This is a genomic window from Cobetia sp. 3AK, from assembly GCF_029846335.1.
GTDB classification, from domain to species: domain Bacteria; phylum Pseudomonadota; class Gammaproteobacteria; order Pseudomonadales; family Halomonadaceae; genus Cobetia; species Cobetia marina.
On the sequence record NZ_JARWKR010000002.1, the window covers coordinates 1 to 115,343 of the forward strand.

A 115,343-nucleotide genomic window follows, 5' to 3' on the forward strand; every position below is an offset into this window, starting at 1 on the left:
CCGATGGCGATGCCTCCAGCACCACGCTGACCATCACCGTCGACGGCTCGACCGACGCAGTCCCCATCATCACGTTGGCAGACAAGGAAGTGACCGAGGCCACGGGTGCCACTGTCACTGACACCTTCCATGTCGAGGCGGATGCCGGCATCGCCAGCGTCACCATCAATGGCACGGATATCACTTCGGCGTCAGTGGATAGCCCCATCGTGATTCCGGGCGCGACTGATGACGAAGGGACGCTGACTATCACGGGCTACGATTCCGGCACTGTGTCCTACACCTATGTGGAGGATGGCACGGCTGCGGATCACACGGCTGGTGACAATAGCGTGTTCGACAACTTCGCCGTGGTCGTCACTGACTTGGCAGGACAGAGCACGAGCGACAGCCTTGACGTCAAGATTCTGGATACCGCGCCGGTTGCCAACCCTGATGAACGCACCATCGAGGAAGATGCGACGGATGAACTGACAGGCAACGTGATTGACGGTATCAATGACACCGCCGATACGCTGGGCGCCGATACGCCGTTCATGGTCTGCAAACTGGACGATAAAGGGATTGCCGACGGCGGCAGTGCGACCGTCACCGGCGACTATGGCACGCTGACACTCAATAGTGACGGCAGCTATACCTACGTATTGGATACCACCAAGACGCAGTCGCTGGCTGATGGTGTGCAGGCGGAAGATGTCTTCACTTATGTCCTGGAGGACAGTGATGGTGATACGTCTACCACCACGCTGACCATCAACATCACGGGGTCTGACGATCTGCCGGTACTTACCGCAGACACTGGTGCCGTGAGTGAGGACGACGTACTGAGTGCCACTGGTGCGCTGACGGCTACCGACGTGGACGGCATCGCTCCGACCTTCGTCGCCGCCACCGATGACAGCAGTGTCTACGGCAGCTTCGAGGTCGCCGCCGACGGCAGCTGGACCTACACGCTTGATAACGACAGTGCAGACGTACAAGGCCTGATTGAAGGACAGACCGTCACCGAGCAATACATCGTGAGCCTGTCGGATGGCACCAGCACTACCGTCGATATCATTATTACCGGTGCTGATGATGGTGAGCCGACCATCGACTCGTTGGAAGATCAGTCAGTCATCGAGGGTGAGGGTGCGACCGTCACCGATACCTTCAATGTCCAGGCTGATACTGGCATCGCTACCGTCACCATCAACGGCACCGATATCACCGGCGCGACTGCAGCCAATCCGGTCGCGATTCCTGGCTCGGATGGTGATGAAGGTACGTTGACCGTCACTGGCTACGATGCCGACACGGGCACCGTCTCTTACCGCTATGTGGAAGATGGTACTGCCGCTGATCACTCTGGCGGCGATGACAGCGTTGTCGATAGCTTCACCGTGGTGGTGACGGATGTTACCGGCGCAACAGCTACCGACAGCCTCGACGTCACGGTTCTGGATACCGCGCCGGTTGCCAATGATGACACCTACACCATTCGTGAGGACGATACTTCCCCTGATGGTGAGCCGGTGATCAGCACCAATGTGATCTCCAGCGTCGTAGGTGGCGGGCAGGATGAGCTTGGTGCCGATGCCGTGACCATCACGAAACTGGACGGCATCTTGCTGGCAGACAACGGGGGTAGTGTTACCGTCGATGGCAGCTATGGCAGCCTGACCCTCAATACCGATGGCAGCTTCAGTTATGACTTGGACGATGTACGTGCCCAGGCATTGGGAGCGGGTGATCTGGTCAAGGAGGAGTTCGAGTACACCATTCTTGATGCGGATGGGGATTCGGATACCGCTGTCATCACCATCAATGTCCAGGGCTTGAACGACAAGCCGGTGGCCTATGACGATGGCCCGATTCTGGTCGAGGAAGATACTCCGGTCAGCGGCAACGTCCTGAGCAACGATGTTGATGCCGATGGTGATGAGTTGAGCGTCGTCAGCTTCACTGTTGACGGCGATACCTACGACCCGGGCGAGACGGCGGATCTTGGCGAAGTCGGCACACTGCTGATCAATACTGACGGTACCTTCACCTTCACGCCCGGTGAGAACTACAACGGTCCGGTGCCTGATACCACCTATGTGATCACGGATGGCACCGAAATTGATGAAGCCATTCTCAGCTTCCAGGATGTCACGGCGGTCGATGACCCGGTTGTCATCAGTACAGATGATGGCGCTGTTGTCGAAGATGGTGTGACACAAGCGTCGGGTACGCTGACCGCGACCGATGTCGATAGTGTTGCGCCGACATTCGTGGCCGCGACCGATGACAGCAGTGACTACGGCAGCTTCACTGTCAATGCTGACGGTAGCTGGACCTATACGCTCGACAACGACACAGCTGCTGTTCAGGGGCTGACGTCTGAAGACGAGATTGTCGAGCAGTACACCGTCACGCTCAGCGATGGTTCCACCACGACAGTGGATATCGTGATCACCGGTACTGATGATGCACTGCCGGTCATCAATTCACTGGAAGATCAGTCCGTCACCGAAGCGACAGGAAGTACGGTCACCGATACCTTTACCGTGAAAGCTGCGGCAGGTATTGCGGCAGTGACGATCGCTGGTGTGGATATCACGGATGCCAACACCTCACCGGTAGTGATCTCCAATCCAGATGGCGAAGGGACGCTGACCGTCACTGGCTATGATGCCGACACCGGGGTGGTCTCCTACAGCTATGTGGAAGATGGCACTGCGGCTGATCATTCCGGTGGCGATGACAGTGTCGTTGACGACTTCGCTGTCGTGGTGACGGATCTTGCCGGTCAGAGCACCACATCCAGTCTGGATGTCACCGTTCTGGACACCGCGCCGATAGCTAATGCTGATACCCGCAGCATGAACGAGAATCGTAGTGCTGCCGTTACCGGCAATGTGGTGGACGGCTCATCTGCGACGGCGGACACCCTGGGGGCCGATGCGGTCACCGTCACCGCCGTCACTTCCGGATCAGAAACCGTCGCGGTGAGCGATGGCGCGGCGGCGGTGATCACTGGTGCTCATGGCGAGCTGACGCTTGAAGCGGATGGCTCCTACAGCTACCAGTCAGCACGCGAAGATCTGCAGTTCCTCGCGGCGGGTGAGTCGGTCACGGATGTCTATACCTACGTGATCAAGGATGCTGACGGTGATACCTCCAGCACCACTCTGACGATCACCATCAATGGTCGCAACGACGGCCCGGCGATCAGCGTCAACAGTGGTGATAGCGCCTCCGCCAGTCTGACGGAAACGGACTCCGCCCTGAGCACCAGCGGTACGCTGTCGGTGACGGATGTGGATCTCAGCAATAGCGTGACGCCAAGCGTGACCAGTGTCTCCAGCAATGGTGATACTGGCGCGCTGGACAACGATGATCTGCTTGCGCTGCTGGGGGTGGACACCGGCGCCATCATCGATGACGAGAACACTGAAGGGACGCTCAACTGGACCTTCGACAGCAGTGCTGCCGGGGAAAGCTTCGATTACCTGTCTGCAGGCGAGTCACTGGTCCTGACCTACACCGTCACTGTCACGGATACGGCGGGAGCGACAGCTACCCAGGATGTCACCATTACCATTCAGGGGACGAATGACGCTCCGATGGTGACTGCGACTGAAGGCCGCGTCAGCGAAGAAGGGCTCGAAGGCGGTATCGCCGACAGTGATGCGGCTGATGGCTTCACGGATACTACCGATGCCACCATCGTCACCGGTACGGTTTCGGTCACGGATGTCGACAGTGACAGTGTCTCGCTGGTGCTGACAGCGCCCGCCACGGCCATCACCTCCGGTGGCAGTGCGGTGACCTGGTCCGGCAGCGGCACCCAGTCAATGGTGGCAACCGATGCCGAGGGCAATGAAGTCGCGACGGTGACCATCGATGACAGCGGCGCCTATACCTTCACTCTGAGTCAGGCGGTTGATCACTCGGGTGATGGGGAAGATGTCCTGTCTCTGGACTTCGGTGTGCTCGCAACGGATAGCGAAGGCGCAAGCTCCACCGGCACGCTGACCATCGGCATCGAGGATGATGCCCCCGAGCAGCAGGAAGCACAGAGCTTCTCCTCGACGCTGGTGGACACGAATCTCACTATCGTGCTGGATGTCTCTGGCTCCATGGTGACGAGAGATGGCATTGATGGTGAATCTCGACTGGACAGTGCTATCAGCGCGATCAAAACGTTGATTGAGTCCTATGACGATTTCGGGGATGTACGTATCAATCTGGTGACCTTCTCCACGACGGCAGACTCCTACGGTGCTTGGCTGACAGTCGCCGAGGTCGAAGATGTTCTGGATGGCCTGATAGCGGGAGGGGTTACCAACTACGATGCCGCGCTTGCAGAAGCGATGGACAATTATGCTTTGGACGGGGCATTGGAAGATGCGCAAAGCATCTCTTATTTCTTCTCGGATGGTACGCCATATGGTGCTGATGGTGATTCCAATGCGCTGGACAACTCTTTGGACTTCGATACCGTTCAATACACCACGACTATCAATGGTCAGCGGGTGGTGGTCCCAGTTCAGGACTCCTCTGATACTGGCATCAGCAACACAGAAGAGGGTATCTGGACTGACTTTTTGGTGGAAAATGGTGTCAAGTCTTATTCCATCGGCTTGGGTAGCAATGTCACAGAAGCCAATCTTGATCCGATTGCCTACGATGGTTCAGCGGATGAAGATATCGATAGTACAGTCGTGACCAGCTTCGAGGATCTCGATGATACGCTCGCTGCCACGGTCCAATCACCCGTCAGTGGTCAGCTGGTATCAGGCAGTTCCGTGGATGGCAGTCTGTTGGGAGCAGATGGCGGTTATCTGCAGTCGGTCACTGTGGATGGCACGACCTACAGCTATGATCCGGATACCAATGCTGTTTCTGCCACTGGCACTGACAACAGCAGCTACGATGCAGACAGCCTGGAGTTGACCATCTCGACGGATCTGGGCGGCAGCATGCTGTTCAATCTGGGGACCGGTGATTTCTCCTATACGCCGCCGGACAATGTCAGTGAGCGTTCCACGGACAGCTTCGATTACGTCACGGTCGACAACGACGGGGATACCAACACTTCCAGCGTCAGCATTGATGTCGACAAGTTGGCTGTCGTGATCGGGACTTCCGGTAACGATACTTTGACAGGTGATGGTGACGGGCCTTTCTATGCCGATTATCTGATCGGCCAGGGCGGCGATGACATCTTGAGTGGCGGTGTGGGCAGCGATCGTCTGGAAGGCGGTAGCGGCAACGATACGCTGAGAGGTGGTACCGGCAACGATATCCTGTCCGGTGGCGAGGGCGATGATCTTCTGGTGGGTGGCTCCGGCAACGACATCCTCACCGGTGGCGGTGGTGTAGACACCTTCCAGTGGATGAGTGGTGATGACGTCAACAGCGAAGGCGGCATGGCGACGGATACCATCACCGACTTCAGTGTGGCGGATGGCGACGTCATCGATCTGTCGGATCTCCTTCAGTCCAATGGGGACGCCGATGCGCTCTCGAGCTTCCTGCACTTCGAGTCAGATGGGGACGGCGGTACCACCATCGAGATCAGTGTGGACGGCTCTGCTGGCAGCAATGTCACCCAGGAGATCACTCTGCAGGATGTGGATCTGACATCGGGCGGTGATTCCGATGCCCAGATCATCCAGTCGCTGCTGGATAGCAATAGCCTCAAGACCAACGTTGACGGTTGATGCAAAAGATAAGGGAGATGGCTTAGGCCATCTCCCTTTTATTGCATTAGACTTCACCGAATGAATGTCTGCGAAGTGCCCCACTAAGGAGGACAGGTTGAGCGATCAACCCACGCCATTGAGACCAGAGCCGGTCGGCGAAAGAGAGGGCGACCCTCTGCTGAATGCGCTGGTGTTCATGGCGCGTTACCACGGCAATCCCCGGTCAGCCGCCGTGCTAACGGACGGGCTGCCGATGGAGGACGGGCGTTTGCCTCTGGCGCTTGTCAGCCGTGCAGCCGCGCGTGCCAATCTGAGCGCCAAACTGGTCAATCAACAGATCACCGCGATCAGCGATCTGTTGATGCCCTGCATTCTGATGTTGAATGAAGGGCGCGCTGTCGTGCTGCTGGAAGTGGATGCCAAGACAGAAAAGGCGCGAATCCATCAACCGGAAGCGGAAGGCGATGCATGGATCGAACTGGAAACGCTGACGGCACGCCATGATGGACGAGTGGTCTACCTGAAGCAGGAACACCGTTTCGATGAGCGCGCCCCGGAAACGCTGGAACAGAGCGATGGCCACTGGTTCTGGTCGACGCTGAAGCTCTCGACGCCTATCTATCGTGACGTGATTCTGGCCTCTGTCCTGATCAATCTGTTTGCCGTGGCATCGCCACTGTTCGTGATGAATGCCTATGACAAGGTGGTGCCCAATCTGGCGTTCAACACCTTGTGGGTCATGGCGACGGGCATGGCGATCATCATGGTATTCGATTTCGTGATGCGGCAGACGCGTGCCTATTTCATGGATACCGCCGGCAAGAAGTCCGAGGTGCTGCTGACTTCCAAGCTGTTTGCCAAGACCATGAATCTGCGCATGGAGTCGCGCCCCGGCTCCGTGGGCGGCTATGTGAAGCATCTCCAGGAATTCGATTCCATTCGCGAGTTCTTCACGTCAGCGACGTTGACCACGCTCGTCGACCTGCCGTTTGCGCTGCTGTTTCTCGCCATCATCTGGATCGTCGCCGGGCCCCTGGTACTTGTGCCCCTGATAGCTCTCGTCATCCTGCTGATCTACAGCCTGGCGATACAGAGACCGCTGCGCAACAGCATCGAGAAGGGCTCGCGGCTGGCGACCGAGCGCAATGCGCGTCTCGTGGAAGCGGTCTCGGGGCTCGAGAGCCTCAAGCTGGCCAATGCTCAGGGAGAGACCCAGCGCCGCTATGAGCGTGCGGTGGGTCAGATCGCTCATTGGGGGGTGAAGAGCCGCAATCTGACGACATCCGTCAGCTCGCTGAGCATGTCATTGACGCAGGCCACCACGGTGGCACTGGTCGTGTTCGGGGTCTATCTGATCGCGGATGCACGACTCTCGGTGGGTGGGTTGATTGCCGCGGTCATGCTTTCCGGGCGTGCGCTTCAGCCCTTGGGGCAACTGGCGCTGCTGATTACCCGTATCGGGCAGACGCGCAGTGCCATGAGTGCGCTTGAGCAGATCATGGCGTTGCCTGAAGAGGCAGAAGATCGTCGGTACGTGCATCGCGAGACACTGCAGATGCGGATCGAGTTCGATCGTGTCGGCTTCGCCTATGCGCCCAACACGCCGCCGGCGGTGACCGATATCTCGTTGACCATCGAGCCAGGCGAGCGAGTGGCCATCATCGGCCGTATCGGTGCCGGCAAGAGCACCCTGCAGCGCCTGATCTGCGGACTCTATCGCGCTACCGCCGGCAGCGTGCGAGTCGATGGTCTTGACCTCAACCAGATCCATCCCGCCGATGTCCGGCGTCATATCGGGCATGCCGGTCAGGACAGTGCGCTGTTCTTCGGCTCTATCCGCGACAACATTACCCTGGGGCAGCCGCATGCCAGTGACACCCAGATTGAACTTGCGGCCGATGCTGCCGGCGTGACCGAGTTCACTCGCCATCACCCGGAGGGACTTGATCGCCAGGTCGGGGAAGGGGGACGGATGCTGTCCAGTGGCCAACGTCAGACGGTCTTGATGGCTCGGGCGCTTCTGATGCGACCGCCGCTGCTGTTGCTCGATGAGCCCGGTTCGCACATGGACAATCGTGCCGAGCTGCGTCTGAGGCGTATGCTCAAGTCATTGCCGCGTACCCAGACCATGGTGCTGGTGACGCACAAGAGCAGCATGCTGGAAGTGGTAGACCGCGTCATCGTGATGGAAGGTGGGCGTATCGTCGCTGACGGTCCCAAGGACAAGGTATTGAATGCCTTGAATGAAGGGCGTGTGTCCGGGCGCAAGCAGGAGGCTCAACGTGGCTAAGGCACCGATTGAACAGCGCGATCTTCACCACCTGGATGACGTCAGCTCAGCCGTTCTGCTGGCGACCCCCTGGAAGTCACGCATCCTGATCTGGATGGTGCTGGCCTTCATCGTGGTGTTCGTCATCTGGGCCAGCCAGGCGAGCCTGGAGGTCGTGACGCGAGGTTCCGGCAAGGTGGTGCCCTCCACCCACCTCCAGGTCGTGCAGAATCTGGAAGGGGGGATCGTGCGCGAGATCTACATCAAGGAAGGGCAGATCGTGTCGCCCGGAGAGCCCTTGCTGCGCATTGATGACACCAGCGCCGGTTCCGACCTGCGCGAGCGTGTCTCGACCCTGGATGGCCTGCAGGCCACCATCATCCTGTACGACACCGAGCTGGATTCCATCGCGGTGGACGCCTCTGCCGATGACTGGAAGGACCAGGTCGTCATGACCCGCGTCCCCCTGCCATTCGATGAGGAGTTCAAGACTCGCAGTCCTGCACTTGTCGCGCGTGCGATGACCGCCTATCGCACCCACCTCAACCAGTTGAACAGTGGCTTGAATGGCTCTCGTGAGCAGATTCTGCAGAAGGAGCAGGAGCTGAGAGAGCTGAAGTCACGCATCAATAGCCTGGAGCGCAGCTACCAGCTGTCACGTCGTGAGCTCAACATGACAGCACCGCTGGTACGTGAAGGCGTGGTATCGCAAGTCGATCTGCTCAAGATCCAGCGTGAGGTGAATGATCTGCGGGGGGATCTGGAGTCGGCGCGACTGGCAGTGCCTGGCAAGCAGTCGGAGCTGGATGAGGCCATCTCGAATCGTGTCGGTGTTGCCCAGGAATTTCGCTCGCGTGCAGCAGATGAGCTGGCCAAGACTCAGGCGGATCTCGGGCGATTGCGTGAGGGGCGTACCAGTCTTCAGGACCGTCTTGACCGTACTTTGGTGACGTCTCCCGTTCAGGGGGCCATCAAGACCTTGAATATCAATACCATAGGCGGGGTCATCGAGCCTGGCGAAGATCTGATGGAAATCGTTCCCATCGAAGATCAGCTGCTGGTCCAGGCCCGGGTGGCACCCAAGGACATCGGCTTCCTGCGTATTGGCCAGCCTGCCGTGGTCAAGCTGTCCGCCTACGACTTCACCATCTATGGAGGGCTCGAAGGCGAGGTGGAGCAGATCAGTGCCGACACCGTTCAGGATGAAGAAGGCAACAGCTTTTATGAAATCAAGGTGCTCACGGAGCAGAACCACCTTGGAAGTGACTCAGACCCGCTCACGATCATCCCGGGCATGCAGGCCAGCGTGGATGTCATCACCGGTGAGCAGACCATCCTGCAGTACCTGATGAAGCCGATTCTGCGCGCCAGGCAAGGTGCCTTGCGTGAACGTTGATCATGGACATGAAGTATTCAAGGGCAACCCATAATGAAAAAGACACTCTTGGCATTGAGCGTGATGGCGGGGATGAGTTCCAGTTTCTCCGCCTCTGCGCAGTCATTGGAAGAAGCCGTTTCCAAGGCAGTGATGGAAAATCCGCGTACCCGCTTGCAGGTGACCCGTCATATCCAGCGTCTGGAAGAAGCGGAAGTCCAGCGTGGGGCCTATCGCCCGACGGTCGATCTGACCGGACGACTGGGCTATGGCAAGTTCGACTCCGAGGATGATGGGGTCAATGACGAGGATGACTGGCACGATTATCGTCGGTTGGATCTCACCATTCGCCAGCTGCTCTGGGACGGTGACACCACGATCGAGCGCATCCGTCAGGCAGAGACCGAAGCCGACTATCAGCGCCTGCAGACGGCCGCCGAAGCCAATGATGTCGCGTTGGATACGGCCGGGGCCTATCTGGATGTCATGCGTGATGAGCTGATTCTCAAATATGCGCAGGCTAATCTCGATGCGCACCGTCGTATTTCCAGTGATATCGGGCGTCGTGCAGAGTCCGGTCTCGGCGCACGCAGTGACGTGCGTCAGGTGGATGGCCGCCTGGCCAATGCCGAGGCCAGCGTGCTGTCCGCCCGGAACAACCTCGAGGATTCCCGCTCGGCGTATCTGCGTCTGGTCGGTGAGCTGCCCACGGATCTGAACCTCCCCAGCCTCGATACCGATCTGATCAGTGCCGATGTGGAGAGTGCCTATGTCCAGGCCAATCAGCGCAACCCCCTGCTGGCAGCGGCACGGGTGTCCATTGATGCGGCTCGTCATGAGGTGAACGCTGAGAAGGGTGACAACTACCCGGAATTCAGCATCGAAGGCAATCGCACGCTGACGGACGATTATGATCAGGACGAGAGCAGCTCCGATGACTGGAGCGTCGAACTGGTCATGCGCTACAACCTGTATCGCGGTGGGCGGGATCAGGCCGAGATTCGCGGACGCCAGGCAGCACTGGAAACCGTCGAGCATGACAATGATCGCGTGATGCGCGATGTGCGTGACGAGATCCGACTGGCCTGGAATGCACGCGAGAACCTCAAGCGTCAGATTGATTATCTGGAAAGCTATGTGCGTGCCGCGACGGATACGCGCGAAAGTTATCGCAAGCAGTTCGATATCGGCCGCAGGACGCTGCTGGATCTGCTGGACAGCGAAAGTGAGCTGTTCACTTCGCAGCAGAATCTGATTCGTGCACGTTTTGACCTGGAAACGGCCAACTATCGCTTGTTGTCCGCGACAGGTGCATTGCTGGATTCAATGAACGTTGCCGTACCGACCCGACAGGGTTGAGTCGCTCACGGCACCACCAGGAAGTGGTGCCGTGGTCATACTGACGGCTGATGAGGAAATCAGATGAGTCTTTCGCGCCGCCTGTTTACCTTGATGTTGTTGGTGCTGTTGGTGTTTTCCTTCGGTATCTTCTTCATTCAGGTCAACAATACCCGTGATTCACTGGCCGAACGACAGCGTGTCGAGCTCTCGAATCTCGCCCAGAGCCTGAGTCTTGCACTGGTGCCGCATGTCGAGCTTGGCGATGTTGCCAGCGCGGAAACCCTGATTCGCGCCACCCTGGATGGTGGATATGTCCGGGATATCCAGCTGGAAAGCGTCGCGCTCCCGGCCCCCATCGCGTTTGACATTACACGAGAAAGCCAGGCACCCGAGTGGTTTCAGCAGATGATTCCCATGCCGGTAGAAACGGTTAGCCGTGAATTGCCGGGTGGGTGGGCCTCTCTGGGGACGATCTCGCTGACGGGAGAGCCGGCCCAGGGTCACGATGACCTCTGGAAGCTCGCCAAACGGCTCGGACTCTGGTTGCTGTTGGGGGGCTTGTTGACCCTGCTGGTGGCCTCGCTGGTCATGCGTCGCCTGCTGCGCCCTCTGGACCGCCTCTCCGCACGTCTCAACGAGATGGAGACACAGCGTTTCGACGCGCCTCTGGAGGAAACCAGTGTCAAGGAGCTGCGTGGGATCACGTCGGCGGTCAATCGACTCGGGCAGCGTCTGCATACCCAGTTCGAGGCTCAGGCGGCGCAGTTGGCGCGCCTGCAGCGCCAGGCAGAACAGGACGCTGTCTCGGGGCTTGGCAACCGTGGTTACCTCAATCGTGCAGTGGATGAATGGCTGAGTGAGCCTCTGGGAGGCAGCTTCGCACTGTTGCGGGTCGCGCAGCTTGAAGTCGTCTATCAGGAGCAGGGCTACAAGGGACGCGATGCACTGCTGCGCGCCATCGCCCAGCGGCTTGAGCAGCGTGAGCTGGCCGGGGAGCCCATCGTGGCAGGGCGATTGGCCAATCATGACTTCGGCTTGCTGTTGCCAGAAGCCGATGAGTCCGCGCTGCAGGCCTTCTTGAAGGGCATCACCGAAGATATCGATCGACTGCTGGATGCCAATCCCATGGCGAACAGCCGCCCGATCGGTTGTGTCATCGGGGCGGCAAGGCGAGAGCCGGGCATGACCCGCACCCAGTTGTTCACGGTGGCGGACACGACCTTGCTGCAGGCCATCGAGCATGGCAGCAGCGTCGCGCTTGCCGAGGAAGGGGATCAGGCGCGTCCACGCGGCGAATGGCGAGACGTCATCGAGCAGTCGCTGGAGCGCCCTGATGGGCTCGATTTCGTGGCGCAGCCCGTGCTGTTCAATGATGGCAGTGAGCTGCACCGGGAGCTGTTCGCGCGTCTGCGTGAAGGGGACCAGCTGCACCGAGCCGGCGATTTCCTGCCGGTCGTGCGCCATTTCCGTCTGGGAGCACGCTTCGACCTGCATGCGCTGGAGTGGCTGGCTGCCCATGTCGATGGCATCGAGGCTCCACGTCTGGCGCTCAACCTCACCGAGGAGACGCTGGATGATGAGGCGAGCTTCTCGGGACTCATCAGCTGGTTGGGAGTCCATCCGCGTCTCTGCAAGCGTCTGGATATAGAAGTGTCGGAAAGCATCACGCTTCGCCACCTGGAGCGCGTCAAGCTGCTGTTCCGGCGTGCACGCCGGCTGGGCGCGCGTGGAGGCATTGACCGCTTTGCACGTGAGCTGAAGGAGCTCAGTTATCTGGAGGCGCTGCGTCCGGACTACGTCAAGATCGATCAGGCGTTCTTCAAGCGTGACGATGTGGACACCGAGCTGTTGCAAAGCCTGTGCATGACGGCGCATCAGGTCGAGTCTCTGGTGATCGTGACACGGGTCGAATCCGAACAGGACCAGGCGCGCGTGATGTCCCTTGGCGCCGACGGCTATCAGGGCTATGTGGCACCGGCCGTCGATGTCATGGCGAGGAAGCCCTGATAGACAGCCAGGGGCTGGTCGCCATGTGGCAGAGGCGCTGCTTCAGCTGGCTGATCGCCTGGGTATTGATGCTGTTCACGGTCGGTTCCGTACTGGCCCGCGATACGCAGGCACAACGTTTCATCGAGGTCTATGGTCAACCGGGGTGGGCGAGAGTCCAGCAATGGGAGCAGCTGCTCGTGGATCTCGACGGGCAGCCGGCCAGGCGTCAGCTCAGTGAGGTCAATGATTTCTTCAACCGGATGCATTTCACCGATGACATGCGCGTCTGGGGGAAGGAGGATTACTGGGCGACCCCGCTTGAGTTCCTGGGGGCCGGCGCAGGGGACTGCGATGATTTCGCCATGGCCAAGTATCTGACATTGCGTCAGCTGGGCGTGCCGGAGAGTTCCTTGCGGCTGCACTATGTCAAGGCATTGAGGCTCAACCAGTTCCACATGGTCGTCACCTATCAGGGCGCGGGCATGTCGATGCCTGATGTGCTGGACAACCTCAACAGCTCCATCCTGCCGGCCAGTGAGCGCACCGATCTCCTGCCGATCTACAGCTTCAATGGCAACGCGTTGTGGATGAGCAAGCGGCTGGAGGGGGGAGAGCGCATCAGCGACAGCCGAGGGCTGTCGAGTCTTACGGACTGGCAACGACGCTACAAGGACGGCGTCCTGAAAGCTCCCCTGCGCAAGCGCCCCTGAGGCGAGGGGCAGTTCAGCGTCAAATCGCGACAGGTATCGAGCAGAACGCCCCGTGGCCGGACCGCCACGGGGCGTTCTGCTTCATGCGGTGTCGGATCGCTTCATTCCGGCGTGTTGCCGCGCAGATGGAGCACTTCGAGCAGGTTGCCGTAACGGTGACGGCTGGGCATGGTCGCCAGGCCGGAGAACAGCAGCCAGAAGAGGCGCTTCCCGCGAGTGAGCTGATGCGTATGCTGCAGCAGGCGCGACAGCAGACGGTTCTCGTCGCGCTCCTTGTAGCTCGGGGCCATGCTGACCTGCTCACGCACCAGCACCGGGGCCATTTCGAGTCGATACAGCGTTTCGAGTTCCCGGAAGCTCAGGCCGTGTGCCTCGACCACTTCGGCCATGTGCTGATACTCCGCCTCGCGGGGGTCACGCTCCTCCCAGAGAGGCGCCAGCGCCAGCCAGACCTCCTGGCGGCGTTCGAGCAGGGCGGCCACATCGGGGGCGAGGTGAGCGTTCTGGTCGTTCATGGAGAGATCCCGAGCGAAGGCTGTCAGACAGACACACCATCAACGGATGGCGCGAAGCAGGACAGCGGTGTGATGGCGGTGCGCTGAATGCGTCACATGATACGGCAGTCGCCAAGGAGGGCTCCAGTGACGTGACATCAGCGCGGGTTGGCCCGCCGGGGCGGACAGCGTCGCCGACAGCCGCTAGAATAGCGGCCAGCAGCAGGCACACACGCCTGCATGTCCTGATTCGACAGCCAGACTCACCAGACGTTTTCAGAGCAAGGTACCGGTCGCGCAGCGTGCGCCGTGGTCGTTGCATACTGGAATCGGGCATCAGCATCGGCGGGTACACGCCGGGCCAACAGCAAACGAGGTTCTTACGTGATCATCAAACCCAAGGTTCGCGGCTTCATCTGCACCACGACTCATCCCAAGGGCTGCGAGCAGAATGTTGCCGAGCAGATCGCCATCACCCGCAAGACGGTCGGTGACAAGCGCGACGGTGGCCCGAAGAAGGTGCTGGTGATCGGTGCTTCCAGCGGCTATGGCCTCGCGGCGCGTATCACGGCAGCCTTCGGTTACGGCGCGGACACCCTGGGTGTCTTCTTCGAGAAGCCGGGCACCGAGAAGAAGGCCGGTACCGCAGGCTGGTACAACTCTGCCGCTTTCGACAAGTTCGCCAAGCAGGAAGGGCTCTACAGCCAGGCCATCAATGGCGACGCCTTCTCGCACGAGACGCGCGCTAAGGCCATCGAGCTGATCAAGGCCAACATGGGCGAAGTCGATCTCGTGGTCTACTCGCTGGCCTCTCCGGTGCGCAAGCTGCCGGACAGCGGTGAAGTGAAACGCTCCGTGCTCAAGCCGATCGGCGAGACCTACCGGGCGACCGCCATCGACACCAACAAGGACACCATCATCGAAGCGGAGGTCGAGCCGGCCACCGAGCAGGAAATCGAAGATACCGTCACCGTGATGGGTGGTCAGGATTGGGAGCTGTGGATGCAGGCGCTGGACGACGCCGGCGTGCTGGCGGATGGCGCCCGCTCCGTGGCCTTCAGCTACATCGGTACCGAGATCACCTGGCCGATCTACTGGCACGGTGCGCTGGGTCGCGCCAAGGAAGATCTGGACCGCGCCGCCGGCAGCATCCACGAGAAGCTGTCCGCCAAGGGTGGTCGTGCCCACGTGGCCGTGCTCAAGTCCGTGGTCACCCAGGCCAGCGCCGCGATTCCGGTCATGCCGCTCTACATCTCCATGGTCTACAAGATCATGAAGGAGAAGGGCCTGCACGAAGGCACCATAGAGCAGCTCAACCGCTTCTACGCCGAGCGCTTCTATGGTGAAGGCGAGATCATCACCGACGAGTCCGGCCGTCTGCGTCTCGACGACTGGGAGCTCAAGGACGACGTCCAGCAGGCCTGTCAGGAACTGTGGCCGCAGGTCACCAGCGACAACCTGTTCGATATCACCGACTACGCCAGCTACAAGCAGGAATTCCTCAAGCTGTTCGGCTTCACGCGTGATGATGTCGATTACGATGCCGACGTCGCCACCGACGTCGAATTCGATGTCGTGCAGATGTAAGAGCGCTTCAGCAAGCGCAGAGGTCAGGGTAGCGAGCGCTGCCAGCTGACCGCTGCCCGCTGAGCGATGACGACGCCACCCTTCGGGGTGGCGTCGTCGTATGTGGCGGCCTCATCTTGAGCGTCATGCCAGTCCGGGCCAGGCACAAGTGCCAGAGGCATGGCACAATGTGGCGGCAGGTTTTCCCCACCCTCACGCGATGGACCTCGACTCACACCCATGCCCGTGGATTCACTGGTTTCCCCCCAGGCCCAGCAACGCCAGATCGGCTTCGTGCTGTTGCCCGGCTTCTCGTTATTGTCCCAGGCCTGTGCGCTGGAGCCCCTGCAGGTGGCCAATCAGCTCGCGGGGCAGACACTCTATCGGGCCGTCACCTTTGCGCTGGACGGGCGCGGTGTGGCGTCCGCTGCGGGCTTGAACCTGTCACCGGACAGCCTGGTCGCCAGTGATTCGCGCCATCTGGACGCCCTGTTCGTGTGCGGTGCTCAGCCGGCGGGCGAGGCGGGCCTGCAGGAGGTGGCCTCGAATCCCGCGCTGCTGGCCTGGCTCAAGCGTCTGTCCGAGCGTGGCGTGATGCTGGGCGGTATCTCCACCGGCACCCGTGAGCTGGCTCGCGCCGGGCTGCTTGATGGCTATCGTGCGACGATCCACTGGCAGCGTGCCGAGTCGTTCCGTCGCGACTTCCCGCAGGTCAACGTCTCCCATCAGCTGTATGAGCTGGACCGTGATCGTGTCACCTGCGGTGGGGGTACCGCGGCGATGGACATGATGATGACGTTGATCGCCCAGCAGCATGGTCGTGCGCTGGCCGAGAAGGTCTCCGAGCATTTCGTCTGCGAGCGTATCCGGCTGGCGGACGAGCCACAGCACGTGCCGCTCAAGAACCGTTTCGCCCATGCGCCCCAGCCGCTGGTGGAGGCCGTGACCCTGATGGAAGCCAATATCGAGGAGCCGCTGTCCACCCACGAGATCGGCGAGCACCTCGGGATCTCGCGGCGTCAGTTGGAGCGGCTGTTCAAGAAGCATCTGCAGGCGGTGCCCAGCCGCTACTATCTGGATCTGCGTCTGGCACGCTCACGTCAGCTCTTGCGCGAGAGTGATCAGCCCATCGGCGAGATCGCGCTGGCCACCGGCTTTTCCAGCGCCGCTCACTTCTCCACGGCGTTCCGCAACCATTTCGGGCGCAGCCCCCGCGACGAACGTCTCATGCTGCAGGCCTGAAATGTCGCACCGGTGACAAAAGTCGCCTCCTGACATAAGTCGTCGTCCTTTCGCTGAAAGTCTTTGTCATCTCGCCTCCCTATACTCGGGAGTCATGACCCGTGGCTCGCCGATCATCGGCCTGCCACGCAACGCCCCCGCGATGAGGAAGAGACGATGACCCAGCTGACCCGTGCCGATTTCGACCATGCCATGGTGCCCAACTACGCACCCCAGGCTGCCATTCCGGTACGCGGCGAGGGCAGCCGTCTGTGGGATCAGGAAGGTCGTGAGTACATCGACTTCGCCGGCGGCATCGCCGTCACCTCGCTGGGTCACTGCCACCCGGCACTGGTCAAGGCGCTCAAGGATCAGGCCGACAAGGTCTGGCACCTGTCCAACGTCTACACCAACGAGCCGGCCCTGGCGCTGGCCAAGGCGCTGACCGAGCGCACCTTCGCCGACAAGGTCTACTTCTGCTCCTCCGGTGGTGAGGCCAACGAAGCCGCGCTCAAGCTGGCACGTCGTTTCGCCCACGACACCCATGGCGAGAAGAAGGACAAGATCATCTCCTTCCGTCAGTCCTTCCATGGCCGCACCTTCTTCACCGTCAGCGTCGGTGGTCAGCCCAAGTATTCCCAGGGCTTCGGGCCGATTCCGGGCGGGATCCAGCACGCCGAATTCAACAACCTCGACTCCGTACGCGAGCTGATGGGCGATGACACCTGCGCGATCATCGTCGAGCCGCTGCAGGGCGAGGGCGGCATCATTCCGGGGGAGCAGGCCTTCCTCGAGGGGCTGCGTGAGCTGTGCGACCAGCACGATGCGCTCTTGATCTTCGATGAAGTCCAGAGCGGTGCCGGGCGGACCGGCCACCTCTACGCCTACCAGCACTTCGGCGTGGTGCCGGACATCCTGACCACCGCCAAGGGCATCGGTGGCGGCTTCCCGCTGGGCGCCATGCTGACCACGGACCGCATCGCGCCGGCCATGGCCATCGGCACTCACGGTTCCACCTACGGCGGCAACCCGCTGGCATGTGCGGTGGGTCTGGCGGCGCTCGAGACCATCGACACGCCGGAAGTGCTCGAGGGCGTCGCGCATCGCCACCAACTGCTGCGCAATGGCCTGGAAGGCATCGCCAAGCGTCACGGTGTCTTCAAGGAAGTGCGTGGCATGGGCCTGTTGATCGGTGCCCAGATGGCGCCGGACTATGCGGGGCGTGCCAAGGACATTCTCAATCTGGCGATGGAAGAAGGTCTGATGGTGCTGGTCGCCGGACCTGACGTGCTGCGTCTGGCGCCGTCGCTGGTGATCAGTGAAACCGAGCTCCAGAGCGGTCTCGACAAGCTCGACCGTGCCGTGGCGAGCTTCGTCGCCGCCTCTGCATCTGCATGAGCAGCGCCATGAGCAGTGCCCCGATGCTGGTGGTGCGGCCTGCCGAAAGCCGCGATCTGCTCGCTCTCGAGCGGCTCGCGGCCTCGGCCACGCCACGCCTGACCAATCTGCCGGCACATCGTGACCGCCTCGAGGAGCGCATCACGCGCTCCCAGCGCAGCCTGCGTGCCGAGATCGATTTTCCCGGTGACGAGATCTACTGCTTCGTGCTGGAGGATCTCGACAGCGGGGAAGTGGTCGGTACCGCCTCGCTGCGCGCCGAGGCTGGCGCGCGGGAGGCCTACTACACCTATCGTCAGGAAACGCTGATCCACGCCTCGCAGCAGCTCAACGTGCGCCATGAAGTGCAGACGCTGTCGCTGTCGCATGAGGTGTCGGATGCCACGCTGCTGTGCGCGCTGTCGCTGGATGCCCGCTACCGCGAGACGGATGCGGACAGCCTGCTGCGTCGTGCACGCCTGATGTTCATCGCCCAGTACCCGGAACGCTTCGCCAATGAACTGGCGGTGGCCTTCCCGGGCTATCTGGAAACGCGCGACGAGCGTCAGGTCAGCCCGTTCTGGGACAGCGTCGGCCAGCACTTCTTTGATCGTGATTTCAATGACATCAACCAGATGGCGGGGGTGCGCTCCAAGAGCTTCATCGCCGAGGTGATGCCACCGTTCCCGCTTTATCTGCCGCTTCTCACGCCCCAGGCGCGCGCTGCCATCGGGCGCGAGAATCCGCGCCACGAGTACGCCATGCAGGAGATGCTCGCCGAAGGTTTCTCGCGCTCGCGCCACGTCGACATCTTCGATGCGGGCCCCTTGCTGCTGGCGGAGTGCGAACGTCTGCACACCTTCAAGCAGTGCGGCTGGCACCCGGTGCGTATCCGTCCGCAGGAAAGCCTGCCGGACGCGGTGCCGGCGATGGTCGCCAACCAGCGGCTCGGCGATTTCCGCTGCGTGCTGGCGCGCTATGCACTGACGCCGACCGGCCAGCTGATGCTGACGCCGCAGCAGGCCGAGGTACTGGGGGTGGAAGAAGGGCGTGCGGTGCTTGCCGTGCCGATGCCCTTGCCGGCGGTCGATGAGGGAGAGCTGTAATGCGTATTCGTCCTATCGCTCGTCACGATATCGAAGGCCTCAAGGTGCTGGCGCGGGAAACTGGCGTCGGCTTCACCTCACTGCCGGACAATCATGAATTTCTCAGCGCCAAGATCGAGCGCACCCTGGCCGCCTTCGAAGGCCGGGAACCCGGCGATGATCGCCTGTACTTCTTCGTGCTCGAGGATGAGCGCGACGGCAGCATCGCGGGCTGCTGCGCCATCGAGGCCTGTGTGGGCACCGATGCGCCGTTCTATCACTATCGCCTCGGGTCGCTGGCGCATTCCTCGGTGCAGCTCGATCTGCATCGCACCCTGGATACGCTGACGCTGTGCTCCGATCACACCGGCGATGCCGAGGTCTGCTCGCTGTTCCTGCGTGAGGGCTGGCGCAAGGACCGCAACGGTGCGCTGCTCTCCAAGGTGCGCTGGCTGTTCATGGCCCAGTTCCGTGAGGCCTTCCCCGACAAGGTGCTGGCCGAGATGCGCGGTGTCTTCACGCCCGAGGGGCGCAGCCCGTTCTGGGAGTGTCTGGGCAGCCACTTCTTTCCGATGGACTTCAATGAGGCCGACCGCCTCACCGGCATGGGCCAGAAGAGCTTCATCGGCGAGCTGATGCCCAAGTTCCCGATCTACACGCCGTTTCTCTCCGAGCAGGCGCGTGCCGCCATCGGTCAGGTGCATGAGCACACCCGCCCGGCGGTGGCGATGCTCAAGAAGGAAGGGCTGCGCTGGGAAGGCTATGTCGACATCTTCGATGGCGGCCCGACGGTCGAGGCCTATATCGATGACGTGCGCGGCGTCCGTGACAGCCAGCTGGCATGTGTCGAGGTGATCGCGTCTGATGCCCCGGCCTGTGAGCGTCCCGCCGTGATGGCCGCCACCACCGGCATGGCGGACTTCCGCGCCAGCTGGATCAGCCATGCTGTCACGCGGGACGACGCGGGTGCCTGCCATGTGCGCCTGCACCGTGATGAGGCCGAACGCCTTGGCGTCACCGGCGGTGACACGCTACGCGTGCTGGCCAGCTGAAGCATTCGCCCCGGGCATCCGCTTCTTTGCGCCATCTCGCAGGCCCATGTCGCCTTGCGTCCTTTTGCCATCAGCGGGGCAGATCGCCAACTGCCCCGTTATCTCCTTGTTCAGCGTCGCTTACGCGGCGCGCCCTTTCGATGAGGCATGCCATGACCACTACGACTCCGACTCCCGCCACACTCAACGTGCGTCAACAGCTCTTCATCGACGGCGCGTGGCAAGCGGGGGAGGCCGAATCCTTCACCAAGACCGACCCCGTCTCCCAGGCACGCCTGTGGCAGGGCGCCTCGGCCACTGCCGAGCAGGTCGAGCAGGCCGTCGCGGCAGCGCGTCAGGCATTCCCGACCTGGGCGCGCCTGGGTTTCGAGGCACGTCTGGCGGTGGTGGAGCGTTTCCGCGATCAGCTGGAGCAGCATCGTGAAGCGCTGGCGATCTGCATCGCCAGTGAAACCGGCAAGCCGCTGTGGGAAGCGCGTACCGAGGTCGGCGCGATGATCGGCAAGATCGCGATCTCGGTGAAGGCCTATCACGAGCGTACCGGCGAGCGCGCCAAGGATGTCGCAGGCACCCAGGCGGTCCTGCGCCACCGCCCGCATGGCGTGATGGCCGTCTTTGGCCCCTACAACTTCCCGGGGCACCTGCCCAACGGCCACATGGTACCGGCGCTGCTGGCGGGCAATGCCTGCGTGTTCAAGCCCTCCGAGCTGACGCCGGCCACCGCCGATCTCACCCTGCAATGCTGGGAGGCCGCGGGCCTGCCGGCCGGCGTGATCAATCTGGTGCAGGGCGCGGCGGACGTCGGTCAGGCCCTGTCCCAGTCCGAGGGTATCGATGGCCTGCTGTTCACCGGCAGCGCCAAGGTCGGCAAGCTGCTCCACCGTCAGTTCGCCGGTCAAGTCGGCAAGCTGCTGGCGCTGGAGCTGGGTGGCAACAACCCCCTGGTGGTGCGCGATGTGCAGGATGAAGCCGCCGCGGTGCTGGCGATCATCCAGTCGGCCTTCGCCTCGGGCGGTCAGCGCTGCACCTGTGCGCGCCGCCTGATGGTGCCGCAGGGCGAGGTCGGTGATCGTCTGATCGAGGCGCTGGCCACGGCGCTGCGCGAGTTGCGCGTGGCGGGGCAGTTCGAGCAGGACGCGCCCTTCTATGGCGGCCTGGCCAGTGTCGCGGCGGCCGAGGGCCTGCTCAAGGCGCAGGATGATCTCGAAGCGCTGGGCGGCAATGTCCTCGTGCGCATGCAGCAGCTTGAAGAGGGCACCAGTCTGCTCAGCCCGGCGCTGATCGATGTCACTGGCCTTGCGCTCGAGGACGAGGAATTCTTCGGCCCGCTGCTCAAGATCCATCGCTACACCGACTGGGACGAGGCCATCGCGCTGGCCAATGACACCCGCTACGGCCTCTCGGCCGGGCTGATCGGCGGTGAGCGTGCTGACTGGGACGACTTCCTGCTGCGCATTCGCGCCGGCATCGTCAACTGGAACCGCCAGACCACCGGCGCCTCCGGCGACGCGCCCTTCGGTGGCATCGGTGACAGCGGCAACCACCGTCCCAGTGCCTATTACGCGGCCGACTATGTCAGCTATCCGGTCGCCTCGATGGAAGCCGAGGTGCTGGCGCTGCCCGCGACCCTGCCGGCCGGTATCCGTCTGTAAGGCCGTCCGTTCGGGCACCGCTGCCGCTTACCCATTGTTGACCACGACGCTCGCCGTGCCTGCTCCCTGAGGTGCCAAGGCGTCGTGGCAGGAGACCTTCATGTCCGACACCCCGTATCACGAGATCAATTTCGATGGCCTGGTAGGCCCGACCCACAACTACGCCGGTCTGGCACATGGCAACGTGGCCTCGATGCGCCACGGCGGCCTGGCCTCCAACCCGCGCGAAGCTGCGTTGCAGGGCCTCGACAAGATGAAGTCGCTGGCGGATCTGGGGTATGCACAGGGGGTTCTGCTGCCGCAGCAGCGCCCGGACCTTGGCGCACTGCGTGATCTCGGCTTCACCGGCAGCAATGCCCAGGTGTTGAAGGCGGCCAGCGAGCAGGCACCGCAACTCTTGCGCGCGGTGTGTTCCGCCTCCAGCATGTGGACGGCGAACGCCGCCACCGTCACGCCCTCGCGCGACAGCGGTGATGGCCGCGTGCACTTCACGCCGGCCAACCTGCAATCCAGCTTCCACCGCTACCTGGAGCCCGCGACCACCGGGCGCATCCTGGGCGCCATCTTCGCCGACGATGCCCATTTCGCGCATCATCCTGCGCTGCCCGCGACGCCGGCCTTCTCCGATGAAGGTGCGGCCAACCACACGCGGCTGTGCGATGGCCACGGCGGGGCGGGCGTGCATCTCTACGTCTATGGCCGTCAGGCCTTCGGCGGTGACGGCGTCGAACCGCGTCGCTATCCGGCGCGTCAGACACTGGAAGCCAGTCAGGCCGTCGCGCGTCAGCATGGCCTGAGCGAGGATCAGGTGGTGTTCGCCCAGCAGCATCCGGAGGCCATCGATGCCGGTGTCTTCCACAACGATGTCATCGCGGTGGGCAATGGCCCGGTGCTGTTCTATCACGAGCTGGCCTTCCGCGATGAGGAGGCGGTGCTCAACGAGATTCGCGCGAAACTGTCCACACCGCTGATCCCGATCCGCGTGCCACTGGAAGCCGTCAGCCTCGAGGATGCCGTCTCCTCCTACCTCTTCAACTCGCAGCTGCTCTCCAATGACGATGGCAGCATGACGCTGGTGGTGCCGGGGGAGTGTCAGGAGAACGAGGCGGTATGGAATGCGCTGCAGAATGCGATTCTGGCCGGCCCGAACCCGATCGGGGAAGTGCTGGTCAAGGACGTCAAGCAGAGCATGCGCAATGGCGGCGGCCCGGCCTGCCTGCGTCTGCGTGTGGTACTGAGTGACGCCGAGCGCGCCGCGCTCTCCGGGCGCGTGATGATGACGGATCAGCTGCACGGCGAGCTGGGTGACTGGGTCAAGCGTCACTATCGTGACAGCCTGACGCCGGCGGATCTCGCCGACCCGCAGCTGGCCGAAGAGACACTGGCGGCGCTGGATGAGCTGACGCGGCTGTTGAAGGTCGGCAATGTCTACGCCTTCCAGCGTTGATCGCCTGGCCCGAGCCCATACGACACAGCCCCATACGACACAGCCCCCATCGGGTTCGCCGATGGGGGCTGTGTCGTTGTGGAGGTGTGGTCTGACATTTGAGAATCAGATGCTGTGGCGCGACTCAGGCCAGTTGTGGCTGCACCATGCGCTTGGGCTCGCGGCGCACCGGCCAGTGCACGAGCGCGGCCAGCAGGCCGAAGATGCCGCTGGCGATCCACAGCAGGTCGTAGCTGCCGGTCAGCTGATAGACCACACCACCGCCCCAGGCCCCCAGGAAGGCACCGACCTGATGCGCGGCCAGCACCATGCCGAACACGAAGGCCTGACGCTTCTGGCCGAAGTAAAGCGCGACGGCCTGGCTGGTCAGTGGCACCGTCGACAGCCACAGCACGCCCATGATCGCGCCGAAGGCGTAGAGCAGCATGCTGCTGGGCGGGATGACCACCATCGCCATCACCAGTGCGGCGCGGCACAGATAGATCAGCATCAACAGCTGCGGCGGGTGACGGCGGCCGCCCCAGGCACCGAACAGGATGGTGCCGGCGATATTGAGCGCGCCGATGATCGCCAGCGTGTTGCCGGCCACGTTCAGGGGCAGACCGCAGGCGACCACGAAATTGGGCAGGTGGGTGGCGATGAAGGCGACGTGCACGCCGCAGACGAAGAAGCCGCCGGCCAGCGCCAGAAAGCGCCGGTCCTGCAGCAGCGGGCCCTGGCTCGGGACATCCTCTGCCTGTGTTTCACTGCCGGCCGGCGGGCGACGCAGCAAGGGCAGGGCCATGGGAATCAGCAGTAGACAGCTGGCGCCGAGCGCCAGCATGGCGATCTTCCAGTCGATCAGCACCAGCATCGGGGTCGCGACCGAGTAGACTAGCTGCCCGAAGGAGCCGCCGGCCGAGGCGATGCCCAGGCCGATGCCACGATGCTGGAGGGGAACCACGCGTGTGACGGCAGCCAGCACCAGTGGGAAGGTGGTCGCCCCGATGCCGATACCGGCCAGCACGCCGGCGCCCAGCATCCACACCGTCGGAGTCGGCCAGAGGGCGGTGACGCCCATGCCGACCGCATAGCACAGGCTGCCGACCAGGAAGACGCTGAGCGTGCCGAAGCGATCCGACAGCTTGCTGGCGATGGGCGCGGCCAGCCCGAAGACCAGATTCTGGATGGCGAGGGCAAATGACAGGCTGCCCATGCCCCAGGCAAGCTCGCTGGCCATCGGTGGCAGCATGAAGCCCATCGCCTGGCGCGCGCCGGTATTGATGGCGAGTATCAGCGCTGCCAGCGCGATCGCCGCCTTCCAGTTGAGTTGCATGTCAGATCCTCATGCCGGGAATCGTTATTGTCGTTGTTCTTGCAGTTCTTGCAGTTCTTGCGGTCCCTGCACCCGGTGCTGGCCATGGGCGGAACATCCTCCATGAGGACTCTCGCTACATTTCACTTTATTCTCATAAAAGTACAGATGCCGGATACGCCACTGTCAGACGCGTCTGCGACACTCTCGTCCATACCAGGCAGTCACATGGCTTCGCGGGAGTCCTCGCTCCGGTGCGCCGCCATCATTCTCGACCGCTACCGGCCCAGCCCCGAGGCGGACCGATGTCATGCAAACATCTGCCGATGACAAGGCGTGAAACGCTATACTGTGTGGCATGCGAGACAGCATCTGCATGGCCATGATGCGCCCAGTGACATCACACTGTTTCCTTTTTGGCACCGTGGTGCCGAATCGTGACCTGTAGAATTCACCGATTCGAATCGTGCCAGGCCTCAAAGCCTGGGGTCGGTCCCTGACGCCGAACCCACGCCACGTCAGTCAGATGACGCCATGGCTGGCCGCGATACCCTGCACGCGTTGTCCGAACCCTGTCCCCCTGCTTCATGCTCCTGAGGAGAAGCCCCTTGGCCAACTTCACTCTGAACGGCAAGGCCGTCAGTCTCGAGGTCGATCCGCAAACCCCGTTGCTTTGGGTGCTGCGTGAACACCTGGGCCTGACCGGCACCAAGTTCGGTTGCGGAATCGCCCAGTGCGGCGCCTGCACCGTGCACCTGAACGGCACCGCGGCGCGCACCTGTGTCCTGCCGGTACTGGCCGCCGAGGGTGGCGACATCGTCACCATCGAGGGGCTGGCCGAGAACGATGACCACCCGCTGCAGCAAGCCTGGGTCGAGGAGCAGGTGCCGCAGTGCGGTTACTGCCAGTCCGGCCAGATCATGCAGGCCGCCGACTTCCTCAAGCACACGCCCAACCCCACCGATGAGCAGGTCACTGCCGCCATGGCGGGCAACCTGTGTCGTTGCATGGCGTACGTGCGTATCCATCGTGCGGTGAAGCGTGCCGCCGCGATCGCCAGTGAGCGCGACATGGCGCAGGTGATGGGCCAGCAGACCGAGGCCACCGCCGCGACTGCCGGTGTCGGCACATTCGATCCGCGTGCCACGGCAGATGCCGTGAGCCATTCTGCTGCCGAGGAGACATCTCATGGCAAGGTTTGAAGATACGCTGGGCCGGCATCAGCGCGCTCAGGCAGCCACTCGTCACCCCTCGAGCCAGCACGGCATCACGCGGCGTGGTTTTTTGATCGGCAGTGTCGCGGGTTCCGCGATGCTGGCGTTCGGGGTCTCCGGCGCGGCCCTGGCCAGCGGCGCCGATGACGGCCGCTCTGCCAGCGAGACGCTGTCCGCCGGCGCCTTCGAGCCGACCATGTGGTATGCCATCGGCACTGACGGCACCATCACCATCCATATCACCAAGGCCGAGATGGGACAGCACGTCGCCACCAGCCTGGCGCGTCTGGTCATCGAGGAGCTCGAGGCCGATCTGGCCTCCGTCGAGATCGTCTACGTCGACAGCGATCCCAAGTGGGGCTACATGATCACCGGCGGCAGCTGGTCGGTGAATCACAGCTACCAGCCGCTGTCGCAGGCAGGGGCTGCCGGGCGTATCGCGTTGATCGAAGCGGGCGCCAGACAGATGGGCGTGTCCGTCGAGAGCTGCAAGGCGCGCAAGGGCCGTGTCATCAGTGGCGATCAGTCACTGGGCTATGGCGAGATCGTCGCCGCGGGCCTTGAGCGCAGCTTCACGGAAGATGAGCTGGCGGCCATCGAGCTCAAGCCGGCCTCCGAGCGCCGCGTGCTCGGCACCAAGGGCAATGCGCTGGACGTGCCGGCCAAGACCAATGGTCAGGCGGTCTACGGCATCGATTACACCCTGCCTGCCGAGGTGGAAGCCCGTGTCGGCAAGACGCTGCATGCGCGCCCGGTGCTGCCGCCGAGTCGCTTCGGCTGCAAGGTCACGGCCGTGGATGACAGCGAGGCCAGCAAGGTCATCGGCTATCGCCAGACCATCGAGCTCAAGGATCCGTCCGGCATGTGTCAGGGGTGGTTGGCGGTCATCGCCGACAACTTCTCGGCGGCCATGCGTGCCACCGACCTGCTCAAGGTGGAATGGAGCAAGGGCGACAGCTATCACGTCGATGAGGCGGCGATCCAGGCAGAAGGCCAGCGACTGGTCAGCGCCCCGAGTCGTGACAATGGCTCGCTGATGGTGGATCAGGGTGACCCTTCCGCGCTGATCGAAGGTGCGGCGACCACGGTGGAGTCCACCTTCACCACCTCAAGCGTGCTGCACTTCACTCTGGAGCCGGCCAATGCACTGGCCTATGAGGAGGAAGGGCAGTGGCATGTCCACTGTGGCAACCAGCAGCAGTCATTGCTGATTCCCCTCGTCGCCAAGGCGCTGGACGTCGAGGATGGCAAGATCACTCACCACCAGCTGTATCTGGGCGGTGGCTTCGGGCGTCGTCTCCACGGTGACTACGCCGTGCCGGCGGCACTGGCGGCCAAGGCCGTGGGGCGTCCGGTCAAGATGATCTTCACGCGCCCGGACGATAGCCGTTTCGATTGCGTGCGCTCGCCCTCGGTGCAGCGTGTGCGTTCCGGTCTGGATGCCGAGGGCCGTGTCGTGGCCTCCGAGCACGCCGCCGCGGCAGGCTGGCCGACTGCCGCGCTGATGCCGAGCTTCCTCGCCGAAGCCGTGGAAGGCGGTGGCAAGCTGGATTCCTTCTCCATCAGTGGCGCGGACCACTGGTACAACGTCGGCACCCAGCGTGTCTGGGCGCAGCAGAACAAGGTCGCTCATGAGGCCTTCGTGCCGGGGTATCTGCGCTCCGTCGCACCGGGCTGGACGCTATGGGCGGTCGAGCAGCACATCGATGAGCTGGCGCAGGCAGCCGAGCAGGATCCGGCTGAATTCCGCCTCTCGCTGCTGGACGCCGAAGGCCGCAATGCCGGCAAGGCGCCGGTCAGCACGGGCGGGGCGGAACGTCTGCGCAACGTGCTCACGCGCGTGATGGAGAAGTCCGGTTGGAGCGAGCGTGACAGCCTGCCGGAAGATACCGGCATGGGCGTGGCGCTGAGCTTCGGTCAGGAACGCAGCATGCCGACCTGGGTGGCCTGCGTGGCACGGGTCAAGGTCGATCGCGCCACTGGCGAGGTCAAGATCGAGAAGCTGACCAGTGTCGTCGATGCCGGTACCCTCGCACACCCGGATGGCGCCATGGCGCAGCTGGAGGGCTCGCTCTTGTGGGGCGTCTCGATGGCGCTGCACGAGGGCACCGAATACCGCGAGGGTGGCCCGGTGGCGCAGAATCTGGGCGCCTACCAGCCGCTGCGCATGCATCAGGTGCCGCAGATGGATCTCGAGTTCGTTGACAGTACCGAGATGCCGGTCGGCCTTGGCGAGCCGGGTACCACGGTGGTCGCACCGGCGGTGGCCAATGCCATCCATCACGCCGTAGGCGTTCGCCTGCGTGATCTGCCGATGCGCCCGGCGGCGCTCAAGGCCGCGCTCAGCGAGGCCTGATCCTCACCGGTGAATGCGTCTGATACCCGCCACTCCGGCATGCCCGGGTGGCGGGTTTCGTGTCTTCTGGCTGGGAGCCGGCTTCCGATATGAGAGATTTTTGATGCAACATCTTGATCTTGAAGTGATCTGTCAGGCGATCGACTGGCTGGCGCCGTCAGATGGCATGCGGCCTGACAGCCCGATCTGGCTGTGTACGGTGCTGTCCACCTTCGGCTCCTCACCGCGTGAGCCGGGCGCCTGGCTGGTGGCGCGTGCCGATGGCCAGCATCGTGGCTCGTTGTCCGGTGGCTGTGTCGAGGAGGACTTCCTGGCGCGCCTGGCGGGAGGCGAATTCACCGCGAGCGCCCAGGTGATCCGCTATGGCGAGGGCGGCCATCAGGGCGCGGGGATCGCCTTGCCGTGCGGTGGCTTGCTGGACGTGCTGGTCGAGCGCTTCACGGCCAGCGAGGCGGACATCGCGCATCTCAAGGCACTGCGCGAGGCACTCGAGGGTCAGACGCCGCGTCTGCGTCAGGTCATGCTGGCGGGGGATGGCGCGCGTACGCTTCAGCAGGACAGCGGGCTGGGGGAGCGGGTCGAGCCACTCAAGGGCCACGATGACCAGACGAGCGGCTATCAGCTCAGGGTCGGGCCGGTGGCGCGTCTGCTCTTGGCGGGACTCTCGCCGGTGGCGGAAGCCTGCGCGGCCTTCGCCGTCAGCCTCGGCTTCGAGGTGATCATCTGCGAGCCGCGTGAGGAAGTGCTGGCGGACTGGGATGCCCGCAAGACGCCGCACACCGGTGTCACCCTGCGTCGTGAGCTGCCCTCGCGCTTCATCGCGGCGGGGGGCTGTCATGCGGCCACTGCCGTGGTGGCGCTGACCCATGATCCACGCATTGATGATCTCGCGATGATCGAGGCGGTACGCCAGCCCGCCTTCTACATTGGCGTGATGGGCTCGCAGCGTACCTCTCAGGCGCGCGCCGAGCGGCTGGCACGCAGCGGCGGGCTCAGCGCCGAGGAGATCGAGCGTATCGTGATGCCGATCGGACTCAATCTGGGCAGCAAGACACCGGCCGAGATCGCGCTGGCGGTGATGGCCGATATCGTGCGTATCCGGCGTGGGCGCGCTCGGGAAAGTCTGTGAGACCCGACATGAGTGAGACGATCATTCTGGTGATGGCGGCCGGTCAGAGTCGCCGCTTTGGCAGTGACAAGCGTCAGGCTTGTCTGGCGGATGGCCAGACACTCCTGATGGCGACGCTTTCGCAGGTCATGCCCTGTGAGGTGGACTGGCGTCTGCTGCTGCGTGAGGACGATGATCCCGCCGCACTGCTGGGAGATGACTTCGCGCGTGAGCATGCCCGGCGAATCTGGCGTGCGCCGCAGGCGGGCAACGGCCTCGGCGCCAGTCTCGGCGATGCCTTCCGTCAGCTGAGTGAGGACGCCACCCTGGCGCATGTGCAGGTGGCGGCGGTATGGCTGGCGGACATGGCGCAGATCGCGCCGCAGACCTTTCACGCCTTGCACCGTGAGGCGAGTGCGGAGCATGTGGTGCGGCCGGTGCTGACAGGCGAGAAGGGCAGCCCCGGGCATCCGGTGCTGTTCGGGCGGACGCTATGGCGTGAGCTGGCAGCGCTTGAGGGCGGTGAGGGTGCGCGGGAAGTGATCCTTCGACATCGTGATGCCTTGCGTGAGGTGGTCGTCAGCGATGCCGGCATTCTCGACGATATCGATACACCGGCGATGCTGGCGGAAAGGCGGCGAAGTCTCCCACCCCCAAATGCCTGAGCAAGCGTTGGGTGGCAAGCCATCGCGCCAGACACAAGGACGCCCCGTCACCTGAAGGTGACGGGGCGTCCTTGTGTCTGCTCATCCGCATTCTACAGCGTGCGCACGTCCAGCAGCTTGATGCGCTGGATGCGTGGCTCACCCCAGCTCAGATCCAGCACCCACTCGGCATCGAAATGCGTGTGCAGCACGCTGCCGTCGTGATGCGCGGCGCGGTGCTCGCCGCCCATGCGCAGGGTGGCCGTGTCGAGACTCTCGCGTCGGGCACGTACCCAGCCCAGTGCATGGCTGTTGATCAGCAGATCATCCCGGCGCTGTTCCCAATTGGTCAGGAATTCGCTGCCAGTGAGCGTCTCATCCAGCAGCTGGATCACGGCATCGTCTCCCAGCAGCTCGGCCAGCTCGAGGGACGGCGCCAAGCGGTTGAGCAGAGAGAACCAGCGATGCGCGAAGTTCTCGAGTTCAGCCTCAAGGGCCAGATCATTGAAGGTATCGGCGTACATGCTACCCGCTCCCGAGTATTGAACAATGTAGGTTCGGCGGTGTGCCGAGATGATGCGACGAGGCAAGCCAGTGCGACGAGGCAAGCCAGTGCGGCGATTCATCTCGCGTCGCCGCACTGGCGGTGTGGTCCGTGAAGCCCCGGCTTCTCTAGGTACGCTTCTCGACCATCCTGCGGATGCCGACATAGAACAGTGGCGTCAGCAACAGGCCGAACACGGTGACGCCGATCATGCCGGAGAACACCGCCACGCCCATCGCCTGGCGCATCTCGCTGCCGGCACCGGTGGCCAGTACCAGCGGCACCACGCCGGCGGTGAAGGCCACCGAGGTCATCAGGATGGGCCGCAGCCGCAGGCGACAGGCTGTCAGCACGGCATCCAGGCGACTCTGACCTTCATGCTGCTGCTCACGGGCGAACTCGACCAGCAGGATGGCGTTCTTGCAGGCCAGCGCCACCAGCACGATCAACCCGATCCGCGTGAAGATGTTGTTGTCGCCTCCCGTCAGCCACACGCCAGCTAGCGCCGACAGCAGCGTCATCGGCACGATCAGGATGATCGCCAGCGGCAGCGACCAGCTCTCGTACTGGGCAGCCAGCACCAGGAACACCAGCAGCACCACCAGCGGGAAGATATAGATCATGGTGTTGCCGGCCAGCACCTGCTGGTAGGTCACCTCCGTCCACTCGTAGCCGATGCCCTGGGGCAGATTGGCTGCCAGCACTTCCTCGATGGCGGCCTTGGCCTGATCACTGGAGACACCCGGTGCCGGCGAGCCGTTGATGTCGGCGCTGACATAGGTGTTGTAGTGCATCACGCGGTCCGGCCCGGTGGTCGGCGTCACCTTGACGAAGCTGCCCAGCGGAATCATGCGCCCGTTGTCGCTGCGCACCTTGAGATTGCGGATGTCATCCGGGTCGAGACGCGCCGACTGCTCGGCCTGGGCGCGTACCTGATAGGTACGCCCGAAGCGGTTGAAGTCATTGACGTACAGCGAGCCCATGTAGATCTGCAGGGTCTCGAAGGCGCGTTCCACCGGGACGCCCATGATCATCGCCTGTTCGCGGTCCACATCGATGTCGTACTGCGGCACCTGGATGCGGAAGCTGGAATAGACGCTGCTCAGGCGCGGGTCGGCATTGCCCTTGGCGGTGATGGTCTGCACGGCGGCGAACAGCTGATCGAAGCCCTGGTTACCGCGGTCCTGCAGCTGCAACTTGAAGCCGCCCGTGGTCCCCAGACCCAGAATCGGCGGCGGCGGGAAGACGGCGACGAAGGCCTCGTCGATGCCGGCAAACTTGCGGTTGAGCTCGGCGGCGATCGCCTGGCCGGAGAGCTGGGGCGACTGGCGATCCTCGAAGTCATCCAGCGGCGTGAACAGGATGCCGGAATTGGAGGCATTGACGAAGCCGTTCACCGACAGCCCCGGGAAGGCCACGGTATGGGCGACCCCCGGTGTCTCGAGTGCCAGCTTCTGCATCTCGTTGATGACCTCGGTGGTGCGATCAAGGCTTGCCGCGTCCGGCAGCTGAGCCATCGCGACCAGATACTGCTTGTCCTGTCCCGGGATGAAGCCGCCGGGCACGCTGTCGAACAGCTTGCCGGTGGCGCCGAGCAGTGCCAGATAGATCACGCCGACGATGACACCGAAGCGCAGCAGCTTCTTGATCAGGCCGGTGTAGCCGTTGGACATGGCATTGAAGGCCCGGTTGAACGGCGCGAACAGCCAGCGTCCGAACAGGCCATCGATGAGGCGTGTCAGCCAGTCCGGCTTGGCACCGTGCGGCTTGAGCAGCAGGGCCGAGAGCGCCGGCGACAGGGTCAGTGAGTTGAAGGCCGAGATCAGCGTCGAGATGGTGATGGTCAGCGCGAACTGCTTGTAGAACTGGCCGCTCAGGCCGCTGATGAAGGCGGTGGGCACGAAGACCGCCGTCAGCACCAGCGCGATGGCGATGATCGGGCCGGTCACCTCGCGCATGGCGATCTGGGTCGCCTCGATGGGAGAGTGGCCCAGCTCGATGTTGCGCTCGACATTCTCCACCACCACGATGGCGTCATCGACCACGATACCGATGGCCAGTACCAGTCCGAACAGCGACAGCGTATTGATCGAGACACCCATCAGCTGCATGACCGCGAAGGTACCGATCAGCGAGACCGGAACCGCGATCAGCGGGATGATCGAGGCGCGCCAGGTCTGCAGGAACAGGATCACCACGATCACGACCAGCAGGATGGCCTCGAACAGGGTATCGATGACCGCCTCGATGGAGCCGCGCACGAAGACGGTGGGGTCGTAGACGATGTCGTAGCTGACGCCATCGGGGAAGGCATCGGACATCTCGCTCATGCGCTCGCGGACCGCATCCGACAGCGCGATGGCATTCGAACCGGGGCGCTGGAAGATCGGCATCGCCACCGCATCCTTGCCGTCGAGTTGCGCGCGCAGCGAGTAGCTGTCGGCACCCAGTTCGACACGTGCGACATCCTTCAGACGCGTCAGGCGGCCATCCTCATCGACACGGATGACGATGTTCTCGAATTCCTGCGTGCTCTCGAGACGTCCGCGCACATTGAGCAGGCGCTGGAACTGGTTGTCATCCGGGGCGGGCTGGGCACCGACGGACCCGGCGGCGACCTGCTGGTTCTGGGCGCGCAGCGCACTGATCACGTCACCGGCAGACAGTCCACGCGCCGCCACGGCGTCCGGGTCCAGCCATACGCGCATGGAATACTCGCCAGCACCGAACAGGCGCACGTCACCGACGCCGTCGAGACGGGCGAGGTTGTCCTTGAGATTCAGGCGCGCGTAGTTGGATAGCCACAGCTGGTCATAGCGGCCATCCGGGGAGGTCAGGTGGACCACCATCGTCAGGTTGGGCGAGGCCTTCTCGGTGGTGATGCCGAGCTGCTGCACCTCCTGCGGCAGGCGTGGCGTGGCGCGTGCCACGCGGTTCTGCACCTGCACCTGGGCCTTGTCCAGATCCGTGCCCAGCGCGAAGGTTGCCGTCAGGGTCAGGTTACCGTCGGAGGTCGCCTGGGAGTCCATGTACAGCATGCCTTCGACGCCGGTGATTTCCTGCTCCAGCGGCGTGGCGACGGTCGAACCGATGACTTCCGGGTTGGCACCCGGGTAGTTGGCGCGCACCACCACGGTAGGTGGCACGACTTCTGGATACTCGGAGATGGGCAGCTGGAACAGTGACAGCAGCCCCGAGATGACGATCAGGATCGACAGCACCGCGGCGAAGACCGGGCGCTTGATGAAGAAGCTGGAGACGTTCACGTACGGCCTCCTGCTGCCTGGCGGTCGGCCTCGGCCAGCGCCGCGGCATCCTGATCATTGTCGTGCGACGGCTGATCCTTCTGGTGTTGCGTCAGGCGAGCGACACGCTCGGCGAGGGCCTTGAGGGCACCATTGTCGGACATCTCAACCAGCTTGGGCGTGATCGGCATGCCCGGGCCTGCCTTGGCGGGGCCGGCGGCCAGCACGCGATCACCGGCGGCCAGGCCATCGGTGACGGCACGCAGCGGGCCAAAGCGCGGGCCAGTGGTGATGCCACGGTAGGCGAGGGTGTCATCTTCGCCGATCACCAGCACGAACTGACGATCCAGATCGGTGCCGATGGCACGCTCCGGGATCAGCACGGCGTCGCGAATCTCGGGGGAGGCGATGCGCAGGCGCGCGAAGGCGCCTGGCCGCAGGGCAGGGTCCTCTGCGGCGAAGGTGGCGCCAATGCGCAGGGTGCCGGTGTCGATGTCGACGCTGTTGTCGATGAAGTCGAGCTCGCCCTGGAACGGGAAGTCCTGCTGGCCTGCCAGCTGCAGTTCCACCGGCAGATGATCCTCGGCGGAGACGTCGGCAAAGTCCTGATTCCAGGTCAGCTCGCTGATGTCGATATAGGCGTCCAGCTGGCGAGTTTCCACCAGGGTGGTCAACACGCTCTGACCGGCTTGAACGGTATTGCCGCGCGTGATGCGGGCATTGGACAGTCGGCCATCGATCGGGGCACGCACCGTGGCGTAGTCGAGATCCAGACGGGCGCGCTCGAGCTGGGCGATGGCGGCCTTGAGCTGGGCGTTGAGACCGGAGACGCTGGTGCTGCGTGAATCGGCTTCCTCGCGGGAGATCAGGTTGCGCTTGACCAGGCTGGCTGCGCGTCCGGATTCACTGCGGGCGTTGGCCAGTTCTGCCTTGACGCGAGCCACCTCGGCTTCCAGACGATCAACCTCCGCCTTGAAGGGGCGCTGATCGAGGCGGACCAGCGGGGTGCCGGCGCTCACCTGACGGCCTTCGGTGAACAGGACCTCTTCGATTTCACCGCTCACGCGCGGGCGCAGCTGTACGCTCTGCGGAGATTCCAGGCGGGTGGTGTAAGTGTGCCAGGCCGCGACCGGCTGAGCCTTGGCCGCGACGACTTCCATCGTGGGAGGTGTCGGCTGGGCGCCAGCGGCAGCCTCGTCATCGCCTTCACTGCAGGCGCTGAGCGCAAGGAGACCGCCAAGGGTCAACAGCAGGGAAGAGGCGATACGAGAAAGGCGCGCCGGACGTGAAGGATGTCTCGACATGGGGGAGCTACCGTTGCAGGAGTGGGATGCTGGGCATCCTAGAGAGGCCGGGCAGACGGGATAAGCCCTCTCAGCCACACTGCTTTGGTTCTCAATTTGCACCAATTGTGCAAGGGGACGCGATGACTTGGCTTCTGGCTCAGGCGTGGCGGGGGCTTGCTCTCATTCCCCGGCGGCGCTGATGAAGGGGCTGGGTCGGGAATGACCCTGTCTCAACGCAAAAGTCCCGCGGCAGATGCCAGCGGGACGTGTTGTCTTGCGTGTCACTTGCGCCTGTCAGCTCGCGCTCGTCATGACATGGGAGGCGATCTTACTTCTTCTCGCCGAAGTACTTGGTGTGGATGGTGTCGTAGGTACCATCGGCCTTCAGTTCCGCCAGTGCGCCGTTGATCTGCTCGGCCAGGTCCTTGTCACGCTTGCGCATGGCGATACCGAAGCCGTCGCCGAAGTATTTCTTGGGCTCGGTGACCACTTCCCCCACGGCCTTGTAGTTGCCGTTGCCGCCATCGATGAGGGTGGACTTGCCGACCGGGAAGTCGAGGAAGGCGATGTCGAGGCGACCCGCATCCATGTCCAGCACCAGGTCATCGGCGGTGGTGTAGCGCTTGACCTCGGCATTCTTGGCGTAGAGATCCGTGACGTAGTTGTCCTGCAGGGTGCCGCGCTGCACGCCGATGGCCTTGCCCGCCAGGGCCTCGGTGGAGGTGGCGCTCAACGCGCTGTCGGACGGCGCGAACCAGGCAGACGGCGGCGTGATGTAGGTGTCGGAGAACAGCACCTTCTCACGGCGTTCTTCGTTGATGGTCATCGAGGACATGATGGCGTCGTACTTGCGTGCCATCAGGCCGGGGATGATGCCGTCCCATGCCTGGATGACCCACTCGCAGTCGCGGTTGATCTTCGCGCAGATGGCATTGCCCAGCTCGATGTCGAAGCCGGTCAGCTCGCCGTCCGGTGTCTTGTATTCCATCGGCTCATAAGGCACATCGACGCCGATGCGCAGTGTCTCGGCGGCCTGTGCGCCACCGGCCATCAGTGCTGCACCCAGCAGGGAAATTCCCAGAAGCTTCTTCATGTCGTTCCCGTTCCTCGTTGTTGTTGGTCGAGCTGACGTGTCAGCGACACCAGACGCTACCTGAAAAGGTATCAGGCGTCTGCGCCGATGAAGACAGGACTGTCGTCAGCCATTGTTCTCCACACTAGCCCAGTCCTGCGCTGTGGTGAAGGGGGAAAATGGTCGGATTCAAACGTTCGTTAAACGAGATGCATTGCTGGATCAGGAGTGAAAAACGAAAGAAGCGCCCGGCAAGAGGCGCTTCTTTCAGTTCAATTCAATGGTTTCAAGTGTGCCAGCAGACGTTTCTCCAGCTGCCTGAAGATGGCAATGATGGTGAAGGTCAGACACAGATAGATGGCGGCGACGAACAGGAAGGCCTCGAAGGGGGCATAGAAGCGTGCATAGATGTCACGCGCCGCCCCGGTGAGATCCAGTAGCGTCACCACGCTGCAGATGGCGCTGGCATGCAGCATGAAGATGACTTCATTGCCGTAGGCCGGCAGTGCACGTCGGAAGGCACTGGGCAGAATGATGCGACGCATCATCTTGCCCCGCGACATGCCATAGGCGCGTGCAGCTTCCATCTCGCCCTTGGGCGTGGACTGGATGGCACCATGGAAGATCTCGGTGGTATAGGCCGCGGTATTGAGCACGAAGGCCAGCAGCGCCGGGACGAAGGGGTCACGGAAGTACTCCCACAGCCAGGTGTCCTGAATGCTGGGGACATGCACGCTGGTGATCCCCAACGAGATGTCGAAGCCATCGAAGAACACCACCCCGTAGTAGATCAGGTAAAGCTGGATCAGCAGAGGGGTACCACGGAAGACATAGGTGTACAGGTAGACCGGCATCTTGATCCAGCGGCGGCGCGAGCCGCGCAGGATCGCCAATGGCACGGCCAGCACCAGCCCGATGATCAGCGACAGGAACACCAGCTGCACCGTGGTGACCAGCCCCTCCCAGTAGTGCCAGAGAGTGGTGGCGGTGAAGATGTAGTTGTCGCTCAGCACATCATCGAGCATCTGGCCAAGCTGGGCGATGATGCCTGTCGGGCCCGCATCGTTCAGTTGTTCCATGCGCTGGCCTCCCCGAATCCGGTGTTGTAGCGCTTCTTGAGGCGCGAAAGCCCCCATTCGGACACGGTGGCGATCAGCAGATAGCCCGCCGCGACCGGCAACAGGAAGGTGAAGGGCTCATGGGTCGCCTTGGCGGCCTCGCTGGCGACACGCACCATGTCGACCAGCCCGATCACCGACACCAGGGCGGTGGTCTTGAGCAGTACCATCCAGTTGTTGCCCAGCCCCGGCAGGGCGTGACGCATCATCAGCGGGAAGCGAATGCGCTTGAAGACCTTCCAGTTGCTCATGCCATAGGCGCGTCCGGCCTCGATCTGGCCGGCATCCACTGCCATGAAGGCACCGCGGAAGGTCTCACCCATGTAGGCGCCGAAGATGAAGCCGATGGTGATGACGCCCGCGGTGAATTCGTCGACGTTGACGAAGACATCGATGTCATAGCGGTCATACAGCCAGTCGGTGACCATGTTGATGCCGATCTGACCACCGAAGAACAGCAGCAGCATCAACACGATGTCCGGTACGCCACGGATGATGGTGGTGTAGAGCGTCGCGATCCAGCGCAGTGGCGTGGAACGCGACATCTTGGCGGTCGCTGTCATCAGCCCGAGGGCGATGGCCAGCAGCTGGGCCAGCACGGCCAGCTGCACCGTGACCCAGGCACCCTCCAGCAGACTTGGCCCGTAGCCTTGTAGGTCGATCATGGGAATCCTCCCGTGAAGCGCCGTGCAAACCGCTCAGCGGTTTACTGGCTGTTGGCGGTCGCGGCGCTGGCGAAGTACTTGGCGTTGAGACGCTCGAGCGTGCCGTCGGCCTTCAGCGTGTCCAGTGCCTCGTCGATGGATTTCTTGAGATCACGATCGCGCTGCTTCATGGCGATGCCGAAGCCGTCACCGAAGTACTTCTTCGGTTCGCTGATGGCGCTGCCGGTATTGACGAAATTGCCATCATTGGCCTCGACCAGGGTGTCCTGACCGACCGGCAGATCAAGGAAGGCGACATCGACGCGACCGCTGTCCATGTCCAGCACCAGATCATCCAGCTTGGTATAGCGACGCACCTCGGCCACGCTGGCGTAGAGGTCGGTGACGTAGTGATCCTGCAGGTTGCCGCGCTGGACACCGATCACCTCGCCCTTGAGAGCCTCGGCATCGAGGCTGTCCGCGCCGGCCAGCGGGCTGTCCGCCTTGACGAACCAGCCGGACGGCGGCGTGAAGTAGGGCGCGGAGAACAGCACCTGACGTTCACGCTCCGGGTTGATGGTCAGCGCGGACATGATGACGTCGTACTTGCGTGCCATCAGGCCAGGGATGATGCCGTCGAAGTCCTGCTCGACCCACTCGCAGCGAGTGGCGAGCTGCTCGCAGATGGCATTGCCCAGCTCGATCTCGAAGCCGGTCAGCTCACCGCTCGGCAGCTTGTAGCCGAAGGGCGCGTAGGGCACGTCGATGCCGAGGCGCAGCGGGTCCGGCACATCGGCGGCCTGCACGGCGCCTGCCGAGATGGCGAGAGTGGAGAGACCGAGGGTGAGGCCCATCAGGGCGCGTGTCGCGAACTGTTTCATCACTTTCATTCCTGAAATCTCTTGCGCCTCGAGGCCTGCCGATGGCATGGCGCTCGCGGTGCTGAATCATGTGCCGGACACGGGATCACCGTGCCGGGGGAAGCGCCGGCGGACCGAGCGGTTGTTCAGAGCCGTCCGTCAGTCCTGTTCATCAGTCCTGCCTGTCAGTACTTGGGCGCCAGGAACTGCTTGAGTCGCTCTGACTGGGGATTGCCCAGTACCTCAGCCGGGTCGCCGGCTTCCTCGACCAGACCCTGATGCAGGTAGACCACCTGACTCGAGACGTCGCGCGCGAAGCTCATCTCGTGGGTCACCACCACCATGGTGCGGCCTTCCTCGGCCAGGTCGCGCATCACCTTGAGCACGTCACCGACCAGTTCCGGGTCGAGAGCCGAGGTCGGCTCGTCGAACAGCATCACTTCCGGCTCCATCGCCAGGGCGCGCGCGATTGCACCACGCTGCTGCTGGCCCCCCGACATCTGGGCCGGGTAGTAGTCGGCGCGCTCGAGCAGGCCGACGCGATCCAGCAGGCTGCGCGCGTGCGCGATGGCTTCTTTCTTCGGCTTGCCGAGCACGTGGATCGGCGCCTCGATGACGTTTTCCAGCAGGGTCATGTGTGACCACAGGTTGAAGCCCTGGAAGACCATCGACAGGCGCGCGCGCATGCGCTCGACCTGACGCCAGTCCATCGGCTCGCGACCGCGGCGGGTGTCCTTGAAGCCGATCTGCTCTCCGTGGACGAAGATGTCGCCACCGTCCGGCTGTTCCAGCAGGTTCATGCAGCGCAGAAAGGTACTCTTGCCGGAGCCAGAGGCACCGATCAGCGTGATGACGTCGCCCTTGCGTGCCTTGAGCGACAGGCCCTTGAGCACCTGATTGCTGCCGAAGGACTTGGTGATGTCGCGAACCTCGAGGGGCAGCACCTCGCGGTTCGGGGTCTCGATCCCGGGGGATGTCTTGGTCATGCCGTTACTCCGATCCAGACGCAGCGCATCGCTGCCTTGCCAGGCGGCGCGGGCGCGTCCTGAGTCTGCCGCAGGGCGGCACGGACCCGTGGGAACTTGTGCGTTGTCGACACGGCGGCACAGGGTGCATGACGTCGCCAGGCGAGACTGAATCTCGCTGGCAGCTGGCCATGTCGTCGCAGCCGCTCGAGTGGTATCACGGTCGTGATCGTGAAAGGGGGCAGATTCTACCAGCTCAACGCTGGGTTAACTGCTTCCTTGGAGCGTCGCCGGATACGACTTTGGTTGAGCGCGTGTCGGCAAGAGTCGCTGGCTGGCGACAGGAGGGACAGAACGGCAGGAATGCGTCATGAGTGGGGACCTTGTTGTCATTATTGGGGGCGCCCACCCTGCCGATGCGCCGTGCTGCGTGGGGCAGTACGGCGGTGGCTGGCGGGTGGGGCGCATTTCATGATCAGACTGTCTCGGGGGGAGCACAGCTGGCCAGCAGCAAGGCGGCGCGGGCGCCGATCTCGACACTGGCATTGGGGAATACCACGCTCAGCGGCGTGTCCCCGATGATGCAGGGGCCCGCCTGCGCGTCCCGGGCGATCAGCGTGCCGGGGGCGAAGCGGGTGAAGTTGGCGACGTCCTCGCTGAAGCACAGCGCGAAGTCTGCGGAGTGGCGCATCAGCTCCACTTCCACCTTGAAGTAATCCATGGCACCGGGATCAGACTCATCCGGTGGCGTTCCGGTGGCCAGAGCCGCGAGCAGGCGGGACATCGGCGCCAGTGCCGCCATGTCATTGGCGCCGAACGGACGCACCTGGCCCAGCTCCAGCGTGAAGGCATCGGCATCATGGTAGTGGCGCGAGTAGTGCGAGAAGGTCCAGCTGTGCTGATGTTGATGCAGCACGGCCTGGAGGCCGGCAGCGCTCAATATCGGCCACTGTGAGGGACTGATGGCCTCTCCCTCGCTGAAGGGCACCACGGCAAAGCGCGGGTAGTGGCTGTCGCGGATCGCGGTATGCATGTCGTAGTGCAGGCGTCGCGTGCCATCGGCCGGCGGGAAGCGGGCGTAGAAGTCATCCACTGCCGCCATCAGCTGGCGGGCGCGTGCCGGCTCATCATCGGCTGGACAGTCATTGGCCTTGCCGGCAGCCGCGTTGCCGGCGTCCACCGAGATGGCGGTCGCCGTCTCGGTACGTCGGAACAGCCGATTGAGGTTGGTCGCATGGAAGCGCTCACCGGTGCGGATGGCGGGCAGGTTGCCCAGAATCAGCAGCAGCGGGGCACCGGCGATCAGGTGGCCGCTCTCGAGACCGGCGATCAGCTCACCCAGCAGTTCGATGGGCGCCGTCTCGTTGCCGTGAATTCCCGCCGAGAGCACGCAAGGACGAGCCGCAGGCCCTTGGGTGTCCGGACAGATCTCCAGCACACCGGGGGCGACGATCTCATAGCGCCCACCGGGGATGCGTCCCATGCCACGCGCGCTGGCGTGGCCTTCGAGTGTCAGGTCAAGCCAGTCGGCAATCACGGGGTGGAGTGCTCCCTTGGGCTGTCCTGGCCGGTATCGGAAGATTCGGTCAGGTGGGTGGATTCGAAGATCTTGTCGGCACTGGCGGCCACGAAACCCTGATACAGCTTGCCGTCGGCATCCGGATAGCGACGGGCGAACTCGTAGTAGCAGGTCGCGATCTCGTGCTGCTCGCCGCCGGCGAAGGTGAAGGTCTGGCGGTCGGCGAGGGTGGAGGCCTGCTCAAGCAGGACCTCGGGTGAGCCCTTGATGCGTCCGCCGGCCGGATTGATGCCCAGGCCAAGCGCTTCCACGCGCGTCAGCACCTTATCGAGCGTGTCATGACGGGTAAGTGCATTGACGCTGATGGTGAAGTGATTGGCACGCAGACCGATGATCGACAGCCAGGCCGCGTATTCGCTCTCCTCCATCAGACGCTGATACTGCTCGAAGGTCGGCGCGTCCCACAGGCGACCTGACCACAGCACGGAGGGCTGGGTGGCGGCATCCGGCGAGATCTGGCTGACCAGACCATCGATGATCGACTGGGCGCGCTCGGAAAGCTCATGACATTTCAGCTCGGAGAGGAAGACGCGCGGCATGTCGGGAGACGGCGGCAGATAGCCGAAGGCGCGCAGCTTCTTCTCGCGGAAGTCATAGGGGGCGAAGCGGGTGTAGCCGAGCGCCAGCAGATGAGGTTCCAGCGCGCTCAGGGTGATCGGCCCGCGGTCGAAGGTCCGGAAGGCCACGTGGTCGTTGACGATGGTCTCGCCGTCGGCCACGAAGGCATCCTGGATCTGTTGGGCCTGGGGCGTCATGGCGACGTAATCATCCCACAGGGCGCTGAAGAACTGCTGGATATCCATGGCACGAGCTCCCTCTGAACTGAGTTGCCCAGTGCAGCGAGGTGTCACTGACACTGGGCGACGGCATTTGGCGGTTGGCAGCAGGGCAGCGCACTCGGCGAGACGCTGCCTCGGCAGATTGTCAGCTCACCATTGGCGAGCCGCTGGCGCGTGGCAAGAGGCAAGGTCGGTTGGATGAAAGCGGCTGTCCGCACCATGTAAACGTCACGTGTCGGTTTAGACCTTGGGTGGAGCCTGCGCCGTGAGCAAGCGCCTGCGTCATCAGCTCTCGCCGTCAGCGACGGGACATGTCTCACCCTGCTCGACCTTGATCAGTGAATCGGTGGCGAAGCCGAGCTCGGCGGCCTGATCGACCAGCGCCTGATAGGTGCCGTCATCCAGCTGCGGCTCGCGCGCCAGTATCCACAGGTAGTCGCGATCGGCACCGGCCACCAGCGACCACTGATAGTCATCATCCAGTGCCAGCACGTTGTAGCCACCATAGAAGGGGCCGAAGAAGCTGACCTTGAGGGCCGCGGTCTCGCTGCCCTGCGTGAAGTAGGCTCGCCCTTCGGCCTGACTCCATTCGCCCTTGTCGGCATCAAGGCCGCGATTGATGACGCGCACGCCGCCGTCCTCGCGGGGCGAGTAATCGGCGGTGACGCAGCTCAGTCCCTCCTCGAAGCTGTTGGGCAGGCGGGCGATCTCGTGCCATTGCCCGTAGTAGCGTTCGAGCTGGAAGTCCCCGACGGGCTGGGTGCCGGACGGGACACCGGCACAGCCGCCAAGGAGGCTGAGGCCAGCGAGCGAGAGGGCGAGATGCGGCAGGCGTGTCATTGGCGGGCTCCATGAGACAGGACGCCCCGGCGAATCGTCGCGGGGCGTCGTTACGTGATGAAAGGATGCACAGGCATCCTTCTCTCATTGGGGCGTCTGCGGTTGTCTCAAGAGGGAGGGGGCATCATTCGTGGTGGAGGCTCACAGCACCAGGCGCAGCGGGTTGGCCGCGACCACTCGCCCGCGGCCACGTTGCTTGGCTTCATACATGGCACCGTCCGCACGCGCGATGATGGTTTCCGGCGTGGCACCGGAGAAGGGGAACAGACAGACGCCCACGCTGGCGCTGACACCGATGATCAGCGGCTCGCCGTCGACCTCGAGGTGGATGGGCCTGCTGATCGCGTCCACCAGACGATTGGCCAGTGTTTCCGGGCCCTGGCGGCTATCGCCTTCACGACTGATCAGCACGAGAAATTCATCGCCTCCCAGGCGGCCGACGATATCGTTGCCACGCAGGGTGTCTCCGAGTCGTTCGCCGATGATGCTCAGGACCTGGTCGCCGATATGGTGACCATGGCGGTCATTGATGGGCTTGAAGCCATCCAGGTCGATGAACAGCGCAGCCTGTATGACGCCGGGGGCCTGGATGTCGAGCACCTGATCGAGATGCTCCATCAGGGCGCGTCGATTGAGCAGTCCGGTGAGCGAGTCGCGTGTCGCGTGGTCACGCAGATTGTCTCGCTCGTCGGTGACGTGACATTCGCGCAGGAACAGCAGGCGGCTCTGTCGCTCTCGCGAGTAGGCGCTCATGCCGGCCAGCAGGTTGGCGGACATCATGAAGAAGGCTTCGTTGGCTTCCACCAGCACGCCGGTACCACTGTGCAGGATCGCGCAGCTGGCGGTGCAGCCCATCCAGATCAGCAAGCCGCAGGCCAGTGCATAGATGAACTGCAGCCCCAGCAGGGTGTAGGTCCAGAACACCAGCAATAGCAGACTGACGAAATAGGCCGGGAATTCACCCTCATGCATCTCATGGTGATCCACTGCGTGGTCATTGCCGAGATGGAACATGGCCAGCGTGCCCAGCGCCGCGCTCAGGGAGGCCAGGCACAGCAGGCCATTGACCCGGTGTCTGTATCGCGCATGGCGTGACAGCAGGAACAGGCTCAGGACACTGGCGAGAATGCCGGCGCGCAGCAGCAGCAGGCTCTCGAAATGGTGGGTAAGACTTATCTCGATCAGCGCATAGGACGCGAACATCACACAGCTCAGCGGTATGGTGAACCGGCTGAGCTTGTGTGAGGTCTCGATCTGTTGTCGACGATAGCGTCGTTCCAGGGTGTCATCCGCAAAGCAGAGCGTCATGGGATTCATGGGCGGTACCTGAGTAGCCAGAGTCTCAGGATGCCATCGCCTTGCGTGGTCTGCTGCCGGGACTGGACGAATTGAATCACTGAGCTTCAACGCTCGCGGGCCGTCGTCAGTCCAGCTGGCGCGCTGTGACGCGCAATGCCGATTCCACCATGTCGTAATCGACGTAGCAGCCTTGCAGGTGCCGGCGCCCGGTGGTCGGGTCGAAGGACCGGCGCCCGTGCATCACGCGGCGGTTGTCGAAGGCCACCATCTGACCGGCCTCGAGCTTGAGGTGCAGGCGGAAGTCCGGTTCGCGCAGGATGCTCCAGTAGTGGCGGTAGGCGTCGTACCAGGCCTGCATCCGTTCCAGCGGCAGGCGCAGGCTATCGCGGATCCAGTTGTTGAAACGCACCTCGATGACCTTGCCGCTGGCATCCAGGTGGATGACCGGTTCACGCACCACGAGGTCGGTCTGCTCATCCGCGAAGCGAAAGTCCACCGGCGTCTCGGCCAGCAGGCGGAAGGCGGCAGGGTCACGCCGGCGCAGTTCCTCGGCGACGGCCATGCCGTCACCGAAGATCGACTCACCGCCCTCGGCGTCATTGACCAGGCAATAGAGCATCTGGATGTCCGGCGGTTGGCGCCAGTTGGGCAGATCCGTGTGCAGTTCCAGCGCGATGGGCGTGTAGGCGGCATTGTTGGGCGCCTGCTTGGAGAAGACCTCGAAGCGCCCGCCGAAGTTGGTGGCACGGATGGGGCCGATGGTGGCCGCGATGGCATCGATCTCACCGCCTTCACAGGTGCCGCCGTCCAGAATCGCGAAGCCGTCGCGGCACAGCGCTTCCAGCCAGCCAAGTCGTGCCTGCCCACCGGCCATGTAGTCGGCAAAGGCGGTAGCGTGAGGCTGATGGCCCTGCTGCCAGGCGCGGCTCGAGGGGACCGGCGTGGCTGGCGGCGCATCACTCGGGCGACGTTGCAGCAACCAACCGGCATCGAAACGACTGGTGTGGCCGTCCTGCCAGATGACGACGAGATTGCCTTGCTCGACACGCAACTGATGCACCGTCAGGGCCGCATCATCCATGAGCATGAAGGTGCGCTCGAAGGTCTGCGGATGACGGCAGGCGTCGCAGGCGCAGTGATCACGCAGCCAGATCAGCGGAAAGCGTGCCTGATCCCCATCGGCCCAGCTCAGAGTCGCCAGTGCCTCGTCATGGGTCGCCTGAATCAGGGGAGTGCCGCGATGATGGGGCTGATATTCCTTCATGTCCCACTGATGACGCGTGCCGGCATCCGTCGCTGCCGTGTCGGCGGCGTCGGTAGTGTCGATAGTGTCGTTCGTATCGATAGTGTCGTTCGTCACGCTAGTGTCGCCAATACCATCAGTGTCGCTGGTACCGAAAGTGTCGGAATCAGATGCGGTGAGAGTCTCCATTGGCGCCTTCCTTGTCTCTGTCGGTGTCGGTGAGTCTTGTGCTGAGAGTGAGTCTATTGTCTTGCGTGTCATGAAGGCTGACCAACGCGAAATATGACGCCCATGGCTTAGCTGAGCTAATGTGTGGTCATGCTCCTCCATTGTCCGCCACGAGATTGCCATGCACGACTCACCTTCCTCGCCGCCGAGTGTCTTGCCCGTTTCCTTGTCCAGCCCGTTGCCACCCCTGGCCTGGCTGCAGGCCTTCGAGGCGGCGGCACGCCTGATGAGTTTCACGCGGGCGGCCGAGGAGCTGAGCGTCACCCAGTCCGCCATCAGTCAGCGTATCCGCCAGCTGGAGGATCGGCTCGGCCAGCCGCTGTTCGTGCGCCATGCTCGCAGTCTGAATCTGACACCGGCCGGGCAGGCCTGGCTGCCGGCGCTGCAGGATGGCTTCCAGCGTCTGCAGGAGGGCACGCTGGAAGTCTTCGGACCCTCGCGCGCCGCGCCGGTGAGTCTGCGTGCGACGCCGATGAGCCAGCAGGCCTGGTTGTTGCCGCGTCTGGCCAGCTTTCATCGAGATCAACCCGAGATCGCCCTGCGGCTGGTGAGTGCCTTCTGGGCGCGTGATTTCGATGGCGAGGAAGTGGATATCGAACTGCGCTATGGCCAGGGGGACTGGCCGCAGGTCGAGGCGATCAAGGTGGGAGCGGAGCAGGAGCGGATGATCGTCGTGGCAAGCTCGGCACTGAGCGCCCGGTTGAGCACGGCGGCGGATCTGACCGGAATGACGCTGCTGCATGCGGCGGGATTCGCGGTGGGCTGGCGTCGCTGGCTGGTCGCGGCCGGTCAGCTGGGACTGGAGAAGACGACGTCCACCATCAGTTGTGACACCCAGGTCATGACACTGGAAATGGCGCGTCTCGGCATGGGCGTGGCGCTGGTGCATGAAGGCCATTTTCAGCAATGGATGGCCTCCGGCAATGGCGGACTGGAGCAGGCCTTCCCGCTGGCGATTCCTGCCGAGCAGCATTTCTGGCTGGTACGTTCCTCCCAACGTCCCATGCGACCCACGGCCCAGCGTGTCTGGGATTACCTGGTGGAAAAGCCAGCAGTGACCGACTCAGGTACTACTCTTGATGCATCGGGGAATCGCAATGGCGGGCCCGCCGCGGCACACCCTGATTGATATACCGTTAGCTTGAGCCGGTGGTGGAGGGGGTGAGCGGTCGCTATTCATTGTCCGGATCTTCTTGTCTGCCCGTCTGCCTGCCTATCTGCCTGTCTGGCTGTCAGGCGATCAGTCGTGAGCCGTCGGGCAGCGTGGCAATGGCGATTGATGGAAGAAGCGTTCCAGCAGGGCATACAGCTCGGGATAGGCGACTTCGAGGGTGTCCGGTGCGGTAAAGAAATACTCGCAGCATACGGCGAAGCATTCGGCGGGGTGACTGGCGGCGTAGTCATCGATCGGCGTGGGAATGCCGTGTGTCAGGCGCTCGCTCAGGTCATCCCAGACGGCGGTGAAGGTGGCGTGCCATTCTTGAGCGCTGATGTGGCCAGGCAGAGGCGGAAAGCCATCGGCATCGGTGGCGTTGGCCATGTCGAGCTTGTGGGCGAATTCGTGGATGACCACATTGAAGCCGCTCCAGTCACCGCTGGCGGCCAGGTCCTGCTGCGTGACCACCACCGGCCCCTGGTACCAGGTCTCACCGGCCCGGGTGTCCTGGAAGACATGCACCACGCCTGCCTCATCCATCTCTTCCACTTCACGGCGGATGGCCTCGAACGGCAGCATGATCTCATGGACGCGAGCGCCGGCATCCTGCCAGCGCTCGGCATGCGCCCAACCATTGAGCAACAGCATCGCCTGAGCCGCCAATGCCAGCGCCTCGACCTCCTCGAGAGGCTCGGCGCTGGTCAGCTTCCAGTCATGCAGTTGCCGGCGGGCGCGGCGCTCAAGACGCGTGAGCGCCTCGGCGTCGAGTCCCTCGAGGATCGGCAGACGCTCGCGGACGGATTGCCACAGGGTGTCCCCCTCCTGGGTCTGGGAAGAGAAGGGGGCTGAGGCGTCGGCATCATGGCCGTGGCGCTCGGATCGCTGCCACAGTCGTTGCCACCAGGGGGGCATCGAGTCAGTCCTGACGACTGCCGGACTTCCAGGACCAGTCGCGCAGGCGCAGGTCGAAGAGGTCCTTGCGACGGTCCTTGAGGTTGGTCACCGAGCCTTCGCTGCGTACGACCTTGAGGCGTTCCAGATCGAGATCCGAGAACATGATCATCTCGGTGTTCGGGGTCGTCTCGGCCATCACCGCATCATGCGGGAAGGAGAAGTCAGAGGGCGAGAATACCGCTGACTGGGCGTACTGGATGTCCAGACTCTCGATGGACGGCAGGTTGCCGACACTGCCGCAGACCACCACATAGCACTCGTTCTCGATGGCGCGCGCCTGGGCGCAGTGGCGGACGCGCAGGTAGCTGTTCTTGGTGTCGGTCCAGAACGGCACCATCAGGATGTCCATGTCCTGGTCGGCCAGCAGACGTGACAGCTCCGGGAATTCCACGTCGTAGCAGATCAGCATGCCGATGCGACCGGCATCGGTCTCGAATACGGCCAGCTCGTCGCCGCCCTTGATGATCCAGTCACGGCGCTCCTGAGGCGTGATGTGCAGCTTGGCCTGACGGTCGATCTCGCCATCGCGGTGACAGAGATAGGTGACGTTGTAGAGCTCGTTGTCATCACCGACCTCCACCATGGACCCGGCCACGATGTTGATGTTGTAGGCCACCGCCATGCGCGAGATTTCCTGCTTGAAGCGCTCGGTGAAGCCGGCAAGGAAGCGGATGCAGCGCACCGGGTCACTCTGGTCTTCCAGCAGGCCGATCAGCGGCGTATTGAACAGCTCCGGGAAGACGGCGAAGTCGCTCTGATAGTCCGAGAGGGCATCGACGTAATATTCCACCTGCTGCAGCACGGATTCGACACAATCGAACTTGCGCATCTGCCACTGGACGGCGCCGACGCGAATCATCGTCTTGCGGCTTTCCAGCACACGCTCGACCGGCTCGAAGAGGATGTTGTTCCACTCGAGCAAGGTGGCATAGCCCTGTGAGCTCTCGTCTTCCGGCAGATACTGGCGCATCAGGCGCTTGACCAGAAATCCATTGGCCAGCTGGAAGGACAGGATGGGGTCGTAGATCTCGCGTCGCTCGACCTTGTCGATGTAGTCGGTCGCGGACAGCTCCGCGGCATACTCGTGATACTGGGGAATGCGCCCACCGGCCAGAATCGAGCGCAGATTCATGGAGCGACACAGTTCCTTGCGCGCTTCATACAGGCGGCGGCCGAGACGATAGCCCCGGTAGTTGGGGTCGATCAGGACATCCAGGCCATAGAGCGCATCTCCCTCGGGGTTGTTGAGGATGACTTCGCGCTGGCCGATCAGATCATCGTACTTGTGCGGGTTCGAGAAGGCGTCGTAATCCACCAGCGCCGTCAGTGCGACCCCGACCAGCATCTCGCCGTCCTCGATCACGATCTGACCATCGGGGAATTCCGCGACCAGGCGGTTGATGGTGTGTTCCGGCCAGGCGCCGCCGATGTCGTCGTAGATGCCGTCCATCAGGCGTTTCAGCTGGGGGTAGTCGGATTCCTGCAGGTTGCGCAGGTTAAGGTGCAGGTCTTCGACGGACATCGAGACTCCTTGGGAAATGAGTGATGAGAGCAGGGCGAGACGCGGCGGGTGCGACAGCGTGGATCCATTATTCGCGCTGTCGAGGCCGAGTGTCATCAATATCCTTTGGTCAATGACCGGCGCGTGTCGCGAATCCCTCCTCAATGGGTCCAACCTCGCGCCACTGCAAGGGTGAGCGGGTGGAAGCACGGCGAGCGGCGTGTCAGCGGGATATTGAACGAATGCTCATTTTGCTTGCATTTGCGCGGCACAACGTCCAAAACATTGCCATGGGCAAGACGCCCACGGCGACGTCATGCCGAACATCTTGAGCTTGAATGACACCGGAGGATACCTGCATGACCCCAGTACTCTATGAATTGCGAGGCCGTGATGACCGTCTGCGTTTCTCGCCGTTCTGCTGGCGCGCGCGGCTGGCCCTGGCCCACAAGGGCATCGAGGCGGAACTCGTTCCCATGCTGTTTACCGACAAGAGCCCGATCGACTTCTGCGATTCCACCACGGTGCCGGTACTCAAGGATGATTTCGGCGTGTCGATGGACAGCTACGACATCTTCCAGCACCTGGACGAGCATTATCCGGATGCAGGCCATGGCCCGCTGATCGGCGATGCACTGGCAAGGGCGCGCCTGAATTTCGTCAAGGTCTATGCCGAGCAGGTCATGGCCGTCGGTTTCTTCCGCCTGGTGGCGCTGGATCTGGTGCAGGCCATTCACCCGGATGACCGTGAATACTTCCAGAGCGCCCGAGAAGCCCGCTTCGGCATGTCGTTCGAGGAGTTCCACGATGTCGAGATCGCCCGTGGCATTCTCGACAGCGCCTTCAAGCCGTTGCGTGGCCTGCTGGGTAATCAGCCCTTCATGGATGGCGAGTCGCCGGCGGCGGCGGATTACCTGATCTTCGGCTTCTTCATCTGGGCCCACATCGTCTCCGACACCTCGCCCTTCGGCGAGACGGAAGACCCCGCTGATCCGCTGGTGCAGTGGCGCGAGCGCATGATGGATCTCCATGACGGCATGGCACGCAAGTCGCCGCGTGCCAGCGATATCCCGCAGTAAGCCCTCGATCGCGTCAGCGATGCGCTTCCTGATGGCTCGAACGCTTCCAGGCGTTCGGGCCATGTCGTCTTGCCCTCGAAAAGGTGCTCACGATGATTGACCTGTATTACTGGACCACGCCCAACGGCCACAAGATCACGATCTTTCTGGAAGAGGCCGGCCTCGAGTACCGACTCATACCGGTGAACATCAGCAAGGGCGAACAGTTCGCGCCAGCGTTTCTGGCCATCTCGCCCAACAATCGCATGCCGGCGATCGTCGATCATGCGCCGGCCGATGGTGGCGAGCCGATTTCCGTGTTCGAATCCGGCGCGATTCTGGAATATCTGGCCGACAAGACCGGCCAATTCCTGCCGCGCGAGACGCGCCCACGCAATGATGTGCTGCAGTGGCTGCATTGGCAGATGGGCGGCCTGGGGCCGATGCTCGGTCAGGTGCACCACTTCAAGCACTACGCGCCAGAACCGGTGGAGTACGCCATCGAGCGCTATCACAAGGAAGGCGAGCGCCTCTACGGCGTTCTGGAGCGCCAGCTTGCGGGGCGTGACTTCGTGGCGGGGAACAAGTTGAGCATCGCCGACATGGCCATCTGGCCGTGGCTGAAGGCCGAGAAGCAGGAGATCGATCTGGCCCGCTTCCCGGCGGTGGCTGCCTACCGCACTCGCATGGCCGAGCGTGATGGCGTCAGGCGGGCGATGGCGCGCATCGACGACATCAATCCGGCGGCCAATGTGGCGATGGATGAAGAGGCGCGTCGCCATCTGTTTGGCCAGGGCCGCTGAGTCGCGCTGGTACGTGAGGCTTGCGGGGCTAGGGCTGCCCCCAGTCCTTGGGCACATGGCGCCGGATACGATCCAGCAGCGCGCCCAGCTTGCGCGGCGGGTGCCCGAAGGGATAGTGCAGGCTGACCGGAATCGAGGGTCCTTGCCACTCGGGCAGGCAGGCCTCGAACTGGCCGGGATGTGCCACGGAGCGGGTGCGCACGTGGTGGTCCGGCAGCAGGCCGATACCGGCGCCATGCGCGATGTGGTCGGCATGTACCACGACATTGTCGACCGTGAAGCGTGAGGGCGGCAGGCTCACTCGGTACTCGCCCTGTTCCGGATGGTGGAGCACCAGATCGGGATGATGGCGGTCGATCAGGTTGACCCAGTCGTGGGAGGCAAGCTCGCCGGGATGCTGCGGATGGCCATGCTGGCGCAGATAGTCCGGGTGGGCATACAGATGCTGACGCTGGTGGCCCAGCACCTCGTCACGCAGGCCGCTGTCACGGGTCGGACCTTCCCACAGCCACAGCATGACCTGATCATCCTCACGTGTCGGAGGCTGCAGGTTTGAAGTCAGCGTCAGGCGAATGCCCGGATACTCCTCGATGAACTCGGTAAGCAGACGATTGAACCAGCCACGCAGGAAATGCGGGTGGACGCTGATGCTGAGATCACCGCTCACCTCCTCGCGCAGCTCGTCCAGTGCCATCTGCGAGCGCTCGCCCAGCGACAGCATCTGCTGGCAATACTGATGGAACAGCGTGCCGGCCTCGGTGGGAATCAGGCGGTTGGCCTGGCGATGCAGCAGCGGCTGACCAAGCTGATACTCGAGATGACTGATCCGACGGCTGAGCGTGGACTTGGAGATACCGAGGTGTTCGGCGCCGGCGCCCAGGTTGCCATGGCGCATGATGGCATCGAAGGCACTGAGGCCCTGAAATTCGTCAAGTACGGGAGGCATGGATTGGTGGCACCTGAGACTGTCTGCCACTCGGGCAGCCGATGGCATGAAAGAGAGCGTGGAGGCAGAGTGCGCCGCGGATCTGGCGCAAGGGCCAGTGGCGAGTTGCCGATTGGCCAGCATTGTAGCCGATTTGGCGGGGGGAGTGGCATGCATGAAAGTGATTCGCGTTCTCTGCTGGCGGGCGCGTTCAGATAATGGGGCTCACGATTCCAGCTCGTTGACGCCCATCCGCGCCCGAGCGGGATGCATGTGGCGGGTGGGCGCGGCATCATGGCATGCAGCAGTGGCACGCGCTGTCGCTGCGTTTCACTCTTCCAAGGCCCTTTCGCGGCCTGACAAAGGACCTCGTGATGTCACTCGCCACGCGCTTGCGCGCTCACTTTCGCTCATGCCAGGAATCCGCCTGCCTGAGACGCACCTCTCTGACGGCCCGCTCAACACTGCTGATGACGCTGGTGGCGCTGCTGGCGGCACCGGTGCAGGCCGACGAACCCACCCGGATTCGCGTCATGGCCGCCGCCTCGCTGCATGATGCGATGGATGCCATCGAGGCCCGCTACGAGCGCCTCGCCAACGTGGATATCCTGCCGGTCTACGCCTCGTCCTCGACCCTGGCGCGTCAGCTGGCCAATGGTGCTCCAGCCCAGCTGTATCTGTCGGCCAACGAGCGCTGGATGGACTGGCTCGAGCAGCAGCCCGGCGTGGTGGTGACAGGGCGTCATGATCTGCTGGGCAATCGTCTGGCACTGGTAGCCGCCGGGGCAAGTTCTCTGGATGCCGGCGTCAGCAATGCCCGGGACGTGACGGACGTGGCCAAGCGACTGGCCGCGACGGGCGACGCCTCCCGGCTGGCGGTGGGGGACCCGGATCACGTGCCGGCGGGCATCTATGCACGTCAATCGCTGGAATCGCTGGGTCAGTGGCAGGCACTGCGCTCGCATCTGGCCAGTGCCGAGGATGTGCGTGCGGCGCTGGCGCTGGTCGAGCACGGTGAAGCCCCACTGGGCATCGTCTACTCGACGGATGCCTCCGTCAGTCATCGCGTCCATCAGATCGGCCTGCTGCCCGAGAGCAGCCACGACCCCATCCACTATCCTGCCGCCTTGATCACGCGGGGCGGGGATGCGCCCGACGAGGCAGCGGAAACCTTTGCCCACTGGCTGTCCAGCAATGAGGCAGGGGCCATCTTCCATCGCTTCGGGTTCGCCACCCTTGGGACCCAGACCGCACCCGCCACCGCTGACAGCCAGTGAGAGCGCCCCGGCGGCCGGCATGTCCCGGAGGCACGCGGGCCGCTACACTGGAGGTTTTCCGTGGCATCATTGCGGCAATGACGTGGCTGGCAGAGCGAATCATCGAGCGGGCCATGGCGATGCCATGGGCGCGAGTCGTCTCGTGATCGCGCTGCCCTGCGCCACCTGATCTTGTTCGAGGAGAGTGCATGCTGAGCGCACTGGAATGGGAAGCCCTGAGTCTGAGTCTCAAGGTCGCCTGCGTGGCTGTCGGCTTCAGTCTGATTCCCGGCTTCGCCGCGGCCTGGTGGCTGGCGCGACGCGAGTTTCGTGGCAAGGCGCTGGTGGATGGCCTGTTGCATCTGCCACTGGTGCTGCCACCGGTGGTGGTCGGCTATCTGCTGCTGGTCACCTTCGGACGCAACGGCGTCATCGGTCAGTGGCTGGCGAAGATCGATATCGTGCTGCCCTTCACCTGGCAGGGCGCCGCCGTCGCGGCAGCGGTCATGGCCTTCCCGCTGATGGTGCGTGCCATGCGCCTGTCGCTGGAGGCCATTGACCCGGGGCTGGAGGCCGCGGCTCGTACCCTGGGGGCCAACCCGCTGCGGGTGCTGTTCACGGTGACGATGCCGCTGGCGCTGCCCGGTATTCTGACCGGCGGCATGCTGGCCTTCGCGCGCGCGCTGTCGGAATTCGGCGCCACCATCACCTTTGCGGCCAACATTCCCGGCGAGACCCGTACCTTGCCCCTGGCGCTCTATACCCTGATCCAGACGCCGGGCGAGGAGGGCGCGGCCGCGCGTCTGTGTCTGATCGCGGTGGTGATCGCGATGCTCTCGCTGTTGTCTTCCGAATGGCTGGCGCGCCGGGCCCGACTCCGGATGGAGGGGCGTGATGCTTGATTTCCACCTTTGCCGCACGCTGGGCGCCTTCCATCTCGATGCCGAACTCAAGGTGCCGGCACGCGGGGTCACGGCGCTGTTCGGACGTTCCGGCAGCGGCAAGACCAGCATCCTGCGCATGATCGCAGGGCTCGACCGCCCGGATCATGGCCATCTGCGCCTCACGGGCGAGTGTCTGATCGGCGGCGAGCATGATCACTGGGTGCCTGCCCATCGGCGCAATCTGGGCGTGGTCTTCCAGGAGCCTCGTCTGTTTCCGCACTACAGCGTGCGCGGCAATCTCTGCTACGGCATGCCGCTGGCACTGACGCGTGCTCAACGCCAGCGCAACCGTGACCACCTGCACGAGATCGTCGCGCTGCTGGGCATCGAGGACCTGCTGACGCGCATGCCGGGTCAGTTGTCGGGTGGCGAGGCGCGGCGTGTCGCCATCGGGCGCGCCCTGCTGTCACGCCCACGCATGTTGTTGCTGGATGAGCCGTTGACCGGCCTTGATGGCGCCCGCAAGCAGGAACTCCTGCACTACATCAGCCGTCTGGCTCGCGAGATCGAGATTCCGATCCTGTTCGTCAGTCACGATACCCGGGAGCTGTTCGCCGTCGCGGACCGCCTCGCGCTGGTCGACAACGGGCGCATCACCGCCAGCGGCGAGATCGGCGACATGTTGTCACGTCTTGATCTGGCCCCGCAGACAGGCCGTTTCGAAGCCGGCTCACTGCTCAGTGCCGAGGTGCTCTCGCACGATGAAACGCATCAGCTGACCCGTCTGGGGCTCGGGGCGGGATTGAGTCTCAAGCTGGCGCGTCTGGCGATGCCGGTCGGGCGTCGGGTACGCCTGCGACTGCGCGCCCGTGATGTCAGCATCGCGCTGGAAACTCCGCTGAATACCAGCCTGCGCAATACGCTGCCCGCCGTGATTCACGAGATCGAGAGCGAGCGCGGCCACGCCAGTGCGGAACTGGTGCTGGGCATCGCCGGCCAGCGGCTCAGAGCGCGCGTGGACCGGCTGGCCTGCGAGGAGCTGGGGCTCAAGGTCGGCCTCGGCGTCAAGGCATTGATCTCGAGCGTCGCGCTCTCCGGCCCGGACGTGATCAGTCTCGATGTCGGAGACGAGGTCGCGCAGCAGGATGAGGCGGCCGGCACCAGCGAGACGACGTCTCCCTGAGTCTCCCGCTATCCCGCTCCCCTGAGCCCCCTCGGGCCGGGCATTCTGGTAATGTGCCTCGCTCGGTATCCATCGACAAGGAAGACCCTGATGCAGCTGACCCACCTGTGGCGCTACCCCTTGAAGTCAGGCGCCGCCGAGGCACTTGAGAGCACGACTGTCGGCGAGGAAGGCCTGACGCAGGACCGCCGTTTCGTGGTGGTCGCGGCACGCGGCAAGTTCGTCACCGCACGCACGCATCCACAGATGCAGCGTCTGGCACTTCGCGAGCAGTCGCCGGGCCACTGGCGGCTGTGGCAGCTGGACCGCCCGGCCTGCGGTGAGGTGAGCTTCGCGACCCGTGATGAGGCCGAGCGTCTCGACATCCAGGTGTGGGCAGACCAGTTCAGCGCCCTGAGCGTCAGTGACGAGGCGGATGCCTGGTTGAGCGAGCAGCTCGGCATGCCGGTGCGGCTGTGCTGGCTGGGCGAGCGCTCCGAGCGCTATCGCGAGATCATCCGACAGCGCGTGAGTGCCGCGGACGGCTTCCCGCTGCTGCTGGCCAACGAGGCCTCGCTGGAAGCGCTCAATCGCGAGACGCCGACGGCGGATCACGGCATGAACCAGTTCCGGCCGAATCTCGTGATCAGCGGTGCCGAGGCCTGGGCCGAGGATGGTTGGCAGGAGGTGATGATCGGCGAGGTACGTTTCCGCCTGGTGTCATCCTGCACGCGCTGCGCGATGGTCAATGTCGACCCGGCCACCGGCGAGAAGCGTGGTGACAGGGAGCCGCTGACGACACTGGCGCGGGTGCGCCGTTTCGAGGATGGCCAGGTGCACTTCGGCTACAACCTGGTGGCGGTGGACCCGACGCGCCAGCCGCCGCTGCGGGTCGGTGATCCTGTCGAGGTCACGGCCTTCAAGTGACGCCTCGCGGCTGAACGCAGACGCCCGCCACCTTCGATGGCGGGCGTCTGCGTTCAGGGGGCGGTTGGCAAGGCTCAGTCAGGCGGCCCGAACAGGGCAGGCTGACCATGCGCCTCACGCCAGACATCCAGCGCTGCCCGGTGCAGCTGACTGTGTCGCCACGCCAGCGCCTCGATATCACGGTCATAGCCGCCGCCGATCACGCAGGCCACGGCCGCGCCCGCCGCGCGACAGCGCTCGATCACGTGGCGCTCGCGCCGGTAGAGGCCGCGGTCGCTCAGTTCAAGATGGCCGAGCCTGTCGGCGGAGTGCGGGTCGACCCCGGCATCGAAGATCACGAGTTCCGGCTGCACCCGCGTCAGCACCGCCTCCAGCGTGCGCTCCAGCACCGCCAGATAGTCCTCATCGCCCATGCCTTTCGGCAGGGACACATCCAGATCACTCTTCTGCTTGCGGGCCGGGAAGTTGCTTTCGGCATGCAGCGAGAGCGTGAAGACCCGTGGCTCGTCGGCGAAGATCAACGCGGTGCCATCGCCCTGGTGGACGTCGAGATCGACGATCAGCACCCGCGTCACGCCATCTTCCAGTGCCTGATGCGCCGCCACGCCGATGTCGTTGAGCAGACAATATCCGCTGGCCGCCTCGGGATGGGCGTGATGGGTACCCCCGGCGGTATTGCAGGCCAGGCCGCGCGTGAGGGCTTCGCGCACGGTGGTCAGCGTGCCGCCCACCGCCAGCACGCTGCGCTCGCGCAGGGCCTCGCTCCACACGAAACCGCTGCGACGCTGGGCCTGATGACTCAAGGTGCCACTGAGAAATTCATGCACGTAGCGGCGGGTGTGCACGCTGAGCAGGTCTTCCTCCTCGGCGGGCTGGGGCATCACCCACTCGACGGCCCAGGCGCAGTCGACCAACTGGCGGTCCAGCAGCCGTTTGAGCACGCTGAACTTGTCCATTGGGAACGGATGCTTCTCGGGCAGCGCGATGCGATAGCCGGGGTGATGGATCAGCGCCAGTGGCGGGCAGGCAGCCTCAGCGACGTGGGACAAAGTGCACCTCCCGGCCCTCGGTGGTCAGCTGACGAATGGCGATGGGGCGGCCCTTTGCATCGAGATCCACCAGTCCGATACCGCAGGCATTCAGCAGGCGTTCGCCGTGACTCGCGGCATCGTGACGACGTGGCGTGATGCGCATGTTGCGACGCCGTGTCAGCAGGTTGAGCGGTGAGCGTGGGGCGTACAGCCAGCGATTGAGGCGATCCAGCACGTCAAGCAATCCCACCGGGAAGCGGTTGCGGATGCCGCTGCTGGTGATCTGCCAGATGTGCGGGCTGGACCGGCGGTGCCTGAGGCGCACATCGTAGGCGAAGGAGTAGTGCACATCGCCGGACAGAATCACGAAATGCTGCGGCGTGCGCGAATGGCGGAAGATGTTGAGCATCACGCTGGCGGCGCCCTGGTGGGCCATCCAGTTCTCGGCGTCCACCATCAGCGGCTTGCCGGCGAAGGTGAAGAGCTTCTGGATCGTCTCGATTAGCTTGACCCCGAACACGGGAGCCGGAGACACCAGTACCACCGCGCGCTGCTCCACCAGACGTTGCTGGAGTTCACACAGCGCCTCCCAGTCCATCAGACCCGAGGGGTGCGACAGCTTGCGCTCACTGCGCCAGCGGCGAGTGCGGGTGTCCGCCACGATCAGGGCCGGCGTGGTCTCGAGCTGATAGTCCCAGCGCTCGCAGCGCTCGAGCCGGGCGATCAACGCCTCCTGACGCTCGACGTCGAAATGGCCCTCCGGCGCGGTCTCGGTGTCGGCATGCGCATCGGTGAACAGCTCGCTGGCCTGCTCCAGCAGCTCACCGAGCGCCCGAGGTGCGTTGCCCGCGCCCTGACACAGCAGGTAGCCGGTCAGCGCATTGCCGATGATGCGCCGCGAGAAGGGATTGCCGTAGGCGGCTTTTTCCCAGGCGGCACTCAGATTCCAGTCATCGGTGACGTCGTGGTCATCGAAGATCATCAGGCTGGAGACGTTGGCCAGCAGGCGGCGCACCTGACCGAGCCCGGCGCGGAAACGTGCCAGATGGCGTGCCTCGCGGGCATGGCGCTCGCGGGTGGCCTCGTCATGGCCTTCGAGCGCTGACGGGTCTTCCAGTTCGACCCCGAGGGCCGCCCACGGCACGTCGGACCACACCAGCAGGTACATGGCGACGACTTCCGACAGGCCGATCAGGTGATTGTCAGCCCCGGTGGAGGTGAAGATGGGCTTGCGCTTGGCGCCGAAGAAACTGGCGGCCAGTCCCTCATTGGCTGGCATGTCCGGCAGCAACTGCGGGCGATGATAGAGGTGCGACGGGTGCTGGCGCAGTTCGCGGCTGTCGGAGACCTCGGCGCCCAGCAAGGTCTCTTCCGGCAGCCCCAGGCGCTCGATCACCTGATCGATGGCCCCCAGCATGGGGCCGGCGACGTCATCGGCGTAGATCTGATCGCCCGTGAACAGCATCACTTCCGGCCATTCCAGCGGTGTGGTGCGCCGCTCACTCAGCCAGTGATCCAGTGCGACCAGACCATCGCCGGCCGGGCCTTCAGGAGCACTGTCACTGGCGTTGGCGCAGACGCGTTCGGCCTCCTTGTCACTCAGGCCGTGATGCGGCTTGCGGCAGCTGCCATGCGCGATGCGGGTCAGCTTCGCCGGCAGACGGAAACGTGGCAGAGGCTCGCCGGGGTAGCAGATCTCTGGGCCCCACTCGGCGATGCCATGCCAGTCGCCGTCCTGCGGCGCGGCGCTACTGTCAGCGGTGTCCTCGCGTTCGCTCAGTGCCAGCTCGTAGGCGATGGCGCAATCGGCGGGCAGGGGAGACTCGGCATGGGCCTCCAGCAACATCAGCCAGGCATGGGTGCCCAGAGGGATGGCCAGATGCTCTGTCAGTCGGGCAGGTGGCGTATCTGGGAGCCCCGCGAGCGGTGGGCGGCTCTCGTCTTCCGGCAGTAGCCACACGCGGGCCTGTTGAGGGCGCGAGGTCACCAGCCACAGTACGATGCTGTCTGGCGTGACGCGCCTGAGCATCGGACCCGCGAGGACGCGTGGCAGGAGAGGGGAAGGCTCGGGGGACGCTGGGCAATCAGTCATGAACGAAACGGACTCGACGGGTGAAAATGGGCAGCGCTGCAGCTCGCGGCCGGCAGCATGGTGTGGGTCCCCGGTCAGGCGACACGACGCGGCGCCGAGCGTTCAGAGCGGGGCCGGATGCAGGCCTTCAAAGGCAGCCGAGTCGTCAGGCACGCCTTGTCGCAGGCTCGCAAAGCACAGGGTGGCTGACGTAGAGTTGTGGCTCTCTGCGGACGTGGCGTTGGCAGGATAGCATGGGACAGCAGGATGAAAGAGTGCATGGCAGGCCGCTTCAAGGCCATCTGGACAGAGGCAGAAAGCACTCTAGTGGCGCCTGACAAGACCGGGAAGACAGCCGTGGCGATTCGCGCATTGCGTGGGGCGCTGCGGGTCTCCTCGCTGTGCCTCGCTCTGTTGGCGGCAGGCCTTGCCCCGTCGGCCTTGGCGGCGCACGCGTCAGTGCCCCCTGCAAGGGAGTCTCACCCGCTCAAGGCCAACGAATGCCTGCCGGCGCCCAAGGGCAAGGTCGTGCTGACCATCAGCGGCGTGGTGACGTGTGGCAATGCCGGCAGTGAGGCGTCGCCATTGGCTCGCTTTGACATGCCGATGCTGGAGGCGCTGCCCTCGCGCGTGAATGCCACCCACACGCCATGGACCCAGGGAGTCGTCCGCTTCAGCGGGCCCTTGCTGCGCGAGCTGATCCAGCGGGTGGGGCAGGATGTCTCGACGGTGAGCGTGAAGGCCATCAATGACTTTTCCGCCGATATCCCGATGTCGGATATCACGCGATACGAGGTGTTGCTGGCGACGCGCCGCGATGGCGAGCCGATGCCGGTACGGGATTTCGGTCCCTTGTTCATCCTCTATCCCTTCGATGCCCATCCGGAGCTGATGACGGAAGAGATTCGCTTCCGTAGCGTCTGGCAGGTCAACGGACTGGTGCTGCGATGACCAAGGCTGCGATGACGGATGTCGTCAAGTCGCCTCCGGGCGCCGTCGTCCTGGGCACCCCCTTCCTCAGGTACCCTCTGGCTCGCGCTTGAATCGGATCTTCTCGTCTCCCTCGTCCACGCCCGGCAACCCACATGATGGTGAGCCGTCTTCCCCCTCGTCGGTGGCGGGCTCCCCTGCATCACGGGATGAGGTGCCGGGCGGCGAGGCAGACTCGCACGCCATGCATGCTCTGGCCCAGGCGCCACGGACACGCTGGCCGCTGTGGGTCGGCATGGCCATCATCATCGCCTTGCTGCTGGCGGCCGTGGGAGTGGGCGGTGTCATCCTCCACAACCAGGTAAAGCTCGAGAACCGCACTCGCGATGATGCCGTCTGGACGGTCTATCAGCTGGACCGCGAGGCCATCACCCTCTCCAACTCCCTCGCGCGCTATGCCCAGGCGCAGGGCGTGAAGCGCGGTGCGGCCTGGCAGGAGGTGCTGGAGGATTTCGAGCTGCTCTACAGCCGGACCTTCATCTTCCGGCGCGGCGACTTCCGTCATCATCTGATGAGCCTGGCCTCGGTGCCCATGCTGGCCGATGAGGTGATGAGCCAGATCGACTACCTCGACATCCGACTGGGCGTATGGCGGGAAGAGGGGGAGTGGCGGAAGGAGGCAAAGTGGCGTGAGGGCAGAGAGTTGCCGGACGCCGCCTCTGTCGCGAGGCTGCAGACGCTGAGCGACGAGATCAGTGACGTCACCCAGACGCTACTGCTGCGGGTGAGAGCCCAGCTTGCCGAGGAGTCCACCCAGGAACGCCAGCAGCGCGATCGACTCGTGCATTGGATGCTGCTGCTGCTCGGGCTGATGGTGCTGACGACTCTGCTGGTCAGTCGCCAGGTCTGGCTGCAGGCGCGTGCGCGGGAGCAGGCCCGCCAGCAGCTGCTGAGCCTGTCCACGGCCCTCAAGCATGAAGCCGAACGCGCCGAGCAGGCCAGCCGTGCCAAGTCCGAATTCCTCGCCACCATGAGTCATGAGATTCGCACGCCGCTCAACGGTGTCATCGGCATGAGCGAGCTGCTGCTGGCCGAGCCGCTGGACAACAGCGCGCACCGGTATGCCACCAGCCTGCGTGACAGCGGGGAGGTGTTGATGGGGCTGGTGGATGACGTGCTGGACTTCTCGAAGATCGAGGCCGGCAAGTTGACCGTCGAGCGGCGACCCTTCGATCTCCAGCAGGCCGTCGATGGCGTCATCGATCTGTTGCTGCCACAACTGGACAGTACCCGTGTGGCCTTCGTCGATCACCGCTCGGCCCAGCTGCCACGCTGGGTCATGGGAGACTCCGTTCGCCTGCGTCAGGTGCTGCTCAACCTGTTGTCGAACGCCTTCAAGTTCACCCGGCACGGCAGGATCACCCTGATGGTGCATCCGCTGCCGGCGGGGCGAGTCCGTTTCGAGGTCAATGACACCGGTATCGGCATCAGCGAGATGCAGGCCAAGCGCCTGTTCGAGCCCTTCACCCAGGGGGATGCCTCGATCGCGCGGCGCTTCGGCGGCACCGGACTGGGACTGGCCATCGCGCGCCGACTGGTGGAGCTGATGGGGGGGCGTCTGGGCATGAACTCCCGCGAGGGTGAAGGCGCCTGTTTCTGGTGCGAGTTGCCGCTGCCGCTTGCCCCCATGAGCCCGCCGCAGACCGACTCCCACGCGCCTCTGCCGCTCAGCCGTGGAGAGAAGGTGCTGGTGGTGGATGACAACCACATCAATCGTGAAGTGGCGCGCGCCATGCTCTGCAGTCTCGGCTATGCGGTGACGGTGGTCGAGAGCGGTCAGGCGGCGCTGGACTGGTGTACGGAAAACGACGATATCGTGCTGGTGTTGCTGGATCTACGCATGCCGCGGATGGATGGCTTCGCCGTGGCGCGAGGCTTGAGGGCACTGGAGCGGCGCGACGGACGCACCGCCAGCTTGATCGTGGCGATGACCGCCAATGTGGAGGCCGGTGAACGGGCGCGCTGTCTCGCGGCCGGCATGAATGACTTCCTCTCCAAGCCGATGCGCCGTCACCAGGTCGCCACCATGCTGGCGCGCTGGCAGCTGCGGGACGGAGGCCTGGCTGGCTGGCATCAGAATGAGGCGGAACCGGACTGGGGGGGCGAGCCGGGGCTCCGCCTTCGCGGCGACGCCGGGGGTGAGGCTCAGCGTGATGCTCAAGGGAAAGCATCGCCGGCAGCATGCGCCGAGACGCCAGGCCGCCCAGGGCCGGCACCGCAAGCCCGTCATCTGGCGAGCCCATCGCCCTCCAGCTTGCGCGATGAGCTGGACACCGCCAGCATCGCCGAGCTCGAGAAGGCCTTCGATGCTCAGTTGACGGAGCAGCATCAACGTCTGACGCGTGCGCTGGCGCAAGGGGATCTGGCGCAGCTCACCCATGAGGCGCATCTGCTCAAGGGCAGTGCCGCAGCGCTGGAGCATGACCTGCTGAGCGACGCCGCGGAGCTGCTTGAACAGCACCTCGCCCGGCAGGCACCCCAGGGACGTATCGAGGCCGCCGTGGATGCGCTGCTGGCGGAAATACGTGAGCATCGTGCCACGGCGGGCGGGCAGGATAGCTGAACCGGTCGCGAGGCCGGGCCCGACGGCGCATGAGGCGTCTAGCGGCGACGCAACTCGCGTTCCACCAGGGTCAGGCCCGGCGTGATATCGCTCTGGATGGCGGCGAGCGCCAGGGTGAGGGTGGTATCCGCGATGCGCTGGTGGCACTGGGGCAGCGAGTGGATCGGCAACGGCAGGAAGTCGAGCAGGCGATCATCGCCGAAGCTGGCCATCGCCCTGGGGGCGTTGACAGGCGGGCCCTTCGAGAACAGCACGTCCAGCACGCCATCCATCAAGGTGTAGGAGGCGGTCACGATCGCCTCCGGCATGGGCGAGTGCGCGAGGTATCCGCGCAGTGCCTCGGCACCGGCGGCGCGCTCATAGCGGGCGGCGTGCAGTGTCGTCGCCTCAAGCGGCGTCTGGCTCTGATGGGTCTCGAGCGCCGAGCGCATGCCCTGGGCACGTTCCCGCGATATCTCGAGTTCCGGCAAGGCATCCAGCCACAGCAGGTCTCGTGGTGAATGCTCAAGCACCGCACGGGTCAGCTGGCTGGCGGCATCGGCATTGTTGCTGACCACGCTGGCGAAGTGGCGCGTGTCCAGTGCGCGGTCCACCCCGATCACCGGGAAGCCATCCAGCGTCAGTTCGCGGTAGAAGGGATCATCCGGTGCCAGACAGCTGGCGGTGATCAAGGCATCGACCCTGCGAGCCTTGAGCATGCGGGCCAGTTCGCGCTCCGTGTCGGGGATGTCGTCGGAGCAGACGATGAACAGCTGATAGTCGCGCTCGCGGGCACCGCGTTCCAGCAGCTTGGCGAGGCGTGCGTAACTGGCATTCTCCAGATCGGGCAGCATGAACCCCAGTGTCCGGCTTTCCCCGCGGCGCAGGGCGGCTGCCTGGGCATCGATCCGGTAGTGATGGCGTTGCACCACCGCCATCACGCGCTCGACCGTCTGTGGGCTGATACGTCGTGCCTGTGCCTGCCCATTGACCACATAACTGGCGGTGGTACGTGAAACGCCTGCAAGACGCGCGATTTCTGCCAGGGTCATGCCACTGTCCTTGCTGGAAGAGGGAGAACGGGACCTGCGAGCTCCATGTGCGAGGAATGATGCTCACTTGTGGCCTGAGGTGCAAATCCTCACTGATGACGGTATCCCTCGACCGACCCCTCGCAACCCCGCACCACAGGCGGCTCTACGCCCAATGTCTAGTCACGAAAACCGCGCATCTGCATGGCATTCACTTGATCACGCGCAAGAAAACGGCCAGCATGAATCCATTGAGGTGACACGATTCAGCAGTATTCGTCATCACGCCACGCCGCCGCTACCCTTGTGGTACTCGCCCCATGAAGTGCCGGTGCGTCAGATGTCACGCCCGCGCCGCACGTCACACATCCAGGCCTCTTGCCAGAGAGGGGCCTCAAGGAGCCCGCCATGCTCAGCCTTGCTCATGAGGATGTCCTCCTCGCCGCCCACGCCAATGACTGGCGCGACGCCCTGAATCAGGCCGCTGATGCCCTGGTTGCCGGTGGGCGCGCCACGCCGGCCTATCGTGAAGGTCTGCTGGCTCGCGAAGCGCAGTCTTCCACCTACCTGGGGCAGGGCATCGCGATTCCCCACGGAACACCCGACAGTCGTGAGGCCGTGCTGGCCACCGGCGTGCGTGTCCTGCAATTCCCGCAGGGGGTGGAGTGGCACGATGGCAACCGTGTCTTTCTGGTGGTGACCATCGCGGCGCAGTCCGATGAGCACCTCGATATCCTGCGTTCCCTGACGCGCGTGCTGGACCGCGAAGGCGTCAGTGAGCGCCTGGCATCCGCGACGACCGCGGAGCAGATTCTCGCCGAGCTTGGCCGCGAGGTGATTCCGCCACGTCTGGATGCCGATACCGTGCTGTGTGGCTTCCCGGCACGCGACCGCGATGAGCTGGTGCTGGCAGGCGCGGCGCGATTGCGTCAGGCCGGTTGCGTCGGGGACGGTTTTCTCACCGCGATGCTCCAGACCGAGCCGAACGCTCTGGGCCAGGGCATCTGGCTGGTGCAGTCCCGACAGGACGTGAGCCAGCCGGCGCTGTCCGTGGTCACGCCCGAGAAGGCACTGGATACCCGTCACGGGCGCATCAATGCCGTGGCCTGTCTGGCGCTGGACGCTGATGGCGGGCAGCACCGCGTGTTGCTGGAGCGTCTGCTGACGCTGCTGGAAGATGGCGCAGGCGAGCGCCTGCCGGGGCTGTCCACCTCCGCTCTGCTGGCGCGGCTGCTGGGGGAGTCCTCCACGGCACAGCTGGCGAGCGTGACGCTGCTCAATGCACATGGCCTGCATGCCCGTCCCGCCAAGCAGCTGGTGCAGGCCGCGCGGGACGCCGGCGAGAGTTTCGGCATCATTCCCTCGCTGCGCCTCGAGCAGGGGGAAGGCGGTATCGTCAGTGCCGCCAGCCTCACCAAGGTGCTGGGGCTGGGAGCACGTCGTGGCCAGACGCTGGTCTTCAGTGCCAACGGCGAGGATGCCCGGGCCAATCAGGCCGCGCTGGATGCCATGGTCGCGGCGGTCAAGGCAGGACTTGGCGAGTCCGTGGAGCCGCTGATGGACCAGCGTCCCGAGGCCAGTGCGCCGGATGCTCAGCCGGCTTCCGACAAGGTGGCAGCCCCCGAGGCCGACAGTGTCGTGCCGGCGGTGGCGGCCTCGCCGGGCATGGCCATCGCGCCCTGCTGGGTGATGTATCAGCCGCGCTTTCTCTATGAGGCGCGCAGCGATGCGGGCGCCGAGCACGAGGCCCAGCGACTGGCGAGCGGCATCCAGACGGCGCGTGAGCAGCTTCAGGAGCTGGTCAATCGGGCCGAAGGCGCCGAGATGGCCGAGATTCTCTCCATGCACGAAGAGATGCTCGGCGACCCGGAGCTGTTTGCCGCGGCGCGCGAGAGTCTCGAGGAAGGCCACAGCGCCGAGGCTGCCTGGTGGTCCGCCATCGACAGCGCCGCGCGAGCCCAGGAAAACCTCGCGGACCGTCTGCTGGCCGAGCGCGCCGCTGACCTGCGCGACGTCGGGCGCCGTGTGCTTGGCGTGCTCACCGACACGCCGCTGCCCAGCGCCCCCGAGACGCCGCATGTGCTGGTGACCGAGGATATCGGCCCGTCGGATGTGGCGCGTCTGGATACCTCCCGGGTGCGTGGACTGGTCACGGCCCTGGGCGGGGCCACCTCGCACAGCGCGATTCTGGCGCGTTCACTGGGCATTCCGGCGGTGGTCGGGGCTGGTCCGAGCGTGCTGGCGATCGCCGATGGCAGCGAGTTGATCGTCGATGGTGAGCGCGGGCGTGTCAGCGTGATGCCTTCCGCCAGTCGCCGCGCCCGGGCCGAAGAGGCGATCGCCGGCCATGAACAGCGTCAGGCCGCGGCCTGGGAAACCCGCATGGCGCCAGCCATCACCCGGGATGGCCATCAGGTCGAGGTGGTGGCCAACCTGGGCAATACCGCGCATGCCGGTGACGCCGTCGAGCGCGGTGCCGAAGGGGTCGGCCTGCTGCGGACCGAATTCGTGTTCATGGCCCATCCGCAGGCACCGGATCTCGCCACCCAGACCGCCCAGTACGGTGAGGCACTCGATGCGCTGGATGGCCGCCCGCTGGTGGCACGCACCCTGGATGTCGGCGGTGACAAGCCGCTGCCGTACTGGCCGCTGCCGCGAGAGGACAATCCCTTCCTCGGGCTGCGTGGCATCCGTCTGGCGCTGACGCGTCCGGAAGTGCTCGAGACCCAGGTCAGGGCACTGCTGATGGCGGCAGGCTCCCGCCCGATCCGCCTGATGTTCCCGATGGTCAAGGACCTTGCCGAACTGCGCGCTGCACGTGCCATCGTCGAGCGCGTACGCAGCGAGCTGGACGCCGCCCATGAAGCCGAGCACGGCCAGCCGCTGGTGCGTGACGTGCAGATCGGCGTGATGATCGAGATTCCCTCGGCGGCGCTGACGGCCGCCAGCATCGCTCCCGAAGTCGATTTCTTCTCGGTGGGTACCAACGATCTCACCCAGTACACCCTGGCCATCGACCGCGGCCATGCCACGCTCTCCGCACAGGCCGATGGGCTGCATCCGGCAGTGCTGCGTCTGATCGAGATGACGGTGGCGGCCGCGCATGCCCATGGTGCCTGGGTCGGCGTCTGCGGTGAGCTGGCCAGTGATGATCAGGCCGTGGGTGTGCTGGTCGGCCTGGGGGTGGATGAACTGTCCGTCTCCAGTCGCCAGATTCCGCTGGTCAAGGCGCGGGTGCGTGAGCTGGATCTGACCATGGCGCGCGAACAGGCACGCGTCGCCCTGGCGCAGCCGACGTCGGAAGACGTGCGCAGTGCGCTGGACAGCCTGATCGAACAGAACGCCCAACCCCATCCCCGGCAGGAGGAGCAGGTGTGATGACAGCTTCCCATCACTCGCCATCACACTCGGCTGCTGACTGTCCCGTGCTGTGCGTGACGCTCAATCCTGCGCTGGATCTGAGCATCGGGCTGGACAGTCTGACGCTGGGAACGGTCAACCGTGCACGCAGTCATCATCTGGAAGCCGCGGGCAAGGGCATCAACGTGGCGCGCGTGCTGGCGACGCTGGGCCACCCGGTGACCTTGAGCGGCTTTCTGGGGGCCGACAATCAGGCCGATTTTACCGTGGCCTTTGCCGACTGGGGTCTGGTGGACGCCTTCGAGCGCGTGGCCGGTGCGACGCGCATCAACGTCAAGCTTGGCGAGGCCAGTGGCCGGGTCACCGACGTGAACGGTACCGGCATGCGGGTGGACGAGGACGCCCTGGCACGCCTGGAAGCGCGCATCGATGACTGGATCGACCGCCAGCAGGCCGAGGGCGATCTGCCACGTTGTGCGGTGGTGATCGCCGGCAGTCTGCCGCCGGGGATCAGCCATGCCCAGCTGGCAGCACTGGTCAGTCGCGTGCGCGAACGCCATGTCGCCTGCTGGCTCGATACCAGCGGCGCCGCGCTGGAAGCGGGGCTGGCGGTGCCGCCCACGGCGGTGAAGCCCAATGAACAGGAGCTGGCGCTGTGGGCCGGGGAGCCGCTGGACAGTGATGCGGCCCGCGAGCGTGCGCTCAGGCGTCTGATCGATCACGGCATCGAGCAGGCGCTGATCTCCGCCGGGCCGGAAGGCGTGCTGTGGGCCAGCCCCGGCGCCGCCATGCTGCGCGCTCGGCCGCCGCGCATGCAGGTCGTCAGTACCGTCTGCGCCGGCGATACCCTGCTGGCCGCCATGCTGCATGGCGTGCTCTGTCAACCCGATGCCTCACCCGAAGACCGCAAGCGGATTCTGCGCCATGCCACCGCACTCTCCGCCGAGGCCGTGACCCATCCCGGTCCCGGCAATCCGCGTGCCACCACACTCAAGACCCTCCAACAACACACCAGCATCGAGACATTGGCGTCTGCCGATGTCGAGACAGCCGGAGAGCCACGCCAATGAACGTCATCATCGTCACCGCCTGCCCGAGTGGCATGGCGACCACCTTCCTGGCGGCGCGCCGCCTGGAGCAGGCCGCGCGTCGTCGTGGCTGGAATCCGATCATCGACATGCGCTCGCGCATCGAACCCGAGATCACCCTCAGCGAGGCGCAGCTGGCCGAGGCGGAGCTGGTGCTGATCGCCGCATCGCCGCTGGCCAGCGTGGCGCTGGACGACTTTCTCGGCAAGCGGGTGCATCTGGCCCCCATCGAGGATGCGCTGCCGGACCCGCAGGCCTTTCTGGAGCTGGCCGACTCGCGTGCCCGGGTGCTGGAGCGCAAGGACATCGCGGCCCTCACGGACTCGGCCGCACCCGCGTCTGCTGCCGACGAGACGCCCTTCACGTCGTCCCGGGGGCCGTCCATCGTGGCGGTCACGGCCTGTCCCACCGGTGTGGCGCATACCTTCATGGCCGCCGAGGCACTGAGCGAGGCCGGGCGGACGCTGGGCTATCCGACCCGTGTCGAGACCCAGGGCTCGGTCGGTGCCCAGGATGCGCTGACCGAACAGGAGATCGCCGAGGCCGAGGTGGTGATTCTGGCCTGTGACATCGAGGTCGACCCGACCCGCTTCGCCGGCAAGCGCGTCTGGCGCACCTCCACCGGTACCGCGCTCAAGAAGCCGCGCGACACCATCGAGCAGGCGCTGGAAGGTGCCGAGGTGGAATCCGCTTCGGCCTCTGGCGGTCAGGGTGGCCAGCAGAAGGGCGAGAAGCGCGGTCCCTACAAGCACCTGCTGACCGGGGTGTCCTTCATGTTGCCGATGGTGGTGGCGGGCGGCTTGATGATCGCGCTGTCCTTCGTGTTCGGCATCAAGGCCTTCGAGGAGGAGGGCACGCTGGCGGCGGCGCTGATGCAGATCGGTGGTGGCTCGGCCTTCAAGCTGATGATTCCGGTACTGGCGGGCTACATCGCCTACTCGATCGCGGACCGCCCGGGGATCACGCCGGGCATGATCGGGGGCTGGCTGGCCGCGACACTGGATGCCGGGTTCCTGGGTGGCATCATCGCCGGCTTCCTCGCGGGGTATACGGCCTCTGGGCTCAGTCGCTACGTGAAGCTGCCGCAGTCCATCGAGTCGCTCAAGCCGATCCTGATCATCCCGCTGGTGGCGAGCATGGTCACCGGGCTGGTGATGATCTATGTGGTCGGCACGCCGGTGGCGGGGCTGATGACGGCGCTGACCGAGTTCCTCGAGTCCATGGGCTCGGCCAACGCGGTCCTGCTGGGCATTCTGCTCGGTGCGATGATGTGCTTTGACCTGGGTGGGCCGGTCAACAAGGCCGCCTATGCCTTCGGGGTCGGCCTGCTGGCCAGCGAGACCTACGCGCCGATGGCCGCGATCATGGCCGCGGGCATGGTGCCGGCGCTGGGCATGGGGCTGGCAAGCTTCATCGCACGTTCCAAGTTCGCCGAACCGGAGCGTGAGGCCGGCAAGGCCAGCTTCATTCTCGGGCTGTGCTTCATCTCCGAGGGCGCGATTCCCTTTGCCGCCAAGGACCCGCTGCGCGTGATTCCCACCTGCATGGTCGGTGGCGCCGTGACCGGTGCCCTGTCGATGCTGGTAGGTGCCAAGCTGCTGGCGCCGCACGGTGGTCTGTTCGTGCTGCTGATCCCCAATGCCATCAACGTCCCGCTGATGTATCTGGGCGCCATCGTCGCCGGCACCCTGGTGACCGCGATCAGCTATGCGATGATCAAGAAGGGCGCACAGCAGGTCGAGACCGTCGCCGCGACCTGAGATGTCCGGTGCCTCGGGCACCCGTGACGTGATGGCGCAGACATGGAAAAGCCCCCGCCGGGAGACCGGCGGGGGCTTTTGCGTTGCAGGCCGAGCGTAGGCTCAGCACCGGGTGACGACTCAGTCGATGTCGGTCTGCTTGCCGATCACGCCTGGCATCACCGGGGCTTCATTGACCGTATCGTTGCGCACGAAGGCCAGATGCTGCTGATAGGCGGTGACCACTTCATCGAGCACCTGAGCACGCGACAGGCCGTTGAGCTCCTGACCGCTGCCACCCTCGGAGAGGTGGACGGCCAGACGCAGGTAGTAGTCATCGTTGGCATCGATGAAGCTCGGCGTCTGGTGACGCACCGAACGCACCTGGTAGACGAAGTTGGAGGCATCCTCGAACTCGACTTCCAGTGTCACGCGCGGCAGCGGCTCGCCCTCTGCCGTCTCTTCACTGACGGAGGAGACCTGGCCGCGACGGTTGAGCTCTTCGGCCAGCTGGTTGAGCGCCGGACGAATGGAGCGCTTCAGCGTTGCCTCGGCACTGCCGCTCTTGGCGAAGTCGAGCACGTGATCCAGACGCTCGTGCCAGTCGACCCCTTCATAGACGCAGCTGTTGTCCTGACGCACGTTCTCCTTGCGGTCCTCGATCATCAGCGCCTTGTACATGCCGATCATCATGAAGATCAGCACGATGGAGAAGGGCACGGCGGTGATCACCACGGCGCTCTGCAGCGCGCTCAGCCCCCCGACCATCAGCAGAGCCAGCGTCAGCAGGCCGATGATGGCGGACCAGAAGATGCGCAGCCAGATCGGCGCATCGTGGTTGACGTCCTTGAGGATGGACGTGAAGTTGGCCAGTACCAGCGCGCCGGAGTCGGCGGAGGTCACGAAGAACACGATCCCCAGAATCGCCACCACGGCGGTGGTGATGGTGGAGTACGGCAGCTGCTCCAAGAAGGTATAGATGGTGTTCTGCGGTGCGTTCAGGGCTTCGGTGGCCAGTGCGCTGACGCCCTGGTTGGCGACCATGTCGATGGCCGAGTTACCGAAGACGCTCATCCATACCATCATGAAGCTCAGCGGGATCAGCAGCGCACCGAACACGAACTGACGGATGGTGCGGCCACGTGAGATGCGCGCGAGGAACAGGCCCACGAACGGGGTCCAGGCGATCCACCAGCCCCAGAAGAACAGGGTCCAGCCGCTCATCCATTCATCGGTACCCGGCGTGTAGGCATAGGTATCGAAGCTCTTGGCGGTGAACTGGGTCAGGTAGTCACCGATGTTGAGCACTAGCGCGTTGAGCAGCTGGGAGGTGTCGCTGACGGCCAGCACGAAGATCAGCAGGGCGGTGGCCAGCAGCATGTTGAATTCGGACAGCAGGCGGATGCCCTTCTCGACACCGGTGATGACGGAAATCGTCGCCAGAATCATCACGCCGATGATCAGTGCCGCTTGCACGGCGAGGTTCTCGGGCACGCCCAGCATGAACTTGAGACCGTAGTTCAGCTGGATGACGCCGATGCCCAGTGAGGTGGCGATCCCGAACACGGTGGAGATGATGGCGAAGATATCCACGGCGTTGCCGATCGGGCCATTGATGCGGTTGCCCAGCAGCGGATAGAAGGCCGAGCGGATGGCCAGCGGCAGGCGGTGGCGATAGCTGAAGTACGCAAGCGACATGCCGGCGAGCACATAGATGCCCCAGCCGGAGAGCCCCCAGTGGAAGAAGGTTTCCACCATGGCGTTGCGGATCGCCGCCTGGGTCTCGGGGTCCCCCGTGACCGGTGCCACATAGTGGGACAGCGGCTCGGCGATGCAGTAGAACAGGATGTCGATGCCGATACCGGCGGCGAACAGCATCGCGGCCCAGGACATCAGCGAGAATTCAGGACGCGAGTCGTCCGGTCCCAGGCGGATGCGCCCGAAGCGTGAGCAGGCGATCAGCACACCGAAGACCAGATAGGCCACGATGGCCAGCATGTAGAACCAGCCGAAGGTATCGATGGTCCAGCTCAGGGCATTGCCGATCCACTGGTCAGCCAGTTCGGTGAACAGCATCGCGAAGGCGAGGAACGCCACGATACCGATGATCGATCCGTAGAAGACCGTCGGATTGATGCGACTCGAGGTCGGCGCAGCGCTCTCGGAGGAAGCGGGTTTCTGCATGAGGAACTCCTGTCATGGGGAAGTTTCACTCGTGCGTAGTGCTTTGCTGACAGCCTGCGGCTGTGGGGGCAACGGCAGGGTGTCAGCAAAGACGGACACGAACGGCACGGGCCTCGCTCAGCACCCGTCATGGGTAGCGCTGAAGCGGTGGCAGTGTCGACTGGCAGGCGGAGGTATGGCAGGTCCATCCGCAGGCAGCAGGCGAGAACGGCCTCAAGGCGATTCACGAAGGTCGGTCGGCGGGCGCCTCGACAACGGCATGCCTGGCGACTGTCTCGCGACCTTCATCATGGTGAACGTTCACAGGGCGCTGCTGGACGTCAGAGACTGTCTTGCCAAGATCTCTGACTCCGACATCTGCGCGGCGCGAATTCCTTCGCGGCCAGTGCCGGGTCCGCTTTCCGCTGACGGTTGCAGGCATCCCCCTGCGGTGGCTTCTGTCATGGACACCGTTGCTCAATGCCCTGTCGTTCGAGAGAACCCTCGGACGGGGGAGCTCAGCAGTCAGGAAAGCACGACTCTCATCATCACGCCATGTAATGCTCAAGGCCTCGCAAAATTATTTTAATTGATTGTTCAATAAAAATATAACCCCCATTACCCAAAAAGACAGGGGGACTGTCGCTTTCTCTTATGAACCTGTCGCGATCCGTCGGGCGCGAGCCCTCATGCCAGAGCCTCCCGTCAGGAATGTCGCGGAGAGAGACATTTCTGTCGCCAATGGACGAAAACGACACCGCCCCGACCACCAGAAGGCGGCCGGGGCGGCATCGTTTTCGCGTTTTCTTCCCCACAAGACCGATCAGGGTCACTTCATGGGGCGTGTCTGGCTGGCACCTGAAAAGGGGAGTCGCCTCTCAGGTGCCGCGCATCAGGCCTGCGGAGCCGGCTCGCCCGGTCCCTCCTGCGGACCACCGTGCGGGCCGCCATGACGCATGCCATTGGCCATGAAGGCCTCCAGCGCGTCCAGCTGTTCGGCGGACAGGACATCAGCCAGTTTCTCGCGGCCTTCCTGACGCAGTTCCAGGCGCTGCTCCTTCATCTCCTTGCGCATTTCCTGACGGGCCGCGACACGCTCCTGTCTGGTGTCGGCATCCTTCATGGCATCCCGCATGTCGTCGTGCATCTCTTTCATGCTGTCATGCATCTCGTCACGCATTTCCTTGCGGACTTCCTTGAGCGCCTGCATCTGATCATCGCTCAGATTCCAGCTTGCCAGCAGGGCCTTCATGCCTTCGCGCTGCTGACGCTCCGCCATCTTCGGGCCGCGCTTGTCGCGCTGGTGCATCATGTCCAGCACCTTGATCTGGTCATCGTTGAGCACCTTGGCGAGGCGCTCGTGCTGCGTCTCGCGCAGTTCCTTGAAGGCGGCCTTGCGCGCTTCACGCGAGTCGAAGTCGGTTTCCTTGAGCGACTTCATGTCGCCGCGCATGGCATCGAAGGAATCCTTGAGGGATGCACGCTGGTCCTCATCCAGGTTCCAGCTGTCGAACAGGGCGCCCATCAGTGCCATGCGCTGATCGCCATCGCGTCCCATGTGCTTGCCGCCGGCCGGCTTGTCCTTCATGGCCATCGGCTTGTCGCCATGCTTGTCGGCCCCATCAGGGCGCTTGGCATCATGCTTGCCGTGCATCGGCTTGCCTGCGGCCCAGTAGGCTTCAAGCACCTTGACCTGGTTGTCGTCGAGAATCTCGGCGAGGGCGGCCTTGTGCTGGTCACGCTGGGCCTTGATGGCATCACGACGTGCTTCGCGAGAGTCGAAGGTCTGTTCCTTGAGCTGCTTGCGGCTTTCCATCTGCTGCTGCTTCAGCGTTTCGAGCTTCTGTTTCTGAGCATCGCTGAGGTGCCAGCTGGCGAGAATCTTGTCCAGGCCTGCCTGGCGGCCGGCGGCACCGTCGTGCTGTTCCTGTTGCTTGACGCCGCTGGCGGCCATGGCGGTCATCGGCAGTGCCAGGGCGGTCAGCAGACCGGAAACGATGAGCTTGCGAGAAATGCGGTTCATGGCGTACTCCGTATGTCGAGATAAAGAACTGCGTTCATGCGATATAGCGAGTATCGGCGGCGAATGTGCCGGGATTGTGCAAGTACTCGCGGGTAAGTGTGCAATGTGTCATGTCAGGATCTGCAACGCTGTCGCGGCAGCCTGCCACGAGGCCGTCAGTGCCGGGCTTGCTTGCCCGTGCTGGCCTTGTCGGGGTAGTGGCGATCGAAGTGCTGATGAAAACGGCTTGTCTGCTCGGCGTTCAGGATTCTGTCGACCTTGGCCAGATAGTCCTGACGGGCCTTGGCCAGCGCCTTTGCATCGTGGTGGCTCTCGGCCGCCTGACGCTGTTGGCGGTAGTGACGATATTGCGTGTCGAGGGTGTCGCGCTGACTGACGTTCAGGCTGATGCCATCCAGCAATACGCTCAGGGAGACATCGGCGGCGCTGGCGCTGCTCACGGTCAGCGGTGACACCATCAGCATGACGCTCAGCATGCCGGCACTGATCAGACGAGTGCGAGGACGCGCACGCTTGGCAGGACGGTGGGACATGGCGAATACCTCACTTGTGGCGTGAGCCCGAGCTCATGCGGCAGTCGATGTCGCGTACTCAGGCAGTGATGACAGTATCCGTCGCAGTTGGACAGCAAGTTAGCACCGCGGGTGCAACAAAAACGCAACCGCCGTCTGTGGTCACAGACGGCGGTTGTCATGTTGCTGAAAGGTTCGCGGGCCCGGGGAGAGGCGGGGAGTCAGTCCAGCACGTCAGGCTCGAACTTGTAGCCGACGCCGTAGATGGAGCGGATCACGTCGCGCTCCGGCCAGGCACTGGCGATCTTGCGGCGCAGCTTCTTGACGTGGGAATCCACGGTGCGCTCCGAGACGATTCGGTGATCCCGGTACATGTGGTCCATCAGCTGATCGCGGGAGAAGATGCGCCCCGGTGATTGCATCATCACCTTGAGCAGCTGGAACTCGACGGCGGTCAGCCCCAGGTCATGGCCATCCGCCAGGGCCTGCCAGCCTTCTTCATTGAGCGTCAGCTGGCCCTTGGCGGAGCTTTGCGAGAGCGTCTGGTCGAGTGCCTGGCTGCGACGCAGCACGGCCTTGATGCGGGCGACCACCTCGCGCGGGCTGAAGGGTTTGCAGATGTAGTCATCGGCGCCCAGCTCCAGCCCCAGCAGGCGATCCACTTCCTCGACGCGCGCGGTCAGCATCACGATGGGCAGCAGGGCGTCTTCAGCGCGCAGCTGACGGCACAGGGTGAGGCCATCGGTGCCCGGCAGCATCAGATCGAGCAGGACCAGTGCCGGTCTCTCGTCATTGACCGCGGCGATGACGGCATTGCCATCATCCACGTGGCGGGTGCGATAACCGCTGCCATTCAGATAATCGCACAGCAGGCTGGCGATCTTGGGCTCATCCTCGACCACCAGAATCAGTGGCTTGCGAGATTGTGCCTGGTCATCGGAGTGGTCGGCGTGAATGTCGCTCATGGTCAAGAGTCCTTGCGGATGAAAAAGAGTCAGTCTCAAGTAGACAACAGCGGCAGGCGAATGTCCCATCGCAGCCCGCCCAGTGTGGAGTGCCCCGGCACCAGCTCGCCTTCATGGGCACTCACCAGCGCGCTGGCGATGGCCAGCCCCAGCCCGCTGCCACCGCTTGAGCGATTGCGCGAGTTCTCGACGCGATACAGTCGCTCGGTGAGGTGGGCAAGCTCGGCGTCCGGCACGCCGGGGCTGGAATCCTCCCAGCGCACGATCGCCCAGCCGGGGTGGCCGGCACCCTGGGCGGGGCTTGCGGCTTCGTGCAGCAGACTGACCTTGAGTCTGCCCGGTGCATCGGTATAGGCACGGGTGTTGCTGGCCAGGTTGCTCCACAGCTGATGCAGGCGTTGCGTGTCGCCCAGCACCCGCAGCGGCAGCGGGATGTCGGTCTCCAGTGCGATCCCGGCATCCGCCAGCCAGCCGCGCAGGTCGTCCAGGCTGTCACGGAGCTGGGTATCCAGCGCCAGCGGCTCGCGCCAGGCTTCCAGCGTACCGGCATCGCTCTGTGCCAGCAGGCGCAGGTCCGCCACCAGGCGATTGAGGGCGTCCACCTCCTGGGCCAGCGAGCCGAGGCTTGAATGGCTCATCGGGCGGAAGCCATCCTGCATGGCTTCAATCTCACCCTTGAGCACCGCCAGGGGAGTCCGTAGCTCGTGGGAGATGTCGCTGACCCAGCGCTGGCGGGAATCGCGATTGCTCTCCAGTGTCGCCGCCAGGGCATTGAAGTCCTCGGCCAGCCGCGACAGCTCATCCTGCCCGCGAACCGGCAGACGGGTGGCATAGTCGCCACTCGACAGGCGATTGGCACCAGAGGCCAGGTCACGGACGCGGTGCCCCAGCCACCAGGCGATCCCGGCGGCCGCCAGCAGCGAGGCGAAGGCGGATGAGAGCATGATGATGGCCAGATCGCGCGACTGACGTTCCAGATACTGGTCCTTGCCGCGTTTCAGCATCTCGCTTACCGGCAGATAGCCGAGTTCTCCGATCTTGCTGCCATCAAGCATCAGGTCCTTGAACTGCATGCCGGGAATGGGGCGCGGTGCCCCATTGAGACGCTGGCCATCGGCATCACGCAGCATGTAATCCTGCGGGCGCGTCATGTTGGGCCCCAGCAGCATGGCCTGCTCTCCGACCGGCGGGCGCGACATGCCGGGGCCGGGCATCATGCTGTCCTCCCGTCCCGGCGGGCGCGACATGCCGGGGCCGGGCATCATGCTGTCCTCCCGGCCTGGCGGCGGTGACATGCCGGGCCCGGGCATCATGCCGTCCTCTTCGCTCGGCGGGCGGGAGTGCACGATACGCCCCCAGTTGCGCCGACTCTTGAGCCATTGCCAACTGCCCTCGGCGGCATAGGCGCTGATCAGGTCCGTCGAGATCATCTCGACGCGCTCCTGTTGGGTCTGCTGCAGGTACTCGGCGAAGCCCTTGTCCATGCTCTTGGAAATGAACAGGTAGATGCTGCCGCCGATCACGACATTGGTCAGCAGCAGGATCACGAACAGGCGGACCGAAAGTCTCGAGCGCAGGGCGGTCACGGGTTGGATCATGACGCACGTTCCTCCTGAGACGGGGTGCGGGGCGGCAGTCCCAGCAGGCGACGCAGGCTGTGCTGCAGGTCTTCCAGCAGCAGATAGAGCGACGGCACCAGGATCAGCAGGATGACCGTCGCGAACAGGATGCCGAAGCCGATGGAAACGGCCATCGGGATCATGAAGCGAGCCTGGCGCGAGGTCTCGAAGATCATCGGCGCGAGACCGAAGAAGGTGGTCAGCGTGGTCAACAGGATCGGACGCAGACGTCGCGTGGCCGCCATGATGATCGCCTCACGCGCACTGGCTCCGGCCAGCCGCTGGCGGTTGGCATAGTCGATGAGGACCAGCGCATCGTTGATGACGATGCCCGACAGCGCCAGCATGCCCATCAGGCTGATCACCGACAGCCCGTAGCCCATCAGCTGGTGGCCGATCACCGCGCCGATCAGGCCGAAGGGGATCGCCGTCATCACCAGCAGCGGCTGCAGATAGCTTCTGAAAGGCAGGGCCAGCAGCAGATAGAGCGCCGCCAGGGTCAGCAGCAACGAGACCTGCAGGGACCCCAGATTGTCGGCGGTCTCCTCCTGACGTCCGCCATAGCCGATGCTCAGAGTTGGATACTGACTCTTCAGCTCGGGATAGACATCGCTTTCCAGACTGGTGATCACCTGACTGACCGCATCGGATGGCGTGACGTTGGCGGTGACCTCGATCACGCGGCGACCATCGATGCGCAGGATGCTGGAGGCGGCGCGTCCCTGCTGGATGTCGGCCACCAGTCCCAGTGGCACGCTGACGCCGTCGGCCGTCTGCACGCCGAAATTCTCCAGCTGGGCCAGACTCGCGCGCTGGGCTTCGGGCAACAGCACCTTGACCTCGACCTCATTGCGACCCTGCTGCTGCTTGAGTGCCGTGGCGCCGGACAGCGGTCCGCGCAGCTGGTTGGCCAGCGTCGCGCCGTCCAGTCCCAGCGAGCGTCCATAGGCATTGAGCTGTAGATAGAGCTCGCGCTTGCCGTCATCCAGGCCGCTGTCGATATCCGACAGCGAGCTGTAATCCTCAAGCGAGGTCGCCAGGGTCGCGGCGGCCGCCATCAGCGCGGCACTGTCGGAGGATGACAGTCGAATGGTGAGGCCCGCGCCGCGTCCCGGCCCGCCGATATCGGACTCGAACAGCAGCGATTCGGTATTGGCGATGGTGCCTGCTTCCTCGCGCCAGGCCTTGATCAGCTGCGAGGGCGACCAGTTGTTCTCCACCGTGGTGTCCAGATTGGCGATGATGCTCAGCGAGTTGCCTTCTATCTCGGCGCTGGTGGAAAAGACCGCCAGGTCGGCTTCGCGCTCGCGCACGCGGTCCAGCGCCGCCAGCAGCAGGGTGCGCACTTCGCGGTCCTGGCTGATCGGGCTGCCCACCGGCAGATTGGCGGTGACGCCGGCGCGGTTGGATTCCACTCGTGGCATCAGCGAGAAGCCGAGACGGCCACTGGCCATCCAGGCCATCGCCAGCACCAGCAGCGCCAGGCCACAGATGGCGGTCAGACCACGGTAGTTCAGACACCCCTCGAGGAAGGGCTGGAAGCGCTGACGCGTGAAGCGCTCAAGTCCGTGCTGGACGCCGTGACGCACGCGGTCCAGCGGTGCCAGCCAGCGAATCGGCTTTTCGCTGGTGTGTCCCAGGTGCGCGGGCAGGATGAAGATCGCCTCGATCCAGCTCAGCGCGAAGATGCTGATCACCACCAGCGGGATGATGCCGAATACCAGCCCGAGGAAGCCGGGCAGGAACAGCAGCGGAATGAAGGCCACGATGTTGGACAGGATCGAGAACGCCAGTGGCACCGCGATCTCGCGCGCGCCGAGGATGGCGGCTTCGCGCATGCTGGCGCCGCGCTCGCGATGCGAGTGGATGTTCTCGCCGACGATGATGGCGTCATCCACCACGATGCCCAGCGCGATGATGAAGGCGAACATCGAGATCATGTTGATGGACACGCCGACCAGCGGCAGGAACAGCATCGCGCCCAGGAAGGCCGTGGGGATGCCCAGGGTGACCCAGAAGGCGAGGCGCGCCTCCAGGAACAGGCCCAGCAGCACCAGCACCAGCACCAGCCCCATCCAGGCGTTCTTGAGCAACAGTTCCAGACGGTCCTGGTAGACCAGCGAATCATCGTCCTCGACACTCAGCGTCAGGCCGCGCGGCAGGCTGGCGGACAGCTCCGGCAGCATCGCCATGGTCGCGGCGGACAGCTCGTTGGGTGTCTGGGAGCCGACCTGATAGATGTCCAGGCCGATCGCCGGCTCACCGTCATAGAGCACTTCCTTGTCACTGTCGGCGAAACCGTCGGTGACGGTGGCGATATCGCCCAGGCGGATGACATTGCCTTCCTGACTGGAGATCACCGGCAGCTGCGCGAACTCGGCGGCACCGTCGCGCCGCGCCTCGTAGCGCACCAGGTACTCGCCCTGCTGGGTGTCCAGGCTGCCGCCGGCCAGGTTGAGCGCCTGATTGCCGATCAGGCTGGCCACATCCTGATGCGAGAGGCCGTAACGGCGCAGCGCTCCTTCCTCCAGTGACACGTGCACTTCCCGGTCACGGATGCCGGTCAGCTCCACCTTGGTGATGTCGTTGCTGTCCAGCAGGCTCAGGCGCAGACGCTCGGCGACGTTGCGCAGGGTCTGGTCATCCGTCTGGCCGTGCAGCTTGAGTTCCATCACGCTGCGCGAGCGACCTGCCAGCGAGTAGACGGGCGGGTCGGACTCATCGGGCAGGGTGGTGATGCTGTCGATGGCCTGCTGGATGTCCTGGTAGGCGCGCATGGTCTCGACGCCATCCTGAAGCTCGATGGACAGTGAGCCGAGGCCTTCCTCGGCCGTGGCGGTGATCTCCTCGATCCCCTCCACGTCCTGCACCGCGGATTCCATGGCCTGCAACAGACTCTCGGACACTTCATCGGGGGTCGCGCCGGAATAGCTGACGCTGACGTTGATGATCTCGAGCTCGAAGGAGGGGAAGACCTCCTTCTTGATCTGGCTGGACATCAGCAGACCGCCGAGAATCAGACACAGCATCAGCAGGTTGGCGGCGACACCATGATCATGCATCCAGCGGATGGGGCCCTTGAGGCGCGATGGTGCCGTCATGAGTCACTTCCGGTGGTCGTGGCGCGCTTGTCGGCAACCGTGGCGGTCTTGTCACCAGTCGCGGTGTCCTGCTCAACTGTCGCGGTGCTCTTGTCGCCAGCCGTCGTCTTGTCGTCAGCCGCCTTGTTATCAGGGGTCCTGGTGGTCGGCGTCGGCGCATCACCGCGGGCACGCAGCGCCATGCCGGCCTCGACATTGCTCAAGGCACTCACGATGACCCGCTCGCCATCGCTCAGTCCCCCGGCGATCAGCAGGGTGTCGTTGCCCAGATGGCGCACGCCCACCGCACGTTTCTCCAGATAGCCATCCTCCGTCAGCACCCAGACCTGCTGGCCACTGCGCAGGGCGCTGACCGGCAGCTCGATCAGCGATGCGGTGCGCTGAGGTGTCAGAGTCGCTTCCACCACATCGCCCAGGCGCAGGGCCGGCGTGCTGGCGCGCGCCTCCTCGGAGACGTCGAGCGCCAATGGGTCTTCCACTGCCACCATCACCTGGGTCAGCAGGCCGTTGTCCTCCAGGGACGGCAGGACGCTCCACACTTCGCCGCGCCGATGCTGGCCCTCCGGCCATGCCTTGCTGGACAGCAGGACCGGCGTGCCCTGACCGTCACGGGCATGGGTCGAGAGCCATTCCATGTCGGCCTGCGGGAGGTTGAGACGCACCCAGAAGCGGTCGGTGGCCACCAGCGTCAGCAGGTCGGTGAAGGCGTTGAGGTCACTGCCTTCGCCGACCAGACGCTCGCTGATCAGGCCGTCATAGGGCGCGCGGATCTCGGTACGTTCCAGATTGAGTCTGGCCTGGTCGCGGCTGGCGCGGGCACTGTCCACCGCAGCCTGAGCCGACTTGAGCTGAGGCTCGCGCAGCACCAGCGCTTTCTGCGCCGCCGGCAGGTTGCGACCGAAGGTCTTGTATTCCGAGGCCGCGCGGATCTGCTCGCCCTTTTCCGAGGCGAGGCTGGCTTCTGCCGTGGCGAGATCCGCCTCGGCCTGACGCAGCGCCAGCTGGTAATCCAGCTGGTCGAGGCTCGCCAGCAGCTGGTTCGCGCGGACTTCACGGCCCGCCTCGATGCCCTCGGGGAAGGGCGCCAGTTGACCGCTGACCCGGGTGGATACGGTCGTCTGGCGATCGACGATCACGCGGCCGTAGCCTTCCAGTGTCGGTGCACTGGCCGTATGGCTGACCGTCACCACTTCCACGCTGGGAACCGGGGCGTCACTGGGCGCGCGCTTGGGGGCGCCGGGGCGATGGGTCATCCACCAGGCCGCCAGCGCTATCGCCAGCGCGAGAATGATCAGCGCCAGCAGGCGCATCCAGATCAGACGGCGGGAGGAGGGTGGCTTGCTGCCAGTGGCGGAGGGTGGCGATGCCGGGGTTGGCGACTCAGGGCTGTTGTCCATGCGGACTCCGGACGAAAGATGTCAGGCCCTGATGCGCAACGGCCTCTGACCAGTCGCGAGAGCGCCGGGCAGAGACGAAGGATCATGGGCCAGAATGGCGGACGAAAGGGTGGATGATCGCATGATGTCATGCAGGCGCAATGCAAAAGTGGGAAATAGCGTGCAAGACGGCGTGATAGGGAATTCTGGCATTTGCCAGGCACAAAAAAAGCTGCCACACGCCGCGGCAGCTTTTCGTCAGCGCTCCGGGTCGCGGGTGTCTAGAGGAACAGCCCGATCAGCAGCGCCATGCTGACGCCGATCACGCCGATCAACGTCTCCATCACCGTCCAGCTTTTCAGGGTGTCCTTCTCGGTCAGGCCGAAGTAGCGGCTGACCAGCCAGAAGCCGGAGTCATTGACGTGGCTGAGCACGGTGGCGCCACTGGCGATGGCGATCACCACCAGTCCCAGCACCGGACCGGACAGCGCCAGCGTATCGATCACCGGCGCCATCAGGCCGGCGGCGGTGATCATCGCCACGGTAGCCGAGCCCTGGATGACACGCACCGCGGTGGCGATCAGGAAGGCGAGCAGGATCGGTGGCAGATTGCTGTCGGCCATCAGGGTGCCGAGCACGTCACCGACGCCGGAGTCGATCAGCATCTGCTTGAAGACACCGCCAGCCCCGGTGACCAGAATGATGATGCCGGCCGGCTCCAGTGCCTTGGTGGCGACTTCCATCACCTGTTCACGCGTCATGCCGCGACGCGTGCCCAGCAAGGTGAAGGCCATCAGCGTGGCCAGACTCAGCGCCACGAAGGGATGGCCGAGAAAGCCCAGCCAGCCGACCAGCGGACTGTCGTCACCGAACAGGAAGCCGGAGACGGTGTTGAGCACGATCAGCGCCAGCGGCAGCAGCACGATGGACAGGATCAACCCGAAGCCCGGGGCGCGCTGATTGACCTCTTCATCGCTCATCACGCTGCCGGCATTTTCCATGTACTCCGGGATCTTGGCATCGATACGCTTGGCGATGAAGCGACCGAAGATCGGGCCCGCGACAATCATCGCCGGCAGACCGCACAGCGCCCCGAACAGGATCACGTAGCCGAGGTCGGCGCCGATCAGCTTGGCGACCGCGATCGGCCCCGGGGTCGGCGGAATGAAGGAGTGGGTGACGGCCAGACCGGCCAGCAGCGGAATGCCGTAATAGAGCAGCGAGCGGCCGCTGCGACGCGCCAGTGCATAGACCAGCGGCACCAGGATGATGAAGGCCACATCCAGGAATACCGGAATCGCGACCAGGAAGCCGGTCAGCGCCAGCGCCCACTGGGAACGTGAGGTCCCGAAGCGCCCCAGCAGGGTATTGGCCATGCGGTCGACGCCGCCGGACACTTCCAGCATCTTGCCGAACATCGCGCCGAGCCCGACCACGGTGGCCACGAAGCCCAGGGTGTTGCCCATGCCGTTGGTGACGGAATCGATGATGGCGTCGGGCTGCATGCCGGTGGCCAGCCCGACCCCCAGACTCACCACCAGCAGGGCGACGAAGGCGTGCAGGCGCAGACGCATGACGAGGTACAGCAGCAGCAGGATACCGCCGAGGGCGGCAAGGACGAGGGTGCTATCTGGGGACATGATGGCGAACTCTTGCGGCTGGCGGTGGCGGGGCGATCTGCCACGGCCTTGGGCGTATGGTGTGAGGCGTGTCGTGTGAGGCCTGTGGTGCAGGGCCGGTTTTGCCAGACCTGTTGTGCAGACCTGTTGTGCAAGACCTGTTGCTTCGTGCAGGATGAAAGTTACCGGTAACATAAGCGTCTGTGCAATGATCCGAAAGGTGCATGTCGCCGGGTCGCCACGACATGGATGATGCTGCGCGGGGTATCCTGCGCAGCGCCGCCGCTCATGGGCTCGCCACGCAGGGTTCGCCGTGGCCGGCCCGGGTAGCAAGGTGGGACGACAGACAACACGGATATTCTTCAAGGGGAAGGGGTGTCATGCAGCAGCAGGCAGAAGGGGTGTCATCCACGGCGTCCGCTCAGGGCAGCGTCGCGCTGGACGACGAGAACGTCACCTTGCCCGAGGGTGGGGTGCGACTGGTGGTGATGGGCGTGTCCGGGTGCGGGAAGTCGCATGTCGGCCAGGCGTTGGCGGCATGTCTGGGGGCGCAGTTCATCGACGGTGATGACTATCATGGCGAGGCCAACGTGGCCAAGATGGCGCGCGGCATCCCGCTCAATGATGAAGACCGCCATGGCTGGCTGGCCCGCCTGGTCGAGCTGATCGATGAGGCGCGCCGCGAGGGACGCAGTCTGGTGCTGGCCTGCTCCTCGCTGAAGCGACGCTATCGCGATCAGCTGCGTGGCGGGGATGCGGCGCTGGGCTTCGTGTTCCTGGAAGGCACGCGCGAGCTGTTGCTGGAGCGTCTGGAGGCGCGCACCGATCACTTCTTCAAGGGCGCCGCCATGCTCGATGACCAGCTGGCGACCCTGGAGGTGCCTGAGCGTGAGACGGAACGTGTCTATACCCTCGACATCAGTGCCACACCGCAGGCGTTGGTCGAACAGGTGTGTCAGCAGCTGACGGCGCAGCACGCATCCTCGAAAGCGCTCACGCCCGGGGCAGACTCCCGCCTCTCTGCAGGCTGAAGCCCAGGTCTTCCCACAGGCCACGCGGCGTGGAGGCGTGATCGCCGCTCAGGCGTGCCAGCAGCAGGGCGGCGGTGCGTTCGCCGATCTCTCGGCGCGGCGTGACCACGCTGGCAAGCGCAGGCCAGGTGCCACGGGTCATCTCCAGACCATTGAAGCCGGCCAGCGCCAGCCGTGCCGGCACTTCCAGGCCGCGACGCTGACACTCGAACAGTGCACCGGCGGCCAGGTCGTCGTTGCAGCAGAAGACGGCGTCGAGATTCGGCCACCGAGTCAGCATCTCGTCCAGCAATTCGCCGCCCAGCTTGACGCTTGAGGGTGCCGGAGTGGTCATCAGGTACTCCTGTGACAGGCCGGCGGCCTCGACGGCGGCACGCCAGCCCGCCAGACGCTGCTCGACGCGGCGGTCCATGCGCGCGGCCAGAAAGCCGATGTGCCGGCGGCCACTCTCGATCATCGCCTCCGCCATGGCGCGGCCGGCGGCGTGCTGATCCAGCCCCACCGCCATGTCCAGTGGCGCCTCACGCTTTTCCATGCACTCCACCACGGCACAGCCGGAGCGCGCGATCATCTCGGTGACGCGTTCGCTGTGGCGGCTGCCGCACAGCACCAGACCGTCCACGCCGAACGAGAGCCAGGTCTCGATCAGGCGCTCCTCTTCTTCCATCGAATAGCCGGTATGGCCGATCAGCAGCTGATAGCCGGCGGCGGCCAGCGGTGCCTCAAGCCCTCGATGCAGTTCCGAGAACACGGCATTGGACAGTGACGGGATCAGCAGCGCGATCAGCCGGGAGCGACCACTGGCGAGGCTGCCGGCCTGACGGTTGGGCATGTAACCCAGTTCGCGGGCGCACTCCCGTACCCGCTCGCGCATGGCGGCGGAGACCTTTTCGGGCTGGTTGAGCGCGCGCGAGACCGTGACCTTGGTCACGCCCAGGCGAGCGGCGATGTCGGCGAGCGTCACGCGTCTGGGGCGCGGTGGAGTGTGATGCAGAGGCGGCATGGCAATGTCAGGCGCTGGAAAGAGAGAGGCCGAGTGTCACCGTTCCGGGGTGTCATCGGCAAGGACCACGACGTCAGACGTGGCTGAGCGAGAGCAGGAACAGGATCATCGGCGGCGAGGCCAGCGAGAGCAGAAAGCCGGATACGACGGCCACGGGCACGCAGGCAACGCCGCCGGTCTGCTGGATGACCGGCAAAGTGAAGTCCATCGAGGTCGCGCCGCCGAAGCCGATGGCCAGCGGCGTGAAGCGTTGGATGGTCAGCGGGATCAACAGGAAGGCGAGCAGTTCACGGCTCAGGTCATTGAAGAAGGCTGCGCCACCCAGAATCGGCCCGAGCTGATCACCGATCAGGATGCCTGACAGCGAATACCAGCCGAAACCGGCCGACATCGCCATGCCCTGATTCCAGTCGAGTGCCAGAAGCGGTGCCGCCAGCAGTCCGCCCAGCAGCGAGCTCGCCATCACCGTCAGCGCGATGAACAGGCCATGGCGGTTGAGCAGGATCTGGCGCAGGCTCATGCCGAAGCTTCTCAGCTGGCAGCCGATCAGCGCCAGCAGGGCATAGAGTGCCCACTCGGCCAGGGTGTCGGTGTCGAGCGAGATCTCCATCAGTCCCAGCACGACGCCCGCCGCGACGCCCAGCGCGACCGCCGCCGCCAGTGTCAGGGAGCCGGACAGCGCTTCCCAGCGGGTCATCGGCGCTCCCTCCACCACGCGTGAGGCATCCGCACGCAGTGCACTGCGGCGTGACAGCGCCCACAGTGCCAGCAGATTCAATGGCGTGATGATGGCGAACAGAATCACCGCCTGCCCGCTCATGGCGGCCATGCCGGCGCCGAGTTGCTCCAGCCCGGCAAGCCCCATGCCCATCAGGAACAGGATGACGTAGATCGAGGCATTCACCAGCTGATTGACGACCGCCAGACGTGCGGGCTGCTCGATACGCACCAGATAGCCGAGAATCAGCGGCAGCAGGATGAAGATGAGACCCGAGAGCATGACCCTTCCTTGTCATTGGCCGTCGACAGGACCAGAGCGACGTAAGCGATTGATTGTCAGTGAGTATCACTGGGAAGGGTTACTGTAACGATTGCCGGGGACAGAGGGTATCCCCGGGAGTGGATCCTGCGCGATAACTGCTGATGGGGGATCAGCGCGGCTTATGCCGCGGCCTGGACACAGAGTACTGGACACAGAGTTCTGGACTCAGAGCACCGGACACCGAGCCTCACGACGGGTCACGGACTGGCCTGGCGCCGCGAGCTGCTGAGCCGGTCGAGGGTCAGATGTGCGGAGCGCTCCGGGACTTCACCTGCGGGGCTGTCCTCGTAGTCGAGGTAGTCGAGAGCCACCATCAGGCCCGGCCAGCGGGGGGCCAGCCACAGGCGGTAGTGCTTCTGATCACGATGCTTGCGCCAGGTGTCCAGCCGCAGGGTGCGGAAGGTCTGACCGGCGGCCACGCGGGATTCCTGGGCCTGGATCTCATACATCAGTGTCCGGGTGCGCCCCTTGTGATCCAGATATTCCAGCGCACAGGGGGCTCCCGTCAGGCAACTTCCCGCGGCCCACTGGGCATCGGCCTGCTGGCTCAGCAGTACCAGCAGGGTCTGGCGGTCGGGGAGGAGCGTCTCGTCAGGCTCGGGTGCCTCGCGGCTGTAGTCCTTGCCGATACCCGCCAGACGATAACCGGAACGATACCCGGCCGGCTGCAGCTGGCCCTCCTTGAGGAGGAAGCGTCCCTGCTCGTAGCCGCTGGCCACCTTGATGGAGGCCTCCATGCTGGCGATGTAAAGCTCCCCGCTCTGGCTGATGCGCTGCGTGATGGGCACATCCGGCCAGCCGTCCAGCACCAGGGTGTATTGAGCGGTGAAGGGCACGGGAGACTCCGCGCTGCTCACGTCAGCGCTCGCCTGTTGCGCCGTGCTCAACAGGGCTGATCCCAGCAGCATCGCGCCAAGCCAGCCGTTCAGGCGGCAAGGCGAGGGTATCCGTCGCAGGCGTGTCCAGTGGATTCGTCGTGGTACAAGGGCAAGCATGGTGACTCCTGTCGAAGCTTTCTGTCCGCAAATGGGGCCGCCCTTGGGGAGTGGTGTCGTTCGGGGCGAGAGCATGATGATTGGGCAGCGTGGCCGCATGCAAGGTTCCCTCGCGTTGGCGCACCTCTCCTGCAAGTCGTGGATGACGCATGAGGGCCCGCTGGCGATGGCCCCGATGACAGGCGCATCAGGCACAGGACGCTATTTCAGCGCTTGCTCATGCGCGCCGGACAGGTACTCTGGGAACGCCTTGTGCGTGAGCTGCAGGCTTCCCGACATGTCAGGCAGAGGTGATGTCAGGCGAGCGCGATGCAGTGATGCCAACCCCGTTTGTTCAATCAGGAGATCATCATGGCCAGCATTGTCATCATTGCCGGAGATTTTGTGGAAGACTATGAGCTGATGGTGCCGTTCCAGGCGCTGCAGGCGATGGGTCATCGGGTCGATGTGGTATGCCCGGACAAGCGTGAAGGCGATATCGTCAAGACGGCGATCCACGACTTCGAAGGCGATCAGACCTATACCGAGAAGCCGGGTCACAACTTCGCGCTCAACGCGAGCTTCGCCGACCTCAAGGCGGAAGACTACGATGCGCTGCTGATCCCCGGTGGCCGCGCTCCCGAGTACCTGCGCCTGGACGAGCGCGTGCTGAACCTGGTGCGCCACTTCGTCGAGGCCGACAAGCCCATCGCCGCCGTCTGCCATGGCCCGCAGCTGCTGGCGGCTGCCATGTCGCTGGAAGGCCATCGCGTCAGTGCCTATCCGGCCTGCGCGCCGGAGGTCAAGCTGGCAGGTGGCGAATTCGTGTCACTGGAAGTCACCGATGCCGTGACCTCCGGCAAGCTGGTGACCGCGCCGGCCTGGCCGGCCCACCCGGAGTGGCTGCGTCAGTTCAATGCCCTGCTGGCATGAGGCGTGACTGACCTCCATTGCGGCTGACATGCATTGCGACTGACATGAGCCGTGGCACGAGCTGCCATCGCGCCTCGTGATGCTCGACGACGACACCCCGCCCTTGGCGGGGTGTCGTCGTTTCAGGCGGTGAGTCTCTCGATCCAGGCGCGATGCGGGGCGAGGCGTGACTGGTGTTCCGCCCGCCAGACGGGGTCGCCCAGGGTGCTGGCGTAGCGGCTGGCATGATCACAGGCCAGCAGCAGCCAGCTACCTGTCAGCGCCTCGCCGCGGGCGTGCTTGAGCTCGAGGGTTTCCAGCAGGCCCGCGAAGGCGGTGCCGGTGGAGGGCCCGGCGGCAAGCCCGGCATGCTCTGCCAGCCATAGTGCCGCCGCCTGGCTGCGGGCATCCGCGATGCGTCGATAATCATCGAAGTGCACGGGGTCGAACGCCTCCAGTACACAGGGGCGGCCAATGCCCTCGATGGGGTTGGGTGCCTGAGGCGCGGGCAGTGAGGTCATGCGGGTGCCATGGGTGTGATGGTGCTGCCAGCAGGCATGATAGACGGAGTGTTCGGGGTCCACGCCGATCACGCGAGCGCCATGGCCCCTGTGGTGTAGAGGCCCCGAGTGGTGAAAAGGCCCCGTGTGGTGTAGAGGCCCCGAGTGGCGAAGAAGACCCTTGTGACGCAGATGGCGCGCGAAGGTGGCGGCGCTGCCGCCGGTGCCAGCGCCGAGAAAGACCGCTTCAAGCTCCGGCAGCTCGCGTTCGGCGATCTGTGCCAGACACTCGCCCGGCAGGCTTGTCTCGCTCTGCCAGTCGCTGGCCGTGGCGGCATGCTGGAACTGGTTGAGGAAGTGGCCGCCGCTGTCCTCGGCCAGCGCCTGGGCGGACTGGCAGAGGTGGACGGCATTCTCGATCTCCACGACACGCCCGCCCTCGTCACGAATCGCCCTCAATTTGTTACATGCGGTGCCCTTGGGCACCACGGCGATGAATTCCAGCCCCAGGCGGCGTGCCAGCCACGCTTCAGAGACCGCCGTGGAGCCTGACGAGGCGTCGATGACCGGGCGTCCGGGACTGAGCCAGCCTTGCTTCAAGGCCTGCTCGAACAACGCCATGGCCAGTCGATGCTTGAGTGAACCACTGGCGTGGGCGCGCTCGTCCTTGATCAGCACGCGCGCCTCGCCAAGCCCGCAAAGCGCAAGCTCCCTGAGCGGAGTGACAGGCGTGGCTGCCTTCAAGGCGGCCAGCTGTGCCAGGCACTCCTGTCGCCATGCTGCCAGAGGCGTCCTGTGCAGCAAGCCCTCCGAGGGAGTGGCGAGTGAAGAGGGCGCACACGGCGAGCGAGGGGGAAAGGCAGTGGTCGGCATGGCAGCGGTTCCTGTCGCGGGGAGGAGCCTCCATGGTACGACCGGCTGTCAGGCAAAACTTGCCAGTTGTCATGGCGTAGGCCATGTTCTGTAGCAAGATTTTGTCGTGAGGAGGGAGTATGGAGAAAATTGTGCTCGATGCCACGGACCGCGCGCTGCTGTGGCTGTTGCAGCGTGATGCCAGCCTGTCATTGGCGGCACTGGCGGAGTCGGTGCATCTGACCACCTCACCCTGCTGGAAGCGCCTCAAGCGGCTGGAGGAATGCGGGGTGATCACGGCGCGGGTGGCGCTGCTGGATGCCGAGCGGGTCGGGCTGGGGCTGACCGCCTTCGTGCAACTCAAGACCCGCGATCATTCGCGGGCCTGGTTCGAACGGTTCGTGGCGGTGATCGAGGAGATCGAGGAGGTCACCGAGTTCTATCGCATGGCGGGCGACTACGACTACCTGCTCAAGGTTCAGGTCGCGGACATGAATGCCTACGACCGCGTCTACAAGCAGCTGGTCAATACCCTCGATGACCTCACCGATGTCTCGGCACGCTTCGCGATGGAGTGCCTCAAGTCGACCACTGCGCTTCCGGTGTGAAACGCACGTCTCAGTAGCCGTGTTCCAGACTGATGCCCGTCAGGGATTCACCGCGCTGCACGCGGCGGATGTTCTCCGCCAGCTGGTCGGCGGCCTCGGAGACCGGGGTCGGGGCGGCGGCGTGCGGGGTGATGATCACCTTCGGGTGCTGCCACAGCGGGCTGTCGCCGGCGAGCGGCTCATGCTGGAAGACATCCAGCAGCGCGCCGCGCAACTGATCCTTCTCCAGCGCCGCGAGCAGATCCTCCTCGACCACGCTGCTGCCGCGGCCGGGATTGATCAGCACGGCGTCATCGGGCAGGGCCGCGAAGGCCTCTGCATTCAGCACGTCGCGAGTGGCGGTGGTGTTGGGCAGCAGGTTGATCACCGCCTTGAGGCCAAGCGTTTCATCCCCCAGCACTGCCTTGAGCGAGCGACCGCCTTCCCCCTGTTCATGGTGGCAGGTCACGCCCTCCAGGGTGTGGGCGCTGCGGCTGAAGCCATGCACGGGGTAGCCGTCTGCCGCCAGCGCCTCGGCGATCTGCCGGCCGATGGCACCCAGGCCGAGCACCGCGACCGGATAATGCCTGGCGCGCACCACGCGATGTGGCGCCCAGTGACGCTCTGACTGCTGGACAGCGTAGCGATCGAAGTCACGTCGGAAGTGCAGCAGGCCGTAGCGCACGTAATCGAGCATGTGGCTGGCCATGCCGGCATCGCGCAGCTTGAGCACCGGCACCTCTCGAGGCAGGGCGGGATTGGCCAGCAGGCTGTCCACGCCGGCACCCAGATTGAGAATCGCCTTCACGTCGTGTTCGCGATGCCGCTCGAACAGTGCCGCCGGCGGTGCCCACACCACCAGGATGTCGCCCAGGGTCTCGCCGTCATCGGCGAGGATCTCGATGTCGCTGCTGTCCAGACGCTCACGCAGTGCCTCGCACCAGCGTTCTGCCCGCTCGTGATGTACCAGAATTCGCATGTGGCTCATCTGAAAGAGTCTCCTGAAAGGCCCTGGAGTATTTCCCGGTGATGTCGTGATGATGGCGCGGCCCTTGCAAGGGCCGAAGGGAAGGGCGACAGTGCCAGAGTCGCCTTTGACCCGCTGTCGGCAGAGTGACAGACTCGAATCAAGAGGGGAATTCGGATGTTCGCATATACGTTGACGGCTCTGGGCACCAGAGGCGCGCGTAAGGCTCCGCCCCGACGTGCTGCTTGCCTCAAGGCCTGATTGAACAGGAGCGCTGCATGAGCCAATTCCCGTCGCATCCGCCTATTGCCCAGCCTCCATTCGCGGGGCTCAACAACTTGCCGAATGGCGAAGCGCAGGCGATGCCCGACAACTGGGTACCGCGGCCACTGTCGGCCGGACGCCAGGCCTTCACCATCGGGGAATATCACGCCCGTATCCAGCGTGTCCGGGAAGCGATGGCGCGTGCCGGCATCGATGTGATGGTGATTTCCGACCCCTCCAACATGGCCTGGTTGACCGGTTATGACGGCTGGTCCTTCTATGTGCACCAATGTGTACTGCTGGGTCTGAGCGGTGAGCCAGTCTGGTACGGACGCCGTCAGGACGGCAACGGCGCGCTGCGTACCTGCTGGATGGGCGAGGACAACATCCTGTGGTATCCGGATTACTACGTGCAGAATCCGGACATGCATCCGATGGAGTTTCTCGCCCAGTCGATCCTGCCGCAGCGCGGCTGGCACGACGGCGTGGTGGGGGTCGAACTCGACAACTACTACTACTCGGCGCGTGCCCATCTGGCGCTGGTCAAGGAGTTGCCCCACGCGCGACTGGTGGACGCCAATTCGCTGGTCAACTGGTGTCGGGCGATCAAGTCCGAGCAGGAGATCGCCTACATGCGCGTGGCGGGGCGCATCGTCGAGCGCATGCACTCGCGCATCCTCGAGATGATCGAGCCGGGCCTGCCCAAGAGCGCACTGGTCGCCGAGATCTATCGTGTCGGGGTCGAGGGTGTGGTCGGGCCGAATGGCGAGATTCTCGGCGGCGACTATCCGGCCATCGTGCCATTGCTGCCGACCGGCAGTGATGCCGCTGCCCCTCACCTGACCTGGGATGACACGCCGTTTCGCGAGGGCGAGGGCACCTTCTTCGAGATCGCCGGCTGCTACAAGCGCTATCACGCGCCGCTCTCGCGCACCGTGTTTCTCGGTCGGCCGCCGCGCGATTTCGTGCGCGGCGAGTCCGCCCTGCTGGAAGGCATCGAAAGCGGCCTGGCCATCGCCAGACCGGGCAATCGCTGCTGCGACATCGCGCTGGCGCTGGGCGCGGCGATGGACAAGTACGGCTTCGACCGGGGGGGCGCACGTTGCGGCTATCCCATCGGCATCAGCTATCCGCCGGATTGGGGCGAGCGCACCATGAGTCTGCGCCCCAGTGACGAGACGGTGCTGGAACCGGGCATGACCTTCCACTTCATGCCCGGCATGTGGATGGATGACTGGGGGCTCGAGATCACCGAGTCGATCCTGATCACCGAGAATGGTGCCGAGCCATTGTGTGACGTGCCCCGCCAGCTGTTCGTCAAGTGACGGGCTGGCCGTTCGTCAGTGATGCGATGCCATACGCCTTTGTTGTTGTGAGTTCGTCCGGCCAAGGAGGCCTGTCATGCGTGAATCTCCCGTCAGCCTGACCATTGACCTGAACGCCGATGGCCTTCAGCACGGCTTCTTCAAGCTGCCGATTTCCACCGATGAGTCTGCCTGGGGTGCCGTGATGACCCCGATCAGCGTGATCGCCAACGGTGAAGGCCCCACGGTGCTGCTCACCGGCGGCAATCACGGTGACGAGTACGAGGGCATCACCGCGCTCTACAAGCTGGCGGCCCGCCTCACGCCCGAGGACGTGCAGGGGCGTGTCATCATCGTGCCGACCATGAATGCGCTGGCGGCCAAGGCCGGCCGGCGCTGCTCGCCACTTGATGGCGGCAATCTCAATCGCAGCTTCCCCGGCGATCCCGAGGGGGGACCTACCGAGCAGATCGCCGACTATTTCACCCGGGTGCTGGTACCGCAGTGTGACTACGCGCTGGACCTGCATTCCGGTGGCCGCACCCTGGATATCCTGCCGTTCGCGGCCGCGCACCGCCTGGACTATCTCGAGGCGTCGCTGGGCGTGGAGCAGTGCCGTCATCAGGAAGCCGAGAGTCTGGCCGGCGCGCTGGCCTTCGGTGCGCCTTCGGCGATGATGATGTTCGAGCTGGATGCCGAGGCGCTCTACGACACTGCCGTGGAACGCCAGGGCAAGGTCTTCGTCACCACGGAGCTGGGGGGCGGCGGTTCCACCACGCCTGAGCGCCAGGCGATCGCCGACCGTGGCGTCGACAACTTCCTTGCCTTCAGTGGCGTGCTGCGCGAACGCAGTCGTGCCGACCTGGAAGGCGATGTCGAGCGACGCCATGCCGACCAGGCGGCCAGGCCGCTGCTGATCGACATGCCGGATGCCAGCTGCTACGTGCAGAGTGAGCATGAAGGCCTGCTGGAACTGTGCGTGGCGCTGGGTGAGCAGGTCAGCGCGGGGCAGTGCGTGGCTCGGGTCTACCCGCTGGGGCGGGCCGGTCAACCGGCGGTGGAATATCGTGCCGAGCGCGACGGCGTGCTGGTGGCACGGCGCTTCCCGGCGCAGGTCAGTCTCGGCGATACGCTGGCGGTGATCGCCGAGGTGGTGGACGATCTGGCGCGAGATGCCTCATGAGTTCAGGCGCTGCGCGCGCGATGCCCGCGCCCAGGCTTGATGCCTTCGATCTGAAGATTCTGGCGATCCTCGAGCGCGATGGTCGCATCACCAAGTCGCGGCTGGCCGAGGAGATCAATCTGTCGGTCAGCCCGTGCTGGGAGCGGGTCAAGCGCCTTGAGCAGGCCGGTATCATCGAGGGCTATTCGGCGCGCATCAATCAGGCGCTGCTCGAGGCGCAGCGCGGCGGTGCCGTGGTGGCAGCCCCGCGCACGCCGGTATGGGTGGAGATACACCTCAAGCATCACGATGCCGAGAGCTTCCAGCGCTTCGAGCGCGCCATGCGCGAGGCGGACGAGGTGATCGAGTGTGTGGCGGTCGGCGGCGGCGTGGATTATCTGCTGCGTCTCGAGACGGCGAGCATCGATGCCTACCAGCGATTGATCGACCGCTGGCTGGTCTCAGAGCTGGGGATCGATCGTTACTTCACCTACATCGTCACCAAGCAGGTAAAATAGCGCGCCATTGCAGCCGACCTTCCTCTTTCGCAGCGCGAGATATCATCATCATGGCGCCTTCCACCGCCCCTTCAGGCTCCGTTGTCAGCCAGTCCCATGTCCTATCTGACGCGCCTGACGCGCCGGTGCTGATCTTCGATTCGGGGGTCGGAGGACTCTCGGTGGCGGCGGAGATTCGCCGCCAATGGCCGACGTTGCCGCTGGCCTATGTGTGTGACAACGCCGCGCTCCCCTACGGCACCAAGGCCGATGACTGGCTGGTGACGCGCATCGCGCAGGTGTGTGCGGCGGCGGTCGAGGCAAGTGGAGCGCGTGCCCTGGTGGTGGCGTGCAATACCGCCAGCACGCTGGCGCTGCAGGCATTGCGCGAGACGTTGTCGATTCCGGTGATCGGTACCGTACCGGCGATCAAGCCTGCCGCGCTGCTGGCGCGCAGCCGTCAGAGCGCGGTGCGCCGCGCACAGGGCGAGCCGCCAGTGTTCGGCTTGCTGGCCACCTCCGCCACGGTGAGGCGTGCCTATACCGAGCAGTTGATCCATGATTTCGCGGCGGACTGCCAGGTGATTCGCGTCGCGGCGGACCCGCTGGTCGCCGAGGCCGAGCGCCGTCTGCGTGGCGAGGCGGCTCGCCCCGAGGTGGTCGCGGCGAGTCTGGCGGATCTCGCGGCGGTGCCGGGGCTGGAGGTGGTGATTCTCGGCTGTACCCACTTCCCGCTGCTCAGCGCGGATATCGCCAGCGCCCTGGGCAGGAATGCGCCGGGTGAACCACCGCTGGCGCTGGTGGATTCCGGCGCGGCGATCGCACGGCGCGTGGCCCAGGTGCTGGAGTTGCCGGCCCGCACGGCGCAGGCCACGCTGGCGCAAGACGAGGTGTCTGACGCAGGCATCGCCCTGGCGACGGACGCCCGTCAGCCCGGCCTTGCCACTGCACTTGAAAGCCGGGGGTTTGCCGCCCCTCGAGGACTCGCGCTCGGCCCCTGACGGCCCCAGTCGCTGCATGAGTCACCAACCCGTGCTTGAGCTTCGCGCTGCCGGTGGTAGGCTAGCGCGCCCAACCTTTGAATGGACGTGATCGGCATGGCTCTCCATGACCTCATCCGCGTCCCTTTGCTCATCGTTTCAGTGCTGCGGTATGCCCGCAGGCAGGAGTCAGTGTGGCCATCGCCGTCGTCGATCCCAGTCAGTATGAACAGCAGCTTGCCGAGAAGGCCGAGCAGACCCGCGCCCGTTTCGCCGCCTTCGATGCGCCGGAGCTCGAGGTGTTTCCCTCGCCGCCCAGTCATTACCGCATGCGCTGCGAATTTCGTATCTGGCATGAGGATGACGACCTCTACTATGCGATGTTCGAGGTGGAATTCGACGACGAGGGCAACAAGAAGAAGACGGTCGTGCGCATGGACGACTTCCCGGTGGCCAGCCAGCGCATCAATACGCTGATGCCGCTGCTGCGTGAGCGGCTCAAGGCCAGTCCGGTGCTGCGTGAGCGTCTGTTCCAGTGTGAATTCCTCACCACCCTCAGTGGCGAGGCACTGGTCACGCTGATCTATCACCGCAAGCTGGAAGAGGACTGGGAAGCCGAGGCGCGCGCGCTGGAGCAGGAACTCGACATCATGATCATCGGGCGTTCACGCAAGCAGCACCTCGTGCTGACACGCGATCACGTCTTCGAGCGTCTCGAGGTCAATGGACGTGAATATGTCTATCAGCAGGTCGAGAACAGCTTCACCCAGCCCAACGGCGAGATCTGCCGCTCCATGCTCAGCTGGGCGCGCGACGTGACCCATCCGGACAAGGCGCAAGCGGAAGGCCGGGAGCAGGGCGATCTGGTCGAGCTCTATTGTGGCAACGGCAATTTCACCATCGCGCTGGCCGAGAACTTCCGTCGCGTGCTGGCCACCGAGATCTCGCGGACGTCGGTGGCCTCGGCGCAGGTCAATCTGGCGGCCAATGGCATCGACAATGCCCAGGTGGCGCGCATGTCCGCCGAGGACTTCTCGCTGGCACTGGCCGGCGAGAAGGAGGGGCGTCGCGTGGCGGAGATGGACCTCGAGAATCATGACTTCCGTACCGTGCTGGTGGACCCGCCGCGCGCCGGTCTCGATGCCGACAGCTGCGAGCAGACCGCGCGCTACGAACGCATCGTCTATATCTCCTGCAACCCGCAGACGCTGAGCGAGAATCTCGAGGTGCTGTGCCGCACGCATCGCATCGAGCGTTTCGCGCTGTTCGACCAGTTCCCCTATACCGATCACCTGGAGTGTGGGGTCTATCTCGTCAGGAAGTGAGTGAAAGCAGGCGTGTCAGCAAGTGAGAGACGGCGGAGCGTTTTCCGCCTCGACGCTTGAAAAGCCGAGGCCCCGTTGCCAACTAGACTCCAGATCCGGCTCCATGAGCCATCGGGAGTGATAGTGGCGGCGGGGCCTCGTCGTGTCTGTCTCGATGAACGTCTTGTTAGACTTTCGTTTCATGACGCGAGGCGCAAGTCAATACCCGATGCACAGATGTCATGCAGCATGACCAATATGGAACAGGCATGGGGCCGAGGCACAGACTGCGCTAGTCTGTGATGCACTGCATGAGCCTGCGCCTTGGCATCCTGTCACGGGTGCGAGCGTGGGCTCTCTATGACTATTCTTCCTGATACTTCCATCAGGTCAGTCGAGGTGATTGATGCTACACGTGGCGACGGACGGCAAGCAGGAATTCCTTGCGCAGCTCCAAGAGCAGCTGGACAAGCGACTTCCCAAGGACAAGGTGCAGGAAATCGCGGCCTTTGCGCGCGATTATCATGCGACGGCTTCCTTCGAGGACATGGCCGAGCGCAAGCTGGATGACCTCTACGGCTCCACTCTGGCCGTATGGCACTTCCTGCAGAGTCACGCTGCCCCCAAGGTGCGCGCCTACAACCCTGACTTCGAGAAGCATGGTTGGCAGTCCACCCATACCATCATCGAAGTGCTGCACCCGGACATGCCCTTCCTGGTGGACTCGGTGCGTATCGAGCTCAATCGTCGCGGTATCACCGTGCATGCCATCCACAATGCCGTGCTGGCCGTGGCGCGCGATGCCTCCGGTCAGCTGGAGCGCGTGACCGCGCCGCGCGCCGAGAACGCTCCCGAGACGCGCGAGTCACTGATCTACATCGAGATCGATCGTCACAACGATGGCGAGATGCTCGAAGATCTGGAAAACAGCCTGAGTGAAGTGCTGGCTGAAGTGCGGGTCGCCGTGGCGGATTTCGAGGCCATGCGCTCCCAGGGGGCTCAGGCGCTCAGAGAGCTGCGTGACAACCGTCCTGCCACCGTGTCCGAGGCGGATCACCAGGAAGCCTGCGAGTTCATGGAGTGGATGGGCAACGATCACTTCACCTTCCTCGGCTATGACGAATACACCGTCGAAGAGCAGGAAGACGGTACTCGCGTGCTGAGCAAGGTCGAGGGTTCCGAGCTTGGCGTCCTGAAGCTGGACCTCGAGCGCTACCACGAGCAGTCCCGCCATCAGCAGAGCGTCAACAGCGATCAGTACGTGCTGATCCCGGAGCTGCTGTCCTTCGCCAAGAGCGCCTTCCACGCCCGCGTGCACCGTCCGGCCTATCCGGACTACATCACTGTCGAGCGCTTCGATGCCGAAGGCCGCGTGATCGGCGAGCGTCGTTTCCTGGGGCTCTACACCTCCACGGTCTACAACCAGAGTCCGCGCAACGTGCCGATTCTGCGTCGCAAGGTGCAGGACGTCATGGAGGCCGCCGGGGTCAACCCGAAGGGCCACAACGGCAAGCACCTGCTGCAGATTCTGGAAGTCTATCCGCGTGATGACCTCTTCCAGATCTCCACGGATGAGCTGACCCGCACCGCCACCAGCATCCTCAATATCCGTGAGCGTCGTCGCGTGCGACTGATCGTGCGTGAAGACCGCTTCGGCAAGTTCTTCTCCGTGCTGGTGTTCGTGCCGCGCGATGTCTACTCCACCGACCTGCGCGTGCGCATCCAGAATCTGCTCTGCGAAGAGCTGGATGCCACCTTCGGTGATTTCACGCCGTATCTGTCCGAGTCCGTGCTGACACGCATCCAGTTCATCCTGCGCTTCAAGGGCGACGAGCCTGGCCAGTACGACATGCGCGCGCTGGAGAACAAGATCGCCCAGCTGGCACGCAGCTGGCGTGACGAGCTGCATGCCGCGATGGTGGAAGGCTTCGGTGAAGAGCAGGCCAATGAACTGATGAGCCGTTATCGCGATGCCTTCCCGGGCAGCTACCGTGATGACTTCTCGCCGCGCACCGCCGTCTACGACGTGGGCCATCTGCGTGCGCTGGATGAAGGCGATGTCGTGGCCTTGAGCACCTATCGTCTGGTCGAGGATGACAACTCGGGTGTCAACCTGAAGCTGTTCCACAAGCATCAGCCGATTCCGCTGTCCGACGTGCTGCCGGTTCTCGAGAACCTGGGGCTGCGCGTCATCGGCGAGCGTCCTTACGAGATCGAGCGCAGCGATGCCACCTGCTGGATCCACGATTTCGATCTGGAGCACCACGGCAAGGGCGCAGTCGAGCTGTCCGAAGTGCGCGAGAGCTTCATCGAAGCCTTCAAGAAGATCTGGTCCGGCGAAGCCGAATCCGACGCCTTCAACCGCCTGATCATCGGCTCCGGCCTTGATTGGCGTGAAGTGGCGATGCTGCGTGCCTACGCGCGTTACCTGAAGCAGATCCGCTTCGGCCTCTCCCAGGCCTACATCGCCAATGCCCTGGGCAGCCATCCGGATATCACCCGCGAGCTGGTGCAGCTGTTCAACCTGCGCTTCGACCCGCAGGGTCAGGGCGATGAGGATGACGTCAGCGCCTGCCGCGAGCGCATCAACGGTCTGCTCGATCAGGTCTCCAGCCTCAACGACGACCGTCTGCTGCGTCGCTACGTGGATCTGATGATGGCCACGCTGCGCACCAACTTCTTCCAGCCGGCGGAAGATGGTCAGGCCAAGGACTACATCAGCTTCAAGCTCGATACCCGTCAGATTCCGGACGTGCCCAAGCCGCGTCCGATGTTCGAGATCTTCGTCTACTCGCCGCGCGTCGAGGGTGTACACCTGCGCGGTGGCAAGGTCGCGCGCGGTGGTCTGCGCTGGTCCGACCGTCACGAGGACTTCCGCACCGAAGTGCTGGGGCTGGTCAAGGCGCAGCAGGTCAAGAACGCGGTCATCGTACCGGTGGGTGCCAAGGGCGGCTTCGTCTGCAAGCGCATGCCGGAAAGCAACGACCGTGACGTGATCCAGAAGGAAGGTATCGCCTGCTACCAGATCTTCATCCGCGCACTGCTCGACATCACCGACAACCTGTCCGGTGGTGACGTGGTACCGCCTAACGCCGTCGTGCGCTATGACGAAGACGACCCCTACATGGTGGTCGCGGCGGACAAGGGCACCGCGACCTTCTCCGACATCGCCAATGCCATCTCCAACGAGTACTGCTTCTGGCTGGGCGATGCCTTCGCCTCCGGTGGCGCCAACGGCTATGACCACAAGGGCATGGGCATCACCGCCAAGGGCGCCTGGGTCAGTGTGCAGCGTCACTTCCGCGAGATGGGCATCAACATCCAGGAAGACGAGTTCAGCGTGGTCGGTATCGGTGACATGGCCGGTGACGTCTTCGGCAACGGCATGCTGCTGTCCGAGAAGATCCGTCTGGTCGGTGCCTTCAACCACCGCAACATCTTCGTCGACCCGAACCCGGACACCGCGAAGAGCTTCGCCGAGCGCGAGCGTCTGTTCCGTCTGCCGCGTTCCAGCTGGGACGACTACGACAAGAGTCTGATCAGCGAAGGTGGCGGTCTGTTCTCGCGTGATGCCAAGACCATCACCATCACGCCGCAGATGAAGGAAGTCTTCGACATCCGCGAAGACCGCCTGGCGCCCAACGAGCTGATCAACGCGATGCTCAAGGCGCAGGTCGATCTGATCTGGAACGGCGGTATCGGCACCTACGTCAAGGCCTCCACCGAGACTCACGCCGATGTCGGTGACAAGGCCAACGACGGTCTGCGCATCAACGGCAACGAGCTGCGCTGCAAGGTGGTCGGTGAGGGCGGCAATCTGGGGCTGACCCAGCGTGGCCGCATGGAAGCCGCAGCCAAGCGTGGCGTGCGCGTCAACACCGACTTCATCGACAACGCCGGTGGCGTGAACTGCTCGGATCACGAGGTCAACATCAAGATCCTGCTGGACGACATCGTCGCCCGCGGTGACCTGACCGACAAGCAGCGCAACCAGCAGCTGGCCGAGATGACCGACGAGGTCGGCGAGCTGGTGATCAAGGACAACTATCGCCAGACCCAGGCACTGTCGCTCTCCGAGCTGCAGTCCAAGGAAGGCATGGGCGTCTTCCGTCGCTTCATCAATGAACTCGAAGCGGCCGGTACCCTGGATCGTGAACTCGAGTTCCTGCCCTCCGATGAGGCACTGATCGAGCGTTCCAATGCCGGTGAAGCCCTGACCCTGCCGGAACTGTCCGTGCTGGTGTCCTACGCCAAGAGCGATCTCAAGACCAGCCTGATCGCCTCTGACGTGCCGGATGACAGCTACGTGCAGCAGCATCTGGAGCGCGCCTTCCCGCGCGTGCTGATGGAGCGCTTCCCGGAGGAGATGTATCAGCACCGTCTGAAGCGTGAGATCGCCGCCACCCAGATCGCCAATGACCTGGTGGATCACATGGGCATCGCCTTCGTGCGTCGCCTGGAAGACACCACCGGTGCCGGCAAGGCCGAGATTGCGCGTGCCTACATCGTGGCGCGTGACAGCTTCAACCTGGAAGCGCTGTGGACCCAGATCGAGGCGCTGGATCACCAGGTGCCGGCCGACATGCAGTACCGCATGATGAGCGATCTGATGCGCCTGATGCGTCGCGCCACCCGCTGGTTCCTGCGTCAGCGCAGCAGCATGGGCGTCAAGGAGAGCATCTCGCACTTCGCGCCGCGTCTGGCTCAGCTGTCCGAGAGCATCGGCGAGCGCCTCAAGGGCGAAGCCCGCGAGCACTGGGAGGCTCGTCGCGACCACTACGTCGAGGCAGGCGTTCCGGAAGCGCTGGCCAGCACCATCGCGGCGACCTCAAGCCTGTATGCCGGTCTCGGCATCATCGAGGCCGCCAAGGTGACCGGCGAGAAGATCAACCGTGTGGCGGAAGCCTTCTACGGCATCGGCCATCGTCTCGAGCTGCCGTGGGTCGGCGACAAGATCAACGGCCTCGAGGTGCAGGACAGCTGGCAGGCCCAGGCGCGCGAGAGCTTCCGTGATGACCTGGATCGCCAGCAGCTGGCCCTGACCGTCAGCGTGCTCAAGCAGGACAATGCCCCGCGCGAGATCGATGAGCGTGTCGACAACTGGATGGCAAGCCATGAAGGGCTGGTCAGCCGCTGGTGCTCACTGCTGGGCGAGATGAAGAGTGGTGCCCAGTTGAGCTTCCCGCTGTTCGCCGTCGCACTGCGTGAACTGGTCGATCTGGCCGAGTCCCGTCGCGAGGCGTGAGCCGGGCAGGAACTCTGCTGACCCGCGATACGCACATCTGTAAGCGTCATCGCTGAACGAAACCCCCGCCAATGGCGGGGGTTTTTTCGTGCAATCAAGAAAATCGCGATTGCCAAGGCTGGGGTAAGGTAACTGTCGTCGAGGGTCTGGTATGCTGAGGGCAGCGAGTGCAACCCCTGTTTCCTGAGCCGCATGGTTGCCGCGATGGCAGCGGTCGGCTTACGTTTTCAAGAACTTCAGTACAACAAGGCAGAGACACCATGTCACAACGTGCGTTACCCCTTGCCTGCGCCATTGCGCTCGGCCTCTCCAGTTTCGCATCCCAGGCCGTGCTGGCAGATGGCAGCCCTGCACAGCAGCGCGCCGAAGCCGCTGCGGGCAAGCTGGACATCTCCAAGTTTCTCAAGCCGCGCAGCGATGCCCACAGCCAGAACTTCCAGTTCGGTGGTACCAGTGTCCATCAGTTCACCATCAAGGAAGCCGGGCGCTATGAGATCGACGGCAACGCCAACTTCGATGTGAGTGATCCCTACACCCTGAATGCCAGCCTGGAAGACGAGCAGGGTGCGATCATCGCCACGGGCACGGGGGACAGGGCATCGGATGGCCTGAACATGAATGTCGAGCTGGAGCCCGGGGTCTACAAGCTGCGCGTACGCGCCGACAAGCTGGGCGCCGGCAAGTCGGGTGGCAATACCTATGAAGTGAACGTGGCGGGCCTCAGCGAGAGCGGTGAGAAGCTCTCCGCCGAGGAAAGCGGCATCGAGACCGGTGACGGTCTGGTGTTCCTGGACACCGATGGTGATGGCCGCCGCACTGCCTTCGTCGATGCAGACGATGAAGTGGCGACCATCAAGCCGGCCACCGTGGCCGCGGCTGAGCAGGCGGCGCGCGAGCAGAAGGCCGCCGAGACCGGCAACGCTGCCGCGGAAGGTAGCGCTACTGCCGGTGAAGCCGTCGCCAGCACGGCGACTGGCACGGCCGAAGCTGCCTCTTCTGCGTCTGCCACTACGGCGTCTGCCACTACGGCGGCGACCGGCAGCGCTGCTGTCACCGAGAGTGAAGCGGAGCCGGACCGTCGTTTCGATGAGATCGTCACCGATGTGCGCATTCGCGAGAAGGGCGAGGTCATGACCTTCGATGTCTCAGATCGCGGCACCGTGACCATCGACAGCGAGACATTCCCGGGCAGCGAAGGTACCTACAAGCTGCAGATGCGCCTGCTGGATGAGAACGGCAATACCGTGGCCAGCGACAAGGGCGAAGGTTTCGAGGGCGACTTCCACCTCGAGACCGTGCTGGAACCGGGGCGCTACACCGTGTGGGTCAGCGGTCAGAAGTTCGGCACTGCCATGGAAGGGGTCAACAACTACACCGTGCGAGTGCGTCAGCTGGACGTCAAATAAGCCCAGCGCTCAGACCCTGACAGTGACAAGGAAGGCGGCCCTCGGGGCCGCCTTCTTTCGTGTGTCGCTTCCTTGTCGCCTTCCTCTGTGCCTCATCTTCGTCACTTCTCTTTGTCACTTCTCTTCGTTCTCCCTCGTCATTCTCGCCTGAGGCAATCGCGTCCGGCGGAGTGTCTGTCGCGACGGGCTTCGGGTATACTTCGCGCCCAGTTCCGCTGTCGTCATGCCCCCTGTCGCTGCTGCCTGGAGATCACCATGTACTCGTTTGCTCGCTCGCTTCTGTTCAAGCTCGATCCGGAAACGGCTCATGGTGTGACGCTCAACGCCCTGGACATGGCCCATCGGCTTGGCATGGCGCGTGGATTGGGCGGTGAGGCACCACGTGACCCGGTGACGCTGATGGGGCTCGAATTCCCCAACCGTGTCGGGCTGGCTGCCGGTCTCGACAAGAATGCCGATCACCTCGATGCGCTCGCCGCCCTGGGATTCGGTTTCGTCGAGGTCGGCACGGTGACGCCGAAAGGGCAGGCTGGCAATCCGAAGCCGCGCCTGTTCCGCCTGCCGGAGCACCAGGCGATCATCAACCGCATGGGCTTCAACAATGCCGGGGTTGAGCATCTGGTCGCGAAGGTCAAGGCGAGTCAGGCGCGTGGTGCCTCCGGAGTCGTGTTGGGGATCAACATCGGCAAGAACCTGACCACGGCGGTGGATGATGCGCTGAGCGACTATCTGGTCTGCCTCGAGGCCGTGCATGCTCACGCCGACTACATCACCGCCAACATCTCGTCGCCCAACACGCCGGGATTGCGCAATCTGCAGTTCGGGGATCACCTCAATCAGTTGCTGGCGGGGCTGCGCGAGCGCTGTGATCAACTCGATGCCGAGCGTGGCAAGAAGGTCCCGCTGGTGATCAAGATCGCCCCTGACATGGACAGTGAAGAGATTCTGTTCGTGGCGCGTGCGCTGGCTGACAATGGCATCGATGGTGTCATCGCGACCAATACCACCATCGAGCGCTCCGCGGTCGCGGGGAGTTCGCACGCAGAAGAGGCCGGTGGCCTGTCCGGTGCGCCGGTGCGTGAATCCTCCACCCGCGTGATTCGCGGGCTGCGCGAAGCCCTGCCGAACATGCCGATCATCGGTGTCGGTGGTATCACGGATGGTGAGAGTGCGCGCGAGAAGGTCGCGGCGGGCGCGGACCTGGTTCAGCTGTACTCCGGACTGATCTATCGCGGCCCGGCGCTGATCGGAGAGTGCGCGCGTGCATTGGAGAAGGCGGATACGCTCATCAAGCTGTGATCAGACAGCCAGACAACGAAAGAGCCGCCTCCTGACATCAGAAGGCGGCCTCGGTACCGGCGTGAATGATGATGTGGCAGTGTCAGCGATATGTCTCGTGAACTGACATTGCCGTGTTGGCTGCCATGTCCAGCCAGCGTGCACGATGCGAAGCGCTTTTGCCGTCAGGGACGGCGGTCGGGTATTGGCCCATCGAGCTCATCGGGTCCGTGGATGGTGATAGCAGGCCTGCAAGAAGCCTGCTGATGCAGTCAAGGTGAACGTTTGCCCGTGTCGTGCTCCGCGCTGAACCGTCGTTCATGCAGGCCGTCGCCTGCCGCGCATTCTCTGGAGCCATGTCGCGAGGGAATCGACACGAGCGCCAACATCTCGGCCTTTCAAGCGGAGAAGCGAGTCGGCCCCATTGCCTACTGCTTCACGCGCCTGACAGTGCCGTGCGTCTTCAAGATAGAAATAAGGCGTTACCTCCCTGGTGGCTTGTCATGTCGCTAAGCGACGTCCTTGGGATTTTCCGGGTGACATCAGTATCGACTGAGTCACCGTGAACACCTCGAGTCCTCTCTGTACGTGCCTTCCGGCGCCATTGATCAGGCGATCCGGTAGACTGATGCCGGAGAATCCGCTTGCGCAGCGCATCAGGCTGCGTGGGCGGGGTGAAAGGCGCCAGGCGCCATCTTCAGGTGTCACTCCTTGACGTCATGCATCCTGAAAGTCATCGGGACGGGAATCAACATCCCGGTGGGAGTATCCTGGTCTGTCCATTGCCGGAGCCCGCTGGGGCTCAGGACAGCACCATGGGGTTCTTGTGGATGCCGGACACGCCGGTCATGCCAGACCATTGGTCGCCACGTCCTTCGCGCCAGCCACTCATCCAGAATTCACGTAGATTGACATCGATACTGGGACAATCATCACGGGAACGACCGGTAACGCCGGCCTTGTAGCCGTGAACATAGGCACGCTGAAAGCGATCACGTTTCTGTCTCTTCATGGATGACCTCTATGTGAGAACCCATCGGCATTGGAGTCACTGTCGTGGTGTCTCTCGAGGAGACATCGTCCGGTGGCAGCGACTCGATACAGCATGGCTTGCCGAGTGAGAGAGTAGGCCGATGACCCGAAGGTCACTGCCGGCCTCGTGCTTCATCACCTCAGTGGCCACTGACCAGCCGTGTCGGGACAGGCCGTGGATGTGAGATGATGGAGGGTCTTGCCAGTACATGCTCGAGCGTGATGGTGGATAGGTCACTGCAGGCCCGGATCTCTGCTCTGAAGGTTGTGTCATCAGAATCCTGTCTCATCGGTGGCAATGGTCACCGAGATGCAGTCGGGCATGCTGCCTGAATGAGGGTTTCGCTCCGTGAACCTCCTTTTCGCTTGGCGTGTCACCTTTCCGAATTGCAGCTACACCTATAGTTTTTAGAACACTGCCTCTGGCTTGTCGACAGCCGTATAGGAATATCGCTAGTGCCAGAAGCCAACTCACAGGAATAAGTCCGGCCTTTGCCGGTGAGAGATTCATGACTGACACGACTTCTGCGACTTCGCCGCGCGCCCCCAGCAACCCGCTCTCCACCTGGTTTGCGACCTGTCCGCGTGGCCTCGAGACCTTACTGGCTGACGAGCTGACGTCGCTGGGTGCCGAGGTGACCGGCACTACCGTGGCCGGCGTCCACTTCAATGGAAGTCAGGAGACGGCTTACCGCACCATCCTGTGGTCACGCCTGGCCAATCGCATCATTCGCCTGCTGACCCGCGTGGGCGGCGTCGACACCGGCGAGCAGCTGCGCAAGGCGAGCGCCGGCGTCGACTGGGCAATGGAATTGCCGGATCGTGCCTCCATCGCCGTCGATTTCCATGGAACATGGAAGGATATTCGGCATACCTTCTTCGGCGCTCAGACCGTCAAGGATGGCATCGTCGAGGCGATGTTCGAGGAAGGTCGCCACAAGCCGACCGTCGATGGCAAGAATGCCGATCTGCGCATCTATGCGCATCTGCACAATGGCTACATCACCCTGGGCATCGACCTGGTGGGTCGCAGCCTGCATCAGCGTGGCTACCGCCCCGACCTCGCCCATGCGCCACTCAAGGAGAATCTGGCCGCGGCACTGCTGATGCGTGCCGATTGGCCGGCCCGTGCGGCGCGGGGTGAGAGTCTGGTCGACCCGATGTGCGGTTCCGGCACGCTGCTGATCGAGGCGGCCTTGATGGCGGCGGATATCGCCCCGCAGTCGCTGAATGAAGACTTCGCCTGCCGCCACTGGGGGCGTCATGACGAGCGTATCTGGAAAGGTCTGCGCGAGGAGATGGAGCAGCGTGCCATCGCCGGGCGCCGCAAGGTCACCGCGCGTCTGTTCGGTCGCGATCACAGCCCGCAGGCGATTTCTGCCGCGCGCTCCAACGCCATGCGTGCCGGCATTCCGGCGCTGATCGAGCTGGAAGGGGCCTCCGTCGCCGAGCTGACCTGTCCAGAGGGTGCCACCACCGGCCTTGTGATGACCAACCCGCCCTACGGCGAGCGTCTGGGTGAGCTGCCGGCATTGGTGCCGCTCTATGCAAGCCTCGGTGAGCGCATGAAGCGTCACTTCGGCGGCTGGACGCTGGGCATGTTCACCGGCAACCCGGACCTCGGTCACCGTCTGGGCCTGCGTGCGCATCGTCAGTACGCCTTCCGCAACGGTCAGCTGGATTGCAAGCTGCTGATGATCGACGTGGCAGCGCGTGAGCGAGCGGTCGACGAGGACAGCGTGGCGGAAGATGCCCGCAGTCAGCCGGCACTCAGCGAGGGCGGCCAGATGTTCGCCAATCGCCTGAAGAAGAACCAGAAGACGCTGTCTCGCTGGCTCAAGCAGAGCGGCACCACCTGTTATCGCCTCTATGATGCCGACATGCCGGAATACGCGCTGGCCATCGATATCTACGGGCGTCATGTGCACGTGCAGGAATACACGCCGCCCAAGTCCGTGGATGCCAGTCAGGCGCAGCGTCGTCTGATGGATGCGCTGGCGGCGATTCCGCAGGTACTGGGCTGCTCGCCCAACGATATCCATATCAAGCAGCGCACGCGTCAGGCGGGCAAGGCGCAGTACACCCGTCAGGACAGCTCCGGTCAGCGTATCGAGGTGCAGGAAGGCGACGCCAGGCTGTGGGTGAACCTCAAGGACTACCTGGATACCGGCCTGTTCCTGGATCACCGCCCGGTGCGCAAGCTGCTGGGCAAGGAAGCGGACGGCAAGCGGGTGCTCAACCTGTTCTGCTATACCGCGACGGCCACCGTGCACGCGGTTTTGGGCGGTGCCAGCGAGAGTGTCAGCGTCGACATGTCCAATACCTACCTGGACTGGGGCCGCGAGAACTTCAAGCTCAATGGCATCAGCGAGAAGCGTCACCAGCTGGTGCGTGCCGACTGCCTGAAGTGGCTGGAGCGTTCCCGCGAGGAGTTCGACCTGATCTTCCTGGATCCGCCGACCTTCTCCAATTCCAAGAAGATGGAAGGCACTCTGGATATCCAGCGCGATCACGCGCGCCTGATCGACCTGGCGATGGCCAGTCTGGCGCCGGGCGGCACGCTGATCTTCTCCAACAACCATCGTCGCTTCGTGATGGATGACAGCGTCAGCCAGCACCATGTGGTGGAAGACCTGTCGCGCAAGCTGCTGGATCCGGACTTCAAGCGTCGTCCGGATATCCACCACGTCTTCCGCATCCGTCGCGCCAGCGACGTGAAGGGCTGAGCGATGGCCAGCGTCCCGCTGTGGCTCTACACCACGGCGGGCTGTCATCTGTGTGCTCAGCTGGAAGCCACGCTGCAGGCGCTGGGGGCCGATGTCACGCTCACGCGGGTCGAGATCGCCTTCGACGCGCAACTGAGCGAGCGTTACGCGACACGCATTCCCGTGCTGGCGAGCGCATCGGGTGCAGAGTACTCGCTGGCAGATGGCGAAGAGGCCTTGCCGGGCTGGTTGCGCGCGCAGGGCCTCGAGCAGGGCGTCGATCGGACGCCCCCTGCCAGGCGTGACTCCGGCGTCGAGCCGCAGGGGCATGTCATGCGCCATGGGCGTCGCTTTCTGCGCTGATTCGCATCATGTCCGGGCCTGAACGAAAGACCGCCGCTACCTCAAGGTAGCGGCGGTCTTCTTGTCTGCGGGTCCCGGCGGCGGCCTAGCCTTCCAGCAGTGACATCTGGCGCATGGCATCTTCGGCCTCGGGGCTGTCAGCCGTGGCCTCCAGCACCTTGGTGAAGCCACGTGAGGCCTGGATGTGAGCGAGGTCACTGACCCAGGTCATGGCCTGCTCGTAGCTTTCGGCCAGATCGTGCTTCAGTCCGCCGAACTGGGTGCCGATCTGGCCCCAGGAGCGACTGACGATCCAGTCGCCGAACATGTCCTGATGTACATGGACCAGGACGTAATCATGATGGCTTTCCCAGCGGATGATCACGCGTGACTCCCGAGGTGAAACAAAGGTGGCATGTGGATGGCTCGCAAGGCGCTGCAGGCTTGTGGCGCATGCTGCGTACGCCTAAGATGGCACGGCGGCGAACGCTGAATCATACCATTGTAATCTTCGCATGCCTTGCAGCAAGTCATGAAGCTTTGCAAGACGCCATGCACGCGGCAACGACCGCAACGCTACCCACCGGCACAGCAAGGAACAAGGCAACAGATGCACATCATCGTGGATGATAACGTCCTTCTGGCAGAAGAGTTCTTCTCTGAATTCGGGGAAGTGATCTGTCTGCCGACCAGCGAGATCACCAATGCCGTCCTCAAGGAAGCCGACATGCTGATCTGCCGCTCCACGCTCAGGGTGGATGAGGCATTGCTGAAGGGCACTCGGGTGCGCTTCGTCGGCTCGCCGATCATCGGCACGGATCATGTCGATCTCGAATGGCTCGAGTCGGCAGGGATTCACTTCACCAATGCGCCGGGTTGCAATGCCGATTCGGTGGTGGATTACGTGCTGTCCTCGCTGTGGCATCTGGCGGAGCAGGAAGGCTTCGATCTGCAGCTCAATCGTCGCTTCGGCGTGGTCGGTGCAGGCCAGGTCGGCTCGAGGCTGATCAAGCGTCTCGAGTCGCTGGGCGCCGAGGTGCTGGTCTGTGATCCTCCGCGCGCGCTGGCGCAGGAATCGGGGGAGGAGGCGGCAGAAGCGCTGAATTTCGTCGATATCGATCATCTCGTGGCCGAGTGTGATGTCATCTGCGTGCATACCCCGATGGTGACAGGCGGTGAGTACCCGACCCATCACCTGATCAATGCCGAGCGCATCCGTGCCATGAAGCCCGGCAGCGTATTGCTGAGCGCAGGACGCGGTGGTTGCGTGGATACTGCCGCGCTCAAGCAGCGTCTGCTGGAACAGGCTGATCTGCTGACCGTGCTGGATGTCTGGGAGAACGAGCCGGACATCGATGCGGAGCTGGCCTCGCTGGTGGATATCGCCACGCCGCACATCGCCGGACACAGTCTGGATGGCAAGATGCAGGGAACCGAGATCATCTATCAGCAGGCCTGCCGGCATTTCGGCCTGCCGGCACGACGCAAGCTGGGCCAGTTGAAGCCGGACCCGTGGCTTCGCAAGCTGGTGCTGACGGGGTGGGCGCCGCCGGAAGAGGCCCTCGGTCTCTGCGTTCGGGCCTGTTACGACGTGCGCCGCGATGCCTTGGGTCTGCGTCGCTATCAGCGCCGCTTCGGCAACGCCGAGGGCTTCCTGCGTTATCGGCGTGAATATCCGTTGCGTCGCGAGTTCTCCACGCTGCGCGTCGAACTCAAGAAGAACGCCCGTGAGCTGCGTGAAGTGCTGGAAGGCTTCGGCTTCTCGCGTGTGAAGCTGGCCAGCAAATGATGTGACATGTCATCTCTCCTGCGATATCCACCTGCAGGAGGTGTCGAGGCCGAGTGACGGATCTCGATCGTCAGGCAGTCAGAACGCCCCTGTCAGCTTCGCTGGCAGGGGCGTTCTCGTCTCAGGTACGGATGTGGGGCGGGTGACCCGGTAGATGAAACCGGTTCTTGGACGTTTCGGACTGCGACCTTGGTCGATATAATGTCGCCCAAAATTACGCTGACGACAGATGTCAGGGCGCGCCCCGGGCGACTTGTCCGAGGGTGGTGTGGCCCGCTGGCTCCCCGCGTACTCCCCGTTTCTCGTGCCTTCTGCCATGCCCGTCACGACGGCGCGTGTCGGCGTCCTCATTTCCTGAAGATGGTGTCCTGAATGCAACAATCTCCTGATAGACCAGCCGAGGGCGGTGGCTTTCGCCCTCCCTCCCTGCTGGATGCCCTGATCCCCATCGTGCTGGTCATCGCCATGCTGGTGCTGGCGGTCGTGCTGTTCGGCGCCGATGCTTCCTGGGGGCCGAATCAGGTGGCATTGCTGTCTGGCGCGATGATCGCGGGAGTCATCGGCCTCAAGAACGGTTATCGCTGGAGCGATATCGAAGAGGGGATCAACAAGGGGATCCAGATCTCGCTGGGCGCGATCCTGATCCTGCTGGCGGTAGGCGCGATGATCGGTACCTGGATTCTCGGTGGCACCGTGCCGGCGATGATCTACTACGGGCTGGATGTGATCGCGCCTCAGTATTTCTATGCCTCGGCATGTCTGCTGTGCGCGCTGGTGGCGCTGTCGGTGGGGAGCTCCTGGACGGTGGCCGGCACCATCGGTATTGGCCTGATCGGCATTGCCGATGGACTGGGACTTTCCGAGGCGATCACGGCAGGTGCGGTGATTTCCGGGGCCTACTTCGGTGACAAGCTCTCGCCACTGTCGGATACCACCAATCTGGCGCCGGCGGCGGCGGGGACCACGCTGTTCGCGCACATTCGTCACATGCTGTGGACGACGGTTCCCAGCATCCTGCTCGCGCTGGCAGGCTTTCTGTGGCTGGGTCACGACTCCGTCTCCAGCCTGCAGACGCCGGAGCAGGTCGCCAACCTGCGTGCCCAGCTGGGTGAGCAGTTCAACATCGGCCTGCACCTGCTGATTCCGCTGCTGGTGCTGCTGGTGATGGCCGTGCGTCAGATGCCCGCCTTCCCGGCGATCTTCATCGGTGCGGTGCTCGGGGGTGTCTTCGCGGTCATCTTCCAGCCGCAGGCCGTGGCGGGACTGGCGAATGTCCCTGACATGTCCACCGCCATGGCGCTGCTCAAGGGCGTATGGATGTCGATGTTCGATGGCTATGTCTCCCACAGCGGCGATGAGGTGATCGACTCGCTGCTCTCCAAGGGCGGCATGAGCAGCATGCTCAACACCGTGTGGTTGATCCTCTCGGCGATGACCTTCGGTGGCGTGATCGAACGACTCGGCCTGCTGGAGCGTCTGGTGCAGAGCCTGCTGGGCGCGACGCGCAATGCCGGTTCGCTGGTCATCACCACGCTGGGCACCTGCCTGGCCTCCAATGTGGTGACCGGGGATCAATACATCTCGGTCATCCTGCCGGGGCGCATGTATCGCGCTGAATTCCGCCGCCGTCGCCTGGCGCCGGTCAACCTGTCGCGGGCACTGGAAGATTCCGGCACCATCACCTCGCCACTGATTCCCTGGAACAGCTGCGGCGCCTACATGGCGGCAACGCTGGGGGTCGCGACTCTCAGTTATCTGCCGTTTGCGCTGTTCAATCTGGTCAATCTGGTGCTGGCGGTGGCCTATGCCATGGTCGGCTTCAAGCTGGAGCGTCTGGCCGAAGGTGACGAGGCGGATGGCGGAGAGCCGACTCCGCTGGCCGAATCTCTGGTGCTGGATACCCCTCATGAGACGGCAGAGTCTCGCTGATTGACGTACTGGGTGACAGAGACAGGCAAGCCCGCCGCGTGGTGAACGCGGCGGGCTTTTTCATGGGCACTCGAGGGGGGCGTCCAGCGTTCAGTCAGTGCACTGATGACGTGTGAGGCGTATCAGGAACTCGCGATAGCGCTCCAGTTCGGCGATGTCGATGTACTCATCCGCCTTGTGGGCCTGCGTGATGGAGCCTGGCCCGCAGACGACAGTCGAGAAACCGCGATCCTGGAACCAGCCCGCTTCCGAGCAGAAGCCGACACCGCAGCGTTCACGCTGACCCGTCAGCGCAAAGGCCAGCGTCTCTGCCTTGCCATCGGGCTCCGGCGTGAGCGCCGGTACCGAGGCGTAGTCCTCCAGTGTCTGGATGGTGCACTCCGGTGAGTGCTCCTGCATCTCGAGGGCCAGTCGGGCGGTGAAGTCATCGACTCGCGCGCGTACCGCGTCAGGGGTATCACCGGGCAGGTTGCGCAGCTCCCAATGCAGGCGAGCATCCTTGGCAATGATGTTGGTCGCATTGCCGCCCTGGATGGTGCTGACGTGCAGCGTGGAGTACGGGGGCTCGAACAGTTCGCCCCGTGAGGCCTGGGTGCGCAGGTCGTTTGCCGTGCGCTCCAGCTCCGAGATGATGCGCGCGGCGTAGAACGTGGCCGAGACACCCAGGTCCGGTCGGCTCGAATGCGCCGGCACGCCAGTCACTTCCGTGCGCCAGGCATGCACCCCCTTGTGCGCCGAGACCACGCGTCCCTCCGTCGGTTCGCCGATGATGACGGCGGCGACGTCGGGCAGCGTGTCGCGCATGTGGTCGATCAGTGGCAGACAGCCCAGACAGGTGCTCTCCTCATCGTAGGAGAAGGCAAGGTGGAGTGGCCGCTTGAGGGGAGCATCAAGAAAATCCGGCACCATCGCCAGGCACAGGCCGATGAAGCCTTTCATGTCCACCGAGCCACGACCGTAAAGACGACCCTCCTTCAGCGTGGCCTGATAAGGGTCATGGGACCAGTTCTGGCCGCTTACGGGCACGGTATCGGTATGGCCGGAGAGCACGACACCACCGGCCACCGCGGGCCCTATCGTGGCGAGCAGCGAGGCCTTGTCGCCTTCGGCATTCGAAAGCACGCTCGCCTGGATGCCATGTTCGGCCAGCAGATCGCGAACGAAGTGGATCAATGCCAGATTGGAGCGATCCGAGGTGGTATCGAAGGCGATCAGGCGAGTGATGATGTCGAGGGTGCGTTGCATGTCGAGCCTCATGAGGCATGGCGCCGTTCGGGGAGGGGCCGGATGTGAAAGCCCGAGGGGATCACATTGGCGCTGAACGGACGCAGGAGTCTGCTTTATGCAGTTGCCTGCATGCCAAGTCAATCGTGGCCGCAACCCCCTGTGGCACTTCGTGGCTGATCACGATGTGCCGCGAGGCATGCTTGGGAGTCTGCAGGGTCAGCCCTGACGCAAGAAGCCCGCCACGTGACTCACGTGGCGGGCTTCTGCATTGCTCAAGAGTGCGGTGCTGCTCGAGGCTTACTTGTAGGCAGCGGCCTTGAGCGCGGCGATACGGTCATCCAGCGGCGGGTGGCTGGCGAACAGCTGCTCCATCAGCTTGCGGCTCTTGCCGGTGGTGATGGCGAAGGCGGTCATGGTGTCAGGCATCTGGTCCGGCAGCTCATGTTCCTGCTTGAGGCGTGCCAGCGCGTTGATCATCGAACCGCTGCCCGCGAGACTCGCGCCTGCGGCATCCGCACGATATTCGCGCCAGCGCGAGAACCAGGCGACGATCATCGAGGCCACCAGGCCCAGCACCAGTTCAAGGACGAAGACCACGGCCATGTAGCCGAAGAAGCCCAGGCCGCCGCTGTTGTCATCTCGCTTCAGGAAGGCGTCGATGGCATGTGCGGCAATGCGCGCGAAGAACATCACGAAGGTGTTCACCACGCCCTGGATCAGCGTCAGCGTCACCATGTCGCCGTTGGCCACGTGACCGATCTCGTGCGCCAGTACCGCACGCACTTCCTCGGGACGCATGCGATTGAGCAGGCCGGCCGAGACGGCGACCAGCGCATCGTTGCGGTTCCAGCCGGTGGCGAAGGCATTGGATTGCTGCGCCGGGAAGATGCCGACTTCCGGCATCTTGATGCCGGCGTCGCGAGACAGTTCCTCGACGGTCGTCAGCAGCCAGCGTTCGGTATCGTTCTGTGGCTGTTCGATGATCACGGTGCCCGTCGAGGACTTGGCCATCATCTTGGACAGGAACAGGGAAATCACCGAGCCGGCCATGCCGATGATGAAGCAGAAGATCAACAGGGCGGTGTAATTGATGCCGTTGGCTTCCATGTAGCCATCGAAGCCCAGCAGGCGCAGCGTGACACTGGCCAGCAGCACCACCGCCAGGTTGGTGATCAGAAAGAGGGCTATCCGCATCATGGGGTCAGGTCTCCAATGCCAATCTATCGGTAAGGCGCAATTATCTGCCCGCCATGCTGACAGTGAGATGAATCACTGTGACATGGCGGGCAGATGGCGCGTAACAGGAAGGTATCACCACCGTGCCGGTGTGCGTAGACCTTTCGTGAGGCAGGTATCGACACCGTGGCGTCAGGCCGTCTCGAGGCTCAGTGCTGCGGGAGCCTGCCGCAGGAAAGAGGTGTCTCAGCCCTTGCGGCGGCGCGCCAGGAAACGACCGAGACGCTCGATGGCCTCTTCCAGCTGGTCGGCGTAGGGCAGGGTGACGATGCGCAGGTGATCCGGATTCGGCCAGTTGAAGGCGGTGCCCTGCACCAGCAGCATCTTCTCTTCCAGCAACAGCTCCAG

82 protein-coding genes and 1 pseudogene (1 of these 83 running past the window's edge) are annotated in these 115,343 nt (G+C 64.0%); 44 read left to right on the plus strand and 39 right to left on the minus strand.

The window, feature by feature from the left end:
- From QD228_RS02610 to QD228_RS02635, 6 genes are all read left to right on the plus strand, one after another.
- Positions 1 to 5,693: VCBS domain-containing protein (locus QD228_RS02610; protein WP_279874324.1), on the plus strand; the 5,693-nt coding region annotated here is incomplete at its 5' end.
- Positions 5,694 to 5,790: 97 nt separating this feature from the next.
- Positions 5,791 to 7,965 carry a type I secretion system permease/ATPase gene (locus tag QD228_RS02615; protein WP_240704257.1) on the plus strand — a complete coding sequence of 725 codons (2,175 nt, stop codon included), beginning with the start codon at positions 5,791 to 5,793 and terminating at the stop codon, positions 7,963 to 7,965.
- Entirely contained in the window at positions 7,958 to 9,340 is a 1,383-nt protein-coding gene (locus QD228_RS02620) for an HlyD family type I secretion periplasmic adaptor subunit (RefSeq protein WP_084207911.1), read from the plus strand. Before QD228_RS02615 ends, QD228_RS02620 begins: the two co-directional genes overlap by 8 nt.
- Positions 9,341 to 9,373: 33 nt before the next feature.
- The gene (locus QD228_RS02625) at positions 9,374 to 10,678 is read left to right on the plus strand and encodes a TolC family outer membrane protein (RefSeq protein ID WP_077378256.1); all 1,305 of its coding nucleotides are present in this window, start codon (positions 9,374 to 9,376) and stop codon (positions 10,676 to 10,678) included.
- 63 nt (positions 10,679 to 10,741) lie between these two features.
- Complete coding sequence (locus QD228_RS02630) at positions 10,742 to 12,667, plus strand: EAL domain-containing protein (RefSeq protein ID WP_279874325.1); 1,926 nt, start codon at positions 10,742 to 10,744, stop codon at positions 12,665 to 12,667.
- A 23-nt stretch (positions 12,668 to 12,690) separates the two neighbouring features.
- Positions 12,691 to 13,359, plus strand: a complete 669-nt coding sequence (locus QD228_RS02635) for a transglutaminase-like cysteine peptidase (RefSeq protein WP_077378262.1) — start codon at positions 12,691 to 12,693, stop codon at positions 13,357 to 13,359.
- A gap of 101 nt (positions 13,360 to 13,460) precedes the next feature.
- Here the strand turns inward: QD228_RS02635 and QD228_RS02640 are convergent, their stop codons facing one another.
- Positions 13,461 to 13,874, minus strand: a complete 414-nt coding sequence (locus QD228_RS02640) for a hypothetical protein (protein WP_077378265.1) — start codon at positions 13,872 to 13,874, stop codon at positions 13,461 to 13,463.
- A gap of 363 nt (positions 13,875 to 14,237) precedes the next feature.
- Between QD228_RS02640 and fabV the strand changes: the two genes are divergently transcribed.
- The 7 genes from fabV to astB all read left to right on the plus strand — a co-directional run bounded on the left by fabV (position 14,238) and on the right by astB (position 23,253).
- Positions 14,238 to 15,440 carry an enoyl-ACP reductase FabV gene (fabV, locus tag QD228_RS02645; RefSeq protein WP_279874326.1) on the plus strand — a complete coding sequence of 401 codons (1,203 nt, stop codon included), beginning with the start codon at positions 14,238 to 14,240 and terminating at the stop codon, positions 15,438 to 15,440.
- Between the two features lie 219 nt (positions 15,441 to 15,659).
- Positions 15,660 to 16,661, plus strand: coding sequence for a GlxA family transcriptional regulator (locus QD228_RS02650; RefSeq protein WP_279874327.1), 1,002 nt, complete (start codon positions 15,660 to 15,662; stop codon positions 16,659 to 16,661).
- A 156-nt stretch (positions 16,662 to 16,817) separates the two neighbouring features.
- Positions 16,818 to 18,038 carry an aspartate aminotransferase family protein gene (locus QD228_RS02655; RefSeq protein WP_176493570.1) on the plus strand — a complete coding sequence of 407 codons (1,221 nt, stop codon included), beginning with the start codon at positions 16,818 to 16,820 and terminating at the stop codon, positions 18,036 to 18,038.
- A 23-nt stretch (positions 18,039 to 18,061) separates the two neighbouring features.
- Positions 18,062 to 19,123, plus strand: a complete 1,062-nt coding sequence (locus tag QD228_RS02660) for an arginine N-succinyltransferase (RefSeq protein WP_141392325.1) — start codon at positions 18,062 to 18,064, stop codon at positions 19,121 to 19,123.
- On the plus strand, positions 19,123 to 20,154 hold the full coding sequence (gene astA / locus QD228_RS02665; protein WP_279874328.1) for an arginine N-succinyltransferase: 1,032 nt from the start codon (positions 19,123 to 19,125) through the stop codon (positions 20,152 to 20,154). The genes QD228_RS02660 and astA overlap by 1 nt, the downstream gene beginning before the upstream one ends.
- A 152-nt stretch (positions 20,155 to 20,306) precedes the next feature.
- Positions 20,307 to 21,806: a succinylglutamate-semialdehyde dehydrogenase gene (astD, locus tag QD228_RS02670; RefSeq protein WP_279874329.1), complete on the plus strand. Its 1,500-nt coding sequence runs from the start codon at positions 20,307 to 20,309 to the stop codon at positions 21,804 to 21,806.
- Between the two features lie 100 nt (positions 21,807 to 21,906).
- Positions 21,907 to 23,253: an N-succinylarginine dihydrolase gene (astB, locus tag QD228_RS02675; RefSeq protein WP_279874330.1), complete on the plus strand. Its 1,347-nt coding sequence runs from the start codon at positions 21,907 to 21,909 to the stop codon at positions 23,251 to 23,253.
- A gap of 124 nt (positions 23,254 to 23,377) precedes the next feature.
- Here the strand turns inward: astB and QD228_RS02680 are convergent, their stop codons facing one another.
- Positions 23,378 to 24,568, minus strand: coding sequence for an MFS transporter (locus tag QD228_RS02680; RefSeq protein WP_077378283.1), 1,191 nt, complete (start codon positions 24,566 to 24,568; stop codon positions 23,378 to 23,380).
- 566 nt (positions 24,569 to 25,134) lie between these two features.
- Here QD228_RS02680 and QD228_RS02685 point away from each other — a divergent pair.
- From QD228_RS02685 to QD228_RS02700, 4 genes and pseudogenes are all read left to right on the plus strand, one after another.
- Positions 25,135 to 25,602 (plus strand): annotated as a pseudogene (locus QD228_RS02685) ((2Fe-2S)-binding protein); the annotation flags it as partial.
- Between the two features lie 133 nt (positions 25,603 to 25,735).
- Positions 25,736 to 28,117, plus strand: coding sequence for a molybdopterin cofactor-binding domain-containing protein (locus QD228_RS02690; RefSeq protein ID WP_279874331.1), 2,382 nt, complete (start codon positions 25,736 to 25,738; stop codon positions 28,115 to 28,117).
- A gap of 103 nt (positions 28,118 to 28,220) precedes the next feature.
- Positions 28,221 to 29,246, plus strand: coding sequence for an XdhC family protein (locus QD228_RS02695; protein WP_279874332.1), 1,026 nt, complete (start codon positions 28,221 to 28,223; stop codon positions 29,244 to 29,246).
- Positions 29,247 to 29,254: 8 nt separating this feature from the next.
- The gene (locus tag QD228_RS02700) at positions 29,255 to 29,890 is read left to right on the plus strand and encodes a nucleotidyltransferase family protein (RefSeq protein ID WP_279874333.1); all 636 of its coding nucleotides are present in this window, start codon (positions 29,255 to 29,257) and stop codon (positions 29,888 to 29,890) included.
- 92 nt (positions 29,891 to 29,982) lie between these two features.
- Here the strand turns inward: QD228_RS02700 and QD228_RS02705 are convergent, their stop codons facing one another.
- The 13 genes from QD228_RS02705 to QD228_RS02765 form a co-directional block, all read right to left on the minus strand.
- Entirely contained in the window at positions 29,983 to 30,393 is a 411-nt protein-coding gene (locus QD228_RS02705; protein WP_077378298.1) for a hypothetical protein, read from the minus strand.
- A gap of 148 nt (positions 30,394 to 30,541) precedes the next feature.
- On the minus strand, positions 30,542 to 33,679 hold the full coding sequence (locus tag QD228_RS02710; RefSeq protein WP_077378301.1) for a multidrug efflux RND transporter permease subunit: 3,138 nt from the start codon (positions 33,677 to 33,679) through the stop codon (positions 30,542 to 30,544).
- On the minus strand, positions 33,676 to 34,962 hold the full coding sequence (locus QD228_RS02715) for an efflux RND transporter periplasmic adaptor subunit (RefSeq protein WP_279874334.1): 1,287 nt from the start codon (positions 34,960 to 34,962) through the stop codon (positions 33,676 to 33,678). Before QD228_RS02715 ends, QD228_RS02710 begins: the two co-directional genes overlap by 4 nt.
- A 310-nt stretch (positions 34,963 to 35,272) precedes the next feature.
- Positions 35,273 to 36,037, minus strand: a complete 765-nt coding sequence (locus QD228_RS02720; RefSeq protein WP_077378307.1) for a transporter substrate-binding domain-containing protein — start codon at positions 36,035 to 36,037, stop codon at positions 35,273 to 35,275.
- Positions 36,038 to 36,288: 251 nt separating this feature from the next.
- Complete coding sequence (locus QD228_RS02725) at positions 36,289 to 37,041, minus strand: ABC transporter permease (protein ID WP_077378483.1); 753 nt, start codon at positions 37,039 to 37,041, stop codon at positions 36,289 to 36,291.
- Positions 37,042 to 37,082: 41 nt separating this feature from the next.
- Positions 37,083 to 37,799 (minus strand): ABC transporter permease, encoded by a 717-nt coding sequence (locus tag QD228_RS02730; protein WP_084207919.1) that lies wholly within the window; start codon positions 37,797 to 37,799, stop codon positions 37,083 to 37,085.
- Positions 37,800 to 37,840: 41 nt separating this feature from the next.
- Complete coding sequence (locus tag QD228_RS02735) at positions 37,841 to 38,659, minus strand: transporter substrate-binding domain-containing protein (protein WP_279874335.1); 819 nt, start codon at positions 38,657 to 38,659, stop codon at positions 37,841 to 37,843.
- Between the two features lie 164 nt (positions 38,660 to 38,823).
- Entirely contained in the window at positions 38,824 to 39,624 is an 801-nt protein-coding gene (locus QD228_RS02740; protein WP_077378316.1) for an ATP-binding cassette domain-containing protein, read from the minus strand.
- Positions 39,625 to 40,078: 454 nt separating this feature from the next.
- Complete coding sequence (locus tag QD228_RS02745) at positions 40,079 to 41,140, minus strand: succinylglutamate desuccinylase (RefSeq protein WP_279856245.1); 1,062 nt, start codon at positions 41,138 to 41,140, stop codon at positions 40,079 to 40,081.
- Positions 41,137 to 41,985, minus strand: coding sequence for a DUF1338 domain-containing protein (locus QD228_RS02750; protein WP_176503231.1), 849 nt, complete (start codon positions 41,983 to 41,985; stop codon positions 41,137 to 41,139). The genes QD228_RS02745 and QD228_RS02750 overlap by 4 nt, the downstream gene beginning before the upstream one ends.
- A gap of 261 nt (positions 41,986 to 42,246) precedes the next feature.
- Complete coding sequence (locus tag QD228_RS02755) at positions 42,247 to 42,801, minus strand: lipocalin family protein (protein ID WP_077378325.1); 555 nt, start codon at positions 42,799 to 42,801, stop codon at positions 42,247 to 42,249.
- 141 nt (positions 42,802 to 42,942) lie between these two features.
- Positions 42,943 to 44,118: a GGDEF domain-containing protein gene (locus tag QD228_RS02760; RefSeq protein WP_176493558.1), complete on the minus strand. Its 1,176-nt coding sequence runs from the start codon at positions 44,116 to 44,118 to the stop codon at positions 42,943 to 42,945.
- 106 nt (positions 44,119 to 44,224) lie between these two features.
- On the minus strand, positions 44,225 to 45,460 hold the full coding sequence (locus QD228_RS02765; protein WP_279874336.1) for a TauD/TfdA family dioxygenase: 1,236 nt from the start codon (positions 45,458 to 45,460) through the stop codon (positions 44,225 to 44,227).
- Between the two features lie 232 nt (positions 45,461 to 45,692).
- Between QD228_RS02765 and QD228_RS02770 the strand changes: the two genes are divergently transcribed.
- Entirely contained in the window at positions 45,693 to 46,700 is a 1,008-nt protein-coding gene (locus QD228_RS02770) for a LysR family transcriptional regulator (RefSeq protein ID WP_279874337.1), read from the plus strand.
- A 111-nt stretch (positions 46,701 to 46,811) separates the two neighbouring features.
- Here the strand turns inward: QD228_RS02770 and QD228_RS02775 are convergent, their stop codons facing one another.
- Positions 46,812 to 47,639 carry a M90 family metallopeptidase gene (locus QD228_RS02775; protein WP_279874338.1) on the minus strand — a complete coding sequence of 276 codons (828 nt, stop codon included), beginning with the start codon at positions 47,637 to 47,639 and terminating at the stop codon, positions 46,812 to 46,814.
- Between the two features lie 4 nt (positions 47,640 to 47,643).
- The gene (locus QD228_RS02780) at positions 47,644 to 49,203 is read right to left on the minus strand and encodes a bifunctional GNAT family N-acetyltransferase/carbon-nitrogen hydrolase family protein (RefSeq protein ID WP_077378340.1); all 1,560 of its coding nucleotides are present in this window, start codon (positions 49,201 to 49,203) and stop codon (positions 47,644 to 47,646) included.
- 338 nt (positions 49,204 to 49,541) lie between these two features.
- Between QD228_RS02780 and QD228_RS02785 the strand changes: the two genes are divergently transcribed.
- Both QD228_RS02785 and QD228_RS02790 read left to right on the plus strand, forming a co-directional pair.
- Complete coding sequence (locus QD228_RS02785; protein WP_279874340.1) at positions 49,542 to 50,261, plus strand: glutathione S-transferase N-terminal domain-containing protein; 720 nt, start codon at positions 49,542 to 49,544, stop codon at positions 50,259 to 50,261.
- 92 nt (positions 50,262 to 50,353) lie between these two features.
- On the plus strand, positions 50,354 to 51,043 hold the full coding sequence (locus QD228_RS02790) for a glutathione binding-like protein (RefSeq protein WP_279874341.1): 690 nt from the start codon (positions 50,354 to 50,356) through the stop codon (positions 51,041 to 51,043).
- 28 nt (positions 51,044 to 51,071) lie between these two features.
- On the opposite strand, the gene QD228_RS02795 is transcribed toward QD228_RS02790, so the two are convergent.
- Entirely contained in the window at positions 51,072 to 51,989 is a 918-nt protein-coding gene (locus QD228_RS02795; RefSeq protein ID WP_077378346.1) for a LysR family transcriptional regulator, read from the minus strand.
- 353 nt (positions 51,990 to 52,342) lie between these two features.
- On the opposite strand from QD228_RS02795, the gene modA reads away from it, so the two are divergent.
- The 4 genes from modA (at position 52,343) to QD228_RS02815 (ending at position 56,197) form a co-directional block, all read left to right on the plus strand.
- Positions 52,343 to 53,245, plus strand: a complete 903-nt coding sequence (gene modA / locus QD228_RS02800) for a molybdate ABC transporter substrate-binding protein (RefSeq protein WP_279856239.1) — start codon at positions 52,343 to 52,345, stop codon at positions 53,243 to 53,245.
- A gap of 188 nt (positions 53,246 to 53,433) precedes the next feature.
- Complete coding sequence (modB, locus tag QD228_RS02805; RefSeq protein WP_077378349.1) at positions 53,434 to 54,126, plus strand: molybdate ABC transporter permease subunit; 693 nt, start codon at positions 53,434 to 53,436, stop codon at positions 54,124 to 54,126.
- Complete coding sequence (gene modC / locus QD228_RS02810) at positions 54,119 to 55,291, plus strand: molybdenum ABC transporter ATP-binding protein (RefSeq protein ID WP_176503226.1); 1,173 nt, start codon at positions 54,119 to 54,121, stop codon at positions 55,289 to 55,291. The genes modB and modC overlap by 8 nt, the downstream gene beginning before the upstream one ends.
- A 90-nt stretch (positions 55,292 to 55,381) precedes the next feature.
- Positions 55,382 to 56,197 carry an MOSC N-terminal beta barrel domain-containing protein gene (locus tag QD228_RS02815; RefSeq protein ID WP_240499653.1) on the plus strand — a complete coding sequence of 272 codons (816 nt, stop codon included), beginning with the start codon at positions 55,382 to 55,384 and terminating at the stop codon, positions 56,195 to 56,197.
- A 74-nt stretch (positions 56,198 to 56,271) separates the two neighbouring features.
- On the opposite strand, the gene QD228_RS02820 is transcribed toward QD228_RS02815, so the two are convergent.
- Positions 56,272 to 57,246: a histone deacetylase gene (locus tag QD228_RS02820; RefSeq protein WP_279874342.1), complete on the minus strand. Its 975-nt coding sequence runs from the start codon at positions 57,244 to 57,246 to the stop codon at positions 56,272 to 56,274.
- Positions 57,230 to 59,257, minus strand: coding sequence for an alkaline phosphatase family protein (locus tag QD228_RS02825; protein ID WP_240499655.1), 2,028 nt, complete (start codon positions 59,255 to 59,257; stop codon positions 57,230 to 57,232). Before QD228_RS02825 ends, QD228_RS02820 begins: the two co-directional genes overlap by 17 nt.
- A 321-nt stretch (positions 59,258 to 59,578) precedes the next feature.
- On the opposite strand from QD228_RS02825, the gene QD228_RS02830 reads away from it, so the two are divergent.
- Positions 59,579 to 60,250 (plus strand): molybdopterin-dependent oxidoreductase, encoded by a 672-nt coding sequence (locus QD228_RS02830; protein ID WP_279874343.1) that lies wholly within the window; start codon positions 59,579 to 59,581, stop codon positions 60,248 to 60,250.
- Between the two features lie 88 nt (positions 60,251 to 60,338).
- A complete protein-coding gene (locus QD228_RS02835; protein ID WP_279874344.1) occupies positions 60,339 to 62,852 on the plus strand; it encodes an ATP-binding protein in 2,514 nt (837 codons plus the stop codon).
- A 38-nt stretch (positions 62,853 to 62,890) separates the two neighbouring features.
- Here QD228_RS02835 and cra read toward each other — a convergent pair whose 3' ends face one another.
- A complete protein-coding gene (cra, locus tag QD228_RS02840; RefSeq protein WP_077378370.1) occupies positions 62,891 to 63,883 on the minus strand; it encodes a catabolite repressor/activator in 993 nt (330 codons plus the stop codon).
- Positions 63,884 to 64,270: 387 nt separating this feature from the next.
- Here cra and ptsP point away from each other — a divergent pair, with 387 nt between their 5' ends.
- From ptsP to QD228_RS02855, 3 genes are read left to right on the plus strand one after another with little or no spacing between them, the layout of a single operon-like run.
- Positions 64,271 to 67,240, plus strand: coding sequence for a phosphoenolpyruvate--protein phosphotransferase (gene ptsP, locus QD228_RS02845; RefSeq protein ID WP_279874345.1), 2,970 nt, complete (start codon positions 64,271 to 64,273; stop codon positions 67,238 to 67,240).
- The gene (locus QD228_RS02850) at positions 67,240 to 68,292 is read left to right on the plus strand and encodes a 1-phosphofructokinase family hexose kinase (RefSeq protein ID WP_279874346.1); all 1,053 of its coding nucleotides are present in this window, start codon (positions 67,240 to 67,242) and stop codon (positions 68,290 to 68,292) included. The genes ptsP and QD228_RS02850 overlap by 1 nt, the downstream gene beginning before the upstream one ends.
- Positions 68,289 to 70,070 carry a PTS fructose-like transporter subunit IIB gene (locus QD228_RS02855; protein WP_279874347.1) on the plus strand — a complete coding sequence of 594 codons (1,782 nt, stop codon included), beginning with the start codon at positions 68,289 to 68,291 and terminating at the stop codon, positions 70,068 to 70,070. The genes QD228_RS02850 and QD228_RS02855 overlap by 4 nt, the downstream gene beginning before the upstream one ends.
- Positions 70,071 to 70,190: 120 nt before the next feature.
- On the opposite strand, the gene betT is transcribed toward QD228_RS02855, so the two are convergent.
- From betT to QD228_RS02895, 8 genes are all read right to left on the minus strand, one after another.
- Positions 70,191 to 72,233: a choline BCCT transporter BetT gene (gene betT / locus QD228_RS02860; RefSeq protein WP_077378383.1), complete on the minus strand. Its 2,043-nt coding sequence runs from the start codon at positions 72,231 to 72,233 to the stop codon at positions 70,191 to 70,193.
- 871 nt (positions 72,234 to 73,104) lie between these two features.
- On the minus strand, positions 73,105 to 74,235 hold the full coding sequence (locus QD228_RS02865; RefSeq protein ID WP_176493549.1) for a Spy/CpxP family protein refolding chaperone: 1,131 nt from the start codon (positions 74,233 to 74,235) through the stop codon (positions 73,105 to 73,107).
- 155 nt (positions 74,236 to 74,390) lie between these two features.
- On the minus strand, positions 74,391 to 74,768 hold the full coding sequence (locus QD228_RS02870) for a hypothetical protein (RefSeq protein WP_077378389.1): 378 nt from the start codon (positions 74,766 to 74,768) through the stop codon (positions 74,391 to 74,393).
- Between the two features lie 200 nt (positions 74,769 to 74,968).
- The gene (locus QD228_RS02875) at positions 74,969 to 75,712 is read right to left on the minus strand and encodes a response regulator (RefSeq protein ID WP_084207931.1); all 744 of its coding nucleotides are present in this window, start codon (positions 75,710 to 75,712) and stop codon (positions 74,969 to 74,971) included.
- A gap of 35 nt (positions 75,713 to 75,747) precedes the next feature.
- Positions 75,748 to 77,310, minus strand: coding sequence for a HAMP domain-containing histidine kinase (locus tag QD228_RS02880; protein ID WP_077378395.1), 1,563 nt, complete (start codon positions 77,308 to 77,310; stop codon positions 75,748 to 75,750).
- On the minus strand, positions 77,307 to 80,432 hold the full coding sequence (locus QD228_RS02885) for an efflux RND transporter permease subunit (protein WP_084207932.1): 3,126 nt from the start codon (positions 80,430 to 80,432) through the stop codon (positions 77,307 to 77,309). Before QD228_RS02885 ends, QD228_RS02880 begins: the two co-directional genes overlap by 4 nt.
- Positions 80,429 to 81,829 carry an efflux RND transporter periplasmic adaptor subunit gene (locus tag QD228_RS02890; RefSeq protein ID WP_279874348.1) on the minus strand — a complete coding sequence of 467 codons (1,401 nt, stop codon included), beginning with the start codon at positions 81,827 to 81,829 and terminating at the stop codon, positions 80,429 to 80,431. Before QD228_RS02890 ends, QD228_RS02885 begins: the two co-directional genes overlap by 4 nt.
- A 260-nt stretch (positions 81,830 to 82,089) precedes the next feature.
- Complete coding sequence (locus tag QD228_RS02895; protein ID WP_077378405.1) at positions 82,090 to 83,448, minus strand: gluconate:H+ symporter; 1,359 nt, start codon at positions 83,446 to 83,448, stop codon at positions 82,090 to 82,092.
- 359 nt (positions 83,449 to 83,807) lie between these two features.
- On the opposite strand from QD228_RS02895, the gene QD228_RS02900 reads away from it, so the two are divergent.
- On the plus strand, positions 83,808 to 84,458 hold the full coding sequence (locus tag QD228_RS02900; RefSeq protein ID WP_347882123.1) for a gluconokinase: 651 nt from the start codon (positions 83,808 to 83,810) through the stop codon (positions 84,456 to 84,458).
- Here QD228_RS02900 and QD228_RS02905 read toward each other — a convergent pair.
- The 3 genes from QD228_RS02905 to QD228_RS02915 all read right to left on the minus strand — a co-directional run bounded on the left by QD228_RS02905 (position 84,421) and on the right by QD228_RS02915 (position 87,498).
- Positions 84,421 to 85,461 carry a LacI family DNA-binding transcriptional regulator gene (locus tag QD228_RS02905; RefSeq protein ID WP_176493545.1) on the minus strand — a complete coding sequence of 347 codons (1,041 nt, stop codon included), beginning with the start codon at positions 85,459 to 85,461 and terminating at the stop codon, positions 84,421 to 84,423. The two genes, QD228_RS02900 and QD228_RS02905, sit on opposite strands and share 38 nt — an antisense overlap.
- A 73-nt stretch (positions 85,462 to 85,534) precedes the next feature.
- Positions 85,535 to 86,461, minus strand: coding sequence for a lysine exporter LysO family protein (locus tag QD228_RS02910; protein WP_279874349.1), 927 nt, complete (start codon positions 86,459 to 86,461; stop codon positions 85,535 to 85,537).
- Positions 86,462 to 86,700: 239 nt separating this feature from the next.
- The gene (locus QD228_RS02915; protein WP_279856223.1) at positions 86,701 to 87,498 is read right to left on the minus strand and encodes a hypothetical protein; all 798 of its coding nucleotides are present in this window, start codon (positions 87,496 to 87,498) and stop codon (positions 86,701 to 86,703) included.
- 351 nt (positions 87,499 to 87,849) lie between these two features.
- Here QD228_RS02915 and QD228_RS02920 point away from each other — a divergent pair, with 351 nt between their 5' ends.
- Entirely contained in the window at positions 87,850 to 88,410 is a 561-nt protein-coding gene (locus tag QD228_RS02920; RefSeq protein WP_077378415.1) for a DJ-1/PfpI family protein, read from the plus strand.
- Positions 88,411 to 88,532: 122 nt separating this feature from the next.
- Here QD228_RS02920 and QD228_RS02925 read toward each other — a convergent pair whose 3' ends face one another.
- Entirely contained in the window at positions 88,533 to 89,762 is a 1,230-nt protein-coding gene (locus QD228_RS02925; RefSeq protein WP_279874351.1) for a pyridoxal-phosphate dependent enzyme, read from the minus strand.
- Between the two features lie 119 nt (positions 89,763 to 89,881).
- Here QD228_RS02925 and QD228_RS02930 point away from each other — a divergent pair, with 119 nt between their 5' ends.
- A complete protein-coding gene (locus QD228_RS02930; protein ID WP_347882124.1) occupies positions 89,882 to 90,349 on the plus strand; it encodes an Lrp/AsnC family transcriptional regulator in 468 nt (155 codons plus the stop codon).
- A 10-nt stretch (positions 90,350 to 90,359) separates the two neighbouring features.
- On the opposite strand, the gene QD228_RS02935 is transcribed toward QD228_RS02930, so the two are convergent.
- The gene (locus tag QD228_RS02935) at positions 90,360 to 91,316 is read right to left on the minus strand and encodes a glyoxylate/hydroxypyruvate reductase A (RefSeq protein ID WP_308478142.1); all 957 of its coding nucleotides are present in this window, start codon (positions 91,314 to 91,316) and stop codon (positions 90,360 to 90,362) included.
- Positions 91,317 to 91,657: 341 nt separating this feature from the next.
- Here QD228_RS02935 and doeA point away from each other — a divergent pair, with 341 nt between their 5' ends.
- The 8 genes from doeA (at position 91,658) to QD228_RS02975 (ending at position 104,756) form a co-directional block, all read left to right on the plus strand.
- Entirely contained in the window at positions 91,658 to 92,884 is a 1,227-nt protein-coding gene (gene doeA / locus QD228_RS02940; protein WP_077378504.1) for an ectoine hydrolase DoeA, read from the plus strand.
- A gap of 76 nt (positions 92,885 to 92,960) precedes the next feature.
- Positions 92,961 to 94,046, plus strand: coding sequence for a N(2)-acetyl-L-2,4-diaminobutanoate deacetylase DoeB (gene doeB / locus QD228_RS02945; RefSeq protein WP_077378423.1), 1,086 nt, complete (start codon positions 92,961 to 92,963; stop codon positions 94,044 to 94,046).
- Positions 94,043 to 94,543, plus strand: coding sequence for an Lrp/AsnC family transcriptional regulator (locus QD228_RS02950; protein ID WP_240499656.1), 501 nt, complete (start codon positions 94,043 to 94,045; stop codon positions 94,541 to 94,543). The genes doeB and QD228_RS02950 overlap by 4 nt, the downstream gene beginning before the upstream one ends.
- A 50-nt stretch (positions 94,544 to 94,593) precedes the next feature.
- Complete coding sequence (murI, locus tag QD228_RS02955) at positions 94,594 to 95,523, plus strand: glutamate racemase (RefSeq protein WP_279874352.1); 930 nt, start codon at positions 94,594 to 94,596, stop codon at positions 95,521 to 95,523.
- Between the two features lie 173 nt (positions 95,524 to 95,696).
- Positions 95,697 to 96,827, plus strand: coding sequence for a tRNA (uridine(54)-C5)-methyltransferase TrmA (gene trmA, locus QD228_RS02960; RefSeq protein WP_279874353.1), 1,131 nt, complete (start codon positions 95,697 to 95,699; stop codon positions 96,825 to 96,827).
- 385 nt (positions 96,828 to 97,212) lie between these two features.
- Positions 97,213 to 102,051 carry an NAD-glutamate dehydrogenase gene (locus tag QD228_RS02965; RefSeq protein WP_279874354.1) on the plus strand — a complete coding sequence of 1,613 codons (4,839 nt, stop codon included), beginning with the start codon at positions 97,213 to 97,215 and terminating at the stop codon, positions 102,049 to 102,051.
- Between the two features lie 260 nt (positions 102,052 to 102,311).
- Entirely contained in the window at positions 102,312 to 103,457 is a 1,146-nt protein-coding gene (locus QD228_RS02970) for a hypothetical protein (RefSeq protein WP_279874355.1), read from the plus strand.
- A gap of 255 nt (positions 103,458 to 103,712) precedes the next feature.
- Positions 103,713 to 104,756, plus strand: a complete 1,044-nt coding sequence (locus QD228_RS02975) for a quinone-dependent dihydroorotate dehydrogenase (RefSeq protein ID WP_176503213.1) — start codon at positions 103,713 to 103,715, stop codon at positions 104,754 to 104,756.
- A 781-nt stretch (positions 104,757 to 105,537) separates the two neighbouring features.
- Here QD228_RS02975 and rmf read toward each other — a convergent pair.
- The gene (gene rmf, locus QD228_RS02980; RefSeq protein WP_043334308.1) at positions 105,538 to 105,747 is read right to left on the minus strand and encodes a ribosome modulation factor; all 210 of its coding nucleotides are present in this window, start codon (positions 105,745 to 105,747) and stop codon (positions 105,538 to 105,540) included.
- 529 nt (positions 105,748 to 106,276) lie between these two features.
- Here rmf and rlmKL point away from each other — a divergent pair.
- Both rlmKL and QD228_RS02990 read left to right on the plus strand, forming a co-directional pair.
- Positions 106,277 to 108,493, plus strand: a complete 2,217-nt coding sequence (rlmKL, locus tag QD228_RS02985) for a bifunctional 23S rRNA (guanine(2069)-N(7))-methyltransferase RlmK/23S rRNA (guanine(2445)-N(2))-methyltransferase RlmL (RefSeq protein WP_279874357.1) — start codon at positions 106,277 to 106,279, stop codon at positions 108,491 to 108,493.
- A 3-nt stretch (positions 108,494 to 108,496) separates the two neighbouring features.
- Entirely contained in the window at positions 108,497 to 108,835 is a 339-nt protein-coding gene (locus QD228_RS02990; RefSeq protein ID WP_279874358.1) for a glutaredoxin family protein, read from the plus strand.
- Positions 108,836 to 108,920: 85 nt separating this feature from the next.
- Here QD228_RS02990 and QD228_RS02995 read toward each other — a convergent pair whose 3' ends face one another.
- Positions 108,921 to 109,199 carry a WGR domain-containing protein gene (locus QD228_RS02995; RefSeq protein ID WP_077378449.1) on the minus strand — a complete coding sequence of 93 codons (279 nt, stop codon included), beginning with the start codon at positions 109,197 to 109,199 and terminating at the stop codon, positions 108,921 to 108,923.
- Positions 109,200 to 109,424: 225 nt separating this feature from the next.
- On the opposite strand from QD228_RS02995, the gene pdxB reads away from it, so the two are divergent.
- Complete coding sequence (pdxB, locus tag QD228_RS03000) at positions 109,425 to 110,603, plus strand: 4-phosphoerythronate dehydrogenase PdxB (protein ID WP_279874359.1); 1,179 nt, start codon at positions 109,425 to 109,427, stop codon at positions 110,601 to 110,603.
- A 372-nt stretch (positions 110,604 to 110,975) separates the two neighbouring features.
- A complete protein-coding gene (nhaC, locus tag QD228_RS03005) occupies positions 110,976 to 112,532 on the plus strand; it encodes a Na+/H+ antiporter NhaC (protein WP_077378455.1) in 1,557 nt (518 codons plus the stop codon).
- A 90-nt stretch (positions 112,533 to 112,622) separates the two neighbouring features.
- Here nhaC and argE read toward each other — a convergent pair whose 3' ends face one another.
- The 3 genes from argE to QD228_RS03020 form a co-directional block, all read right to left on the minus strand.
- Positions 112,623 to 113,777, minus strand: a complete 1,155-nt coding sequence (gene argE / locus QD228_RS03010) for an acetylornithine deacetylase (protein WP_279874361.1) — start codon at positions 113,775 to 113,777, stop codon at positions 112,623 to 112,625.
- 279 nt (positions 113,778 to 114,056) lie between these two features.
- Positions 114,057 to 114,956, minus strand: coding sequence for a protease HtpX (gene htpX, locus QD228_RS03015; RefSeq protein ID WP_077378460.1), 900 nt, complete (start codon positions 114,954 to 114,956; stop codon positions 114,057 to 114,059).
- Positions 114,957 to 115,181: 225 nt separating this feature from the next.
- Positions 115,182 to 115,343 carry the 3' portion of a pyridoxal phosphate-dependent aminotransferase gene (locus QD228_RS03020; RefSeq protein ID WP_271303161.1) on the minus strand. Its footprint extends 1,077 nt past the window's final position, so 162 of the gene's 1,239 nt are visible here — the last part of the coding sequence; its start codon lies beyond the right edge, outside the window; the stop codon is at positions 115,182 to 115,184.

What these genes read in the sequence shown, in the direction of transcription:
- QD228_RS02625 (WP_077378256.1), top strand. Translation starts at nt 9,374, where the DNA reads ATGAAAAAGACACTCTTGGCATTGAGCGTGATGGCGGGGATGAGTTCC.
- QD228_RS02630 (WP_279874325.1), top strand. Translation starts at nt 10,742, where the DNA reads ATGAGTCTTTCGCGCCGCCTGTTTACCTTGATGTTGTTGGTGCTGTTG.
- QD228_RS02635 (WP_077378262.1), top strand. Translation starts at nt 12,691, where the DNA reads ATGTGGCAGAGGCGCTGCTTCAGCTGGCTGATCGCCTGGGTATTGATG.
- QD228_RS02640 (WP_077378265.1), bottom strand. Translation starts at nt 13,874, where the DNA reads ATGAACGACCAGAACGCTCACCTCGCCCCCGATGTGGCCGCCCTGCTC.
- QD228_RS02650 (WP_279874327.1), top strand. Translation starts at nt 15,660, where the DNA reads ATGCCCGTGGATTCACTGGTTTCCCCCCAGGCCCAGCAACGCCAGATC.
- QD228_RS02655 (WP_176493570.1), top strand. Translation starts at nt 16,818, where the DNA reads ATGACCCAGCTGACCCGTGCCGATTTCGACCATGCCATGGTGCCCAAC.
- QD228_RS02660 (WP_141392325.1), top strand. Translation starts at nt 18,062, where the DNA reads ATGCTGGTGGTGCGGCCTGCCGAAAGCCGCGATCTGCTCGCTCTCGAG.
- astA (WP_279874328.1), top strand. Translation starts at nt 19,123, where the DNA reads ATGCGTATTCGTCCTATCGCTCGTCACGATATCGAAGGCCTCAAGGTG.
- astD (WP_279874329.1), top strand. Translation starts at nt 20,307, where the DNA reads ATGACCACTACGACTCCGACTCCCGCCACACTCAACGTGCGTCAACAG.
- astB (WP_279874330.1), top strand. Translation starts at nt 21,907, where the DNA reads ATGTCCGACACCCCGTATCACGAGATCAATTTCGATGGCCTGGTAGGC.
- QD228_RS02680 (WP_077378283.1), bottom strand. Translation starts at nt 24,568, where the DNA reads ATGCAACTCAACTGGAAGGCGGCGATCGCGCTGGCAGCGCTGATACTC.
- QD228_RS02690 (WP_279874331.1), top strand. Translation starts at nt 25,736, where the DNA reads ATGGCAAGGTTTGAAGATACGCTGGGCCGGCATCAGCGCGCTCAGGCA.
- QD228_RS02695 (WP_279874332.1), top strand. Translation starts at nt 28,221, where the DNA reads ATGCAACATCTTGATCTTGAAGTGATCTGTCAGGCGATCGACTGGCTG.
- QD228_RS02700 (WP_279874333.1), top strand. Translation starts at nt 29,255, where the DNA reads ATGAGTGAGACGATCATTCTGGTGATGGCGGCCGGTCAGAGTCGCCGC.
- QD228_RS02705 (WP_077378298.1), bottom strand. Translation starts at nt 30,393, where the DNA reads ATGTACGCCGATACCTTCAATGATCTGGCCCTTGAGGCTGAACTCGAG.
- QD228_RS02715 (WP_279874334.1), bottom strand. Translation starts at nt 34,962, where the DNA reads ATGTCGAGACATCCTTCACGTCCGGCGCGCCTTTCTCGTATCGCCTCT.
- QD228_RS02720 (WP_077378307.1), bottom strand. Translation starts at nt 36,037, where the DNA reads ATGAAGAAGCTTCTGGGAATTTCCCTGCTGGGTGCAGCACTGATGGCC.
- QD228_RS02725 (WP_077378483.1), bottom strand. Translation starts at nt 37,041, where the DNA reads ATGCTCGATGATGTGCTGAGCGACAACTACATCTTCACCGCCACCACT.
- QD228_RS02730 (WP_084207919.1), bottom strand. Translation starts at nt 37,799, where the DNA reads ATGATCGACCTACAAGGCTACGGGCCAAGTCTGCTGGAGGGTGCCTGG.
- QD228_RS02735 (WP_279874335.1), bottom strand. Translation starts at nt 38,659, where the DNA reads ATGAAACAGTTCGCGACACGCGCCCTGATGGGCCTCACCCTCGGTCTC.
- QD228_RS02740 (WP_077378316.1), bottom strand. Translation starts at nt 39,624, where the DNA reads ATGACCAAGACATCCCCCGGGATCGAGACCCCGAACCGCGAGGTGCTG.
- QD228_RS02750 (WP_176503231.1), bottom strand. Translation starts at nt 41,985, where the DNA reads ATGGATATCCAGCAGTTCTTCAGCGCCCTGTGGGATGATTACGTCGCC.
- QD228_RS02755 (WP_077378325.1), bottom strand. Translation starts at nt 42,801, where the DNA reads ATGACACGCCTGCCGCATCTCGCCCTCTCGCTCGCTGGCCTCAGCCTC.
- QD228_RS02760 (WP_176493558.1), bottom strand. Translation starts at nt 44,118, where the DNA reads ATGAATCCCATGACGCTCTGCTTTGCGGATGACACCCTGGAACGACGC.
- QD228_RS02770 (WP_279874337.1), top strand. Translation starts at nt 45,693, where the DNA reads ATGCACGACTCACCTTCCTCGCCGCCGAGTGTCTTGCCCGTTTCCTTG.
- QD228_RS02775 (WP_279874338.1), bottom strand. Translation starts at nt 47,639, where the DNA reads ATGCCCCCCTGGTGGCAACGACTGTGGCAGCGATCCGAGCGCCACGGC.
- QD228_RS02780 (WP_077378340.1), bottom strand. Translation starts at nt 49,203, where the DNA reads ATGTCCGTCGAAGACCTGCACCTTAACCTGCGCAACCTGCAGGAATCC.
- QD228_RS02785 (WP_279874340.1), top strand. Translation starts at nt 49,542, where the DNA reads ATGACCCCAGTACTCTATGAATTGCGAGGCCGTGATGACCGTCTGCGT.
- QD228_RS02790 (WP_279874341.1), top strand. Translation starts at nt 50,354, where the DNA reads ATGATTGACCTGTATTACTGGACCACGCCCAACGGCCACAAGATCACG.
- QD228_RS02795 (WP_077378346.1), bottom strand. Translation starts at nt 51,989, where the DNA reads ATGCCTCCCGTACTTGACGAATTTCAGGGCCTCAGTGCCTTCGATGCC.
- modA (WP_279856239.1), top strand. Translation starts at nt 52,343, where the DNA reads ATGTCACTCGCCACGCGCTTGCGCGCTCACTTTCGCTCATGCCAGGAA.
- modB (WP_077378349.1), top strand. Translation starts at nt 53,434, where the DNA reads ATGCTGAGCGCACTGGAATGGGAAGCCCTGAGTCTGAGTCTCAAGGTC.
- modC (WP_176503226.1), top strand. Translation starts at nt 54,119, where the DNA reads ATGCTTGATTTCCACCTTTGCCGCACGCTGGGCGCCTTCCATCTCGAT.
- QD228_RS02815 (WP_240499653.1), top strand. Translation starts at nt 55,382, where the DNA reads ATGCAGCTGACCCACCTGTGGCGCTACCCCTTGAAGTCAGGCGCCGCC.
- QD228_RS02825 (WP_240499655.1), bottom strand. Translation starts at nt 59,257, where the DNA reads ATGCTCAGGCGCGTCACGCCAGACAGCATCGTACTGTGGCTGGTGACC.
- QD228_RS02830 (WP_279874343.1), top strand. Translation starts at nt 59,579, where the DNA reads ATGGCAGGCCGCTTCAAGGCCATCTGGACAGAGGCAGAAAGCACTCTA.
- cra (WP_077378370.1), bottom strand. Translation starts at nt 63,883, where the DNA reads ATGACCCTGGCAGAAATCGCGCGTCTTGCAGGCGTTTCACGTACCACC.
- ptsP (WP_279874345.1), top strand. Translation starts at nt 64,271, where the DNA reads ATGCTCAGCCTTGCTCATGAGGATGTCCTCCTCGCCGCCCACGCCAAT.
- QD228_RS02850 (WP_279874346.1), top strand. Translation starts at nt 67,240, where the DNA reads ATGACAGCTTCCCATCACTCGCCATCACACTCGGCTGCTGACTGTCCC.
- QD228_RS02855 (WP_279874347.1), top strand. Translation starts at nt 68,289, where the DNA reads ATGAACGTCATCATCGTCACCGCCTGCCCGAGTGGCATGGCGACCACC.
- betT (WP_077378383.1), bottom strand. Translation starts at nt 72,233, where the DNA reads ATGCAGAAACCCGCTTCCTCCGAGAGCGCTGCGCCGACCTCGAGTCGC.
- QD228_RS02865 (WP_176493549.1), bottom strand. Translation starts at nt 74,235, where the DNA reads ATGAACCGCATTTCTCGCAAGCTCATCGTTTCCGGTCTGCTGACCGCC.
- QD228_RS02870 (WP_077378389.1), bottom strand. Translation starts at nt 74,768, where the DNA reads ATGTCCCACCGTCCTGCCAAGCGTGCGCGTCCTCGCACTCGTCTGATC.
- QD228_RS02875 (WP_084207931.1), bottom strand. Translation starts at nt 75,712, where the DNA reads ATGAGCGACATTCACGCCGACCACTCCGATGACCAGGCACAATCTCGC.
- QD228_RS02880 (WP_077378395.1), bottom strand. Translation starts at nt 77,310, where the DNA reads ATGATCCAACCCGTGACCGCCCTGCGCTCGAGACTTTCGGTCCGCCTG.
- QD228_RS02885 (WP_084207932.1), bottom strand. Translation starts at nt 80,432, where the DNA reads ATGACGGCACCATCGCGCCTCAAGGGCCCCATCCGCTGGATGCATGAT.
- QD228_RS02890 (WP_279874348.1), bottom strand. Translation starts at nt 81,829, where the DNA reads ATGGACAACAGCCCTGAGTCGCCAACCCCGGCATCGCCACCCTCCGCC.
- QD228_RS02895 (WP_077378405.1), bottom strand. Translation starts at nt 83,448, where the DNA reads ATGTCCCCAGATAGCACCCTCGTCCTTGCCGCCCTCGGCGGTATCCTG.
- QD228_RS02900 (WP_347882123.1), top strand. Translation starts at nt 83,808, where the DNA reads ATGCAGCAGCAGGCAGAAGGGGTGTCATCCACGGCGTCCGCTCAGGGC.
- QD228_RS02905 (WP_176493545.1), bottom strand. Translation starts at nt 85,461, where the DNA reads ATGCCGCCTCTGCATCACACTCCACCGCGCCCCAGACGCGTGACGCTC.
- QD228_RS02910 (WP_279874349.1), bottom strand. Translation starts at nt 86,461, where the DNA reads ATGCTCTCGGGTCTCATCTTCATCCTGCTGCCGCTGATTCTCGGCTAT.
- QD228_RS02915 (WP_279856223.1), bottom strand. Translation starts at nt 87,498, where the DNA reads ATGCTTGCCCTTGTACCACGACGAATCCACTGGACACGCCTGCGACGG.
- QD228_RS02920 (WP_077378415.1), top strand. Translation starts at nt 87,850, where the DNA reads ATGGCCAGCATTGTCATCATTGCCGGAGATTTTGTGGAAGACTATGAG.
- QD228_RS02925 (WP_279874351.1), bottom strand. Translation starts at nt 89,762, where the DNA reads ATGCCGACCACTGCCTTTCCCCCTCGCTCGCCGTGTGCGCCCTCTTCA.
- QD228_RS02930 (WP_347882124.1), top strand. Translation starts at nt 89,882, where the DNA reads ATGGAGAAAATTGTGCTCGATGCCACGGACCGCGCGCTGCTGTGGCTG.
- QD228_RS02935 (WP_308478142.1), bottom strand. Translation starts at nt 91,316, where the DNA reads ATGAGCCACATGCGAATTCTGGTACATCACGAGCGGGCAGAACGCTGG.
- doeA (WP_077378504.1), top strand. Translation starts at nt 91,658, where the DNA reads ATGCCCGACAACTGGGTACCGCGGCCACTGTCGGCCGGACGCCAGGCC.
- doeB (WP_077378423.1), top strand. Translation starts at nt 92,961, where the DNA reads ATGCGTGAATCTCCCGTCAGCCTGACCATTGACCTGAACGCCGATGGC.
- QD228_RS02950 (WP_240499656.1), top strand. Translation starts at nt 94,043, where the DNA reads ATGAGTTCAGGCGCTGCGCGCGCGATGCCCGCGCCCAGGCTTGATGCC.
- murI (WP_279874352.1), top strand. Translation starts at nt 94,594, where the DNA reads ATGGCGCCTTCCACCGCCCCTTCAGGCTCCGTTGTCAGCCAGTCCCAT.
- QD228_RS02965 (WP_279874354.1), top strand. Translation starts at nt 97,213, where the DNA reads ATGCTACACGTGGCGACGGACGGCAAGCAGGAATTCCTTGCGCAGCTC.
- QD228_RS02970 (WP_279874355.1), top strand. Translation starts at nt 102,312, where the DNA reads ATGTCACAACGTGCGTTACCCCTTGCCTGCGCCATTGCGCTCGGCCTC.
- QD228_RS02975 (WP_176503213.1), top strand. Translation starts at nt 103,713, where the DNA reads ATGTACTCGTTTGCTCGCTCGCTTCTGTTCAAGCTCGATCCGGAAACG.
- rmf (WP_043334308.1), bottom strand. Translation starts at nt 105,747, where the DNA reads ATGAAGAGACAGAAACGTGATCGCTTTCAGCGTGCCTATGTTCACGGC.
- rlmKL (WP_279874357.1), top strand. Translation starts at nt 106,277, where the DNA reads ATGACTGACACGACTTCTGCGACTTCGCCGCGCGCCCCCAGCAACCCG.
- QD228_RS02990 (WP_279874358.1), top strand. Translation starts at nt 108,497, where the DNA reads ATGGCCAGCGTCCCGCTGTGGCTCTACACCACGGCGGGCTGTCATCTG.
- pdxB (WP_279874359.1), top strand. Translation starts at nt 109,425, where the DNA reads ATGCACATCATCGTGGATGATAACGTCCTTCTGGCAGAAGAGTTCTTC.
- nhaC (WP_077378455.1), top strand. Translation starts at nt 110,976, where the DNA reads ATGCAACAATCTCCTGATAGACCAGCCGAGGGCGGTGGCTTTCGCCCT.
- argE (WP_279874361.1), bottom strand. Translation starts at nt 113,777, where the DNA reads ATGCAACGCACCCTCGACATCATCACTCGCCTGATCGCCTTCGATACC.
- htpX (WP_077378460.1), bottom strand. Translation starts at nt 114,956, where the DNA reads ATGATGCGGATAGCCCTCTTTCTGATCACCAACCTGGCGGTGGTGCTG.